Below are 115,343 nucleotides of genomic sequence, written 5' to 3' on the forward strand. Positions count from 1 at the left end.
CATTGCAGCAGTACTATCCTTAATTGGGCTGATATAATTGAGCGTTCCCAACCGAAAAATGAAGATGAAATCAAAAACCACGCATGGCTTTCATGCGTGGTATAAAAATGCCTTTTTTAACCCTCGAGTGTGAATTCATATTTCACTTCGCCGGCTTCTTCCCCCTCTTCATAAGTCCTTTCGACAAACGTTACCTTATCCGACTGATCGATTAATATGACGGTCGAGCACCTTGTGCCGTATTTATCCATATTGATGAAGAGCGGGGATAACTCCCGTTCAAGCGCTTTTGAAAGGCCGGTGTCCGGCAATCCTGAATCTGCGGTCTCGTCATCCCGGAGCAGTCTGAACAGTGCTTCGATATCCGCATCCCGATCTTCCATAACGGACTTCAGACCGTCCCTGCCCTTGACGACTTTCGGCCACGGCGTGTCGAGATGGTGGTTGGAAAGACCGTGCACCCCGTCTTCGACCCGGACGACTTCGTTGTCATAATTATTCAAGTAGTATAAACCATCCTTATTGCCGACGAGCAGGTTGAAGCCGGCGTAATCTCCGCCTTCTTCTGCGACTTTCTTCAAATATTCCTCCGGCTGATCATCGCCGGTCAAAAATTCCCTGACCAGGTGTCCGCGTGACTTTGAATGGGTGGAGAGGAGTTCTTTAGTGTTCCGGACATTGGTGAGTGCGGAAAACCTGCCATCCTTTGTGATGCCGAGCCATGTGCCCATGCCCCGGAGGTCGCGCCCGCCGAGCAGATTGGGGTGATCCTCCCAGAAATGCGCCGCTTCCGTCGGACGGCTGTACTCCTCATCACGGTTTGCCGCCATGACGAGCTTGTATCTGCTGTGGCTGTTCAGCTGGAAATTGATCAAACACATGGAATCAGTCCTATCGGGTTATAAGTTTACATACCATTATACTGGAAAATAGATAGTGGCTCCAGTGTGTACTTGAAAAGATCAGAGAGATAAGAAAATGTTGAGAAAAAGACTTTAAATGCTTACGATAGTAATTAAGGGAAAATTGAGTGAAGGGGAGTTTTGATTATGGCGAAGATAACAAAAAAAGATAATGCAGAATTTAAGCGTTCATTGAAGAATGCTAAAAATGAAGAAGACATACAAGCGGCATATAAAAGAATTTTTCATAAACGATTTGTTAGTGGGGACCCAAAAGCTATAATTAATAATCAATTTGGTAGTGATGGTTATTTACATACTCATGGATTAGTCCTAACGTTGAGAATGTTAATGGAATTTAAAAGTGGGACCTCACTCACCGACGTTTCTACAAGAGCAAGGATCATTGCACAGGTTCTATACTATTTAAAAAGATTTGAAATTCATGGTGATGAGTTACCTAATGTTATATTTAGTGGTGATGAAGAAGAAATGTTTGTTGTATATGCTCCAGTACTTTATCACTATTTAAAAGAGGATTATAACTGGGCTATTGCACCGAGTAATGCAGGTTTTGTAAATACCGACTTACTTCGAAAATTGATTGAGGATCCTAATCTCTCATCTTTTATATTTGATATTAGAACCCCTAATTTTGATATTAACGATGTTTTAAATGCAATTGATAGTTTGGTTATTAATGATGGTGTAGTATACAAAATTCGTGTGAATGAAGCAAATTTACGTGTGGTCTTTGAGGAATTTGTCAGGATGCTGTTCGCAGAGGATAGAAAAGTGAAGGTCGGTTTAGACCCCAAAAAACAACCTCATTTACTTGTACAAATTTTTATCCAATCAATCCTCGGGAATCCTGATATTTATCCAGTACCAAGAAAAAAGAACACACTTAAACTACCGGATGGCAACGAAGTAAAGCTAGATACAACAGCGTATAGTTCATTTTTCACAAGGTATGAACGGAAATATACTATAGAAGAAAAAGATACGATAAAAGCGATTGCTGATCAGTTGATTGAAGAAACTGAAAGACGATACAGTGGTGATTTTTGGACACCGACAGTCTGGGCAGATAAGGCACATACCTTGATTGAACAACAGTTGGGTAAAAATTGGCGTAATGAGTATGTCGTGTGGGATCCAGCATGCGGCACTAAAAATTTAACACGTGACTATCAATTTAAAGAATTATATTCATCAACATTGTTCCAAGAAGAATTGAATATGGCGGATGCTTACAATAGAGATAGTATATCGTTTCAATATGACTTTTTAAATGATGATATAGATATTAAACCAGATTTAAACCTATTTGATTTAAAGATGCCAAAAGAATTATTCCAAGCTCTACAAAATGATAAGCCCATAGTGTTCTTTGCCAATCCTCCTTATGCAACCGCCAATGATGCCGGCGCAAAAGGCACTTCAAAACAAGGAACAGCAAAAACTCGAATTAATGAAATAATGAAAGAGGATAAATTAGGTTCAGCCTCACAACAACTTTATGCACAATTTTTTTACAGAATATTAAAATTAAAAAAAGATTTCAAGCTTTCCAATGTTCATATTGCATTTTTTAGTAAACCAACATTTCTAAATGGGGGCTCTTATTGGGAAAAATTTAATCAAAGGTTGTTTGAGCAATTTAAATTTAAAGATGGTATGTTACTTAAATCTGGGGAGTTCTCTGATGTAACTGATATTTGGGCTGTAACTTTTAGTATATATAGTGCTCGAAGCATGTCGGTAGAGGATTTTGAAAGAGAATTCAAAATGTCAGTAGAGCATTTAACTCCGGAAGGAATTAAAAAAATCGGTAATAAAACTATAAGAATGGTAGGACAGGAAGATTTTTTATCAGAATGGTTAAGAGAACCAACTAAAGGCCGACGAGATTATAAGGCTGCTCCTTATCCACAGTTTAGTTCAATTTTTAACGTTAACGAATCTAAAGCTCATAGAGGTAAGTTACTCAGTGATGCTTTCGGATATTTTGTTAATGTAGCCAATAATGTCTATAATTCACAAAGAGATGTAGTTATATACAGTGGTTCAGCTTATAAAGCAAATGGAGTATCTATTACAAAAGATAATTTTGAGCGTGTTGCTGTAACATTTGCTTCACGTAAATCTGTCACTCATAATTGGTTGAATGACAATGATAACTTTAAAACTCCTCATGAGGTGGAGATGAGAACTCCCGCTTGGTCTGATTTCGTTAATGATTGTATTATTTATTCATTGTTTAATATTACTGCGAGTTATCAATCATCCCAAGCAGAAGTTTTATATAATGGTGATTTTTACGAAATAAAAAACGAAATGTTTTATATGAGTAAAGATCGTATTAAGAAGTTAGCGCAAGATCGATACCTTAATGAGATTGAAGAGCAATTGAGATTTCAACATGAAGAGCGATATGTATATTCTTTAATAAATGATAGAAAGTTATCACCAGAAGCTCAAAGAGTTTACGATGAGGCTGTAAAACTAACAGAAAAAGCATTTGATTATAGAGATATAGTGAATCTTGAACACCCAGAATGGAACGTAAAACGTTGGGATGCAGGTTTTTATCAAACATATAAAATAATTAACAAGTATAAAATCATAGGATGGAATGAATTTAGAGAATTATTCAAAGAACTTGAAAGAAAAATCGAAAGGAAAGTATATAAGTTTGGAATGTTAATAGAATAAAAATAGGAACTTTATCTAATATATAAAATTCACTTATATGAAGGTAAAAAATAAGGGCACCTCAATAGATTAACTTGAGGTGCCCTTATAGATAAATTAGGCTATTAATTAACTCGAAAAAACAGAGTTTATATCATTAAAAGAATCTATAAATAGTTCTGTTTTAAGAGTGTCTAGTCTTTATTTGAAAGTCTTATGGACGGAAGCATCGAAGATCTCTTCGACCGCCTTATCGAGTGAAGTGTTGAAATCATCGTCCGATAAGTCCGCTTTCAGGTCGGAAGCAAGCGCCCTTGAGAAGCTTGCGATCAGGCCCTCGTTCTCTTTAAGCTTATCGTTCGCCTGACGGCGTGTATATCCGCCGGAAAGTGCAACGACCCTGATGACCTGCGGGTGGTCGATCAGTTCCTTGTAGAAGTTCGCCTTCGTCGGGATGGTCAGCTTCAGCATCACGTACTCATCGTCGTTCAGTTCATTCAGGTGGTTCATGATTTCATTTTTGAGGATCCTTTCGATCTCTTCCTTGTCCTCGGCATGAATGCTGACTTCAGGTTCGATGATCGGTACGAGGCCGGACTGTGTGATGCGCTTGCCGACTTCGAACTGCTGGTCGACGACGGCCTTGATGCCGGACTCATTCGCCTCAAGGATATTGGAGCGCATCTTCGTGCCGAACATGCCACGTTCAACCGCACGGCGGAGCAGATCGTCAAGGTCAGGCATCGGCTTCATCAGCTGTGCGCCGTTTTCCACATCGGCAAGGCCCTTGTCCACTTTGACGAACGGGACGATGCCTTTCTCTGCGAGGTAGTCACCTGTGTATTTGCCCTCGATTTTACGATCCATCGTCTGTTCGAAAAGAATCGCCCCGAGAATCCTGTCTTTGTTGAAAGAAGGTGAAGTGATGATGCGGGAGCGCATCTCATGGACCAAATCAAACATTTCCTCGTCGCTTGAATACTGGTCCTCATCCACGCCGTAAGCTTTCAGAGCTTTTGGAGTACTGCCGCCGCTCTGGTCGAGCGCTGCGATAAATCCGTCATCATTTTTCATTCTGTTGAACTGTTCCTGATTCACTTATAATCACTCCTAAATTTTTTCTCTTCACTTATCATTATGCTAAATAAACACAATTCATGCAATGATTTAATGGGCCCGGGCCTTTACAGAGGCTGGGCGCTGCAAATGCATGGCCGGTGGAGCATCTTACATCGATGATTCCGATGTGAAAATCCCCGTATTCTATCATTTACCCGGAATGTTATAATTTTAATGAATTTTTTCTTTTATTTTTGAGGATACAGTGATTAATGAAGGTGCCGGTGGCAGGACAGGTGGAATCTATTGCTCACTGGGGAGACTGAATGAGCGATGGGGCGGTTCTATCGCTCACCGGGGAGACTGAATGAGCGATGGGGACGTTCTGTCACTCACCGGGAAGATTGAATGAGCGAGGGGGAGGTTCTACCGCTCACTGGGAAGTTTATTACAGAAATCGGGTGATCACATGGACTTAACAATCAGGAAAGTGACTGTGGAAGATGCAGAAAGAATCGCGGAAATCTGCAGGACGGGCTGGCTGGATACAGTGGAAGATATATTTTCGGACACTTATAAGCGTAAGACCGTGGAATTCTGGTATACGCCCGGGAAAGTAGAACAGGATATCAAGAAAGGCCACTATTCATATGTCGCCGAAGCCGGAGGGGAAGTCGCCGGCGTGATCGGCGGCGGTATGACCGGCAGCACTGTAAATGAAATATTCGTCTTCTACGTTGACGGCAGGTTTAGATATATGAGTATTGGAAAGAAGCTGCTCGAGACTTTCACCGAACATTTCAGGAATAAAGGGGCACGTCAGCAGTGGGCGTCCGTCCAGGAGGGGAATACACTCGGCCTGCCATTTTATGAGGCGCAGGGTTTCCAGTGCGAAGGGGTGAAGGAGACGCGGACCGGCACCGGGGAAGTGCAGCGATCACTCAGGATGAAGCGGGAGATCGGTTGATGGTGAAGGAGTTCCCATCGGCCAAGTGGGATTTCGTTTGACCGATAGAACGCTCCCATCGGCCAAGTGGGCTTTCGTTTGACCGATAGAACACGTCTACCGGCCAAGTGGGATTTCGTTTGACCGATAGAAAGCTCCCATCGACCAAGTGGGATTTCGTTTGACCGATAGAACACGTCTACCGGCCAAGTGGGATTTCGTTTGACCGATAGAACACGCCCATCGACCAAGTGGGATTTCGTTTGACCGATAGAACACGTCTACCGGCCAAGTGGGGTTTCGTTTGCCCGATAGAACGCTCCCATCGGCCAAATGGGGCTTTGTTTGCCCGATAGAACACGCCCATCGGCCAAGTGGTATTTCGTTTGACCGATAGAACGCTCCTACCGGCCAATTGACACTCCCATCGCCCGATAATCACCACCCCCTCCCACAATAATTTGCTAAAATAACGATATATGAATAATTCACTTCTTACGATGGATGCAGAGTGGTTACGGGATGCCTTTTCATGTAATTTAAATTATAATGAAGGCATGCAGAATGACGTGTGTCTACTAAACTGGAGGATGTAAATGATGTCAACGACTAGAATATTCGGCCATCGGGGCGCCAAGGGCCATTATCCCGAAAATACGATGCTCGGTTTCAATAAAGCCTTTGAAATGGGTGCGGACGGCATTGAAATCGATGTCCACCTGACTAAAGATAAAAAGCTCGTCGTGATTCATGATGAAAGTCTGGACCGCACGACAACCGACAGGGGGCTCGTCAAGGACTGGAAGATCTTCGACCTGAAAAACGTTAAAACAGGCGTGAAATTCAAAAATATGTCGAAATATAATATGACATGGGATAAGGAAAGGATTCCGGAATTGTTCGAAGTGCTTGCACTTTTCGCCACGGAAAACACCGTCATCAACATCGAGCTGAAAACGGATGTATATGATTATAAAGGAATAGAAAGGGAAGTGCATCACACTGTTGCGACGCGGGGCATGCTCGACAGGGTGGTTTTTTCCTCATTCAATATGGATACTCTCGACCGTCTGAAAAAGCATGATCCGAATGTGAGGATCGCCTACCTGGTCAATGAACTTCCCGAGAACTATGAGAAGCTGATGGAAGATCATGACTTCGAAGCGTACCACTTAAGAGTGGACTCGGCACTCAAAAATATGGATATCATGAAGGAGAAGGGAATCTTCTTCAGAATCTGGACGGTGAACGAAAGGGACCATATCAAGCAGCTGATCGATGCGGGTGTCCGTGGAATCATCACTGATTATCCGGATCTCGCACTCACTCTTCTGGACGATTAAAAGACCGCCATCCACAAAAGGATGGCGGTCTTCATATTTAGAGGCTCCAGTAATGGTAGCCTTTTTCTTTGCATTCGTTTCTGTCCAGTGTGCCTTTCACATCCACGATCACTCTCTGATTGTTCCTGAACAGGCCGCTCAAGCTGTCCAGATCGAAATCCTTCAAGTATTCCTCATGGGGAACTGTCAGCACCACGCAGTCAAGGTCCTTCAGATCTTCGTCACTGACGAGCTCTATACCTAGATCGCGCTTGACCGCTTCCGGCACCGCCACGGGATCGTGTACAAGGACATTGACGCCGTAATCTTCAAGCTCATCGATGATATCGGTCACTTTAGTGTTCCGTACGTCGGATACATTCTCCTTGAAAGTCAGGCCGAGCACGGCTACTCGTGCATCCGCGACCTGCTGGCCGGCTTTGATCATCTGTTTGATGATGTTGCCTGCGATATATTTACCCATATCGTCATTCACTTTCCTGCCCGAGAGGATGATCTGTGAATGATAGCCCAGCTGTTCCGCCTTGTAGGTGAAATAGTACGGGTCCACACCGATGCAGTGGCCGCCGACAAGCCCCGGCGTGAACTTCAGGAAGTTCCACTTCGTGCCGGCCGCTTCAAGCACTGCATTCGTATCGATGTCCATCTTATTGAAGACCATCGAGAGTTCATTCATGAAAGCGATGTTGATATCCCTCTGCGAGTTTTCGATCACTTTTGAAGCTTCGGCCACTTTGATGCTCTCTGCTTCATGCACTCCGGCTTCAATGATTGAGCTGTAGACGTCTGAGACTTCCTTCAGCGCTTCCTCATCGGAGCCCGAGACGACTTTGACGATGCGGGTCAGTGTATTCACCCTGTCACCCGGATTGATGCGCTCCGGGGAATAGCCGACTTTGAAATCCTCGCCAAACTTCAGGCCGGACAATTCCTCGAGTATCGGGATGCATATCTCCTCGGTCGTCCCCGGGTAGACCGTGGATTCGTATACGACGATCGAACCTTTCGTGAGGTTCCTTCCGACCGTTTCACTCGCACCGATCACAGGCTTCAGATCCGGTGTCTTATCCGTATTGATCGGTGTCGGCACCGAGACGATGAAGAACTTCGACTGTCCGATGTCCGCCTCATCACTTGTAAACTGCATCGTCGTATTCCGGATCGCTTCATCTCCGACCTCATCCGTCACGTCCGTCCCGCCCAAATACTGGTCCAATTTTTCCTGATTGACGTCATAACCGATCACATCATATTTCTTTGCGAACTCAACAGCAAGCGGCAGGCCGACATACCCCAGCCCGATGATGGCCATCGATGCTTCCTTTGCCTGCAGTTTTTCAAATAAACTCATACCATCTCTACCTTCCTTGATCCACTTTTTCAAACGTGGAAAATCTATCTTAGTCATTATACAATCAATAATGTTTCCATGCACTACATCTACCCTAAAAAGTAGAATAATAAAAGAGCCTGTGATAAAATTAGTGAATGCAATTTATGAGATTAAATTTGAAAAATATATGATATAAATGGAACGATCAGGCTGTATATCAGTGTTCAGTAAAGACTGGGAGTGTAAAGTTTTATGGATATTGCAGTAATTGGTACAGGCTATGTCGGCCTGGTGACCGGGGCGTGTCTTGCCGAGGTCGGCAACCGGGTGACATGCATCGACATCGATGAAGAGAAAGTGGCAACATTGAAGCAGGGCATCAGTCCGATATACGAGGCGGGGCTTGAGGAACTGCTCCGGGAGAACATTTCCAGATCACGCCTGGATTTCACGACGGATTATGAAGAGGGGCTCGCCGGGAAGGACATCGTCTACATCGCAGTCGGCACCCCGCAGAACGACGACGGGTCCGCAGATCTGACCGCCGTCGAAGCAGTCTGCCGCTCACTGTCAAGACACCTTACACAGGATGTTATCATCGTGACGAAAAGCACGGTGCCGGTCGGGACGAACGAATACATCAAAGCACTGATCGAGGAGAATTTGGAAGGTGATGTGACAATAAACATCGCCTCCAACCCGGAATTTTTAAGGCAGGGTTCCGCCGTCCATGATACATTCAACGGGGACCGCATCGTCATCGGTGCCGATTCACCGGAAGTGCTGGATGTGCTCGAGACAGTCAATGCAGGCTTCAACCTGCCCATCGTCAGGACGAATCTCCGCAGTGCGGAAATGATCAAATATGCATCCAACGCATTCCTCGCGACGAAAATCAGCTTCATCAACGAGATGGCGAACCTTTCCGAACGGATCGGGGCGAACATCGACGATGTGTCAAGAGGCATGGGGATGGACCGGAGGATAGGCGAGGCATTCCTGAACGCCGGCATCGGGTACGGCGGCTCATGTTTCCCGAAAGATACGCGTGCAATCATTTCGGTGGCACAGGAAGCTTCATATGATATGCAGATCCTTGAAAACGTCGTCGACTCCAATGAACGCCAGAGGGGCATCATCGTCGACAAAGTCATGGACCGCTTCCAGTCGATCAAAGGCAAAAAGGTCGCCGTCCTCGGCCTCGCCTTCAAGCCGAACACGGATGATGTCCGTGAGGCGCCATCGATATCGGTCATCGAAAAGCTGCTCGATGAAGGTGCCGAAGTGCACACGTTCGATCCTGCAGCCATGGAAAATGCCCGCAAAGTGCTGCCGGAAGGTGTGCATTACACGGACAGCATCGAAGCGGCCGTAAAGAATGCGGAGATTGCGATCATACTGACCGAATGGAAGGAAATAAAGGAATTCCCGATTGAAAAGTATGAATCACTGATGGAGAATCCGGTGGTCTTCGACGGCAGGAACTGCTTTACGCTCGCAGAAGTCGAAAAGACCGGTGTGGAATACCACTCCATCGGCCGTCCGTCCATTGGAAATTAAGCCCGAAAGCCGACGTCGCTGTCGGCTTTTTTTATTAGGACTCTCCTCTGGCGGGCAGGCGTTTATTTGTATACTGGACGTGCTGTGATATAATACACGAGGTGAAATATCGGATTTTCCGGGAAGGCTTGAACATTTATGGAGAAGAAGAAAATACTGTTTTTCATATACCGGATGGGCGGCGGCGGTGCGGCACGGACGCTTTTGAACATCATCAACAACATCGACCGGATGAAGTTTACACCCCTTCTTGTGACGCTCGACCGTGAAGGCGGGTATGAGGAGTATGTGGCTGCGGATGTCCCCTTCATAAAGCTTGAGACGAAGCGGCTCCGGGGTGCCGTGACCCGGCTTTCGGAAGTGATCAGGGAAGAGCGTCCCGACATCGTCTTCAGCACGATACCGAATTACAACATCACGGCCCTTCTTGCGACGATACTCTCACGCACGCCGGCCGTCAATGTGGTGAGGGAGGCGGCCTACCTCGGCGGCACGGCGAAGGAGGATGCCAAACTGCGCTTTGCAGGATTCCTTTACAGGCGTGCCTCCCGGGTGATCGCGCTGTCAGAAGGCGTGAAAGACAATATTATTAAGCGATATAAAGTGAATTCTGATAAAATTGATATTATATATAATCCGGTGGACGTGGAAGGCATCCAGGCGCTGATGGCTCAGGATGATATTGATCCCGGGCATCAGGCGGTCTTCCAGGGCGGCGGCAAAGTCATCATCACCGCGGGACGCTTCCACCACGATAAAGACCAGAAGACATTGCTCAGAGCATTCAAGTCGGTGCAGGAAGAAATGCCGGGCACCCGGCTGATGATACTCGGCGAAGGTGAGCTTGAGGCTGAACTGAAGCAGCTGGCAGAAGACCTGGGAATAGCGGATGCCGTCCATTTTACGGGCTTCCGGCGCAACCCCTATGCCTACTTCGCGCAGTCGGACCTGTTCGTATTATCCTCCGTCCGGGAAGGCTTCGGCCATGTGCTGACCGAAGCGCTCGCAACAGGCACACCGGTCGTCTCCGCAAAAGCGCACCCCGGGGCCGGGGAAGTGCTGGATGGCGGAGAATACGGGCTGATGTGCGAACCCTCCGATCCAGAGGCTCTTGCGGCAGGCATTTCATATATGCTGAAGCTGGATGAGGAGAAAAGACAGGCCATCATCGAAAAAGGGCTCCGGCGCGCCGGGATGTTCCATGCAGAAAAAATCGTGAAGCAGTACGAGCGGATGTTTACGGACGTACTGAAAAAAACTTGAAAAACAGGAGAGTCATTATGGAAAGAAAAAAAAGCGTGATACATATGACGACCGTCCATCACCCTTATGATCCGAGGATCTACCATAAGCAGTGCAAATCACTCCAGGCGGCCGGGTTCGACGTCACACTGATCGCAAGGCGCGATCCGAAGCGGAATGAGGCGGATAAAACCATCCCCCACATTATGCTGAAGACGTATAAGTCGAGGCTCGCCCGCATGGTCTTCGGCACTTATGATGCGTACAGGCAGGCGAAATCCATGGATGCGGACATCATCACTTTCCACGATCCGGAGCTGATGCCTGCAGCATGGGCCCTCAAGAAGAAAGGGCATACGGTCATCTATGACATCCATGAAGATTACATCACAAGCATCATGCAGAAGGATTACTTGAGTGAGCCCGTCAAAAGGTTCGCCGCTTCCGGATATAAATTGATGGAGAAGTTCTTCACCAGGGGCATGGGTCTGTCGCTCGCGGAGAAATACTACGAAGAGCGGTACCCTGACGGCGTGTGGATACTGAACTATCCGACGGTGAATGAAAAATTCCTCCGAAACGCGCGCACCGGGCCGGCAGAGGACCGGGTGCTCTACACCGGGAACGTCTCGCATGTCAGGGGCGCACTGCAGCATGCGAAGCTGCCGGTGCTGGATCCGGACATCGAAGTGCACTTTGTCGGCAAATGCCCGGGTGAACTTGCCGAAGAGATGTATGAAGTGGCGGGCAGTGCATCCGGCAGGCTCCATATAGAAGGCATCGACAGCTTCATTGAAAAGGAAGTCATCGAGGAAAGGTACCTTGAGCGGAACTGGCTTGCGGGCATCGCGCTGTTCCCGCCGACGGAGCATTACAAAAAGAAGGAACTCACGAAATTCTTCGAATATATGAATGCAGGACTCCCCGTCATCTGTTCCGATTTCCCGGTATGGCAGGCGTTTATTGAAAAATATGAATGCGGCATAGCGGTCGATCCGGAAGATGACGCGGCGATTAAACGTGCACTCGATTATTTGCGCGAACATCCGGATGAGGCCGCCCGCATGGGTGAAAACGGGAAAAGGGCCGTGATGGAGGAACTGAACTGGGAGACCCAGGAAAGGAAGCTCGTACGCTGGTACGATGCGCTCGGAGGGTCCGAGAGGGAACAGGAGGCATGAAATGATGAATCAGGACATACCGACGGTGTCGGTGATCACACCTGCATATAATGCGGAACGATTCATAAAAGAAACGATACAGTCCGTCCTCGACCAGACATATTCCGACTGGGAGATGATCATCGTGGATGATCAGTCCAAGGACAAGACGGTTGAATATATAAAAGAGGTGCAGGCGGAAGACGACCGCATCCGGCTGGTGGAGCTCGAGGAGAACTCCGGCTCAGCAGTGGCAAGGAACACCGCCATCGAAAATGCGAGGGGGCGCTATATCGCCTTTCTCGACAGCGATGACAGCTGGACGCCTGAAAAGCTCGAACGCCAGCTCAGATTCATGAAGGATAAGGATATCGCGTTTTCATTCACAGCATATGTACGCACGCTGGAAGACGGCACGGAGACGGATTACATTTCAAGGACGCCCGCGACGGTGGACTGGGATGCACTGATGAAGCGCTGTGTCATCGGCTGCCTCACCGTCATGCTCGACCGGGAAAAGACGGGGGATGTGAAGATGGTGGATATCCGCACGCGTCAGGACTATGCATTGTGGCTCGAACTGACACGCCGCGGGTTCACGGCCCACGGCCTTGCGGATGTGCTCGCAAAGTACAGGGTCGTCGGCGATTCCATCTCAAGCAACAAATGGAAAGCGGCAAAGCGCAACTGGTATGTATTCAGGCATATCGAATCCCAGAGCCTCCCGAAGACGCTGTGGTATTTCGGCCATTATGCAGTGATTGCCGTGAAAGACTTGATCGATTACAAAATTGCTTTGAACAGAGGTCCGGGAAATAAAAACCCCGGACGCGAGTAAACTAGGCGGTGTCATTTTAAATCATGAAAACTTATTTGAAGGAAATGCTGAGTCGTAAAGACTTGCTATATTATCTTGTGAGGTCCGGCCTGAAGGCGGAGCACCGCAACAGCTATCTCGGCTATTTGTGGTGGCTGCTCGATCCGCTCCTGAACGTATTGGTCTTTTATTTTCTCATTGTCGTCATATTGGATCGCGGAGGCACCGAAGACTTTCCATTATTTCTCGTTATTGGTCTGATTGTTTGGCGTTGTATCAGTGCAACACTGGGGTCTTCATCCGGGTCAATCATGCGGTACAGCTCGATTGTAAGCCAGGTGTATCTACCGAAATCGTTGTTCCCCATATCATTCACGCTGACCCAACTGTTCAACTTTGCTTTCGGATTCGTGGTTATTGCGGCGTTCCTCGCGTGGTTCCGTGTAATGCCGGGATGGGAAGTTATCTTCCTGCCGCTGCTGATCATCATACAAACGATATTTTTGCTCGCCATCGGAATGATTCTGGCGTATGTCACTGTGTTTGTAAGAGATCTTGAGAATGTTTTGCAATATGTCACAAGAGTATTATTCTATGCATCTCCAATCATCTGGGAAGGCGGCAGGCTACCACCGGAATACGGCTGGGCGGTCACTTATAACCCGATTGCAGTCATCGTCACATCCTACAGGGACATATTGATGTATGGCAATCTGCCAAACTTTTTAGGGCTTGGAATCATTTTGGCTGCATCCATTGTAATAATCGTATTCATGCTGTGGTATTACAGTCAAAACGAACATAAAATCATCAAGTCACTATAGTCGTATTATAAGCGAATATATTTATAAAGAGGGTTTTTGAATTGACTTCAAACGAAGATTCAAAACTGATAAAAGATGGGGCTCCCACAGGAGAAAAAAGAAAAACAATCGTGGACTCGAAAGACGTCGGTGTGACGTTCTTTTCAGGGAACCACGCAGCAGATTTAAAATCCAGAATCCTGGAATTTTTTCGTGATTGGAAGCTTCCAGAAAGAGCATTGGTCCAACCATTGAAAGATATCACCTTTGAAGGCTATGAAGGAGAAATCCTCGGCATCATCGGTTCAAACGGTGCAGGGAAATCCACCCTTTCAAGAATCATTTCCGGCATACTTCAGGAAGACTACGGGGTTATGGAAGTGAAAGGCAAAGTCACTGCACTGTTTTCCTTTGGTATGGGGTTCAATCCGGAACTGCCGGGTAAGGAGAATGTCTATCTGAATGGCATGATGCTTGGCATCGATAAGAAGGAAATCGATAAATATATACAGGATATAAAAGACTTCTCGGATCTCGGCGACTTCTTCGAGCAGCCAATGAAATACTATTCCAGCGGCATGAAGTCGAGGCTCGGCTTCAGTGTCGCTGCAAATTTGCATCCAGAAATACTCATACTGGATGAGGCATTGAACACGGGGGATGCCAAATTTTCACAAAAAGCTTCAGTGAAGATGAAATCACTCGTCAAAGAAGCGAAAATGGTCATCCTGGTCACGCACAGTCTCGGATATGCACAGAACAATTGTGACCGTGTGATGTGGCTGGATGGTGGTACAGTCCGGGAAATCGGTGATCCAAAAACTGTAATCGCGAATTATCGTGCCACTGTACCGAAAAGGCCACAGAGAAAAAAACGAGGCAAGCTTGAGCTGAGGAAGACCGAAACGGAAATGAAGGACAATGTCGTCATCCGGGCAAAAGATGTCGGTGTGAAGTATAAGCTCACAACCGGTGACTTCTGGGCTTTGAAAGATGTGAATTTCGAAGTCCGGGAAGGCGAGGTCGTCGGCATCATCGGCCACAATGGAGCGGGTAAAAGTACACTCTGCAAGGCGCTCACCAAAATACTCCGTCCAGATGAAGGAGAACTCGAATTGTATGGTGAAACATCTGCTTTACTCGGCTATGGCACCGGCTTCAACCCGCATCTTACTGGTGAAGATAATATTTATTTGAATGCCTTGCTGCTTGGTATACCAAAATGGCGTGTCGATGAGAAGTTTGATAAAATCATTGAGTTTACGGGTCTTGGCGACAAAGTCAAAAAGCCAGTGAAGGATCTATCCAGCGGGCAAAAGGCCCGCCTCGGATTCAGCATCGCTGCAAACCTGCAGCCGGACATCTTCATCGTTGACGAAGCGTTGTCGACAGGCGACCTCGCGTTCCAGCAGAAGGCGAGTGAACGCATCCAAGAGATGATGAGCCGTGCGAAAGTCGTCATCATCGTCTCGCATAGCCTCGCCTTCATAGAGAAGATATGCACGCGCGGCATCTGGATGGAGCAGGGCAGGGTGATGTATGACGGCACTGCAGAGGAAGCGGTGTACAAGTACAAGGAAGCCCAGGGCCTCCTGAAGCCGCCCGTACAGAAGCGGCAGAGACAGGGAAGACAAGGGCAGCGAAGACGTGCCGCAAATGGCAGACAGAACCAAAAGGCCGTGAACCAGAAACCGGGTGCCGGCAACCAGAACGCAAAGCAGGCGCAAAATAAAGCGACGACCCAAAAATGATATATGAAGGTGGTGCCTTGAATGCTCAAGAAAATAATATCGAAGCCGGTGGACTGGCTTGTCTACTCGATGCTTGACGAGAAGCAGCGCAAAAAAATCGGTGATGCACTTTCGAAAAAGCAGAAAGAGAAGATTGTACGCCTGCTGAACGGGAAGAAATTCCAGCAGAGAAAACAACTGAAAGCGCTGAAGCACCATCTTTATAATCTGGGGTTTACGGAAAAAGCCCTGAGTGATATGGATGACTTCCTGGACCGGACGGATAATGGTGAAATCAGAAGACTCATCTCCTGGGAGATGAGTCTCTGGCATGCCAACAGGAATGATCTGGAAGGTGCAAAGGCTGCGGTCAAATATCTGCCCTTGGCTACAGAAGGCGAGGACAGCCCGGATCAGCAGAGAAGGATCGTCATCGTCTCAGCGGAGTGCTTCGACCGTCTGTCGCACAGGGAGCATGCACAGGAACTCCTGCAGAAGCAGCTGGATAAAGCACCGCACCCCGACCTGTATCTCGCGATGGCGAACCTCGAGGAAGACCTCGAAAAAAGGATGGAATTCATCAATAAGGCTTTCCTGATGTATGACCTCGCGCCGATCGGCTTCAACACAGGCTTCGACAGTGCGACTTATGACGATCTCATCACGATGCCTGCTGATGGGACAGTGGACGTGGGGCCGAAAGTTTCCGTAATCCTCCCGGCCTACAAAGCAGAAACCGGCATCCGGGTCGCCATCGAATCCATTCTGGCGCAGTCATGGCGGAACCTGGAACTGCTGGTCGTCGATGACTGCAGCCCGGATGCGACAGTGGAGACGGTGAAGGAATACGTCAATAAAGATCCGAGGGTCCGGCTGCTGTCGACACCGAAGAACAGCGGGCCGTATGTTGCAAGGAATATCGCAATGAAGGAGGCCAAGGGTGAGTTCATCACCATCAATGATGCGGATGACTGGTCCCACAGGCAAAAGATCGAAACACAGGTCCGGCATCTGATGGACAACCCGAAAGTGATCGCGAACACTTCCGAGCATGCACGCCTCACTGAAGAATTGAAACTGTACCGGAGGGGCACCCCCGGGAAATATATATTCCCGAACATGTCTTCAATCATGTTCAGGAAAAAAGAAGTGCTCGACAGGATCGGCTACTGGGACAGTGTGCGTTTTGCTGCAGACGGTGAATTCAAGCGCCGTCTGATCAAAACGTTCGGCCAGAAGAGCTACGTCGACCTGAAATCGGGGCCGCTGTCGCTGCCGAGACAGTCCGTATCCTCACTGACCGGCAGTTCCGCATTCGGCTATGACGGCTTCTTCATGGGCGTCAGAAAAGAATATGTCGAGAGCCTTGAGCATCACCACGATACCGCAGATAACCTCTACTACCCTTATCCTCAGGCCGTACGGCCGTTCCCGGTGCCGGAACCGATGTGGCCGGAACGGGAGCAGAAGGCGGACGGCTACAGGGAATTCGATGTCGTCCTTGCAGGGGACTTCAGGCAGAACAGCACTTATCATATATATAAGATCAACGCGTTGAAGAAGCAGCACAGCCGCATCGGCCTGGTGCAGCTGTATGAATATAACCTGGACATCGAAGGCGGCATGCAGCATGACCTGCGCAGTATGCTCGGCGGGGAGGATCTCCAGGTGCTCGTCTACGGCGAGAAGATCAAAGCAAAAGAGCTGATCATTACAGGTCCCGGCGTACTCACGGTCTGGCAGAAATACCGGCCGGAAATCCGGGCAGATAAGCTCACGGCGGAAAATCTGGAAAAACTTGAGCCGCAGGAGCTGGAAACAGTCCAGCAGCGTCTGGAAGAATACTTTGGCATGAGGGCGGAGGGTATGTCGCATGATTGAAAATGAACAGCTCACGGCTGAACTGCAGGCAGCCCGTGCAAGGCTCGCGAGGAGCGAAGCGGACAAAGCCGAATCATATCAGGCGCTTGCAGCAGCAGAAGCTGAATTCCGGAATGCTGAAAAGTTCATCGGGAATGCAAAGAGTCTGCCGCAAAGCGTGAAAGGATTCATCCGTGCGGCGGGCGGATATGCACTCGGCAGGCGGAACCGCAAGCAATTATACAGCCCGGCCTACCGGCAAAAAGACGCCCGCAACAAACTCAAGCCCTATATTTATCATCTGTACGATCTCGGCTTTACGGAGAAAGCACTCCGTGACCTTGAAGCAGTGCATGAGACAGGGGACGGCAGCCTGAAAAGGGCGGCCGCCTGGGAACTCACTCTCTGGCACGCCAATAAACACACCGAAGCCGGCGCAAAGCGCGCTTTTGAATATTTGCCGGATGCCGTGAAGGGTGTAAAAGACGCTGATTTCCTGCGCCGTGCGGCGATCATCGCAGCGGAATGCGCAGACCGTGCAGGCAGCAGAGATGCTGCCGGGCAGATACTTGAGGCCGTAATCAATCAGAATCATCCGGATGTCCATCTTGCGATGGCGAACCTGGAAGATGATCTGGCCAAGCGGGCGGAGTGGATCAACAGGGCCATGGCCCTCTACGGACTCACTCCAATCCAATTCGACGGCAGTACGTATGAAGACCTCGCAGCAGAGACACCGCGTGAGACGGAAGGCCCGAAAGTCACCGTCATCATGCCGGCATACAATGCGGCGGAAGGCATCGCAACAGGGATTGAATCAATCCTGAACCAGACATGGCGCAATATCGAACTCATCATCGTGGACGACTGCAGCCCGGATGACACCAAAGCTGTCGTAAAAGAGTATGCGGAGAGGGACCCGAGGGTCAAACTGCACTCCACCCCGAAAAACAGCGGGCCGTATGTGGCAAGGAACATTGCATTGAAAGAGGCGACGGGTGAATTCGTCACCATCAATGATGCGGATGACTGGTCGCATCCCGAGAAGATCGAGATACAGGTGAGGCATCTGATGGACAACAGAGACGTGATCGCCAACACTTCGGCGCATGCAAGGCTGACCGAAGAATTGAAACTCCATAGAAGAGGGACACCCGGTACTTATATTTTTTCAAATATGTCATCATTGATGTTCAGAAGACGGCAGGTTTCAGAAAATATCGGTTACTGGGATACTGTGCGTTTCGCCGCGGACAGCGAGTATAAAAAGCGCATTGCAGCCGTATTCGGCAGTGAGGCAGTTGTGGATCTCGACAGCGGACCGCTGTCGTTCCCAAGGCAATCGTCGGGGTCGCTCACCGGCAGTTCCGCCTTCGGCTACAAAGGATTCCTTGCGGGCGTGCGGAAAGAATACGCAGAAGCCCACGGCCGTTTCCACAGGAAGGCTGATAAATTGGAACTGCACTACCCTTACAACCAGACGGAACGGAAGTACCCCGTACCGGAACCGATGTGGACCGAAAGGGAAGAGAAGCCGGATGGATACCGCCATTTTGATGTCGTGATCATTGCAGATTTCAGGATGGCCGGCAGACATCACCAGGGGACGATCAAGGAAATCCAACTGAACAAACGGCGCGGGCTCCGCACCGGGCTCATCCAGATGGCCCATTACGATTTCAATATGCTGAAGAGTATTGATGAAAGCATCCGGCAGGTGATCGACGGCAGAGATGTACAGATGCTGGTATATGGGGAGCACATCAAAGCAGACGTACTGCTCATCAAACACCCCGGCGTATTTTTGGAACATCAGGCATTTACGCCCGTTGTAAAGGCGCGGGTTGTGCGCGGAGTGCTCGAGGAAAACTGCAGGCAGCTCAGGCAGTGCACACGTAATGCTTCAGAATATGCAGGCAAAGAGGTAAAATGGTATCCAGCAGATGCCTCAGTGCGTGAAGACATCAATGAAAAGCAGATCAGGCTCTCTGCGGAGAACTGGACGGATTACACATCCAAACTGGATGACTGGATCATATAAAAATCCCTTATAAATATGGTGGTGGAAAACATGGCGGATGAACGGAAGAAAGAGAAGCGGGCGCTCATCAGGGCATTGATGCAGGCGGAAGCTGAGATCAATAAGACGGAGCGGGAAAAAGAAGCGGCCGATAAACGGATCAAACAAATTAAAAGCAGCAGGACGTACCAGACGGCCGGACCTGTGAAAAAGTTCAGAACAGGTCAGGACGACGCGCAGGAAATCACCCTGCTCCGGGAAGAGCTGGATAAAGTCAAAAAAGAGCTTGAAGAGACGAAAGAAGCGCTGCATCTCTCAAAGCTTGACAGTCGTTCGATGAACAGCGTCAAAGTACGCCATTCCGTCAGGGAAATGAAGAATGATGCGCGCCTCCTCGATTACATAGAAGGCGCGGTCAGGGAGAAACGGCAGCATGATGAAAATTACATCGATGCGCTGACGTATGCCGCAAGGCTCTTCATGCATGAACGGGACGAGCTCAGGGAAGCGGTTTATTCGACGCTTCTTCAAGGGTTCAAGATCGAGGACATCCCGGAGTTCATGATGCGTGAAGCATTGACCGGCAGCCTGCAGCTGAAGCAGGCGGCTTCCTTCAGGGCTTCTCTGAACATGCGGATCAGGCAGCATCAGCTGACCGGAGGACTGCCTGAGTACGTACTCGATGATAAGCAGGCGGCCTATGCGTTCATTGATAAACTCGCAATCAGACGGCCGTGGACTTTGGATAAGACTTACAAAGCGGATGAACTGCCGCTTGAACCCCGGACAGTCGTGAAGCCGAGGGACGGCGCAGGGGCGAGGGGTGTGTACCTGATCCATGACTTTAATGATATAATCGACCTCAAGCGTGCGAGGGCGATCGACAGTAAAGAAGCCTTGACCGCGAGCATGAAGACAGACATTGAAAGCGGCTGGGTGGAAGAAGACGATTGGATGATGGAAGAACTCATCATGGAAGACAGAGAGAATAAAATCCCGGGAAGCGACATCAAGTTCTACTGCTTCTATGGCGAAGTCGGCCTGGTGCTTGAGATCAAACGATATCCCGAACTGAAATACTGCTGGTGGACGGCAGACGGCGAACGGGTGCATACGGGCAAGTATGACAACGACCCGTTCAAGGGTGCAGGTGTCAGCTGGGAAGAAATTGAAATGGCACAAAAAATCAGCAAAGAAATCCCGGCGCCGTTCATCAGAATCGACTTCCTGAGATCTGAAGACGGTCTTGTGTTCGGCGAATTTACGCCGAAACCCGGCAACTATGATGAGTTTGATACGGAGACAGATCAGTGGATGGGCGATATGTACCTTGAAGCAGAAGGCCGGTTGTTCCTGGATTTGATGGAGCAGAAGACGTTCGTTTTTTAAGAAATTGACCGGAAATGAGAATCTCCAATATTAAGGTCTCGGAAAGGGGCAAGATGATGTCTGAAGATTTTAAGAAGTACAGGAAGCTTGGAATGCGGACTAATTCCGCAAGTTTTAAAAGTTGGTATGATGCTGGATTATTACAAGAGATTGACGAAGATTTTCTTCTCGAAGCCAAAGCTTACTGGAGTGAAAAATCAAGTTTGAAACCGAGGACTGCGCTGCATCTTGCTTTTATGAATCTGACTGGGCGAAAAGATGTTCGATTGGTTCCCACAAATATAATGAACTATGAAGTACTCCCGGTCTTCAATGATTATAATCTGACGGAGTTTTACGGAGACAAAAATATATACGACCTGGTGATAAAGCCTCCGAACTCTGCAGTATCCGTTTTGAGGGCGATTAATGGAAAATACTTCAATCCCGGGTACGATCAAATCGATATCGAGGAAGCCTCCGGACTTCTGAGGGATGCGGGCACCAATATGATTATCAAGCCCAGCCGGAGCAACAATGGCACCGGTATTTCGAGACTCTCTTTTCAGGATGATAAGATTTTTATAGGTGATGAAGAGATAAGAATTGATGCACTACTGAAAAAATTTGGTGGTAATTTCATTGTCCAGGAAATGCTGAAACAACATCCGAATATGGCGGCACCGCACCCCGGTTCAGTCAATACAATCAGGATGGTGACATTCAGATGGAAGAACGAGATAAGGTACTTGCTGGCTTTTGCACGATTCGGCAGTGACGGTGATATCAGGGACAACGCAAATGTTGAAAGCAGTCCAAGGGTAGGCGTGAAGGATAATGGTGAATTTTTTGAATATGGAATTGGTCAAAGTGGGGAAAAGTTCACGGAACATCCGACGACCGGTTTCAAAATCGCGGACCTTCAGCCGATACCAAATTATGAGGAATTCAAACAATTTGTAAAAGACACCCATAAGAACTTCCTGCACCTAGATTTTGTGTCTTGGGATATCGCAGTCGGTGTTGACTGGAAGCCTGTCTTCATCGAAGCGAATTTTGCAGGATCGACCTCTTTTTATCAATTGGTTTCACAAAGGTCCATTTTCGGAGATATGACAGAGGAAGTAATGGCTCATGTGAAGGCTAAAGTCATCAAAAACCACAAAGTTCCGATGGGCAAATATTTCAATAAGAGAAAGAAAAAACTAAAAGCCGGTATGGAAAGAGAAAAAGAGAAAAAAGAAGCAGAAATCATCGAGCTTAAAAAGAAAATTAAAGAAGCTTCTGAAAAAAGGTCAGCGGCTGTCATAGAAAAGAAAATCGAAACCCTTCAAAGAGATAAAGAAAGATTGGAAACCAAAACTAAAAAAGAAAAGAAAGAATTAATGAGAGAATTGAATCATTATAAAAAGAAATATGAAAAGGTGGAACAAAGTACAAGCTGGCGGATCACCGGCCCTGTCCGGAAAGTGAAGTCGCTGCTTAAGAAATGAAGTGCTGCACTTTATAAAAAATCACGTATACAGGTTGGAGAGAGATTATGACGGAAATTTACCCGAGCTGGCTCACTAAAGAAATGCTTCGTGGAATACGCAGATTCAATATAGATGCTTATTTGGTCGCCTTGGAAGGCTGGAGAAGGGGATTATCCCTGACTTTTTACGACCATCGGACAGACTTGACGGATATGAAACTGATCGGTTTTGATCCCATCGGAAAGCTTTTCTCCCTCTCTTCAAGTGATAAAACGCATTTTTTTTACAGGACACGTGGAGATATGATCTCGAATGAAGCAGTAGATACAGGAACAGACAAGGAAGCGACTAAAAAGCTGCTTACTGAAGCAGGTGTGACAGTCCCCAGGGGATTCAGCTTCACATCTGACACCCCACTGGAGGAGCTCAAGAAATCAATGGTAGGGATGGAAAAGCCATTTGTACTCAAACCTACATTTGGCAGTCTCGGTAAAGGTGTGACAACGAACATCCAATCGGAGGAAACTTTTTTCCAAAGCCTTGAATATGCACAGAAGACCTATGATTATAAAGATTTTCTGGCAGAGCAGCATATTCTTGGAGATGATGTGCGTGTATATGTTGTAGGTGATGAAGTTGTGGCGGCGACTAAAAGGATTCCTGCAAATATTACCGGAGATGGACAGAGTACAATTGAAGAACTGGTCGAAGAGAAGAATGAAATGCGTAAATTGAATCCACATATGTCCACACGACTCATAAAAGTAGATGACAGAATGAAGGGTTACTTATCGAATCAGGGCTTAGATCTGATGAGTGTGCCGGAAAGCGGGCAAACTGTCTTTTTAAAAGGTGAGAGCAATATATCAGCCGGTGGAGATTCAATAGATATCACGGATGAATTGGGTGAAGAAGCAGCCTTGACGGCAGTTGAGGCAGTCAGGGCGATTCCCGGCCTCCATCATGCGGGTGTGGATTTGATTGTAAATGAGGGTAAAGGTACAGTGATTGAAATCAATTCCACCGGCAGCACCGCGCTCCATACTTTCCCTCTGTACGGAGAGGCCCGAAATGTTTCAAAAAAAATCATCGATTATTATTTCCCTGAAACGAAGGATATGACCACAAGCGATTGTTTATTCTTCAATTATACAGGTATACTTAAACAGTTGAGGGCCAACCAGTTGAAGAAGGTCGAAATCACCGACGCACCTGTCGGTGAAATATATGCCAAAAGATATGTCGTTTCAGGCAAAGTCCAAAAAGTAGGGTACAGAATATGGGCGGAGAACCAGGCGATAGCGCATGGACTTCATGGATATGCCAAAAATTTGAAGAATGGGGAAGTCGTGGTTGTAGTGGCAGGACCGGAAAAAGAAAAAGTTGATGCATTCAAAGAGGCATGCTATGAAGGGCCAGAAAGGGCCAGAGTGCATAATGTCAAAGAATACATCTGGAAAAAAGAAGTCAAAGTTGGATTTGAAATTAAATCTGCAAAATGAAAAGATACCGATAACGGAAAATAGGGAATTACATATATACTCTGTGTTAATATATTATGTAATCAAACATGTCAGAAATCCTCGAAAGCATATAGCAGATCGGTATATTCACTTGTAATTTACTTTTTATGAAAGTATGGGAGAAATGAGTATGATAGAGAACACTAAAAAATTCAAAGAATTGGGAATCAGCACCACCACCAAAATTAATAAAGATTGGTATGACGCAGGACTATTGGATAACATTGATGAAAGTTTCCTGAAAGAAGTGGACAGCTATTGGAGTCCCAAGACTGAAAGAAAGATAGATAAAGGTTTATATACTGCTTTCATGAATTTGCACGGCATCAAGGAACCGAAATTGATAACCGGAAGTGTAATGCGTTATGAAGTGCTTCCCGTCTTCAATGATTACGATATGACAGGCTATTATGGGGATAAAAATATCTATGACTTGATCATCGATCGCTCCCGCTCTGCTGTGACCGTCGTAAGAAGTATAAGGGGACAATACTTTGATGCTGATTACAATACCATATCGCCTGAAACTGCACTTGAATTGTTATCAAAAAATGAAAATGGTCTCATAATTAAGCCGAGTAAAGGTAACAACGGCAGTGGTATAGCGAAGCTGGAGTTAAAGGGAGATAAAGTACTTTTCGAAGATAAATACATTTCGGTTGAACGACTTCTTAAAAAATTCAGAGGTAACTTCATAGTGCAAGAAATGTTGAAACAACATCCCAATATGGCGGCACCGCATCCTGCATCGGTCAATACGATCAGAATGGTCACATTTAGATGGAATAACGAAATAAAATATTTATTGGCATTTGCACGTTTTGGCAGTGGCGACGACATAAGGGATAATGCGAATGTGGACAGCAGTCCACGTATAGGTGTCAAAGACACAGGAGAATTTTTCGATTTTGGAATCGGACAAAGTGGGGAGAAGTTCACGGAACATCCAACGACCGGATTTAAATTTTCCGATCTTAAGCCGATTCCGAATTATGAAGAATTCAAGAAATTCGTAACAGACAGTCATAAGCATTTCATACACTTGGATTTCGTCTCCTGGGATATTGCGGTGGGCACTGACGGCAAACCGGTCTTCATAGAAGCGAACTTCGCAGGCTCAACTGCTTTTTATCAGCTAGTTTCCCAAAAACCGATGTTCGGTGATATGACGGAAGAAGTTATGAAATATGTCAAAGAAACCATCGACACCAAAAGTCCTAAGCTGATGAAAAAGCACCGGAAACGCATTGAGAAAAAAGAGTTGGAAAGCCTCAAGAAAGAACTTGGACAAAACGAAAGACTGGTCAAAGAATTGAAAAAGGAATTAAATCAGTTGAAAAATGATTCGACCTCGTCCAAAGAATTGAAAAATAAGTATAATAATATGAAAAGGTCTATGGACACAATCAGAGATGAAACAGAAAAAGAGAAACAGCAACTGATCAAAGAGAGAGATAAATACAAGAAAAAATATGAAGAGATGGCTGGGAGCACAAGCTGGCGCATTACAGAACCGGTTCGTAAGGTCGGTTCAGTGTTTAAGAAAAAATAAGCAGCGTGACGGGTTGGTATGTCCCAGCTATAAATATCTCACCATGAACACCAGAAGTACCCACAGACAAGGAAAGACATCTTATTCTGTGGGTATTACTTATGAAATGAGAAGTGGTTAAGACGGCTCAACAACTGATGGAAAATCTGCATTCAAAGGGAACTTTCCAGCTTAAAAGGAGAAATATAATGGATTATACAGGATTATACAATAATTTTTCGGCAATCAATAAACAGATGCCAAGACGGGCAAAAGGTTTTGGGCTGGTCACCTATTCAATCGCTCTCGAAGCGTGGAGAAGAGGACTCGAATTGAAATTCTACACAGGATTCGTCAGAAATCAGGCGAGGATCTACTACCGTCTGAAAAGTGAAGAGCGGGAGCACACTTTCAGAATCAGCTTTGGCGGCAATATGGATAAAGAAGTCAGGAAAATCGTGAACAGCAAAGAACAGGCAAAAGAATATTTGGCCAAAGGGGATGTGCCGGTTCCCCGGGGCGGAGCGGTTTCTATAGAAAACGGTTATGAAGAAGTTTACTCGATTATTGAGTCGACAGGGTATCCTGCAGTCGTAAAGCCGATCAATGGGAGACTCGGACAGGGTGTCCACACAGATATCAAGAATCAAAAAGAATTGGAAGCGGCTTTAAATAACTTGGAAGAACTCGGGTATAAGGACATTATGGTGGAAAATTTCATAGTGGGGGAAGATACACGGGTCTATGTGACAAAGGATGAAGTCATTGCAGCATATAAAAGGGAACCTGCCAATGTCATCGGTGACGGCAAAAGGACGATCAAAGAATTGATTGGGGTTAAAAATAAAATCCGTCAGACCAATCCTCACGCCAAGAAGAATAAATTGGAAATTACAGGCAAGGTGAAAGCCTACCTTAAAGAAAAAGGCTTCTCCCTTACAAGTATACCTGCCAAGGATGAAGTGGTATATCTCACTGACAGTACATTGCATATCGACGGCTGTGAAGTCGTAGATGTTACAGATGAGCTGACACCAAAAATCCGGGAAATTGCCAGGAATGCAGTGAAAGCCATTCCAGGTATGGAACTGAGCGGATTGGATATTATGGTTAATAAAGAGAAAGATGAAGGGTATGTGCTGGAATTGAATGCCAGCCCTAATATTGCCGGCCATCTATTTCCCATGATTGGTGAACCAAGAGACGTCCACAAAGCATTCATAGATCATTTCTTTCCGGAAACCAAAGAGAGGGACTCGGGAAGATTCCAAAATTTCGTCTTTGATTTTGATAACATCAATAAAATCCTGAAAAGCGGAGTAGTGACAGAAGTCACTGTCCCTCGACTTCCTGAAGGTGAGTTGAATGCAAAGACTTTTGAAATATCCGGTAATGTCTCCAAACTAGTTCCATTGATACGCCGCCGGGCAGTAGGGACGAAATTGGGTGGTGAAGTGGTAAAAGAAGAAAAAGACCTTCTGATCATCAAAGTGGCAGGAGCTTCAAACGATATAGAAAAATTTACAGAGTATATGCTCAGCAAGAAAAATTCTAAAATAAACGTGAAGATATCTGATGATCAAAACTGGGAAGGTGAATATCAATACTACTTCAAATCTTTGATTGAATTTGAAGTGACAAAGTAAATTCATCTAAGAAGAGTCCGGCTTTTCAGCCGGGCTCTTTATTAATATATATTAAATACCGTAGACAGCTGGATTAAAATTTATCCCGCAATTTGTATATGATATAATTCTTTGGAGTGTGACATATCATAAAGTGACCACTGAATTCTTAAATTTCGAGAGAAAGTGAAAAGAAATCCCATGGATATTAATTTATTAAAAGATACTTTAATTGAACATTTCAACGATACAGTGGTGAATCAGTATGATTCCCATATGGACTCTGTACCTGAAATCGCAAAAGAGGCGATCAAAAAATTTGATGACATGAAGTATGAAATGGCATCACCCTCTAAAATCGTCTTCTATTATAGAGGCAGGGAAGTCGGTGGATTTAACGGTCAGAATATCATGACCAATAAAAAAGAAGGTACCCGCATTGCAAGGGACAAATATAAAACTGAACAATATCTGATGGAAAAAAAGGTCGCTACAACAAAGTCCTTCATTTATGATGCCAATCAGTTTGAAGAAGCAAAGAAAGAGTTGGAAAAACACACTATGCCTTTTGTAATAAAGCCGTACAATTTGAGCTCGGGCAAAGGCGTAGTGATGAATGTCAATCCGGAAAATGTCAGCGAAGCCTGGTTAAACTGCCTAAAGGCATATGAAGGAAGCACCGATGGCGCACAAGTAATTATACAACCGCAATTACCAGGGATTGAAGCCCGTTTTTTGGTTATCAATGAACATTTCAGTTCCGCCATTTTGAGGGTACCGGCAAATATAACCGGGGATGGGAATTCTACGATAAGAGAACTGATTAAATGCAAGAATCATTTGAGAAAACAGAACCCCCATCTTAAAAAGTTCATGATTCCTTTGAATCTGCAGCTTGAAAGTTATCTGACTGATATAGATTTGAATTTGGACAGTGTGGTCCAAAAAAACAGAGTAATCTTCTTTACGAGTGTTTCGAATGTGGCACTAGGAGGAGATACATTGGAAATCAGCCATCTTGTTTCCGACAATTTGAAGCGCCTTGCCGAAAGTGCAGTAGAAGCGGTGCCTCATTTGAAATCAGCCGGTGTGGATATCATGTTTTCGAGGTTTAATGATGAAGAAGCAAAAGTTCTGGAGCTGAATCATGCAGCCAATCTTGTGATGCATTATTATCCCTGGAAAGGGACGCCCAAACAACCCATTCATGATTATATAAATGACATTTATGAAGAAGCTCAACGTGAGAAAAAGTCTTTCGGCAGGTTAAAAAAATTCATTAGGAAACGCCTTAATAATTAATCAAATATAAAAAAGAACGACTGTAAAAGGTTCACCGAACCAGGCAACGTTAGGGGGGAACGATATGCAAGATAAATCAGCGGAATGGTTTCCGCATTTGTCCGGGCAAATCCTAGAGGAGAATTACGGTTCTCATTTCGATGCTTTTCTTATTGCTCTGGAAGGCTGGAGACGCGGCTTGACTTTGAGATGGCATGTGAAAGAGTCAGAGAAATTTCCCGGGATGCTGACGTGGGAAGACAATGAGCCGGGACAGCTGTTTTCATTAAAATCGGATGAGGATTGTCATTATTTCTTCCGGTCACGTGGAGACAAGGTGACAAAAGAAGCAGTGAAGACCACGCGAGATACGGAAAAACTCCAAAAGAAGCTCCTTTCAGCAGGCATCACCCTGCCTGCTGAAAGACAATCCACTAAAGATGAATATAATTCCAAATCGGAAGAACTCGTTGAAAAGTACAGTATCTATATGGTTGGCGATGACATTGTAGGCGCGATCAAATACGAACCTTCTGGTACTGCAGTCAATGTTGAAGAACCTCTCGATGTATTGGATGTATTACCTGAAGCATTCAAAGAAACGGCACTCAAAGCGTCGGAAACCATACCAGGATTCGGACATGGCATTATCAATATAATCACTCAAGGAAATACGCCTGAGCCTTATGTAAACGGAGTGGACTTGACAGGCCGGATATCGGAGTTCCTTTATCCTGTACAAGGGAAAGCGAGGGATATACCCGCTGCCATCATCGATTATTATTTTCCGGGAACATGTAAAAATGTTCACAATGCTCACAATGCTCCTGTTATATTTTTTGATTATAATGAAGTCATCCAGCCTTTAAGGGACAGGACAGCAGATAACGTGAAAATCGTTTCATATGAATGTGGCAGTCTGATATCCAGAAAGTTCATACTTTCAGGTGAAGTGGATAAATACTCATTCCACCGATGGATCAAAGGAGAGGCAAAAGAGTACAATCTTGATGGTTATACAAGGTACAGGAGTGATGGCAAGTTGGAAATCGTTGCAGCAACCCCTGATGAAGAGAAAATAAATGCTTTTTATGGCAAAATACTTGAAAGACAGTCAGACCATAATATTACTATTATTGGAATGAAAGAATTCTTAGAATCGATAAAGAAAGGTTTTTCAAATATAGGGGAGCGGAGAGAGTTGCTCAATCTGTATCACGAGGCTCAAGAAGACTTGAAATCAGCTGAAGAAGAAATCGAAGTGCTCGAAGATAAGCATCTCGATATGCTCAACAGCAATTCATGGAAAGCGACTGCGCCGCTCCGGAAGTTTACAGGCGTGGGTAAAGGTCTGTACCGCCATCTCAGAAAAAAATAAGAGAATATGAGCATGGCCGGTCTGACATGAGTTCAGGATGGAAAATGTCGATCGGTCTTCCCTGGAAGAGGAGATTCTGAAAATGATAGATAAAATACAAATTTTAAATGACACTCCAAGCGAAATTTATCCACACTCAGCACACGGACCGGCTTTGATGACATATACTATTGCACTTGAAGCCTGGCAAAGAGGAATTGAAGTCAAATTCTTCACCATATATGTCAAAAATCAGTTGAAAATTAGATATAAATTGTCTCATAAGAATGAAGATCACACTTTTCAATTGTCATTGGGAGATAAAGTTTCAAAAGAGGCAAGGAAAATTGGGAGAAGCAAAGCATTGACGAAGCAATACCTTAAAGCAGCAGGCGTACCAGTGCCTGAAGGGAAGATGCTCTCGATTCATAATAGTGACTATAATGAAGCGGCTGAGTATGCAGGGCATATCGGATATCCTGTCATCGTCAAGCCGGCAGAGGCGAGCCTGGCCATCGGCGTTCGCACCAATATTCAAAGTAAAGAAGATCTTCATGAAGCATTGGACCATGTTCATGTGGAACTTGGATATAAAGATATTATTATTGAGCGGCATGCAGCAGGTTATGATACGAGGACTTATGTGGCAGGAGATCAGGTGATTGCCTCTTTTAAGAGGGTGCGGGGAAACATAATCGGAGATGGAGAGAGCAGTATTATGCAATTGATCGAAATGAAAAATAAATACCGGAAGATGAACCCGCATCTGAGTGGAGATTTGATTGAAGTCGAAGAGAATTTGATTGATTTCATAAATGAACAAGGCTATCAATTGGACAGCATTCTTGAAAATGGTAAGAAAGTGGATTTAAGCGGCAGTACATTCGCAAAAGATTATTCGGAAACAGTGGATATCACGGATGAACTCACTGAAAACTTTAAGAAGACCGCTGTCGAAGCAATCAGATGTCTGCCGGGCATGAACCTGGCAGGTGTCGATATTATCATGGATCAGGAGAATGACAGGAATTATGTACTCGAAGTGAACTGCAGACCTAATATCGGCGGGCACCTGTTCCCTGTAATCGGACAGAGCAGGGATGTGCCGGGAGCCATTATTGATTATTACTTCCCTGAAACGGCTGAAATTGAAAAGAAAGAATCTGCCTGGTTCACTTTCGATTTCGATAGTATCACGGACTTCCTTAAGAAAGGGATTGTCAAAGAAGTCACCTTGCCGCCACTTCCAAAGAAGAATGTGGTGAATAAACATCTGATCATAACCGGTGATATTGAAAAATATGACCATTGGTTATTCAAAAGTGCCATAGGCCACAGGGTCGGTGGACATATGAAGAAAATCACCTGCAACAAAGCAAGACTGATCATAGCAGGAAGAAAGCAACGTGTTGAAGTTTTTATGGAAAAACTGTCCTCGAAATCTTCAATTATGGATATTGAATTGATTGATGAAAACAGATGGGACTCTCATATCATGTATAAATTTGAAGTATTCGATGAGATGAAACCTGTTGCACTCATTTCAAAAGAAGGTCATATCGAGTCGGAAAACAGAAGACTTAAAAAAGAGAATGAACAACTGAAGAAAGAGATGTCACAGTTGAAAGAAAGCAACTCATGGAAAGTCACCAGGCCATTAAGAATGATTAGCAGGCTAAGGAAGAATGATTAAAACTGGCTTTCTGCAAAGTTTTGGAGGGAAGTTTTAACATGGATTTTAAACATGAAGGTTGGCTGCCGCATCTGATAGATTCCATCCCCGTTGCAGCACGTAAAAACCATACAAGTCTTTATACAATTGCCCTGGAAGGCTGGAGACGGGGACTCGGGGTTAGGTTCTTCAAAGGTGACAATCATGAGATAGGCTGTATTTTAACATGGAAGGACAGAGAGTACAGTTTTATCGGCTCCAGCGGTGAATTGATTACGGATGATATCATTGAGATATGTAATGATAAAGGCAGAACCAATGAATTTCTCTCAAAAGCCGGTGTCCCCATCCCACTTGGAAAAGAGTTCGGGGAAGATGTTGCTGATGAAGTAATCCTTGGTTATGCAAAACAGATTAATTTTCCTCTCGTTTTAAAACCGACAGATGGCAGAGCGGGAAGAGGCGTCTATGCCGGAATTAAAAATGAGCAGGATTTAAAACATGCCTTAAAGGCGGTCAGAGTAAACCTGGGGTATAAGAATATCCTGGTCCAGCAGTATGTGACAGGGGATGAGGTTCGCATCTATGTACTGGATGGCAGAGTGCTGGCTGCTTCCAACAGGAGACCTGCGAACATACTGGGCGATGGCACATCGACCGTAAAAGAACTAATTGTGAGAAAGAATATATTGAGAAAAAAGGTTCCAAGCTTGTATTTCAGACCGATTAAAATCGATAAGGAGGTTCATGATGCCTTGAAAAATGCTGGGTATACTATGGAAAGTATACCAAAGAAGGATGAGCGAATCTTCCTGAGAAGAATCAGCAATTTATCCAGAGGCGGTGAATCGGTGGATATCACCGATAAACTGACACCAGAACAAAGGAGTATCGCCATCAGGGCAACCAAGGCCATCCCAGGTTTAGTGCAGTGCGGTGTGGATATGATCATCAATGAAGAGACCGGGTCCGGCGTCATACTGGAATTGAATACGAGACCCGGCATAGGAAATCATCTGTTTCCCGTAGAAGGAACAGCAACCGATATACCCAAAGAAATTTTGAATTATTATATCCCTGAAACAAAAGCGTTTGAAACCGTACATTCAAATGCCTATTTTGAATTTGATCACATATTGGACACTTTAAAAGGAGACTCCGCCGCAGAAATCGAAATTCGGCCATATACGGGAAAGTTGAGTGCATTTAAAATAATTGTAAGCGGCGAAAATGACTATTCTTTACTCTATGATGAAATTGAACCAATCATTTTTGAACAAAATCTGCATGGTCATCTGGAGCCGAAGCCACCTCAGACATCAGTGTTAATAGTGGCGGGGGCCAATATGGATATATTGCAGAATTTCATCAAGGACTTAAAAAAGATTACCGGCAATCTGGATTTGACCATAACCGGCATTGAGGAGTTTCAGAATCCTGTAATGACTGGATTCAGAATGCTGGATGATGGTAAAGATATGAGCTTGAGAAGTTTAAGGGCAGAAATTAAAAAGATTGAAGAGAAGAGAAGCTTAATCGAAAAGGAAACAGTACGGATCAACCGAAGGATAAATTTGATACAAAAAAGTGTATCATGGAAATTATCTGCCCCATTCAGAGTTCTATTTGATAAAATTGGAAGGAAAAGAAACTGATATGAGTCTTTTAACGATACGGAATTCGGAGGTTACATTATAATGAGCGAAACAGAATTCAGATGGATGCCTCATCATGAAGGTGCCGTACCACCGGCTGGCCAGGGAAAAAGGATAAGCACCTATACAGTGGCGCTTGAAGGATGGCGCAGAGGCTTGAATTTAAAATATTACAGTCATTTTGATGAAAAAAATCTATTGAAGGTCAGGTATTCATTGAGCGATGGCACAAAAACCCATCATTTCCAACTCTCTATGGGAGATGGTGTGACGCAAGAGGCCTTCGATATTTGTGATAATAAAGAAACCACAAAAAAATACTTGAGAAATGCAGATGTACCAGTGCCTGTTCCCACAGGCAAAATGTTCAATGAAAACTCAACCGATGAAGAGATTCTGGCATTTGCCGAAACGATGGAGTTTCCAATCGTACTCAAGCCCACCGACGGCAATGCGGGAAACGGCGTTTTCGCGAATATCCAGACCATGGAAGAGCTTAAAGACATCATACCGCATGTCCGTGAAGAGCTCGGGTTCAAAGAGGTAATTGTAGAGGATTACATTCCCGGAAGAGAGTTCAGAGTCGTTGTCATAGGTGACCGGGTGCTCGGGGCAATGATCCGCAGACCGGCGAGTGTTCTGGGGGATGGCAAGCACACTATCAAAGAATTAATCGCCCAGACAAATGAAATTAGAATGACAAACCCTCATTTAACGAGCAGATTAATTAAAGTGGACCGGGAAATCCGTACAATGCTCAAGAGAAAAGGCTATAAGTTAAATACAATTCCTGATGAAGGAGAACGGGTTTATCTGCGTGAAAAGAGTAATTTATCGAAAGGTGGGGACGCTATTGATGTGACGGATAAATTGACCGAAAACCTCAAAGCGATCGCTAGAAATGTCGGACCTGCCATACCCGGATTGGAACATTACGGGGTTGATATGATTGTGGATGAAGAGAATGACACCGGAGTTATTCTGGAAGTTAATGCAAGACCGGGTTTTGGAGGACATCTCTTCCCGATGGAGGGGACTCCAAGAGATTTCGCCAAAGAAATCATTGACTATTATTTTCCTAAGACGAAAGGCAAAGGTAGATCATGGCTGTATTTTGATTTCGACAGCGCTCTGGAACCAATTAGAAACAGGACTGCCTCCTCGGTGGAAATTACGACTATTTCACCCAAAAAACTTCGCGGTAAAAAATTTATCCTGTCTGGAAAAGTTATCGTGCCCGGTTATCGCGGATGGATAAAACAGCAGGCGAAATATAGAAATTTAAATGGATATGTTGAAAATAAAGAAGATGGCACAGTTGAAGTCCTGGCTGCAGGGACCGATCCGCTGGTTCTCGAAGGTTTCGTAAATAAGTGCTTTAAGGGTCCCAAAGATAAAGATGTGGAAGTGACGGCTATACATGAAGAGAATTGGGATAAGCCGGTTAAACTAGGCTTTGACATCATTAATCGCAAAACCGATTTAACGCCTTTGGAACTCGAAAAGGAAATCGAGAAGCTTAAAACTGATAATGAAAAATTGGAAATGAAGAATCAGTATCTCATCGACAGGCATAATCGTTTCAAAGCGAGAAAAACCTGGAAGATGACCGCACCTTTAAGATTTGCATATAAGCTTATAAGTAGGAAAAAATAAATCACGATCATCGTTTATCCAACTAATATGATTGGGGGATGTCACATGGTAAACACGATTGAAGAATCGTTGGAACATCTGCAGGAAGCAGTGCCTCCGGAAGGATACGGAAACAAACTGAGCATGTATTTGATTGCCCTCGAAGCCTGGAGAAGGGGCATTAAAGTTAATTTTTACACTATTGAGAACCCGGACAATAAGATTCTGGTGAGATACTCTTTAGAGCTGGGCGAGAAAGTGCATCACTTCGAGTCTTCATTGGGTGACAAGCTCTCCAGAGAAGCATTCGACGTATGTGAGTATAAAGATTTAACCAAGAAATATTTGAAGGACGCGGGCGTTAAAGTGCCAGAAGGTAAAGTTTTCAGTACCTCAGAAGATGAAAGTGTCGTCTTGGAATTTGTTAAAACCTTGTCATTTCCCATAGTGGTCAAACCTTTAGATGAGAATGCCGGTAAAGGTGTGTTCTCAAATATTAGTTCCGAAAAGGACCTTTTGGATATTCTGTCTTACCTTCGCGATGATCTTGGATATGCCTACATCATGATTGAAGAGTTTATACCAGGAACAGAGTACCGGATTTTAACAGTGGATGGTAAAGTCGAAGGTGCTGTCAACAGGATACCGGCAAATATCATAGGGAATGGAGAAGACACGATACAAAAGCTGATCAGGCTGAAAAATCGAAGCAAAGCTGATAATCCAGCTCTGTCCAAAAAAAGAATCAGGGTTGATAAAGAAGTTCAGAGAATCATTGAGAGTCAAGGTTATACTCTGGAGAGTGTGCTCGAGGAAGGCGAAAGATTATTCTTGCGGACCAAATCGAACATCTCTGCCGGCGGAGACCCGGTGGAAATCACTGAGAACCTCTCAAAAGAGATCATAAGCACAGCTGAAAAAGCAACACAGGCGGTGCCCGGATTAAATATCGCAGGGTTGGATATGATTATCGATCCTGATACGGGTGAGCCTACGGTTATAGAAGTCAATACCAAGCCGATGATTGGTTTGCATGTATTTCCTGTGGAAGGTACCGCAAAAGATGTTGTGAAGCCGATTGTTGATTTTTATTTTCCGGAGACGAAAGAAACGGAGCGATCCAATTTATATTTTGATTTCGATGCTAAAATTGCGCCTCTTGACAATCTGACTGTTTACGAGGTCCAGGTCCATCCGCTTAAAAATGCAGGGCCCAAATTCACAAGGAAGTATGAAGTGAAACTCAGCGAAGCCAAGAGTGGCCTATCGGCTGCCATTAGGCTGAAAGCTTTAAAGTTGGGGATTCACGGTTATGTCAACAGAATCAGTTCAGACTGTTATGAGATTGTGGCTGCAGGTGAAAATGAGACGGTGCTTGATAAATTCATAGGATATTTTTCTGCTGAAGATTCGGATTTCAATGTCTCAGAAATCGAAGAACAGATCTGGGAAAAATCCGTGAATACTGGATTTGTCATTAAGAAAGTGACAGTGGAAGAGCTGGAAGACAGACTGAAAAAAGAGCAAAAGAGATATGAGATCCTCCATGAAAAATTGGATCAGGCAGAAAAACAGCTGTTGAACGAGGAAGAGAAAACGGCCGGACTCCTTGAGAAAATCGAAGCGCTGCAAGCGGAAATCGATGAATTCAAAGAGAGTTTCGATGCACTCAATAAGAAGTATATCTCCGCAGTTTTGAATCTGGGTGAAAAAGAAAGGGCATTGATCAGCTTTGAAAACACCATGGGAGAGAAAATCAAGGCTCTGGAAACTGAGATTGTTCAGCTAAAAAAGAAATATAAAGATACTGTGAATAGTAAGTCCTGGAAACTGACCCGGCCTTTAAGGAGATATAACCCGGTCGGCAAAAGCAGGAAGAAATAAAATGGGGAGCCTTTATTTTAAATAAAGGTTCTTTTTTAGCCTTTTTAATCGTAAACAGTGAAACAGTAAAATAAAGATGTACATTTACTTGACAGTATCGGTTAGAAAAAATTATGATAAGTCCAATACAGTACTTAATAGGGTTGTAAAAAAAGGGGTAAATTATGAATCAGAAAAAATTCTTTAATGATTATTCAGCAATCCAAAAGCAACTTCCCGCCCAAGCCAAAGGGCTTCCGCTAATCACTTATTCAATCACGCTTGAAGCGTGGCGAAGAGGGATTGAGGTCAGCTTTTTCAGTGCAGCTGCAAAAAACAGGCAAAGTACATACTATACTTTGAAGAATGCGGGGATAGAATACAATTTCCGCCTCTCTTTCGGAGGCTTGATGGAAAAAGCGGCGAGGAAAATCGTGAATGATAAAGCGGAGACAAAAAAATATCTAAAAGCTGCAGATATTTCTGTTCCCGAGGGACGAAGCATTCAGTTGAACAACAATCTGGAAGAGATTGTGGAATATGCGGCTTCCATCGGTTTTCCTGTGGTCGCGAAGCCTCTTGATGCACGAAATGCAACAGGAGTTTTCACCGATCTTAAGAATCGCGAGGCCCTCGAAGGTGCTCTTAAGATTTTAAGGGAAGACTTAAATTGTGGAGAAGTGATTGTCGAGCAGTACGTCAAGGGCGAAGATACAAGAGTTTATGTCATCGAAGATGAAGTGATCGCAGCCTATATCAGGCGACCGGCGAATGTAATAGGGGATGGCCGGAAAAACATTGAAGAGCTGATAAAAGAGAAAAACGAGATACGGCAAAATAACCCTCATTTGAAAAAATTCAACATCGAAATAGACGATAAATTATTGTCTTATCTCAAGGACAATAGTTTGAGCCTGACAAGTGTTCCGGAAGACGGAGAAAGGGTTTATCTGAGCAAAAGCACACTTCATCCGGACGGATGTGAAACGGTCGATGTGACGGACGAACTCTCAGACAAAATGAAAGCTCTGGCGGTGGAAGCATTGAAGGCCATACCTGGCATGAAGGTCAGCGGAATAGATATAATTGTTGACCGGAGTGAAGATAAAGGATATATATTGGAGCTGAATGGTGCTCCAAATATTTGCGGACATATCTATCCGATGGAAGGAGAACCGAAAGATGTGCCTAAGGCATTGATCGATTACCACTTCCCTGAAACGGCGGATAAGACAGTTGATAACCATGAATATTTCACTTTCGATCTGGATACTGTTTCCAAAACTCTGAAGAGCGGAGCGGTCAAGCGTGTTACACTGCCTGCTTTACCTGAGGGAAAACTTGCATCGATGAAGATTGCAGTCAGCGGTTATACTGAAAAAAACATTTCGGATATTCATCGTACTGCAGTCAGGTTACAACTTGGAGGGAAAATCATCAGGAAAGCTAATAAAAAATTAATCGTGAAGGTCGCCGGCAAGAAAGACAAAGTAAAAGAATTCAGCAAAATCATACTCAGAAAGATCGGTCCAGGTGCGGAAGTGATTGAAGAGAATCGTTGGTACGGCGCTTATCCATATTATTTCAAAGCACCTTCCATAGATAAGTCGAAAGAGACATCCCAGGCTATGAAGCTAAGATCAGAAAATATCAAATTGAAGGAATCTGTATCCAAGCTAAAGGATATCGAAAAAGAAAACCAACGTCTTTTAAAGGAAATAGACGAATTGAAAAGCAGCCGTTCTTGGAAAGTGACCAAGCCTTTAAGAAGCGTCAAGTCAAGACTGATAAATTAAAAAGTGTAAACGTCCCGTAAACAATAAAGAGTTTACGGGACATTTCATATAGATGAGGCTCTTTATTCAAAGATATATCACACCCTTTGTATAAGCATCTTTCATTATAGCGCTTTTTCTGAAATGTCATAAACCTCATGATAAGGTTTCGATTTCAGCACACTCTCATCACGGTCGAGACCTTTGTCTGTCCCTCGTTTTTTGTGTGCATGTGAGTAGGCTTCGGAGTCTTGCCAATTCCTGAACGCCTCTTCAGATGCCCATTGGGTCAGGACGATATAGATGTCACTGTCAAGCGGACGGGAAACTCTTATGGCTTTAAAGCCTTCTTCATTTTCAATCTTCTTCGGGCGGTTTAGAAATCTTTCTTCAAATTTCTCCCGTCCTGCGGGTTTGACGGGGATGCAGTTCAGGACGATGGTGCCGCTGTTTTCCAGTCTGCCGGACTGGTCGATGATTTCGTACTGGTCATCGCCGATTTGAATGTTTGTGCCTTCTTCTTTTACTTCGATCGTATCTTCATTGTCGTTTTGTTTAAGAGTGATAATAATGACGTTCAGCCTCCAAAATTATAATAGATGATGTTAATTCAACCTTCCAATTCCCCGAAAGCCTCTTTCAGCGTCTTCTGCCTGAAGTCGAAGATTTCCTCGAGTCGCTTTTCCACCATCAGCTTGTGGGCGGCGCGGCCGATGATCTGGAACGGGAGGATATAGTTCACTGTATCGATGATTTCCACACCGCCTTCAATCTCGCGGAAATGGTGCTGGTGGTGCCAGAATTTGAACGGGCCGAAGCGCTGTTCATCAACAAAATATCTACCTTCTTCCACATGTGTGATCTCGGTGATCCATTTGACGGGAAACTTCGGGAAAGGTTCGATATTATATTGTATGATCATGCCGGCATACATGCCGGGGAAGTCCTCGCCAATCATCTTGAATGGCATGTCCCCCGGGGTGATTTCCTCAAGGTTCTGCGGGTTGGAGAAGAAGGACCACGCTTCTTCCGGGGTGACGGGTAATTTCTGATGACGTGTCAAAGTATACATCTTCATTTGATATACTCCTTTTTCAATTCACTTTTACGATGCCGTTTATCCGTTTGAATCTTTTCGTAACGATTCCCTTCCATATATAAATTGAAACGTTCGGAGGATTACGTATATAATTCATTATAAGGTACATAAGGGGAAAGAGGAGATTTTTCATGGCATTGAAAGCACTTGATATTTATGAAAACATCATGCTGAACCATCCTGTGGAAGCGCAGGGGGCAAGCATCAGCATGTACAGGATGACACTCGAAGCATGGCGGCGGGGGATTGAAGTGAGGTTCATGACGGTGTACGTGAAGAACCGCATCAAGATTCGGCATAAGCTGTCGTACGGAGGCCGGGAATACAGGTTCCAGCTGTCCCTCGGCGACAAGGTCGCAAAAGAGGCAAGGCAGATCGGTAAAAGCAAGGAACTGACGAAGCAGCATCTGGCTGCAGCGGGTGTTTCGGTGCCGGAGGGTAAAGTCATCTCCATTCAAAATAATGATTTTGGGGAAGCTTTGGAATATGCGGAATCAATCGGCTATCCGGTGATCGTCAAACCGGCACACGCGAGCCTTGCGATCGGGGTGCGGACGAACCTCAAGGACAGGGCGTCACTGGCCGAAGCGTTGGAACATATCCACGGTGAACTGGGCTACACTGAAATCATCGTGGAGCGTCATGCAGAGGGGTTCGATACGCGGGCCTATGTCATTGAAAATGAAATGATTGCTGCGTTCAAGCGGATTCCTGCCCATATTGAAGGGGACGGCGGGCATACCATCAGGCAGCTGATAGAACTTAAGAATCAACGGCGTAAATTGAATCCGCACTTGAGCAACAGCCAAATAAAAATGGATGACGCGCTCATTGATTACATCGGCCGTCATGGTTACAATCTTGATTCTGTACTTGGGAAAGGTGAAAAAATCAACCTGACGGACAGTACATTCGCAAGCAATGCGGCGGACACGGTGGATATCACCGATGAAGTCACCGAGGATTATAAAATGACCGCAGTCAACGCGGTGAAGAGCATACCCGGTATGAACATGGGCGGTGTCGATATCATCAGGGATCCGGAGAAGGATGTCAATAAAGTGCTTGAAATCAACTGCAGGCCGGACCTCGGCGGCCATATGTTCCCGATTTACGGGGAATCAAGGGATGTCGCAAAGAAAATCGTCGATTACTATTTTCCCGAGACGGCATCAATCGACACCGGCATCAATGAATACTTCACTTTCGACTTCGATGAGATCTTCCGCTTCCTTAAAAAAGGCATAGTGAAGGAAGTCATATTGCCGCCGCTTCCGAAGAGCAAGGTTGAAAATGTCCACCTGGAGCTGAAAGGCAATATTAACTTTTACCGCACTGTCCTGTTCAATTCGGCAGCTGGTCACAGGCTTGGCGGGAATATAAGGATGCTTGGGAAAGATAGGGCGAAGATGGTGGTCGCCGGGACGACGAAACATCTGACATCATTTTTACAGGAACTCATGAAAATTGCCCCTAAGCTGGATATTACAGTTACAGCCCAGAACGAATGGGACTCGCTGCTGATGTATAAGTTTGAAATTCCGGAAACGGCATCCATCCCTCTCAACCGCCTGAGGAGAGAGAATATGGACATGCGGAAAGAAATTGAAGCCCTGAAAAAGGAGCTTGCCGACGTGAAAAAAGGCAGTCCTCTATAATGATTGCAGCAAAAAAGACATCAGTCTGTAATTCAGACTGATGTCTTTTTTATTTATTCGGTCACTTGTTCACCAATCGGTGTCTCCACCTTCTTCCTTGATTTCATGTAGCCCATATCACCGATATGGTAGATGAAGTTCAGGACGATGGCGGTGGTGCTGCCCATGACGATGCCGCTTTCTGTGATCACCTTCAGGTTTTCAGGGACGATCGCGAACATTTCAGGGACGACGGTCACGCCGAGGCCCATGCCGACGGATATCGCAACAATCATCAGGTTCCTCTGGTCGCTGAAATCGACGCGGCTGAGCATCTTGATGCCGTAGGCGATGACCATGCCGAACATGGCGAGCATCGCGCCACCGAGGACGGGTGTCGGGATTGCGATTGTGATGGCCCCGATTTTAGGGACGAGGCCGAGCAGGATGAGCATCCCGCCTGCGATATAGATGATCTGGTTGCTTTTAACCCCGGACAGCTGCACGAGGCCGACGTTCTGCGAATAAGTCGTGTAGGGGAATGCATTGACCAGTCCGCCGAGGATGATGGCGATGCCTTCTGCGCGGTATCCCCTCTTCAAGTCGTCGCCTTCCACTTTCTTATCCGTGATGTCGCCGAGGGCGAAGTATACTCCTGTCGCTTCGACGAGGCCGACCGTCACGACAAGCATCATTGTAAGTATTGGTATCAGGTGGAATTCAGGTGTCCCGAAATAAAAGACCTGCGGCAGATGGAACCATGACGCTTCACCGACTGCACTGAAATCGACCATGCCCATGAATCCTGCCACCACGGTGCCGATGATGATGCCTGACAGTATCGCAATCGATTTGAGGAACCCTTTGCCGAACCTGAAAAGGATCAGTATGACGGCAAGTGTACCGAAGCCGAGCATCAGGTTGGTCATCGAGCCGTAATCTGCACTGCCCTGTCCGCCGGCGATGTCATTCATCGCGACCGGCACGAGAGTGACACCGATGATGAGGACGACTGCTCCTGTGACGACCGGCGGGAAGAGTCTCACCAGTCTGCTGAAGAACGAGCCGATCAGAATAACGAAGAGTCCTGCTGTGAGGATCGCTCCGTAAATCGCCGGTATACCGTAAGTATTGCCGATGGCGATCATTGGACCGACAGCGGTGAATGTACAACCGAGCACGACAGGAAGGCCGATGCCTGAGAATTTCTTTTTCCATACCTGCAGGATCGTCGCGACGCCGCACATCATGATATCGATGGCAATCAGGTAGGTGAGCTGTGCGGCTGTCAGTCCGAGGGCGCTGCCTACTAGGAGCGGCACGACGACCGCACCTGCATACATCGCGAGAACATGCTGGAGGCCGAGTGAAAGCTGCTTCGTTTTGGACAGCTGCATCAGTTTCTCACCTCATCCATGAACTTTATTTCCCCCGCACCGAGTGACTGTATGCGCGCGAGCGACTCCACACGGTAACCGGCATCGCGGAGTTCGTGGCCGCCTTTTTGGAATGATTTTTCAATGACGATGCCGACGCCTGCGACTGTGGCCTCCGCTTTTTTGACGATATGTATGAGTGCGTTCGCGGCTTCGCCGTTTGCGAGGAAGTCATCGATGATGAGCACGTTGTCTCCCGGCTGTATGAACTTTTCTGCGACCGCGATATTGTTCGTCTCCTGCTTTGTATAGGAGTAGACATCCGCCGTCAGAAGGCCGTCGGTCAGCGTAAGCGATTTCCGCTTCCGGGCGAATACGACGGGTACGGACAGCTCAAGTCCCGTCATGACGCTCGGCGCGATGCCGGATGATTCCAGCGTCAGTATTTTATCGATTTTCACACCTTCGAACCGTGTTTTGAATTCTTTCCCGATCTCCACCATAAGCACCGGATCGATCTGATGATTCAAAAACTGATCCACCTTCAAAACCGTTTCCGATAATGCCGTACCGTCTTTGATGATTCTGTCCTTCAGTAATTCCACAATGACACCTCATTCGTATATTTAAAAAACACCCGGAGCGTTTCATCATGAGATGAGCACACTCCGGGTGCAGACAGACCACGGCAGTTACCCACCCATAGTCGGGAACTTTAAGGCTTCCCGGTAGAAACTTGCAGACCATATCACTGCGATTATATGAGTGTAATTTGATTTTATTGATACTTATATTAACATAAAACACGAACTTATCAAGGTGATAATTTGTCAATGTGCTCGAAAATAACGTTTTCAATATAAAATTACAATATAACTTTCGTGTTTTCAGTAAATATATTGTAAAATAAAAGCCCAGATGAAAAAACAGGAACTTGTTCTGTATAATTGAAGGGGAAGAGAACTTCAAAGGGGAGGATATAACATGATTCAGTCTTTAAACGATTTTTTCAGGAAAACATTCCAGTTCAGGGGGAGGGCGACAAGGAAGGATTACTGGCTGCCGACTTTTGCCCTGGTGGTGGCGAGCGTGTTGATACGTTCATTGAACCTGCCGCGCCGGCTGGAGGATGTCATTGGCGTCCTCTCCATCCTGCCGTCGATCAGCCTGACGTCGAGGCGATACCAGGATGCAGGGGTCTCAGGTTGGTTCCAGCTACCGCAGCTGCTGTCGTTCCTGCTGCTCCCGCTCGTGTTCATGAATTTTGTGGCAAAATGGATGAAAGCCGTCATCATCACCGTCATCGCACTATTCAATACAGTCGGCTTCATATTGACACTTCTGCCGAGTGATAAGCTTAGGAAATAGAGGAAAGGTCTGGTGACGATATTCGTGGATGAACTCCATATTTCTAAAGAGAACATCATAAGGAATGCACTGCAGGAGCAAATCATTAACCATACGCTGCAGCCGGGGGATAAGGTGCCGAGTGAAAATGCGCTCGCTGATGAATATCAGGTGAAGCGGATCGAGGTACGCAATGCCCTGGTCACGATGGAGAAGATGGGCTTGGTTGAAAGCAGGCAGGGGGTCGGGCGTTTCATCAAGAAGAAGATACCGACGATTGAACTGGATATTTCGGGGCGCGTCAGCTTTTCAGAAAAGATGAGAAGCCAGAACCTTCCATATAGAAGTGAAGTGATTCATGCGGATTATGTCACCGACGAGGAAATCCGGCTGTATGACGACCGCATCAACTGCGGGCCGGATGAGCGGATATTCAAAGTTGCACGGCTCAGGATCGTCTACGATATACCATGTGCCATCCACATTTCGTACATCCGGGAGAAGTTCGTGCCTGATATCGAGAGGGATAAAAATCAACTCGATTCGGTCTTCGGATATTACCAAAAAGAAGGTTTTACAAATTTAAAATCAAAGACATCCGTCATTTCTACGGCATTTCCGACAATCGATGAGCAGCAAATATTAAAGTGCAATGAATTGGTGCCACTCTTCATATACGAAACGGATACTCACGATGAAGAAAGAGGCATCCAGCTCGAATTTGTCCGCATCCTCTACAGAAGTGACCTTTTCAAACATAAACTGATCACAAGTCAGTAAAAGTAATATTGATTTGCTCTGTCAAAAGACTTTTTTTCATTAAAATATCCAGATCCTTGATGATGTGTATCAAGGTCTGGATATTTTTTTTATTTATGAATTGTTATCTTCCTCAGCTATTTCAAGAACTTTACTATATAGTTTTGTATCAATATACATACCGGCATTAATCAATTCATCCAACAATGTCTTCACGTTTTCTACTATACCGAGCTGTTTTGATTTTAACACTACACCTATAGTTCCTGTCACTTTTAAATTATGGTATTTTGCATATTTTCGGGCTAATAAATCATCTATTATACAAAGGTCTGCTTTTATTTCATTTGCAAGTATCATCACTTCTACTTCACCTTTATGAAGGCTTGTCCCAAATAATTTTTTCGCTTCTTCATTTCTTATATCAGCAATAGTAATGAAGCCACTCTCTCTAATAAAATCATTGGGTTTAACAGTCTTTACATCTAATATTACTTCCTCATAAACAGCCGTTGGGATTATTACTTCTCCATATACTTTTTCAAGTAAATCCAACTGTCCAATGTTATTAAGTGCAATCAGCGGAGTTGAATTCACCACTATTTTACGCATTTCTGATATCTTCCAATAGTTCTTCATCATCTTCAAAATTGAATATGGAGATTTCATTTGAAGACAGTAACTTGATGAAATCCTCCTTTGGCATTTCAGCAAGTTCAGCACACTGACCCAAGGAGAGTTTTCTTTCTTTGTAATACTTCACTGCCAGTGTCTGTTTCATATCTTTTACAATATCTTCATCGCTTATTCTTAAGGAAAGCACTATGTCTTCTGGAATGGTGATCTTCGTTTTATATTCCATAAAAATCACGTCCTTTCATAATATCATTATACCTTAAATTTACTGAAGTCAGAATATTTTTGTCTTTCATAGCTTGAGTCCCATATGGAGTGTCTATGGAATCATCAACGGACGCAAAATCTCATTGTAAAGATTTTGCGTCCGTTTTTTCATGTTATCCGCTGATTGTATTCCAGTCTTTACATACTTTACAGACTCTTAAATGTTTTCAGCTTGGCAACAAGTTAGCATTATTCATGAGGGAGGCGGATGACATGAACAAGAAAAAATGGACAACCTTATTTATCCGTTACGGAAAAAAAGAAGCGGCGGAATTTTACGCCTTACATAAAGATCAGATGGAATATACCACGGTCTCGGGCCCGGTGGAGGGACTCACGATGATCAAGGTGCGCGAACATGCACAGAATTCATTGTTCTACCTCGGTGAAGTGCGGGTCACTGAAACGAAGCTCAGACACGGGAAGGAAATCGGACTCGGTGTCGTCAAAGGTGACGAACCGGAACTCAGCACCGCGCTCGCATTCATCGATCTGTGCTTCAAGACGGATCAATTCACCTATACATTGAACAACATCTTAAGTGACCTGGAAGACCGGGAAGCGGAAGCGGTCCATAAAAAAACACAGGAAATTCTACGGACCAAAGTGAATTTCGACATGATGAACGATTAGGAGGCAGTCAATTGAATACACAGATTCATCAGACACAGAAACATTACAGGACACTCGTCGACATATTCAGCTACCCGGGCAAAATTGCCGCAACGATGGAGAACATGGATAACTACAGCACATTCGGCGACGGGGTGCTGATGACAGCGGTGACGCTGCTCGACAACGAAGTGACGTTCCATACGACATTCAAGAGCGACGGCCAGGAGATCTCCCTTCTGACGGGGAGCGAACAGGGTGCGGACATTGAACACTCGGATTACCTGATTGTGAAGGAGAAAGATCTGGAAGCCCGGATTTTTGAAGAGGCGGCGGCAGGGACGCTCGCTTCACCTGAAAAATCGGCCACGGTGATCATCGAAGCAGACTCTCTGCACGAAGGCAGCGGGTACCGCCTGACGGGGCCGGGCATAAAGGAAGAAACAATCATCAATATTTCACTGGAACCCCGTTGGATCGGACTCAGAAATGAAAAATGCAAAGAATACCCGCTCGGCGTGGACATGATAATTGCAGATGGTGCGAACAATATGATGGCAATACCAAGAACTACGAAAATCGAGGTGATATAAATGGGTTACGTTGCTGTAAAAGGCGGAAAAGAGGCCATTGAAAAATCCGTTGAAATGTACAAATCCAGGCGCTTCAGGGAAGGGCAGGATATCGAGGTTGAAAGCATCAAGACGAACATGCGCCAGCTCATCAACCAGGTGATGTCGGAAGCGAGCTTTTACGACAGGGATCTGTGCGCGCTCGCAATCAAGCAGGCGGAAGGGAACATGGAGGAAGCGGTCTTCCTGATGCGTGCCCACCGCTCGACACTGCCGAGATTATATTACTCAACTGTGACCAATACACGGGAAATGTTCGTCAAAAGGCGCGTTTCTGCGAGCTTCAAGGATATACCGGGCGGCCAGATACTCGGCGCTTCCCCGGACTACACCCACCGCCTGCTGGATGATGCGCTCCTCGGGCTGCAGACGCTTGCGGACTATGTGACGGATGAAGGCGAGGAAGAAATTGAATACGACTATAAGCTTGATGCACTGCCGAAAGTCATCGACTACCTGGAGGCGGAAGGCCTTTATTCGAAACCGGAAATCGATGACACACTGCCGGACGACATCACGAAGAAGTCGATAGAGTATCCTTCATCGAGGAGTGAACGGCTGCAGTCGCTCACACGCGGCCAGACCGGTGCGGTCACTTCGCTCGGCTACGCTGAGATCAGGGGCTACGGCTTCTCGACGCATCCAAACATCGGCGAATGCCGCGTTGGGGATCAGCCGGTTCATATCGAAGACATGGACGGGGAGGAATATTTCATCGGGGACATCGAACTCACCGAAATCGATGCTTTCCTGCCGGATGAAAAAGAAAGCTCGGATAAAGAGGACCATCAGTCGGAGATGACGTTCAACATCGGCTATGGTCTGACATTCGGACAGAATGAGACGAAGGCGATCGCGATGAGCGTGCTTGATTACAGCCTGTCGCACCCGGTGGAGAATGCACCGACGACGGATGATGAATTCGTGCTGTACCATATCGATTCAGTCGAATCGACGGGTTTTATTTCACATTTGAAGCTGCCGCATTACGTGACGTTCCAGTCGAAGCTGGACCGCATGAGGCAGTCGGGAAGGAAGTCGGAATAATGGTTCAAAATTTTGCATTTCTCGATGAACATTCTAAAAAGGAGATCCGCCGCAAAACATTGAAGGCGATCGCGATACCGGGCTACCAGGTGCCGTTCGCATCAAGGGAGCTGCCGATCGCACGCGGCTGGGGCACCGGCGGACTGCAGCTGACGCTCTCGCTCATCGGGCGGGAGGATATCATCAAGGTGATTGACCAGGGGTCCGATGAATCGGTGAACGCGGTCAACATCAGGAAGCTGATCCAGGACACCACCGGCGTCGAAGAGACGATAGATATGAATGAGGCGACACTGGTCCAGTCACGCCACAGGATTCCCGAAGTGCCGCTCCACCCGTCGCAGATACTCGTGCTGCAGGTGCCGATGCCGGAACCGCTCCGGGCGGTCGAGCCGTCGGAACGCGTGACGAAGGCGCTGCACGGCGACAAGGAATACAGTGGTGCATGGATCAAGATGTTCGAACAGATCATGAAGTACGGCCATGTCACGGATGATGCGGACTATCCGGTGCTCGTGAACGGACGATATGTCATGGCGCCGAGTCCGATCCCGAGGTTCGACAACCCGAAGATGAACGACAACGAAGGATTGATACTGCTCGGGGCAGGCCGTGAGAAGAAGATTTATGCTGTGCCGCCGCATACGCATGTGGCATCCCTTGCATTCGACGACCATCCGTTTGAAATCGAGGACTTTTCAGATAAAGTCTGCCGCGAGTCCGGTGCGAGCGGCGTCTTCATGGATGAGCTCATCGATCCGGATACAGGCGAAAAATATTATGTCACAAATGATACAAGCTATATGCTTGAGCAGTTGAACAAGGAGGAAGAGCATGTCAACTAATGATATCGTGATGTCCATCCGCGACGTGTCAAAACGTTTCGGTGAGGGCTGTGAGGCCTGCCGGGAGGACACATCCATATTGAACGGCAACATATGCCCCGACTGCGGCACCGTCCATGCGGTCCGCGACATCTCATTCGACCTGCATGAAGGTGAAATACTCGGCATCGTGGGCGAATCCGGCAGCGGCAAGAGTACGCTGATGAAGATGATGTACTTCGATCAGGAGAATACATCGGGGGACTACTACTTGCGCTCCTATGAAAACGGCGCTGAAAACGTCTTTGACGTATCATCCCAGAAGAAACGCGAAATCCGCAACGAGCAGCTCGGCATGGTCTATCAGAACCCGCTGCACGGTCTGAAGATCAACTTCTCGTCGATGACGAACATCGCTGAGAAATTGATTGCGGGCGGCAGCAGGAACGTCGGTGAAATGACGGCGCGCGGTGATATGTTCCTTGAAAAAGTGAACATCCCGTTATCGAGGAAGTTTGAAGCGCCCAAAAACTTCTCGGGCGGCATGCAGCAGCGGGTGCAGATCGCAAAAGCGCTGTCCAACTATCCGCCGATATTGCTCCTCGATGAAGTGACGACGGGTCTTGACTTGTCGGTACAGGCGGATGTGCTTGAACTGATCAAGGAGATCCAAAGGGAGATGGGCGTCAGCATGATCGTCGTCTCCCATGACCTCGCCATCATCCGGATGCTGTGCGACAGGACGATGGTGCTTTTGAACGGTGAAGTCATCGAAAGCGGCATCACCGATCAGATTTTGGAAGACCCGCAGCACGAATACACACAGCAGCTTGTCTATTCGATTCTTTAGGAGGAACCATTTTGAAAGTAATCATAAACGGAAACATCATTTTGGAAGATGAAATGCTTGAGCATGGTGCGGTTGTCATCGACAAGGACGTGATCATAGATATACTGCCTGCAGCTGAGGCGGGGCATTATGTCAAAGATGCAGACTCGGTCATCGATGCGAAGGGCGGCTACATCACCCCGGGCTTCATCGATATCCATTCAGATTATATAGAGGGCATCGTCGCCCCGCGCCCGACGTCCATGATGGACGTCCACCTCGGGATACGCGAGTCCGAACGGATTTTGAGTTCACACGGCATCTCGACGATCTTCCATTCACTGTCGATTTATAAGAAGGACATGTTCGGTCATAAGCCGGTCCGTTCGCCGGAGAATGTGGATAAACTCATCCGGGCGATCGATCAGACCCACAATGAGAAGAGGCTGATCAGGCACCGCCTGCATGCGCGTTTTGAAATCGATTCGGTCGAACAGGTCCCGATGATTCGGGAGCATATTGAAAAAGACCGCGTGCATCTGCTCAGTTTTATGGACCACACGCCGGGCCAGGGGCAGTACCGGGATATTGAAATGTACCTGAAGACGATGAAGGGCTATCAGGACTTATCCGACGCCCAGATCGTCCAGGTGATGGAACAGAAGCAGAGCCACGATACATTATCATTTGAAGATATGAAGGAACTTGCGGATCTTGCCATCAGCAGGGGGATCGCCGTCGCCTCGCATGACGATGATTCGACGGAGAAGATCGATCTTGCCAAAAAGCTCGGCACGACGATCAGTGAATTCCCGATATACATGGATGTCGCAAAATATGCCCACGGCGGGGAAATGCATACGCTCGCCGGTGCACCGAACATCATGCTCGGCGGCTCACATTCCGGCAATCTGAATGCGCGTGAAGCCATTGAAGCGGGCTGTATATCGATTCTATGCAGCGACTATTATCCTGCATCGATGCTGCACGGCGTTTTCCAGCTGCACCAGCAGTACGGCGTGCCGCTCGCGGAAGCGGTAAAACTGATCACCGTCAACCCGGCAAAAGCGGTCAATATGGACGATGAAATCGGCTCGATCCAAATCGGAAAAAAGGCGGACATCAACGTCATCCAGATGGATGATGACTACCCTATGATCACGGAATGCATCGTCAACGGCTTCACCGTGAGCCGCTATCATTACAGAGTGGAGTGAGAGAATGTTAACAGTTGAAAATTTCGGCAAATCGTTTACGACCCATCATTTGAATCAGACGCGCAAGGCGGTCTCAGGCATCTCCTTTAATGTTGAAAAGGGTGAATTCCTGGGCATCGTCGGGAAGAGCGGCAGCGGCAAGTCGACGGTGTTGAAAAGTATTTACGGCACTTACAAACCGAATGAAGGGCAGATCCTCTATGATTCCGAGCGCTTCGGCACTGTGAACCTGCATGAAATCCCGGATCATGATCTGATCAGGCTCAGGAAGACTGAAATCGGCTATGTATCCCAGTTTTTGAAAGTGATGCCGAGGACGACCTCTTTTGAGCTTGTCGTATTGTCACTGCTTGAGATGGGCGTGGACCGGGTGACGGCGGAAGTGACCGCCGAGGAGACGCTCCGCCATTTCGACCTGCCCGAGGCATTATGGCACAACTATCCGAACACTTTCTCAGGCGGCGAGAAGCTCAGGCTGAATATCGCATGTGCAGTCGTCAAGGCACCGAGGCTTTTATTGCTTGATGAACCGACAGCCTCACTCGATCAGGCATCGAAGCTTAAGGTGCGGGAGTCCATCTCTAAATTGAAGGACAGCGGCACGACGCTGATCGGGATCTTCCACGACCTTGAATTCATGGAAGGTCTGTGTGACAAAGTGTATGACATGTCCGCGCGTGCAGTGAAGGAGACGGTATGATGCGTGTCGATCTTCATGTGCACAGCAATCATTCGGACGGTGCAGACAGCCTGGAGGCGGTGATTGAGAAAGCGCGCCGGGCGGGTGTCACCACACTCAGCTTCGTCGATCATGACATCACCGGAACGTATGAGGCAGCACTGCCGGCGGCAGAGGCAGCGGGCATCAGGTTGATTCCCGGCATTGAAATCTCCGCCTATGACTTCAAACGCGGCAGGAAAATCCATGTGCTCGGCTACAGCTATGACCCTGATGCCCTGAACATCAAGGAACTGACGGGACCGCTGCTTGCGCGGCGCCATAAACATTCACTCTGGCAGATCGAACGCATCAACAGAGCAGGCTGCAAAGTGGACGCGGAGACGATCGCAGAAACCGCAAAGCCGTCCCGCGTGATCTACAAACAGCACATCATGCAGTATCTGACGGACAACGATTATGAATCCGGCGCCTACCAGCATCTGTACAAATCCCTTTTCAAAGGGGAGGGACCTGCATCCGGGGACATCGAGTACATCGATGCGCGGGATGCGCTCCATGCAATCAGGGCGGACGGGGGACTCGCCGTCATCGCACATCCCGGCCAGATGGACAGCTACGATTTCATCGAAGAGAACATCGGCCTGATCGACGGTATTGAACTGCTCCATCCCGATCATGATGCAGATGACCATGCGCGCATCAGGGAGATCGCGGATCGATATGGACTCGCGCTCACGGGCGGCAGTGATTACCACGGCAGCTTCGGCACGGCGGTGGACGTCGGCGTTGACGCGGGAATGTTAAGGTTTGAACGGCAATTGTTGGGATATTCTTAACTTGTGTTAAGAGATGGTAAATCGTGTTTACGGGTGAATGAATATCGTTTTTAATGAAGAAGGATTAAAAATCAATCACTAAGGAGCAAGTCTATTCATGAGAAATTTAATATACCTATTATTGGGTTTAACGGTTTTCCTTGCAGCATGCGGCAACGGTTCAGGCGAGGATGCTTCCGCTGAAGGCAACTCGGATGGCGCGGACAGCGGTGAGACGAACGACGACCCGATCGTCCTCGTATGGTATCCGAACGAATCCGGCAATGAACTGGAAGACGGACGCGATGAAATGGGCGCGATCATCGAAGAGGCGACCGGACGTGAAGTTGAACATCAGCTGACGACGGATTATGCCATCGCAATCGAAAGCATCGTCAATGACAACGCAGATTTAGCATTTACAGGCGCGGAAGGTTACATACAGGCAAACGACAGAAATGATGCGATACAGCCGCTGGTGGTGCCGTCAGGCCCGTCAGGCACTGAAGAAGACGCACTTTACTACAGCTGGTTTGCGGCACTTCCTGAAAACATGGAGGAATATTCGGACGGCGAAGGCGGCTACTCCCTCGATAACTTCGAAGGTAAGAACTTCTCATTCGTGTCATCTTCATCCACATCAGGGTTCAGGGTGCCATCTTCCACACTGGTCGCACACTTCAGCGAGCAGGAAGAATATGCAGATCTCGAAGCAGAAGATCTTGCTGAAAGCGGCACACTTTTCAATGAAGTGATGTTCGGCAACACGCACCAGGGTTCTGCAGTGAACCTGCTGAACGGCAGGGCGGACCTTGCAGCATTCTGTGATACATGTGTCGAGAACTACGTTGAAGTGGTCGACGGCGAGGAAAATACGGCAGGCGCAACATACCAGGTGAAAGAAGACGCTGCACAGCCGTTCGAGAGCATGGGCGGACAGGAATTCGGCATCATCTCCGCGACTCCGGTACTGAACGCACCGTTCATCATGAACACAGGCACATTGAGCGAGGAAGAAGTTGCATCACTGCGGGAAACGATGACTTCGGATGAAGTCGCAAACAACGAGAAGATCTTCGTTCCTGAAGATTCCGATGCACCGGCACTGTTCACGAAGTCTGCGGATGAGAGATTCGTTGAAGTTGAAGACGCATGGTTCGACCCGATCAGGGAACTCAACCAGTAATTTATAAGAAATTCATAAAAGAAGGGAGATGACTCCCTTCTTTTAATTAGGAGGAATATGAGTGGCTACCGAATTGAAAAGCCGTTCCAAAGTAACAGAAAAGAAAGCCGACCCCGTCATATTCAATTTTCCGGAGGAAGCACATTTAGAGAAGATCATCGAGCGTCCGGTCATCATGCAGGTGAAAGACCTGTACAAAAATTATACGAAAGATACGAAAGTGCTGAAAAACATCAATTTCGACATCAAGGAAGGCGAACTCCTGTCGATCATCGGACCTTCAGGTGCCGGCAAATCGACATTGCTGCGCACGATCAACCGGATGATCGAACCGACCAGCGGCGAAATCATCTTCGGTGATGAAAATATCACAAAGCTCAAGGGCAGAGGCCTTCGGAAGATGCGTACGGATATCGGCATGATCTTCCAGCACTACAACCTGGTCGACCGTCTCAGCGTATTCGAAAATGTGCTGCACGGCTTGCTCGGCTACAAGAACAGCCTGCAGGGGATATTCTCCCTTTATTCCGAGGAGGAAAAGGAGAAGGCACTGGAAATCATCACGGAACTCGGCATCGAAGACCATATCTATAAACGCTGCGATGAACTGTCCGGCGGTCAGAAACAGCGTGTCGGCATCGCCAGGGCACTGATCCAGGATCCAAAGATCATACTATGTGATGAACCGATCGCTTCACTCGACCCGAAGGCATCCATGGTCATCATGGAATACTTGAAACGCATCTCACGCGAGCGCGGCATCACGGTCATCGTGAACCTCCACCAGGTCGATGTCGCAAAGAAATATTCCGACCGGATGATCGGACTGAACGCTGGTGAGATCGTCTTCAATGATGTCCCGGAAGAACTGGATCAGGGCGTCGTCACGAAAATATACGGCTCCAAAGCTGATGAACTGATAGTGGAGTAGGGTGAAAAATTATGAGCAGTAAATCATCAACACAACATTTATCCAGGGTGAACATCATCCGCAAAAAGCATCTCAGGCTGACGATTGCAGTCCTCATCATACTCGGGCTGATCATCCTCGCGGGTGAGATCACGAATTATGATCATATCGACGGCCTCGTCAGCATCCCGGCGGCGATTTCCTGGCTGTTTTCGAATATGCTTTTCTCAGCAGGGACGCTTGCCAACTTCCCGACGGTGCTCAGGCTCCTGTGGGAGACGATCCTCATCTCGATCGTATCGACGACGACGGCTTCGGTGTTCGCGCTCATCTTCGCCCTGCTCGGTTCACAGCTGACACAGGTGAACACATTTCTGATGTATGTGGCGAAACTCGTCGCTTCCATCAGCCGTAACATCCCGGTCGTGGCCTGGGCACTCATCCTCGTCCTGAGCTTCGGAACGAACTCGGCAACGGGATTCCTTGCGCTGTTTTTCGCGACATTCGGTTTCCTCGTCCGTGCATACATAGAGACCATCGATGAAGCGAGCAGCGATTCGATCGAAGCCTTGAGGGCGACCGGTGCGACCTACCCGCAGATGATCTTCAAGGCGGTGCTCCCGGGCAGCATGCCCCAGCTCTTCAGCTGGACGCTGTTCATGATAGAGACGAACATCAGGAGCGCAACACTCGTCGGGCTCCTCACAGGTACAGGTATCGGCTACTTATTCGATCTTTACTACAAACAGCTGAATTACGAAATGGTTTCCCTGATCACGCTGTCGATCGTCGTTGCGGTATTGATCATTGAAACAATTTCAAACCGTATCAGAAGGGAGATCATTTGATGGATTTACAACTGGACCGTACACATGACGGCAAAATAAAAATCAACCGGCCCACACGCGGACAGAAATCCCTGAAATGGATTCTGATCGGCACGGCACTGTTCACGGTTGCCGGATTCTTCATGATGGATTACAGCGGGCTTGTCCTGTCACAGGCAATCGCCGACACTTTGAGCAACCTGTACCAGATGTTCCTGCAGCCGGAATTGAGCCAGGTCGGCTTCGGCACGGCGATGTCCCAGGTGGTGGTGACGCTGTCGCTCGCATTCCTCTCGACCATCTTAGGTGCAGTAATTTCACTGTTCCTTGCATTCGGGACGGCAGTGAACCTCTCCAAGCCGTGGCTCAGCACACTGATCAAAGGTGTGATCACGATCGCCCGTGCAGTGCCGACCGTACTGTGGGTGCTGATATTCGCGATTGCGGCGGGACTCGGTTCCATTGCGGCGGTGATCGGCATGATGTTCCACTCGGTCGCCTACCTCGTCAAGGCATACTCGGAAGCGTTCGAAGAGATCGATGAAGGGAAGATCGAAGCGCTGCGTGCAACCGGGTCGAGCTACTGGCAGATCCTCTTCCAGGTCGTCATACCGGAGACGAAGAGCTATCTCATTTCATGGACGTTCCTGCGCTTTGAAATCAACTTCGGCGTTGCGGTCGCCATGGGTGCCGCTGCAGGGGCAGGCGGCATCGGTTATGAACTCTTCATGTCGAGCACTTTCTATTATGATATGAATGAAGTGGGCATGATCACGATCATCATACTGATCGTTGCGATCATACTCGAACTCATCGCAAACAGGCTGAAGGTCAAAGCCTGAAACGAAAAAAACGTACGCCGCTTCCCGAGGAAGTCCGGCGTACGTTTTTTATATTCTCAGAACAGCTGCAGTATGAGTATCCCGAGAACGATGATTGCGACGGCGATGATGCGCCGTCTGCCGACAGGCTGCCTCGGCAGTCCGAGCAGCCCGAAGTGGTCGATCAGGAGACCCATGATGATCTGGCCGAAGATGGCGGACATCATCGTCAAAGTCACGCCGAGGTAAGGCATGAGGAGGATGTTCATCCCGATGTAGACCGCTCCGAGCAGTCCGCTCGTGAAGTACCACGGTTTGAATGCAGTGCCGTCCACCTTGAGTTTGAAGGACAGCCTGCGGTGCACGATGAGGGCGATGAAGAAGAGGGCGGTCGTCCCCATCAGGAATGAGATGAATGCTGCAAACAGCGTCGAGTCGACTTCGAGGCTGAGCGCGCTGTTCACCGCAGTCTGCATCGGCGGGATCATCCCGGTGAACAGGCCGAGGAACACCCAGGCCCGGGAATGCTGTTCGCCGACGGCGAGTCTTTTATTGATGTTCATATATATGATGCCGATGATGAGGCACGACACGCCGGCGATGTGCATCGGATGGAACGGCTGGGGTGCGGCCTCGAACCAGCCGAAAGTGTCGATCATGATGCCGATGATCATCTGCCCCGTGACCGTGACGATGACGGTGAGCGCCGCACCGATCCGCGGGAGCAGGACAAAGTTCGCCGTAAGGAAGATGACGCCCATCACCCCCCCGGTGAACCATATGTATGAATAATCCTGCGCACCGAAGAATGATGCGGAGAACTTTTCGGTGTTCAGTGCCAGGTTCATGGCGAATAAAGCAATCGTTCCGACGAGGAATGAATAGAACGAAGTGATGAAGACAGCCCTTGAAAATCTTGAGAATTCTGCATTGATGGAAGTCTGCAGCGGTACGGCCATACCGCCGAGGACACCGAGCAATATAAGGAGGTACACGGCATTTCCTGCTTTCTTTGTAAACCCGGAAGTTTTTTATCCGGGCATATTTATTATATATGCTGTAACAATCATATCATTTTTCCAGTATATCAATTGAGAGTTTTTCGCTAAACAAGTAATATAGTAAGGTGATACTGACCATAGGAGAGATAATCAATGAATGTTTCAGATGCAATCAGGACAAGAAGAAGCGTGAAGATCTTTAAGGACACGGAACCGCTTGACCGCGAGACCGTTGAAAGTCTGATCGAAGCGGCCACATGGGCTCCGAACCATTACTTCACCGAGCCATGGAGATTCATCGTGGTGCAGGGCGAGGGCAGGAAGCAGCTGTCGGATGTCATGAAGAAATGGGCGACCGCAAAAGCGGATGACCCGGAATCGCCTGAAGCCGAGAAGCGCATCATGAAAATTGCAGCGAAGCCGATGCTCGCCCCGACGATCATCATCGCCGTCCTTTCAAGGGACCTCGACAATAAGAAAGCGATCTATACGGAAGATGTCTGTGCAGTCGCGGCCGCCGTGCAGAATATGCTCCTTGAAGCCCACAGTAAAGGCATCGGTGCAATCTGGAAGAGCGGCCCGGCCTATCATGCGGAGCCGGTGAAGGATTACTTCAACCTGCGTCAGGATGAGGAGATCCTCGGTGCGGTATTTTTAGGCGAGTCCGCTATGAGGGACGATCTCAAAGTCCACAGGATACCGCACCAGGAGAAGACTGAATGGATCACGGGTGAAACGGAATAATGAGGAAAATCCTGGCCACGGTCTTATTCTTTTTAGGTACGTTATTAATGTTCGGAACGATGACGATCATTCCGGAAAACTGGATCATCCCTTCATATATCGGGGTGGCGATATTATTCATCATCGGCATGTATATGAGCTATACGGCCGAACTTTAAACGAATCGGAGACTGCAACGTGAAGAATATATTTGAAGTTTTATTGGAACGCAGCCGTCTGCTGGTGATTCTGATCATCACCATCGCACTGCTTGGCGTATATACATTTCTTACCATAGAGAACAGGGAAATACCCGAAGTCGAAGTCAACGTCATCAATATAACGACACCGTGGCCCGGCGCCGACAGGGCGGATGTCGAGACGAACATCACCAATGTGATTGAAAGCGATATATTCGGAATAGACGGCATCGACACCGTGTCATCCGTCTCACAGGATGATGTTTCAGTCGTCACCATGGAACTTTCGGATGAAGCTGAACCGGACCAGGTGGAAAATGATATCAATAACCTGGTCGGCCAGGTGGCCGGAGACCTGCCGGAAAATGCAGCCCAGCCGCAGGTGGAAAGCGTGAGCAATGCGTTTCCGCTGCTGAGCTACATATTCCAGAGTGAAAACGGGGAGGGGCTTGAAGATCTGAGGAGCCAGGTCGATGACCTCGCCCTTGATGTGACACAGATGGATGGGGTCAGTGATGTCACGATCAAAGGTTATGATGACCGTACGGTCAATATCGATCTCGACCGGGAGGCGCTGGAGGAAAATCAGATCACACCGGATCAGATCATCCAGGAGATCGACCAGTCCTTCAACCCGGTCATCCTCGGGAGCCAGGTCGAAGATGATGAAAACATCCGGCTGAGCTTCGAGAGCATGGCCCCGCTCGATACGTTCGAAAGCATCCGGATCGGGGATGACGACACGCCCCTTACGGACATTGCCTCTATTGAACTCACCGCTGATGAGCGGGAGGATATCATCGAGCATAACGGGGAAGAGGCTGTATCATTCACAGTGTTCCTGAGTCCCGGGGAGGATGTGCCTTCGACATCCGAAAGCGTCGAAGCGGTCGTTTCACAACATACGGACCAGTTCGATGAAAACATATCCGTCACGACGATATCATCGGAGCGCGAGAATGTTGAGGAGATTTTCGTCGGACTGTACACCTCGCTCCTGCTCGCCCTCGTCGCGGTGATTGTCGGTACATCACTCGGATTATCGTTCATCGGTTCTGCCGTGGTTATGATCACGGTCATACTGTCGATCTTTATCGGGCTGATCCCGCTGCCCTGGCTCGGGGTCGACCTGAACCAGATTTCCGTCATCGGCCTGATCATCGCACTCGGCATACTCGTCGACGACTCGATCGTGGTCAACGACAATATCGAACGCCGGCTGTCGATCGGCGACAATAAGCGTGATGCCATGTACAACGGCATGAAGGAAGTTGCGCCTTCGGTCATCGCCTCGACGCTTGCGATCGTCCTTGCATTCTCGCCATTGCTGCTTCTGTCCGGGGCGAACGGCGAGTTCATACGGGCGCTGCCGAGCATCCTGATCACGACGATCATCGTTTCGACGATACTTGCGATCTTCCTTGTGCCGGCATTGAGGTACCTCATGCCCGTCAAGAATATTTCCGAGAATGCAGGGATTTTCGGCAAGGCGTTCACCGGGCTATCGAACTGGTATGCGGACCGGATGCTGCCGAAATTCATCAGACGGCCTGTCATCACGTTCAGCATCGTGCTGGTCGTCGGTTTGCTGTCACTTGGACTCGTGCGGTTCACGCCATTTGAATTCTTCCCTGAGGCGGACCGCTCGGAAGTGACCGTGGATGTGCTGTTCGATGACGGACAGACGATTGAGGAGACACATGAGCGCACAGGTGAGATCGTCGATTATCTGAGTGATACCATCGATAATCTGGAAGGTGTGACCCGGTTTACGGGGTCCGGGCTGCCGAACCTGTTCGGTGCCTCCCTGGACCAGTCCGGCGAACATACCGCCCAGATTGCCTTATACATCGATAAGGAAGTCATGAGTGCTTCAGAGGTCATCGACACTTATGAAGCGGATCTCCGGGAGGAATTCCCGGAGGCGAAGATCTTTATGGACACGATCGTCCAGGGTCCGCCGGAAGGTGCGCCTGTGACGCTCGACGTCTACAATGAAGATCTCGACCTCCTCGAGGAGTCACTCGAGACGTTCAGGGAGGGACTAGAATCGGAAGGTGCAATCGTCACATCCAACATGGGTGAGCCGGTCGATACCGTCAAGTATGCCATCGACCGGGAGGCACTGGAAGATGCAGAGCTTTCCGTCTCCCAGGTGAAGAACGAATTGAACCTGCTCGGACAGGGCATCCCTGTCCAGGAAATCATCATCGAGGATGAGCAGGTCGAATCGACGATGAAGTACGCAGATGAATATGACCTGGAAGATATAGACATCATCAAATTTTCAGGAGAAGCGCCTGAAACCTTCCCGCTTGCTGATTTTGTAGACCTTGAAGAGACGAACGAATACCAGACGATCGCCCATGATAACGGGGACCGCCAGGTTTCGATGGAGGTTTACAACCTCGAGGAAAGTGAAGTCGAGGAAATCGTGGACGGACTTGCAGGGGATATGAATGATACGACCGACATCGTCGTCGGCGGCGAGGCCACAGATCAGACGGACTTCTTCATTGAAATCGGCGTCCTGTTCGCAGTGATCGTCGTACTCGTCTATCTTGTGATTGCATTCGAGTTCAACTCGCTCGTCCTGCCGCTCGTTATCGTATTCAGTATCTTCCTCTCCATCAGCGGCGGCTTCATCGGACTGTTCGTCACCCAGACGCCGTTGTCCTTCATGGGCGTGATGGGGATGGTGTCCCTTGCCGGAATCGTCGTGAGGAATGCGGTCGTGCTGGTCGACTTCATTGAGGCAAGGCGGAAGGACGGCAGCTTCGTGATCAATGAAGCGATCATCGAAAGCGGACGTGCCCGGATGCGGCCGATCCTCCTGACGACGATCACGACGATCATCGCGCTGCTGCCTGTCGCACTCGGCGGGGATCCGCTGTTCGAACCGCTTGCCATCACCATCATCGCAGGCCTTGCATTTTCATCGGTGCTGTCGCTGATTGTGACGCCAAGCCTGTATATGATCTACTACAGAATAAAGTACAAAGATTGATGAAACAGATCACCTCCTGCTCATTGCAGGGGGTGATTTTTATTATCAGAAAATATAATTGTAAGCGGATACAAAAAGATTGTAAGAACCGGAATTATCGGATAAAATTGAATCATATCAAACAAAGGGGTGTATTAAATGGCATTTGAATTTCCGAATGAAGAAAATGCTCAATACAAAATCAAGGACAAGTACCAGAATTTCATAGGGGGAGAATGGGTCGACCCGGTGGACGGCGAGTATTTCGACAATGAATCACCGGTCATCGGCCAGGTCGTGTCACAGGTGCCGCGCTCGAAGCAGGCGGATGTGGACAATGCGGTGAAGGCGGCACACGAGGCGCAGAAGTCTTGGGGGAAGACTTCTCCGGCCGAAAGAAGCATGGTGTTATTGAAGATTGCGGATAAAGTGGAGGAACACCTGGAGGAGCTTGCGGTGCTTGAAACATTCGAGAACGGCAAGGCGGTCAGGGAGACGCTGAATGCGGATCTGCCTCTGGTGGTCGACCACTACAGATATTTTGCGGGCGTCATCCGTGCACAGGAAGGCAGCATCTCGCAGCTCGATGAAGATACCGTCGCGTATCATTTCCATGAGCCCCTCGGTGTAGTGGGGCAGATCATTCCGTGGAACTTCCCGCTGCTCATGGCTGCGTGGAAGATTGCACCGGCACTCGCTGCCGGCAACTCGATCGTGCTGAAGCCGGCGGAGCAGACGCCGACGACGATCCTGCATTTCGCGGAACTCATCCAGGATATCGTGCCAAAAGGCGTCCTCAACATCGTGAACGGCTTCGGCGCTGAAGCGGGACAGGCGCTTGCGACGCATCAGGACATCAATAAGATTGCATTCACGGGTGAGACGACTACCGGCCGGATCATCATGCAGAATGCGAGCCAGAACATCATCCCGGTGACGCTTGAACTGGGCGGCAAATCGCCGAACATCTTCGCAAAAGATGTCATGGACGCAGATGACGGCTATCTGGATAAGGCGATTGAAGGACTTGTGATGTTCGCGCTGAACCAGGGTGAAGTGTGTACATGTCCGTCACGTGCACTCATCCATGAGGACATTTACGATGAATTCATGGAAAGGGTCATCAAACGGGTAGAAGAGATCAAGGTCGGCAACCCGCTGGATGAAAATACGATGATGGGTGCACAGACATCCCGCGAGCAGAAGGAGAAAATCACCTCCTACCTCGATATCGGCAGGAAGGAAGGCGCTGAAATCCTGACGGGCGGAAACGTCAAGGAGATGGACGGCGAACTCGGTGAAGGCTACTACATCGAACCGACGATCTTCAAAGGCAACAACAAAATGAGGATTTTCCAGGAAGAGATTTTCGGACCGGTACTTGCGGTCGCAACTTATAAAGACGATGAAGAAGCGCTTGAGATTGCGAATGACACCATGTACGGACTGGGTGCAGGTGTATGGACAAGGTCGCAGAACAGGGCGTACCGTTTCGGACGGGCGATCCAGGCAGGACGTGTATGGGTGAACACGTATCATGACTACCCGGCACATGCTGCATTTGGCGGATACAAAATGAGTGGTATCGGCAGGGAGAACCACTTGATGATGCTGAGCCATTATCAGCAGACGAAGAACCTGCTCATCAGCTACGGAGAGTCACCTAAAGGATTTTTCTAAATGACGGCAGATAACAAATCTGTGGATGCAACACAATCCGCCAAGGATCTGATCCGGGAATTGAAGGAAGAACACGGCGAACTCGTCTTCCACCAGTCAGGAGGATGCTGTGACGGCTCGAGCCCGATGTGCCTGAAGAAGGACATGATCATCATCGGCCCCGCCGATGTGAAGCTCGGGGAAATTGAAGGTGTGGAATTTTACATGCACCGCCAGCAGTACGAATACTGGAAGCACACGAAACTCACGGTCGATGTCGTCAAAGGCAACGGCGGCATGTTCAGTGTAGAAGGCCCGAGAGGCGTGCGGTTCCACATCCGGAGCGAGCCGAAATGATTTGAAATAAAAAACCTGCAGTGCCTTTTATTGAAAAGGACTGCAGGTTTTTTGCTGATTTTGACCTTTATTCGGTTTAACGCCTGCTCGTTTCGTTCACGAACAGGTGTTAAAAGTTTAATGGATGCTCGTTTCGCCCGCGAGCAGGTGTTGAACTGCCAAAAGCGGTTTTATTTGTATAAAGGTACTCCAAAGTGATCCAGCACGTACTTCGGCACGAAGTATCTGGCGGTTTTCTTCGGATCCACGATCTGGTTGACCTGGGTGTGGCCGGTCAGGCTCAGCAGTTTCGCCATTTCATCGACTGATTTCCCGGCGTATGGTTTAAGGAACTTGATCATCTCCTTGACGCTCTGATCGACTGCAGTGTCGAGATCGACTTTAGAGACGTTCATATAGGCACCTTCCTCATTAACAAGCAGTGGATGCGAAATGTCGATATCTTCAACGATTTCAAGCTTTACGGTGGCTTCGCATTCCACTTCAAGCCCGGATACGCCGATTTCCCCGTCACCCATGGCGCCGTGGGCATCGCCGAGTCCGAACAGGCCGCCTTCATGGAATACAGGCAGGTAGAGTGTGGCACCTTCGGTGATTTTGATGGAGTCCATGTTTCCGCCGTGGTCGCCGGGAGTGCCGTTGTTCACAGGGTCGCCTTCAGGCGCGACACCGATGACGCCGATCATTTTATTGACCGGAATTTCAAGGCCGTCGAAATCGACAGTCTGTTTCTCTTTGTCGATCGGCAGTATCTTCCGTGTGAACTCGGTCAGCTCATCGCCCATGACTCCGGACTCAGGACCGGTCACGACGATGCCCTCGTCGCCGATGTCGAGCTTCTCGATGGTCACCTTCAGCACATTTCCCGGCTTCAAGCCGTTCACATAGACGGGGCCGGTCGCAGGGTTGATCTCATCCCAGTTCAATCTTGTCGTCGTATCCTCCTCGGAAGTGATCTGGCCGGTGAAGCAGTCGTGCGCCTCCATTACGACCGTATCCCCGGAATCGACGTAAAGCGCAGGTGCATTGTTCTTGTCCATTGCATAAAATTTGTTGTCTTTTGTTAAATTATGATGCATGATTACCCTCCGTCATATAATTAAAAGTTTTGAACCGTTACATATAGGATACCTTTAAAATAAGGATATATATAGTTTTTGAATTGGCCGGGGCCGTGGGCGCCGGAGTGATCTTACGCAAAACATCAAGCAGGGAGCAGGGTTGTAAATGTCCGGTTATATCGTTTATCTTACAATATTCATATTAGGCGCCATACCACTCTTCGAAGCGACGTTCGTCGTGCCGATTGCGATCCTCGGCGGCTCGAGTTTGATACCGTCACTGATTGCAGGGATCCTCGGCAACGCTCTGACAATCTTCCTGGTCGTCATCTTCAGTGAGAAGGTGCGGGACTGGTTCATGAAGAATAAAGAATCCAAACGGAGCAGGCGGGCGGAAGGCATATGGAAGAAGTTCGGCTTCTACGGATTCGTGTTCCTCGGGCCGATCCTCCTCAGCTCGCATGTCGCAGCCATCGCGGCCGTGTCATTCGGGGCGACCAAGACGAAGACCGTAGCGTACGTCACTTTGAGCCTCATCCTCTGGACACTGCCGCTTGCGATACTCGCCCATTACGGGACGGATCTCCTCGGGCTTGAAGATATGCAGTTCCTGCAAAGCTACTTGAATTCATGATGAGTTGGCCTGATTCGATTATGTCCGTCTGAAATAAAGAGATAATCGATTTTGGAGTCGCTATTCGATTAAGTAAGTCACATGGAAATAAAGAGATAATCGATTCTGGAATCGCTATTCGATTAAGTCGCCCGGAATTCAAAAGATAATCGATTCTCCACCCTGGGCGTCCCGCATATATCCGATAATAAAGAGGCTGCAAAAGCAGCCTCTTTAATGTTTATTCCGGGAATGATACGTTTTCCAGCCTGATGATGCCGACCGGATCGAGTTCAACGCCTTCCACGAGCGTGTCATTCACCCCGATGCCAAGCTCACCGTAGTAGAGCGGGGCGATCGGCAGATCTTCAACAAGTATCTCCTGGGCTTCAGCGTACGCATCTTCGCGTTCGCCTTCATCGCTTGCCTGTCTGCCTGCTTCCAGCAGTTCATCAAGTTCAGGATTCGAGTAGTTCCAGCGGTTGCCCGAACCGTCCTGGCTGTCGGTGTGGAACATCGGATACAGACCGTAGTCCGCATCGCCCGTCACCGTGATCCACTGCAGCATGAACATATCATGGTCGCCCTGGTCGGCCATCTCAAGGAATGTGCCGAACTCATACTGCTCGATTTCCAGGTTGACGCCGATCTCGCTCAATGTATCCTGCATGAACAGTGCGATGTCCCTGTTCACCTCAGAATCGGACATCCAGATTGTCGCATCAAAGCCGTCCGGGTGGTCCGATTGTGCCATGTATTCCTGCGCCTGTTCCAGGTCGTATTCCATTTCATCCTGGGAATCGTCATGGCCGAAGACCGGCGGTGCAATATGCGTCGAGGCGAGGATACCGCGGCCGTCCAGCATATCGTTGATGATGCTGTCACGGTCGATGGCGTGGGAAATCGCCTTCCTTACATTTTCATCGTCAAAAGGTTCTTTTTCATAGTTGAATGCGAGGTAGGTCATGGATAAACCGTCCTGATCGATGATGTCGGTATCCTCATGATCCCTGACGCGCGGCATGTTCTCGGCATCGACGCTGTCGTTGACCGCAATGCCGCCAGTTTCCAGTTCAGCGAGGCGCGACTGGTTCTCAGGGATGACCCTGTATGTCACCGTGTCGAAATTGCGTTCATCGCCGTGGAAATCCTCAAAGCGTTCAAGCACGACATTGTCCCCCGGATTCCTTTCGGACAGCTGAAGATGGTTGGTGCCGTCCGGGTTTTCAGCGATGACCTGACCGAGTTCCGCAGCGATTGCTTCGGAGACTTCCTCGAATTCATCCCCGCCTTCTTCCCTCAGTTCATAGTATTCTTCCAGTGTGACTTCAGATTCCGCACTGTCGAGTGCATTCTGGTAATCCTCATCGATGACTTCCTTGCTCAGTATACCTGCGGTGTTGTGCGCGAGGTTGCTGAGGAGTGGTGCGAACGGATACTCCGTATGGAGCGTCACTTCGTGGTCACCTGTGACTTCGACGTCTTCAACCATTTCGAACATGAATGCCACCGATGCGCCGACGCTCGGGTCGAGCAGGCGGTCGAACGTCGCTTCGACATCTTCTGCAGTGAATTCGGAACCGTTATGGAATGTCACGCCTTCCTTCAATGTAAAGACCCACGTGTTGTCATCGACCTGTTCCCAATCGGTCGCAAGCCCCTCGCCGATTTCCATATCCAGGTCCTGGCTGACAAGTGTGTCGAAAATCTGCGTCCTGAGCTGTGCGGAAGGAATATCATTGGATCCGTGCGGATCCATCGTGACGGGTTCGTTGATCAGCCCGATCGTAAGGTCCCCTCCCTGGCCGCCTTCTTCCGCCACATCGTCATCCGCCTCGACTTCTCCGTCCCCATTGCCCTCACCGTTGCCGTTGCATGCTGCCATCACGAGCATCAATGCAAACATCAACGGGATGAGCCAAAATTTCCTGTTCATCTAATTTCCCCCTTGTTTGAATTTAAATATATTATACCTAATGTGGAAACGCTTTACAAAATTATTTTGAAATATTCAGTAAATTATTGAGCGCATAGAAAAACGGGGACAGCAATCACTGTCCCCGCATCCTACGCATACTGGCGGACCGCCGCCGCAACGAACGCCTGGAAGATTTTCTTTGAAGCCTCGTCATTGAAGTAGGTGCCTTCCGGATGCCACTGCAGCCCGATGACGAAGTCATGCACCGTGCTCTCCACGGCTTCGACGACACCGTCGGGGGATAAGCCTGAAATGATGAAATGGTCCGGCACATCTTTATTGGCCTGGTGGTGGAAGGTATTGGTCTTGATCGAAGTTTCGCCGACGATCCTGTGCAATAAAGAACCCGCCTCGATATCGACCGTATGTGCAAGGTAATTCCTTGCCGCTTTCTGCGTGTGCTGGTTCAGTTCAGCCTCCATCTGGCTGTAGATATCCTGGTACATCGTGCCGCCCTGCTGGATGTTCAAAATCTGTGCACCGCGGCATATGCCGAGTATGGGGATGCCTTTTTCAAGCGCATGTTCGATGAGTGCACTTTCATACGCGTCGCGGCCGGGTTCGATTTCCCCGAGTTCCCGATGCGGTTCTTCGCCGAAGAGGGCGGGCTCGATATCGTTGCCGCCCGTGAGCAGCAGTGCATCGATGTTGTCGATCTGGGTCTTTATTTTCCCGGGGTCCTCTGTTTTGGCGAGCACCATCGGCACCCCGTCCGAATCGTTGATGGCATCAATGTACGTCGTCGGCAGCGTCAGTCCTTTTTCAGAGATGAAAGTCGTGATTCCGATGATCGGCTGTGGCATGGATAAACTCCCTTTCATATGTTTACAGACAAGGGTAGCACACTCCGGGTATCACGGCCAACCCCGGAATCGGGGCAAAAAAATAAGACCCGGAGGTCTTATTTCTTCTTGCCGGCGGCATTGATGAAAGCTTCAATAATCTTCCTGGAAGGTTCATTGAATTCAAATGCATCCTCCGGATGGAACTGGAGTCCGATGACGAAATCATGCTCCCTGCTTTCAATTGCTTCGATGACGCCGTCCGGTGCCACGGCTGCGACCTCGAACGAGGCGCCGATATCATGGTTCGCCTGATGGTGGAAGCTGTTGACGGACATCTCCGTCACCCCGGTGATGTCATGCAGCTTCGTCCCTTCGAATATTTCTATCTTATGGTTCAAAAAATCCCTGTTCGAAGTCTGCCTGTGCTGGATCAGCCCCTCGCCGTATTCCGAAGCCAGATCCTGATACATTGTCCCGCCGGCCACACTGTTCAAAAGCTGGCTGCCGCGGCATATGCCGAGTATCGGTAGGTCCTTTTCAAGTGCGAGGTGGATCAGTTCAAGTTCATACTCGTCCCGGCCGGCCTCGACATTTTCAAGCTTTGGATGCGGGTTCTCGCCGTATGTCGCAGGATTGATGTCATTCCCGCCGGTGAGGAAGAGCGCATCGATATGCTCGAGCTGCCCCTTGATCACTTCTTTGTCCTCGACTTTCGGCAGGAGCAGCGGGATGCCGCCGAGTTTTGAAATCGAATAGATGAAAGTCGCGCTCAGTTCCAGATGGTCGCCGTCGACGACTTCCGTCGTGATGCCGATAATGGGTAATGTCATAATGATCTCCTCTTTTAAAAAGTGGTTTGTACACCAACTATTACCCTTTACCGCATATATTAATCCACGGGGCTAATTATTGCCGGATATATTCTCGTAGGCGGGGATTTTACCCTGCTCGTAACTGCCGAGTATGTTGACGTAGGCACCCCTCCGGGTGATTTCATCCAGCGCCCTGGCGAGACCCGCTTCCTGGATGCCTTTCTCCACGTCTATGAAGAAACCGTATGAGAACGGCCTGTTCTGGATTGGCCTCGACATGAGGTAGACGAGGTTCACATCATTTTCCTTGAAGATGCTCAAAATCCCATGCAGTGAGCCCGTGCTATGGTCCGTTTCGATGTAGAGTGACGTCTTGTCCTTGAAGTCCGGTGAGCTGCCGTTCTTATTCTTGAAGAATAAAAACCGCGTTGTATTCAGCGGATTGTCGCTGATGTTATCCCGGATGACGGTCATGCCGTAAAGCTCTGCGGCATGGCGGCCCGCGATGCCCGCAATCGTCTCGTCCGGCGAATCCTTCACCATCCGCACGGCGCCTGCAGTGTCGGGATATTCAAGCACCTCGATGTTCGGGTAGCCGCTCAAATACGTATAGCACTGCTCGAGCGCTTCGGGGTGGGAGTACACTTTCGTGATCTCCGACGGCTCGACCGGGTTCTTTGTGATCAGGGCATGGTCGATCTTCACGTATACCTCGCTGACCGCTTCCATATTCAAGTATTTCATCAGGTCGATCGTCCTTGTGATCGGGCCGCTCGTCGAGTTCTCCACAGGGAGTGCGATGTAGTCGACCTCCCTGTTCTCGAGGGCCTCGACCAGCAGTTTGAATGTCATATATCCTTTAGTTTCATAATCTCTGCCTTCAGCAAAACTTTTACAGGCCACTGTCGAATAGCTGCCTTCAACACCTTGATAGCCAATGATCATTTTTACCTCTCCTTAATCGGACGCAAGCGTCCATCTACGAAAATCTGTACTGGGCATCGTGCAGCGCCCTGTAGTGTCCATTATTTATATTTACCAACTCTTCATGTGTGCCGCTTTCCGCAATCCCGTCCCGGTTCACGACCATGATGCGGTCCGCATTTTTGATCGTCGCAAGGCGGTGGGCGATGACGAGTGTCGTCCTGCCTTCCGACAGGCGGTTCAGCGCCTTCTGTATCTCGAGCTCGGTTGCGGTGTCGAGCGCGCTCGTCGCCTCATCGAGTATGAGGATCGGCGGATTCTTCAAAAACATCCGCGCAATCGAGATGCGCTGCTTCTGTCCTCCGGACAGTTTCACGCCGCGTTCGCCGACCACTGTATCGAGACCTCTCGGATAACTGTCCACGAGTGATTTCAGCTGCGCCTTTTCAAGCGCTGCATACACTTCCGCATCCGTCGCGTTTGGCTTGCCGTAGGCGACGTTGTCCCTGAGGGTGCCTGAGAATAAAAATACGTCCTGCTGGACCGTGCCGATATTCTGCCTGAGCGATGACAAAGTGTAGTCTCGTATATCCGTGCCGTCGATTTTGATGCCTCCGCCCGTCACATCATAGAAGCGGGGGAGGAGGGATGCGAGCGTCGTCTTGCCGGCGCCGCTCGGGCCGACGAAGGCGACCGTCTCGCCCGGCCGGATGGTGAGTGAAATGTTTTCTAGCATATGTTTGTTCTCGTAGCCGAACGTCACGTCCTCATATTCGATATGGCCTTTTACATTGCGCAGTTCAACCGCATCATCACGCTCCTCGACATCCGGCACTTCCCTCAGTATTTCAGTGAAGTGCTTGAAGCCTGCGATGCCGTTCGGATACAGCTCGATGACCGCATTGATCTTCTCGAGCGGCTTGAACAGTATGTTCGAAATCAGTATGAAAGCCGCAAACTCGCCGAATGTGAGCTCGCCCTGCATCGTGTAGTAGGCACCGGCGATCAGTATGAACACGGTCACGAGGCGCATCAGCATGTATGTCGATGAGTTGTTCAGCGCCATGATTTTGTACGCCTTCAGCTTTGTTGCCCTGAACGCTTCATTCAGGCGTCTGAAGTTGTCCATTTCACGCTCTTCGTTCGCATATGCCTGGACGAGACGGATGCCGCCGATCTTGTCCTCGATCATATGGTTGAAGTCCGATACGCGGGAGAACAGCTCCCTGAAGGCGACCGTCATCTTTTTATTGAAGTAGATCGCGATGATCAGTATGAACGGCACGATGATGAATGAAATCACCGCGAGTTCTGCATGTATGGATAACATGATACCAAAAGCGCCGAGGAGAGTCATCACGGCGATGAACAGGTCCTCGGGCCCGTGGTGCGCCATCTCGCCGACGTTCATCAGATCATTTGTCAGGCGGGTCAGGAGCTTTCCGGTCTTCGTATTGTCGAAGAAGCGGTAGGACAGGCGCTGGATATGACCGTACAAGTCATTCCGTATGTCCCGCTCGATGTTCGTCCCGAGCATGTGGCCCCAATATGTAACGACGAACTGCATGAACGTATTGAACGCATAGATGAGCAGGAGCCCTGCGGCTGCGAATATGATCCACCGCCAGTTGCTGGAAGGCAGCAGTTCGTCGATGAACAGGTTGACGATCAGCGGGAATGCAAGCTCCAGCAGGCCGACGAGCACCGCGCTGAAGAAATCCGTGAAGAACAATAACTTATAAGGCGCATAATAAGAAAAGAACTTCCGCACCGGCATGACCTCTTTTACTATATAATCATGCCTATCATTATAGCACGGCCGGCCGGGTATTTTGACACCGGAAATGAAAAAAACACCTGCTTCTGCAGGTGTCTTCATCCCCCGGTGATGCCGGCGAACAAGGAACGGTAGTCCTCGAGCTCACTTTCACATGTATTCCTGACCACGATCGGGGAGATCGTGATGTAATTCTGCTGTATATAAAAGAGGTCGGAGCGTTTATTCGAAGGGAAGCTGTTGGCATCCTCCAGGAAATAAAAAATCTCCGAATCGAGTGAGATGAGTTTCTTGAACCGGTATTTCGATGCGTCCGCATCCATCGGCAGCACCTTCGTCCCCCGGATATTCGCCTTCACGTCATTCGGGATGTTGATGTTGAAGGCCGACAGGCTGGGGAGGCGTCCGGCCATGAGTGAGGATAACAGTTCGTATATGGTTTCTTTTATTTTGGAAAAGTTGACGTTGCAGGCCCTGTATTCATCGATGGCGATTGCCGCAGCCGGTATATCGTGCAGGTACGCTTCCTCGACGGCCCTTGTGGAAGGGGACTTGAAGGCGTCGCGGCCGACGTTCGCCCCGAGGTTGATCCCTGAGAATACGAAGTCCGGGAAGCCGTCCGTGATCTCCTCGATGCCGAGCTTCACGCAGTCCGACGGCGAACCGTTGATCGTGAAGGCATTGATGCCGTCCGGATATTCGACCCGCTTCAGGCTGAGCGGCCGGTTGAGCGACGGTTTTACATTATCGATATAGTCATCATTCTGCGGGCAGATGACCGTCACTTCCCCGAAATGTGTGAGCAGTTCACTCAAAGCCATCACACCGGCTGAAAAGATGCCGTCTTCATTGGTGACTAGTATTTTCAAATAAAACATCCTTCCTTAAAGCGGTAATTGATATGTAAATATTTTGCCTCATCCTCAATGTAAAGCATGATTATTAATTTTTTGTGAAGTTGCAATTACATATTGTAAATTTATATGCAGATTGAATTTACAGCGATGTTTATTTCGTTTAAAAAGCGACTGGGGCCGGCCGATATGATAATATGATTTAGAAAAGTTTTGTATGAAATGCATGGAAATCGATAAAAATCTGGAGTGGTTCTTATGACGAAATTGAATATCGGCCTGCTTTACGGCGGCAGATCGACGGAGCATGAAGTCTCGATGCGTTCGGCGGCAAGCATCCTTTCGGTGCTGGACAGGGAGAAATATGATGTGAACCTGATCCACATCTCGAAGGACGGGGAGTGGCTGCTTGCACCGGACAGCGCGGAGATCAGGGATTTGAGTGGTGATGCGGATGCCCGGAAACTTGCGGTGCGGCCGTCGGGACAGCTTGAGGGACTGGACGGGCTCGATGTCGTCATTCCCGTGCTGCACGGCACATTCGGCGAGGACGGCACGGTGCAGGGTCTCCTTGAGATTGCGGAAATCCCGTACGTCGGATGCAACGTCAGAAGTTCGTCCGTATGCATGGACAAGGATATGACGAAGCGGCTTTTGAAGCTGGAAGGCATCGATGTCGCGGAATCCGTCCTCTTCAAACATCATGAAAAGGATGATGTGGACTTTGCCGCGGTGGAGGCGAAGCTCGGCCTGCCGATGTTTGTAAAACCCGTCAACCAGGGGTCATCCGTCGGCGTCTCCAAAGTGACGGATGAGGAGAGCTTCCACAAGGCGCTCGCACTTGCATTCAAGTTCGATACGAAAGTGATGGTGGAGAGCGCCCTGCAGGGACGCGAAGTCGAAGTATCCGTGCTCGGCAACGCCGACCCGTTCATTTCCGTTCCGGGTGAGATCATCCCGGACGATGGTTTTTATTCCTATGATTCCAAGTACCTCGACGAAAACGGGGCAGGGCTGGAAATCCCGGCGAAGCTCGATGAGGCGACGGTCCTGAATCTGCAGGATGTGGCGCTGAGGACTTTCGGGGCGCTCGACTGCGAGGGCATGGCGCGGGTCGACATGTTCCTTTTGGAGGATGGGCGGATTTTTGTCAACGAAGTCAACACCTTCCCGGGCTTCACAAGCATCAGCATGTACCCGAAGCTGCTTGAGGCCTCGGGCGTGAGCTACACCGAGCTCGTCGACCGCCTGATTGCGCTCGCACTCGAACGCCACGAGCTGGAAGCAGGCCTCACGACCGACTTCCTGTAGAAGTTGGGGTGCGCTTTCGCAAGGTTGTGCCGGCTTTGCGGTGAAGGTTGCGAATTTCAGGTGTGATTTCGCAAGGTTGTGCCGGCTTTGCGGTGAAGGTTGCGAATTGCGGGCGTGATTTCGCAAGGTTGCGCGGGTTTTGCGATGAAGGTTACGAATTTCGGGTGTGTTTTCGCAAGGTTGCGCGGGTTTCGCGGTGAAGGTTGCGAATTTCAGGTGTAATTTCGCAAGATTGCACCGTCTTTGCAGTGAAGGTTGCGAATTTTGGGTGTGGATTCGCAGGGTTGCACCAGCTTTGCAGTGAAGGTTGCGATTAAAGATCATGCAGGAGAATAAAACCCGGCCAGTCACGTCAACACCGGGGTCTCCATCCGGACTCAGAGACAAAACCCGGACAGCCGCGCGAGCACCGGTGCCTCCATCCGGACCAAGCGCGCCAATCTAAACCCACAACACAAAAAAGAGGCCTTCGGGCCTCTTTTTTCATTCTATATCTTTGACGGCGTCCCGGACGAGCGGGGCGACTTTTGTGCCGAAGAGTTCGATTGTCCGGAGCACCTGCTCGTGGGGCATGGTGCCGACGGGGGTCTGCAGGGTGAAGCGGGTGATGCCCATGCGTTTCCTGAGGTCGACGATCTTCGCCGCGACGGTCTCGGGGCTGCCGATGTAGAGGGCGCCGTCGGGTTCGATCATCCGCTCGTAGTTTTCACGCGAGTATGCACCCCAGCCGCGCTCGCGGCCGATGTTCGTCATCGCCTGTGAAATAGCCGGGAAGAACAGATCTTTCGCCTCTTCATCCGTATCCCATATGAAACCGTGGCTGTTGGTCGCGACCCGGAGTTTCTCCGGCGGATGTCCCGCCTGCACGCCGATCTGTTTATAGAAGTCGACGACCCGCTGGAACTGGTAGGGGCTGCCGCCGATGATTGCGAGTACAAGCGGCAGGCCGAGCTGGGCCGCCCGCGCTGCAGACTGCGGGGTCCCGCCGCTTGCGATCCATATCGGGATCCCGTCCTGCACAGGTCTCGGGAAGATCTCCACATTCTCTAAAGGTGCGCGCATCTCTCCCTGCCAGTTGATCTTGCCGCCTTTCTGGAGTTCCAATAAAAGGTCAAGCTTCTCATCGAACAGCTGGTTGTAGTCATCCAGGTCGTAGCCGAACAACGGGAAGGACTCGATGAACGAGCCGCGTCCCGCCATGATTTCCGCGCGGCCGTTTGAAATGCCGTCCAAGGTCGCGAACCTTTCATATACCCTGACCGGGTCGTCGGATGACAATACCGTGACACCGCTTGATAAGCGGATGTTTTCCGTCCGTGCCGCGCCCGCCGCAAGTACGACGTCCGGTGAAGTGACGGCGTAGTCTTCCCTATGGTGTTCGCCCACCGTGAATATGTCGAGGCCGACTTTATCCGCCATCTCGATTTCCTCCACCATATTCCGGAGCCTTTCACCATGCGTGATCGTTTTGCCGGTCTGCGGGTCGAATATCGTGTCGCCGAAAGTGTTGATTCCGAGTTCCATAAAATAAAATACCTCCGTCATTTTTACATCATTTTATCATGTGCATGTTAAAATGGAGATGATAGTGCCTATAAAGAAATCTTAAATACAATTGGAGTGGACAGCAATGAAAGAGAAACTGATCGAAAGACTGATGCGCTACGCAAAAATTGATACACAGTCCGATGCAAAGAGCGAGACGACGCCTTCAACCTCGAAGCAGTGGGATTTATTGAACGCACTGAAAAGTGAGCTTGAGGAAATCGGGCTTGAGGAAATCACGCTTGACGACAACGGTTACCTGATGGCATCACTGCCTGCGAATGTGGAAAATGCGCCGGTCATCGGCTTCCTTGCCCACGTCGATACGGCGACGGATTTCACCGGGACGGGCGTCAATCCGCAGCGTGTCGAATACGGAGGCGGGGACATCGTCTTGAATAAGGAGAAAAACATCGTATTGTCGCCGGATGAATATCCCGAACTCAAAAGGTATATCGGCCACACGCTCATCACGACGGACGGGACGACGCTCCTCGGTGCGGACAATAAGGCAGGCATCGCCGAAATCATCACCGCGGTGGAGTATTTGAAAGACAATCCGGATATCAGGCACGGCAAGATCCGCATCGCCTTCACGCCGGATGAGGAAATCGGCAAGGGGCCGCACAAGTTCGACGTCGAAGCGTTCGGCGCAGAATACGCCTATACGGTGGATGGCGGACCGATCGGGGAGCTCCAGTTTGAGAGCTTCAATGCCGCAGCGGCGGAAGTCACCTTCACCGGCAACAGCGTCCATCCGGGCACGGCGAAGGGCAAGATGGTCAATGCCGGCAGGATGGCGGCGGAACTCGCGACAATGTTCGATGAGTCCGACACACCGGAGCACACTTCAGGGTACGAGGGCTTTATTCATCTTGTGAACCTCGGCGGTGATGTGGAAAAATCGACGGCACAGTTCATCATCCGGGACTTCGATAAGGAGAACTTCGAAGCGAGGAAAATACTGATGGAGACGAATGTGAAGATCCTGCAGGAGAAATACGGCGAAGACCGCATCCACCTAGATATGCATGACCAGTACTACAACATGAGGGATAAGATCGAGCCGAAGATGTACATCGTCGACAACGCGAAGCGGGCGATGGAGTCATTGAACATCACGCCGGTGATTGCACCGGTCCGGGGTGGCACGGACGGCTCCCAGCTGTCATATAAAGGGCTGCCGACACCGAACATCTTCACCGGCGGGGAGAATTTCCACGGCAAATACGAATACGCATCGGCCGACGACATGGAGATGGCGGCACGCGTCATCATCAAAATCGCAGAACTTGCACATCAGCAGTGAACATAAAAAAATGAGGTTCCGGATTCCGGAACCTCATTTTTATTTATCCTCAGGCAGTTCGTCCTTATCGACCATCCTCACCCTCGCGCCGCCCTGTGATATGTTGGAGCGTGCAGTGACGCGTTTCAGGAAGAAGGACAGTATCATCGATATGAAGAGCAGGATCGATGCGATGAAGAATGACAGGTTGATCCCGTCAAGCATCGCCTGGTTCACCTGCTCGGGTGATGGATCAGGGATGCCTGCAATCCTGAAGTTGCTCCAGCTCTGCATGATCGAAATGAGCAGGGCCGTGCCGACGGCGCCGCTGACCTGCTGGAGCATGCTGTTGAGCGATGAACCGTGCGGCGTCAGTTCAGGAGTCAGGTCGTTCATCCCGTTCGTCATCACGGGAGTCATCACGAGCGTCAGCCCGAATGCGCGTATCGCATAAATCGTGAGCAGGTATCCGAATCCGGTGCTGATTTCAAGCTGGCTGAAGAAGAACGTCGTCGAGGCTGCAAGCGCGAGTCCGATGACTGCGAGGACTCTCGGCCCGAACATATCGAACAGCTTACCCGACAGTGGACTCAGCAGCCCCATGATCAGAGCGCCCGGGAGTAATAAAAGCCCGGTCTCGAGCGGGGAGACGCCCTGGATGTCCTGCAGGAAGATCGGCATCAGAATCATGCCGGAAAACAGCGCCATGTTGTTTACGCCGATGATGATCGCGGAGAGGCGGTACATCGGGAAAGTATAGACCCTGAAGTCGAGCATCGGGTCATCCATCCTGACCTGCCTCATGACATAAAAGTAAGTCGTGATGATGCCGATCAGAAGCGTCAGCATGACGTCGAGTGACAGCCAGCCGCTGTTCCCGGCTGCACTGAATCCGTACAGTATGCCGCCGAATCCAATGGTCGACAGGATGACCGATGGAATATCGATTTTGGCGTTGTATTTATTGCTGATTTCAGGCAGCTGGAAATATCCGACCGCAAGAACGATGAGCAGCACCGGAATCATCATGTAGAAGAGCCAGTGCCACGAAAGCGTCTGGACGACGAAACCGGATAATGTCGGTCCGATCGCCGGCGCAAAGAACATGACAAGGCTGAATACGCCCATGGCCGTACCGCGCTTTTCAGGCGGGAAGCTCGTGATCATCACGTTCATCAGGAGCGGCATCAGTATCGCGGACCCCGAAGCCTGTATCATCCGGCCGAGGATCAGGACGCCGAACGTCGGGGAAAACCCGGCGATGATGGTGCCTGCAAGGAACAGGAGCAGTGCCGTCAAAAATAATTTCCGGGCGCTGAATTTCTGCATCAGGAAAGCGGTCGTCGGGACCACGACACCCGAAACGAGCATATAGGCGGTGGTGACCCATTGGACCGTGGAAGTGGAAACGTCAAACTCATCTTTGATCGAAGGCAGTGCGACGTTTAAAAATGTATTGGATAAAAAAGAAACAAATGCACCGGAAAGCAGTATGATGATTAATCTGTAATCCGCCTTTTTCTCGTGTTGTGCTGACATAAATACATATCCCCTAAATTAGAATACATATTATTATATTCCGATTATCGAAATAAGCAAGCGATTCAAACCGTCTAGCCGATCCGGTTATCAATCTGAATGTATATGAAAAAGCCCAGACTCACGCCGAGCAGAAGGGAGAGCGGAATGCTGTAGCCTGCAGTGAGCGGGAACAATCCAAGCACGAATTCGAACACAAGGACCAGCACCGCCATCAGGATGAGCACCAATAAAGTCTTTGTCATGTATAAACCTCCTGGCATCAATATATAAAAAAGGTATAATATAAGGAAATACCATTATCAATTTTAAAGAAAGAGGGATCATTATGCAAAAAGAGTTACTTACATTCCAGTTGAATACGGTCAGGGGATGGGTGAATTACCATCTGGAGGATACGGATGAAAGTCTTATGGACATCGTGCCGGCCGGATTCAATAACAATCTGTACTGGCAGTACGGGCATGTGGCCGCAAATTTTGAGACTGAACTCGTCAGGCTTCTCGGTAAGGACAGCACGACGGCGGATGCATTCAACAAGTATTTCGGCACCGGCACAAGCCCTGATGATTTCGATGAAGGGACACCGTCCATCGAGGAGATCAAGGAAGTCCTTGAGCGCCAGCCGGGTGAGTATGAGAGTGTCACCGAGGCACAGCTGGAGGAGAAAATGGATGAGCCTTTCCTAGGCATGACGATGAGCTATGAGCGTGCTGGATTCGCCATGCTGCACGAAAGTCTCCACGCCGGGAAAATCCAGGAAATGAAACGCCTCCTTGAGAACCAGTATTAAAATGAAAATTTACGGTATCCATATGACTTTTACATTTTTATAACAATCTTAATGATGCTATTATAAATGTAAGAGGTGAGAGAGATGAAGACGATGTATGATGCCGTTGCAGATGAATATATAAAATACCTCAATGACCTCCCCGAGATGCTTCTGCCGGGCCTGGAAACCAGGGGGATTGAGTTCAGGGATGCCAAAATCGCAGATTTTGGTGCGGGCCCGGGTTTTTTAAGTGCGCAGCTGAGCGCGAGGGGCGGCATCGTGGATGCCGTTGAACCTTCAGTGGAATTTTACAGCCATGCTGAGCAGATGTTCAAAGACAACAACAAAGTCAACTTCAATCTGTCATCTGCCGAAAATTCAGGCCTTCCGGCGAAGACCTTCGATATCGCCATCTCGCTCAGATCATGGGACTGGTTCGACAGGCGGGAAGTGCTTGAAGAAGTGCAGAGGATCTTAAAGCCTGATGGTTATTTGATCATCGTGGATTTTGGTTTTGCCGATTCATCGGAAACGGTGAAGGAGTCGGTGAAGGTGATCAGGAAATGTGCCAAGAAATATAAGGTCAAATCAAAAATACATAAACGGGAAAATGACGGACTGATCACCGGGTTTCCGCTTGAATGGATAGAAGAATGGCAGGAGTACCAATTCGACATACAAGATTTATATAAACGGAGTTATAAGGTGGAGTTCACTCACGAAGGGTGGATCGACCATCTCAGCCCGATTTCCAGCCTTGTTCCATTTAAGCCGAAGCACCGGAGGAAGACTTTGAAGAAGATCAGCGATCATCTGAAAGATAAATATGAAGATGATGTATATAGGATCGGACATGAGATGAATGTCGCCATCCTTAAGAACAGAAGTTGAATATTGCAGACCGGGAAGCAGAACATGCTTCTTTTTTTTGTCATTTTCACGTATTCGAAAAGTGTAAAAAGATTGAAAAAAGAAAGTTATACATGAAAACGGAAACATCCTGCATATGCATGCAGATTCAATGAGTTTATGCATAATGCCGGTTTCCGGATGAAATAAAATGACGAAATAAATAAATAATTATTAAACTTTCAAATTATTTTAAATAGATTTACTTTATGAATTTAATCACATATAATTTGAGAAACGTTGATACTACTGTTATCATAGTAATTGAAGATAAGTCGTGGAAGACCTCTGTGTATAAAATAAATTTCAAATTAGGAGTGTGGATTTAATGTTTGCAACAGACCGTTACTCAGCAGACCTGAAAGTTCAGGAGTATAAGAACATTGCGATGAACAATGCAAAGCTGGATAAAAAGAAAGCGCCGAAAAAATCGTTCGCGAGCCGGCTCGTCAGCATCATCAGCCTGTAATAAGAGAACCGTCCCTGAAAAGAAGAGGGACGGTTTTTTTTATTTTATGAAATTGAGCTGCCATGACAGGCCGAAGCGGTCCTGGACGAAGGCGAAATATCTGCCGGGACCGTACTCATCCATAGGCATCAGTATCGCGCCATCCTTTTTAAGCTTTCTGTAATACATCTCCGCTTCTTCCATACTCCCGCATTCGATATAGAATGACATGCTCGGTGTGAAGCTGAACTCCTCTGGAGTCCGGCTGTCACCGATCATCAGCCGCTGCCGGCCGATTGAAACCACCGCCTGCATGATCTTCCCTTCGAGTCCGGGTGTCTCCTTCCCGAATTCCTGCAGGAATTCAACCTCCATATCATGGAAGGTATCCTTGTAGAAAGTCAGTGCTTCCATCGCATTGCCGTTGAATGTCAGAAAAGGTAAAAATGACTTCATGTTCTCACCGCCTGTAAGTTATTTTACTGCATGCATATATGGTATACTACTAATAAACTTGACGCATTGTCAGTTTGGAAATTTCCTATATAATCTGTAAAGAATCGGGACGTAAAAATGATCAGAATTCTAATTTCAAGTGTCATTATCGGCACAGTCACGGGACTGGCGCTGCTGTTGTTTTTTGCCTATATTCAAATGCTGACGGGCATCAGGCTGATGGATCTGCTGCTCGACATCGACTTCATATATGCCGGTTCCTTGAGCCTGATGACGGAAATACTGCTGCACCTCATCACCTCCATCATCATTGCGCTCATATTGAAGACCGTCCATGTCCATAAGCGGTGGTGGTATTTGCCGGTGGTCATCATGATGCTCCTCATCACCGTGGCACTGTATTTCATCCTGCAGTGGATCGGGGCCATATCAATTTCAGATAACAGCATCGGCTTCATACTATGGGCCATTTTCCACATCGGTTATTTCGAATTGATATATTATATGCATAAAAGCGGGTATTAGATGGATAGCCGGATTTTTACTTTAATGCAAGGGAGGATGGTTATGCGTAAAAAAGCTGTCGATGTAATGGAAGAGATGCTCAAAGTGAGGGAGCGGGTCTTGACGGATGGTGAGAAACTCTACCGTTCCTGGGAGGAATATGATATCCGGGAATCCTACCGGGTGAGTGCCCGGAACCTCGCGTATTATATGGCGTTCAGGCAGAAAGATATGCGTCATCTGCAGGAGGAGCTGATTCCCTGGGGTGTATCCTCCCTCGGGAGGCTGGAGGCCGATGTGATGGGCACGCTGAATGCCGTCTGCAAGACGATGAGCCTCATCACCGATACGGAACTTGAAGATCCGGATATCGACTACCACTCGATGCAGACGTTTGAAGAACGTTACAACTTATTGAACAACCACACCGCAGAAATTTTCGGCGATGCGGTGGATGACCGGAACACGCATGTGCTTGTGACGATGCCGACCGAAGCCGCCGAAGATAAAAAGCTCGTCCGCGGCCTGATCGATGCGGGAATGGATATGGCACGCATCAACTGCGCACATGACGATGAACACATCTGGGGCAGGATGGTAGAGAATATCAGGGAAGCTTCGAAGGAGAGCGGCCGGAAATGCAGGGTGCTGATGGACATCGGCGGACCGAAGATCCGCGTAAAGACGCTGCTGACCTCCAAGAGGAACCCGAAACTCTATGTCGGTGAGAAGTTTTTATTATCGAACCAGGAAGCGATGACACTGTCGGCCGGTGTCGAGATCGCGATCAATACGACGGTGCCCGAAGTGCTGAAGAAAGTGGATAAAGGCCAGCTCATCAAGCTGGATGACGGTCATATCGAAGCCGAAGTCGTGGAGATCAGGGATGAGGGGCTGATATGTGAAACGACGAAGGTGGTCAAGGAGAACGGGGTGAGGGTCAAAACCGAAAAGGGCATCAACTTCCCTGACCACGAGCTCGACCTTTCGGTGCTCACTGAAAAAGACTATAAGGACCTGGAGTTCGTCTCAAAGCATGCGGATGTCATCGCATTCTCATTCATCAAATCGGCGTATGACATGCAGACGATCGAAGCGGCGCTTGAAGAGGTGCTCGAGGGAGAACGGGCGGACCTGCCCATCGTCGCCAAGATAGAGACGGTCGAGGCGATCGACAACATGCCTGAGATCATCGTGAGCGCCAGCGCAAAAAGACCATTCGGCGTGATGGTCGCACGCGGCGACCTCGCGGTCGAAATCGGCTATGAGCGGCTGAGCGAGATACAGGAAGAGCTCCTGTGGATCTGTGAAGCCGGGCATACACCGGTGATCTGGGCGACACAGGTGCTGGAATCGCTTGTCAAGAGCGGCATACCGACCCGCTCGGAGATCTCCGATGTCGTCGCCGGCTCAAGGGCTGAATGCATCATGCTGAACAAGGGTGACTATATCGTGCACGGCGTCCGGGCAGTCGATGACATCTTAAGGAAGTTCGAAGACCACCATCATAAGAAGACATCGATGCTCCGTGCGTTGAACATCGCGGAGCAGCAGTTCTGACACAACCCTCCGGGGTTGTGTTTTTTGATTTGGTTGCTGTTTTATTTGGATGAAAGCCGCCTTCCAAGATCAAATTCTGGTAAACTTTTGTGTAATACAGACGGAAAGGCGGGATGACATGAAGAAGGCACTGCTTGTACATAATAAGAAATCCGGGCAGTCCAAAAAACACGGGATCGAAGCAGCACTGATCCAACAGTTGAATGCTGCCGGCTACGAAGTGATGGTTAAGACGACACCGGAAAGCGGGGCGGAGGGGATTGTTTCGGAGTATGCTGCAGATAAAGATCTCATCGTGACCGTCGGAGGCGACGGCACGATCAGTGAGGTGATGAACACGGTGCTGAAGGAAGGTTTTGAGATTCCCATCGCCGTCATCCCGACCGGCACGGTGAACGACCTCGCCCGCGTCCACGGCATCCCGCTCGATGCGAAAAAAGCGATCCGGCAGCTCGGGACCGCCGTCCCGGTCCCGATCGACATCATCAGATTGAATGACAGGCATGCAAGCTACCTGGTTGCGCTCGGGGCATTCATGACGGCTTTTGCCGAAGTGGATGCACGCATCAAACATAAGACCGGGCGCCTCGCATACCTCTTCGCCGGCATCAAAATGCTCCTCCGCTTAAAAAAATACAGCGTGACAATAAAGACCCCTGATGCGGAAGTGCACTCCGCCTCCGTGCTTACGATCGTCTCAAAATTGCGGTCGGTCGGGAGCCTCGGCCGGCTCATCAAAGAAGCGGGGGCGGATGACGGCCTGCTCCATATCATCAACATCGAACCGGTGAATGTATTTGAAGCCGTCCATCTCATCTTTCTCGCAGTCAAGGGCAACCTTACAGATCATGAAAAGGTCACCTACCTCACGGCCGAAAAGGCTGAAATCAGTGCGGCCGGCCTCTCGCACATGAACATAGACGGTGACCGCTATGATTACAGGGATATGGACATTTCGGTGGCGCGGGGTGCAGTCTTACTGATGAAGCATCCGAAGTAGTGGGAATACTTAAACTTCTCCTCCAAATATTGAAATATTATACTAAAAGCTATATGCTATAGCGGTGATAATTATTACGGAGGAGGCGGCCCGATGAAGATCAGGAAAAAGCTTAAAGAGACGAATTTTGAAAAGAAGAAGATTTCTTTCAACCCTAAAATCACGCAGCAGACGATCATCAATTTCATCACGATCATCGTAGGATCTTTTTTATTCGCAATAGGTGTCAACTCATTCATGATTGCCGGGAACCTCGGCGAAGGGGGCTTCATCGGCCTTGCGATCATCCTGTTCTATGCATATGAGATTCCGACGGCACTCAGTAACTTCGTGCTGAACTTCCTCATACTGATCGTCGGATTCAGGTACCTCGGCAAGCGGGCGATGTATTATACGATCATCACCATCCCGATGACTTCGCTCATGCTTTGGATCACGGAAGACTGGCAGATCCAGTCGAGTGAGATCCTTGTGAACACCGTGTTCGGCGGCCTCTTCATCGGCCTCGGCATCGGGCTCATCATCCGCATCGGTTCGACGACTGCCGGAACGACGATCCTTGCCCGTATGGCCAACAAATATTTCGATGTCAACGTCTCGTATGCACTGCTGTTCTTCGATTTGATCGTCGTGGCCATCGGCCTTACCGTGATGACGCTCGAGCAGGCGCTCCTCACGGTGATTGCACTGTACGTTGCGACGAAGGTGATGGATTTCATCATAGAAGGTATGAACCCGAAGAAGGCGATCACGATCATCAGCGAGAAGCCGGAAGTGCTCGGCAAGATGATCAATACGGAAATCCGGCGCGGCGTCACAATCATGAACGGGCGCGGATTTTATACGCAGAAGGATAAGGACGTACTGTATGTCGTCATCAACAAATCCCAGCTGACGCGGCTGAAGCGGCTCATCAAGCGGTACGATGAAAATGCCTTCGTCGTCGTGCATGATGTGAACAGCGTGCTCGGCAACTACTTCATATAAAGCAAAAAAGACAGGGGAACCTGTCTTTTTTCATTTCTGTCTCCTGTGGAAGACCTGGAAGCCTTCGACTTCGGCGACCCTTTTAAAGCCCCGGTATTCGAACCAGTTGATGGTGAAGGCCTTTGCGACCTTCCTGCCCGACATCATGTAGAGGTCCATGACTTCCCGGGTCTCCTCGAGGTACATATCCATCATCTTCGAGCCGATGCCCTTCGTAAGGTAGTCGTCATGGATCAGGATATTGTTTATGTATTGTGTGAAGATATGGTCCCCGGATGAACGGATGATCCCGACGAGCCTGTGGCCGTCCCAGGCCGTCACGATGTAATCCGAATTCACGACCGCCTCGTACAGCGCATCATCCCGGTTCTCATACTTTTTGATCTGTTTTGCGGAATAAAATTCCAGCAAAGCCTCTTTTGAAATGCCTCTCTCTGTAGAAAGATGAATCATGACGTCCCACTCCTCTTCAATAAATTCATCATAATGGAATGTTCTGAAAAATGAAAGAATAATTGTGTTTTCAAAATATGTTTCTTATAATTGGGTATATTGACGGAGAACCCTATAACAACCAGGAAAGAGTGAATCATATATGGAAATCTACAATTATCAGAAATGGGACGTTTCGGCGACCCCTGAAGAAGTTTTTGAATTCATCAATGACGATAGTAAGCTGCAGGAAGTCTTCGGCATCATCGACAGGATCGAGTACAGCACCGCTGAAAAAAGGGAGGAAGGGGCGAAGTTCCTCACGACGCTGAGCGTCAAAGGAAAGACATACCGCTTCCGCAGTGAAGTCGTCGAATACGCCGATGACCGGAAAATCGCCGTCCGCTCAAGGTTCAGACAGGGGGATGTGATCACGCATTTCACGGTCGTGCCGAACAACGGCGGCGTGGACATCTCAGTGCGTGCGGAACTGCGCAACGCAAAAACAAGGGCAAAAGTGCTCGCAGGCGCGATGAAACCCGTCATCGGACTCATCATGAACCGCAGCATGGACAACCTGGTGGACCATATAGAGAAATAAGCCGTAGATGACGGCTTATTTTTTTATTTGAAGTGAAAAAGTGAAAATTATCTTTATTCCTAGTTCGATACTATGTATAATATCAATGAATATAAGGAGGGGTTTTATATATGAAAAAGTTATACATGTTATTGTTTGGCGCGTTACTGATGCTTGCCGCCTGCGCGGATGACAGCGGGGTCGAAGAGGCTGCAGATGGCGGGGAGTCAGCGGAGGAGAGTGAGGGTGAGCATATCAACTTCAGCCTGTTATCGCTGCCGAGCTCACTGGATCCGCATGCAGCGAATGACGGTTATTCCCTTTATGTCATGACGAACATCTACGAAACACTGGTGAGGCTCAATCACGATCTGGAACTTGAACCGGGGCTTGCCGAGTCGTATGAACAGATTGAAGATACGACTTGGGAATTCGTCCTGCACGAGGACATCACTTTCCATGACGGCAGCGAATTCAATGCCGAAGTGGTGAAGGCGAACCTGGACCGCGTGCGCGATGAAGAGGTCGGTGCACCGCTTGAATTTTTATTTACGGAGATTTCCGAAGTCGAAGTCATTGATGATTATACAGTGCATATCCATACGGCTGAGCCTTTTGCGGCACTCCCTGCACACCTCGCACATCCGGGCGGGCATATGATCAGCAAGGAAGTGATCGATGAGGATTACGCGCAGATGGAAGAAGGCGGGGATCCGCTGACTGAAGTGCACAGGAATCCGGTCGGTACGGGCTTCTTCAAATTTGATGAAATCGTCGAAGGGGATCACGTGACACTCGTCAGGAATGAAGATTACTGGGGCGAGCCTGCGAATCCTGCCGGCGTGACATTCAAGACCGTCCCTGAAGACGCGACGCGGATCGCCGAACTCTCCACAGGGGATGCGGATCTGATCTACCCGGTGAACCCGGGTGATGTGGAGCAGATCGACAGTACCGACGGCACTTATGTCGAGCAGAACGAAAGTGCCAACATGACTTATATGGGCTTCAATACGGAAGTGGAGCCGTTCGATGACCCGGACGTCAGACGTGCAATCGCGATGGCGATCGATAAGGAGGCCATCATCAATGAAATGCTTGAAGGCATCCCGGAAGTCGCAACGACGCCTCTGAACCCGACGGTGAACGGCTACAGTGAGAACATCGAACCGATTGAACATGATGTCGAGGCGGCGAGGGAACTGCTTGAAGAAGCGGGGCACGGTGACGGATTCTCTGCAGAGATCGTGGTGAACGACAGGACAAATGAGGACATTGCGACATTCATCCAGGGTGAGCTTTCAGAGCTCGGCATCAATCTGGAAATCAACCAGATGGAGTCGGGTGCCTATCAGGAATACACCGCGAACGGCAATCATGATATCTTCATGGGCAGCTGGGGCACGGTGACGCTCGATGCGGATTACGGACTTTATCCGATGTTCCATTCGGATAATATGGGTGCACCGGGCAACCGGACGCGTTATGCGAACGAGGAAGTCGACGCGATGCTCGATGAGGCGAGGACCGAGACGGATGAAGAGGCACGGATGCAACTTTATGAAGATGCCCAGCAGATCATCGTCGACGAAGCGCCGCTCGTCCCTGTATACCACTCCGTGCTGCTGGCCGGGCTGAATGAGGACTTGTCCGGATATTACCAGTATCCGAGCAGTTTCCCATATTTGAAAGATTTGGAAAAATAATAAAAACTTCCTATATCGTTGAATTTTTATGGTTGAATAGACAACTTCCTGATATAGTACTATTATACGAAACGATTGATTGGAGGTTTACTATGAAGGTCATTAAAGCACACGATTATGACGCCATGAGTAAAGAAGCTGCAGAAATTATTTATCAGGCTATAAAAAATAAACCGGATATCACATTGGGGCTCGCGACAGGTTCGACCCCCCACAGGATGTATGAATATCTGGCGGATATGCTGAATGAAAACAAGATCGACTTATCAAAAGTCCACACCGTGAACCTGGATGAGTATGTCGGACTCGGCGAGGGCGACCCGCAGAGCTACCATCATTTCATGCATGAGGAATTTTTCAATAAAGTGAACATTCCTCTGGAGAATACACATCTGCCTGATGGCAAGGCGGAGGACCTTCAGGCTGAAGTCGAGAATTACGAACAGCTGATCAAGGACCTCGGCGGCATCGATTTGCAGCTGCTCGGCGTCGGCCGCAACGGACATATCGGTTTTAATGAACCCGGTACTCCATTTGACAGTGTGACCCAGGTCGTCGGACTGACCGACCTGACGATTAAAGATAACTCAAGGTTTTTTGAAAAAGTCGAAGATGTGCCGACCGAAGCCCTATCGATGGGGCTGAAGACGATCATGGAGACGAAATCGATCCTCTTCCTCGCCTCAGGCGAAGGAAAGCAGTATGCCGTCGATGCACTGCTGAACGGCGAAGTTACCGAGGAGATTCCTGTGACTATACTTCAGCAACATGATGACGTAACCGTCATCGTCGATAAGGAAGCGGCAGGGGAATAACTTTATTTATGATTGAGAAGAAGCCGGGATTTGTCCCGGCTTCTTTTTGTCGTTTTGAGAGTGTCTTTTGAATCCTGCCGTTCAGATGCAGGGATTTTCATGGCTATCTAAACGGCAGGGGCCCTCAAGTGTTTAGTTAACGAGATTTTCACGGTCATCTAAACGGCAGGGGCCCTCAAGTGTTTGGTTAGCGAGATTTTCACGGCCATCTAAACGGCAGGTGCCCTCAAGTGTTTGGTTAGCAAGATTTTCATGACTATCTGAACAGCAGAGGCCTTCAGGTGCTTAGATAGGGTAATTTTTAAGATTGAGTGAGCAGTTTTATTCTCCCGCTGCTCATCCACGGCGATTTTTATTGCCATGTGATCGCCTTATAATTCAAAAATAAAAACCCGGGCTCCCCCGGGTTTCCATCATTCATTCACCTTTATTGAATTTCTTTATATTTTTAATGATGCCCTGGTCCGTCGACAGTATGCTGCCCTTATAAATCCGGGCGGCGAAGTAGACGGCGATCCCGATGGTGATGAGCACGACCACGATGCCAATCAGCACCGTCACATGTGACGTATCCGGATCTAAAACCCGGAGGGGCATGACGAATGGTGTGAAGAACGGGAAGTAGCTGGTGATGCGGACAAGCAGGTTGCCCGGATCGAACAGGTTGAACATGCCGAGGTACATGCCGCCGAGCGACATCATCGTGACCGGCAGCAGCGCCTGCTGCAGATCTTCCATACGGCTCACGAACGAGCCGAGCAGGGCGGACACCGATAAGTACAGCACCAGCCCGAGCAATAAAAAGATCAAACTGTAGATGATCATCGGCACCGTGCGGTCATTGGCCTCGAGGCCGAATTCCGAAATCAGCTCCCCGATATCGACAAGGTAGATGACCGCGATGATCGTCACGACGAAGAAGAACAGCTGGGTCAGGCTCACGCAGATGATTGCGAGAATCTTCGCAAACAGATGGTTCACCGGAGAGACGCTCGAGACGATCATCTCGATCACCCGAGACGACTTCTCCATCGCGATCTCCGTGCCGATCTGGCTCGCATAGTTGATGACGATGAAGAACATGACGAACACCGTGATGTAGAAGATGACGACGTTCAAATAGTTCGGCTCGGCACCGGCCTCCGCTTCACCTTCCGCAGGGGAGACCGAAGTTTCATAGTCGACCGAGACTTCCGCCATCATCAGCGAAGCTTCCTCTGCAGACAGGTCGAGCGTCTCCATCACCATCATCCGGTTCATCTCATCAAGCGCCAGCTCGATCTCCGCCTGCTGTGCGGCATTGATGTTGAACTCGCTTTCGACGACCGCGCTGACGGGGACCGTCTCCTCGACCGTGACCACGATGTCCCCATCACTTTCGACGACACTCATCTCCCCGCTGAACCTGTCGAGCACCTCGCTGAACTGTGCCGTGAATGCATCGGATGCCTCAACCTCGACCGTCCCGATCTCTTCCGAGCCGTCGAATAAATTCATAATCTTATTGAAATTCCCCGCAAGGATGATCAGCAGCATGACGATGATCGTGGTGATGATGAATGATTTCGCTTTGACTTTGGATAAATACGTATGCCGGAAAGTGGTCAGGAATTTATTCATACTGGCGGCCCACCTTCGCAATGAATATATCGTTCAATGACGGTTCATTCACCTGGAACCGCTTGAAGTAGCCGAGCTTGACGATTTCATGGAAAATGTCCTCCGCATATTTCTCCTCGGCGATCTTGATCACAATTGTGTTCCTGTTCTGCTTCATTTCAAGCACACCCGGAAACTCCTTCAAAAATGAAATGTCATGCTGCCCTTCGATGATCAGCTCTTTCTGGCCGAAGTCGGCCTTGATGTCATCGATGTTGCCGCTGACGACCTGGCGTCCTTTATTCAGTATGCAGAGCTCTTCGCACAGTTCCTCCACATGATCCATACGGTGGGTGCTGAAAAGGATCGTGGCACCGTTCCGGTTCAGCTCCTTGACCGCCTTCTTCAGTATCTCCACATTCACGGGGTCGAGGCCGCTGAACGGCTCATCCAAAATGATCAGCTCCGGTTCATGGATGATGGATGCGATCAGCTGGATCTTCTGCTGGTTGCCCTTCGACAATTTTTCTATCCTCTTCTGCTTGTTTTCAGGCACTTCGAATTCTTCAAGCCAGAAGTCCAGCTGCCGGTCGATCTCCTGCCTTTTCATGCCCTTCAATCTTGCGAGGTATTGGATCTGCTCATCCACCTGGAGCTTCGGATGCAGTCCGCGCTCCTCCGGCAGGTAGCCGATTTTATCGGTCATGTCATAGCCGATTTTCGCACCGTCATATGTAATCGTGCCGGCAGTCGGTGCGAGCAGGCCGAGCAGCATCCGGAAAGTCGTCGTCTTGCCGGCGCCGTTGCCGCCGAGGAAGCCGTACATGCTGCCGCGGGGCACCTCGATATTTATATTGTCCACAGCTGTGAAATCATTGAATTGCTTGGTCAGATTTGAAAGTACGAGACTCATATTTATTCCCCCCTGAATAGATTTAGTTTATCATATTAGAGTACAATCCAAATAGTTAAAGCAGAATGAGGAATCAATAATGGAAAATGCAAAGGAAAATAAAAAACCGTCGGCTTCCTTTAAGGACTTCATGTCTTTACTGAACCGGACGGAAGTGAATAAAGGGCTCTTCATCGCCGGTGTCGTGCTGTCGTTCTTCGGCATGATCGGTGCGCTCATCGTGCCGCTTCTGACGCAGTCGTTCATCGACGGCTTCGATACGGAGATGTTCACGGCGGGGCTCGCTGCGGCGATCATCGGCCTGTTCCTGATCAGCGCCGTGCTCGACGGGGTCTCATATTATGTGCTGGCCAAAGTCGGGCAGACGATCATCCAACGCCTCAGGGAAATGGTGTGGGATAAGTTTTTGAAGCTGCCCGTGAAATATTATGATGCGACGAAAAGCGGTGAATCGGTCAGCCGGCTCGTCAACGATACCGCCATCATCAAAAACCTGATCACCTCGCATTTCCCGCAGGTGATCAACGGCACGCTGTCGATCGTCGGGGCGGTGATCATTTTATTCATACTGGACTGGCGGATGTCCCTGATCATGTTCGTATCGGTGCCGATTTCACTCTTCATCATCCTGCCGCTCGGACGCCGCATGGGCAGGATATCGAGGCAGCTGCAGGATGAGACCGCGGCGTTCACCGGCACGTCCCAGGAGACGCTCGGTGAAATCCGCCTCATGAAATCATTCAACGGGGAAGCGTATGAAAGGAAGACCGGCCGCAGCGGGATAAAGAGGCTTTACGACTACGGCATGAAGGAAGCGGCGATCAACGCGCTGCTTTCACCGATCATGTCGACCGTCATGATGTTCGTCATCATTCTGATCATCGCTTACGGCGGCCTGCGCGTCGCCGACGGCACGATGACGATCGGGACGATGGTGGCCTTCCTTCTGTACCTGTTCCAGATCATCATGCCGATGACCATGTTCGCGATGTTCTTCACCGAGTTCAATAAAGCACTCGGGGCAACCGAACGGATCATTAACATACTGAAGATGGATGATGAACCGGATACAGGAGAACTTCCGGATAAGGACATCAGATTCAACAGCATCGAATTTGAAGATGTGAGCTTCAGCTATATCGAAGGTGCACCGGTGCTTCAAAATATTTCATTCCGTGCGGAACCAAACCGCAAGGTCGCCTTCGTCGGGCCGAGCGGAAGCGGCAAATCGACGATCTTTTCACTGATCGAGCGGTATTATGAAATCGATTCGGGACGGATATTGATCGGCGGGGAGGACATCACTGATATCCCTTTATATGACCTCCGCAAAAACATCGGCTACGTCGCCCAGGAGAGTGCCATCGTCTCAGGCACCATACGGGACAACATCACCTACGGCCTGGAAGCGGGCGATTATACAGAAGAGGATATAGAGCGGGCGGCTGAAAGCAGCTACGCCTCGGAATTCATCGACGAGCTTGAAATGGGACTCGATACGGAAGTCGGGGAGCGGGGCATCAAATTATCCGGCGGACAGCGCCAGAGGATCGGCATTGCCCGGGCCTTCCTGAAGGACCCTGAAATACTGATGCTTGACGAAGCGACCGCAAGCCTCGACTCACGCTCCGAGCGGTTCGTCCAGGAGGCGCTGGATGAATTGATGAAAGGGCGCACGGTGCTTGTGATCGCGCACCGCCTGAGCACGATCATCAATTCAGACAACATCTTCTTCATTGAGAACGGCCGGCTGACCGGCAGCGGCACGCACGCGGAACTGATGCGGACGCATGCCATGTATAAGACGTTTACGGATCAGCAGTTCACACAGGAACGGGGCGTATCGACATGATTGAGCTTTATCATGCATTTGCACCCGTCATCCCGGTATTCTTCATACTGTTCATCGGCATCGTGGCCGTATTTCTTCTGCTCGGCAGGACATCGGGTCACGAGCTGAACAACCTGAAACGGAAACTCACCCTGCTCATCTACATCGGATTTACGGTGAATCTTGTGGGCATGGTGCTGGTCACGCTGATGCCGACGGATTATCCGAACCGGCTTGTGCAGCTGACGCCTTTTTTGAGCATCATTGAAACACTGCAGTATGCGACCCCGAGGGCGATCTTCAACTCGCTCTTTTTGAACATCATACTGTTCATCCCTTTCGGCTTCTTCACATACATGTTGACGAGAAGGGCCGGGCTCACGGTTTTCCTGTCCCTTTTCACCTCAGTCACCATCGAAGTGCTCCAGTATGTCCTGCCGATCGGCCGGATTTCAAACATCGATGATGTCATCCTGAACACCACCGGTGGTGTGATTGGAATGTTATGCGGAGTGCTTGCTTTAAAGATACAGATTGTTTATAATATTCTCACAACGGGAAGGGGTAAACAAAGCAGATTTTAAAAAAAGAAGATGCATTATAAACAAGGGGGTTTTGCCATATGTATAAAAACAAAAGTTTATATGATCTATCGGATATTGAACTTGCAGAAAATGAAGCCATCGGTCCGGAACTGATCGGGACCATTGAATTTGAAAATGATGGAAGGTATATCTTCCAGGGTGCATTGATACTGACGACGGAGCGTTTATTCGTCAATATAGAAAAACCTGACGGGGAAATCGAACATCATCAGCTGAAGTACACGGATATTTCACTTGTCACCGTGGAAAACCGGGCCTTATCGGGTAAAATCGTCCATTTCTGGATCGGTAAGAAGATTGAAGTGTCCATGAACGTGACCCATGATAAAAACCTGCAGAAGTTCCTGGCGTTCTACCGCAAGCACAGGGCGCGCGCATTGAAGTATGAAAACTACATTTTCGAAGAAGCGCGTTGAACATGCGGAATTGCGAAAGGCCGGTTATGCACCGGCCTATTTTTATTGTATAATTGAGGGGATATTTTTTAGGAGCATTCATAATTATGAAGATCAAAATTTTAATGCTGCTGGCGGGTGTACTCATACTGACCGGCTGCAGCAATTTCAGGGAAACAAGTGTATCCGGGGACGGGGAAGTGCGCCGGCTCATGACAGACAACGAAGGCGAGGTGGAGATCCCCGCCGATCCGGAGCGCATGGTGCTGATGCGGCCGGTCGATGTGCTCAATGCACATCTCCTGGACGGGGATATCGCAGCCGTGACGGAGAGCGTGCGCGGCAATCATTTTGTGAATGAACATCTGGGTGACGTGGCATTCATCGGCGAGGCGGATTTTGAAGCGGTGCGCAGTGCCGATCCGGACCTCATCCTCCTCAGCGGCCAGCACATGCACCGGGCGGAGTACGGTGAAATCGCCCCGGTGATTTCACTCAACTACAACGATGAATTCTTCAATTCATACGGGGACCGCGTCTACCTCATGCAGCTTGCCAAGATGGGTGTGATCCTCGGTGAGCAGGACCAGGCTGCAGCGTTGACCGATGACTGGATGGAACGGATGACCGAACACAGGCGGGCGCTCACCTTCGACCCCGCTGAACATGAAGCGGCGGTGCTCGTCGAAGGCGCGGAGGGGTTCTTCATCTATGATGAGTTTTCAGCGTACGGCACCGAGATCATGTACGACCTGCTTGGCTTCAATGTCGCGGGCGATTTCCGCAGCCTGCGGGAGGCAGCGCCGTTCGAGCAGCATACTCCGGAGGCGCTCCGGGATCTCGGCACGGATTATATTCTTGTCAATAAACACCCCGACACTGAAGCAGGGGACCTTGCGGCGGAATTGTCGGCGGCGCTGTCGATTCCGGAAGACCGTGTGCTCGTCGTCGAAGCGGAGGATTTCATCACCAATGACCTCATCTCGCTGGAGGGTCAGGCCGGCATTATAATTGAAAAGCTCGAGTAAGTGGATGCCGTGACGCGTCCGCTTTTTTTATGTATGATGAAAGCATTAAGGACGGTGGTAATATGGCAACTGAAAATATATATCCTGAAGAGTTCGGCTATCATTTTTCAAACGGCAACTTTGAGAGAATCTACAGGCAGACGGCCTCCGTATTCAAATCCCGGATGAGCATGAACGATTTCTCGGAGGCCGCATCGGAGTTCCGTGACGGCACGGGCAGGTTCCAGCTGAAGCACCAATCGCAGCTCGAGCCGGGCATCAAACGGTTCTGCTGGGTGGATTCGGGGACGGAGCGGATGATCGTCACGGCATTCAACGATGCGGGGGAAATTGTCGGTATCCAGTTCGATATCTATGAAAAATTCAAGACGGACCGGGTGCTCACGATCAACCGCTACCAGCTGCCGTTCACGGGGGAATGGTTTGTGCTCTGGGGCGGGGCGAACAACTTTATGAACTACCATTATCCCCATAAACACCAGCGTTATGCCTACGACTTCATCAGAAAAGAGGGCGGCATGGCACATTCCGGCGACGCCAATGACTTGAATGCATACTACGCCTACAACAGTCCGGTGACCGCCCCTGCAGCGGGCACGGTGGTGCGGGTGCTTGACGGCATCGCAGATAATGCGCCTTTCGAGATGAACACCGAAGCGCCGGAAGGGAACGCGGTCATCATCGAGCACGCGAACAATGAATATTCCCTGCTGGCCCACCTCAGGAACCGTTCGATCATGGTCGGCCTGGGTGACGAAGTGGCGGCCGGCGATATGATTGCACAGTGCGGCAACAGCGGCGCCTCGGATACGCCGCATCTCCATTTCCATGTGATGGACGGCATTGATCCGCACGCATCCGACTCCATCCGTATCCAGTTCGCCTCGGGGCGCGAGCCTGTGCAGGGTGACACTGTGAGAGGCCGGAAATGATGGAAATCAAAGCGCGCGGCCCCTACAGTTTCGAAGAGACGCTCAGGTATATGCGGCGTCAGGACGACTGCCTCTATACGGTGAAAGGTGACGCGATCTACAAGGCCGAATGGTTCGGCGGCCGTAAAGTGCTGATGAAACTGACTGCTGGTAAGGAAGACAGTGTGCGGGTCGAAGTTTTATTCAATGAAGGGGTGCCTGATGAAGACATCAGGACGTACTGCACCGAATGGCTGGACCTCGGGTATGACCTGGAGTCGTTTTATGAGTTCGCCCGCCGGGACCAGCGCCTCGGCCGGATGGTCGAAAAGCGCCGTGGCTACCGGATGGTGGGCAAAGTCAAAATCGAGGATGCCTTTTTATGGGCGATACTCGGCCAGCAGATTACGATGAGTTTTGCATATGTCCTGAAGCGGCGGGTCATCGAACATTGCGGGCACCACCTTGAATACAAAGGGGAGCGGTTTTTATTGATGCCCCCTGCAGCCGAAATCGCCGCAATTCACAGCGACGTGCTGCGGGAGATGCAGATCTCGAGGCGGAAGACGGAATATATACAAGACGTGATGAAGAGCGTCGACGCAGGCGAACTTTCGAAATCCCGCCTCGAGACTTTTGAGGACTATGACGAAGTGCTGAAAGATATGACATCATACCGGGGCATCGGGCCGTGGAGTGCGAATACCGTCTTGATGCGCACGCTTAAGTTCAGGAATGCCGTACCGGTCGGAGATGCCGGCATCAAAAATGCGATTCGCCTCGTCGACGGCATGGACGCCGCCCCTTCCAGGGCGTACATCGATCAAGTCACGGACCAATGGGGCGAATTCGGCATGTACGCGACCCTCTATATGTGGGAGACGCTGTAACGGATTGTCCCGATGTGTGCGATGAGCTGTTGGAGCTGTAACAGACCGTCCCAATGTGTGTGAGGATCTATTGAATCAGGAACACCATCGTGGAATTGCGCCGCCTCTATACTATCACTGTAAAAGAGCTTTCCCCGCTGATGAAGATGTTCCCGAGGCTGGACCATTTGAAAGACGCCTTTGTCCCCGGACATCAAGGAGATGGGTCTGGTTCAGGATAAAAATAAAGAACACCGATCCGCCGGAAGTCACGCTTCATCCGGTTGACTGGTGTTCTTTATTATTCATCCCTGCCATTCCCAGGCGTTTCGCGCCGGAAGGCGACGATGAGGCTGACGACGACGATGATGACGAGGCCGATCATCAGGGGTATCTGAAATTGGGCGGGGATGCTGTCGTGCAGGAAATAGTAGATTGCGATTGCTGCGATGAGGGTGAGTAAAAAGTTGAGCCATTTGTAAGCTGCAGTATCCATAAAACCTCCAAAAGTCATGTGATTGATAGTCATCCATTTTCAATAATGTTATCATAAATTTAAAGAGATCATTACCAAATAGGAGGATTTATCATGAATTACATTATGAGCATCCAGTTACTGCCGTACTACCCGGATAAGAATGAAGCATTTTCAAATGTGGACAGTGCCATCGACATCATCGAGAACAGCGGGCTTACACATTTTGTCGGCCCGATGGAGACGACGGTCGAGGGCAGCATCGATGAGCTGTTGAACCTTGTGAAGAAACTGAACAGTCATCTGGGTGAAGATGGGGCGGCCAGGGTCGTCAACAACATCAAGCTCGTCCAGTCATCAGAAAAAATCTCCATCAAAGAAATCCTGAAGGATTATTACGAGTTCGACGACGAAGAGTAAGCGAACCGGGGAGCGGGGTGGAATCATGGCGAAATGTCCGATATGCGGCCATAAGTGGACGTATAAGCAGAAAGTGCTGGGGTATGCACTGAAACCGAGGACGCGGACGAAATGCCCGGACTGCAAATCATATATCGAACCGTCCACTGCATCGATCATCGTCGACTATGTGGCGATCATTGCGCTCGCACTCCTCGTCTTCATCGGCATCCCGCTTCTGCAGCTGCCGATGGGCACCTCGGTCATGCTGACCGGTGCCCTCATCCTCGTTTATATACTGGGCGTCATCCCTTTGACCGTCCGCTTCAAACAATATGATTACAAAATAAAGACACCCGGATAGGGTGTTTTTATTTTGTCCGCGAGCGGGTCGCGGAATCGCAACATCAGCCCGGAACTGCTTCGAAGGTTGCGAAAACAGGTGGCGAAATCGCAACATTGACCCGGTATTGCCCCGAAGGTTGCGGAAACAGGTGCCGGAATCGCAACGTTGTGCCGGGATTGTCTCGAAGGTTGCGAAAACAGGTGGCGAAATCGCAACATTGACCTGGGATTGCCCCGAAGATTGCGAAAACAGGTGCCGGAATCGCAACGTTGTGCCGGGATTGTCCCGAAGGTTGCGGAAACAGGTGGCGGAATCGCAACATCAGCCCGAAACTGCCCTGAAGGTGCGAAAACAGGTGCCGAAATCGCAATATCAGCCCGCAAAGACCTCAAAGGTTACGAATCCGTGTGGCTCTCATAATAAACTTCCCCGCGCACGATCGTCATCATGAGATCTTTATTTTCATCATACATCACAAGGTCCGCCGGGTGGCCGGGCCGGAGCATCCCCCGCTCGTCAATCATCCCGAGTGATGTCAAAGCGTTGAAGGAGGTCATTTTGACGATGTCGGTCCAGCCGCAGCCGGTGAACTCAAACATGTTTTTGACTGCCTGCTTCATCGTCAGCACGCTGCCGGCAAGGGTGCCGCCCTCGAGGCGCGCCTCACTCCCCTCGACGAAAACCTCCTGCCCGCCGAGGTCATACCGGCCGTCGCCCAACCCCTGTGCGCGCATCGCATCGGTGATCATGATCATCCTGTCCGAGGTGATATTGTCATAGGCGAGCTTCACCATCTCCGGATTCGAATGCACGCCGTCCGCGATGATCTCCACATATGCATCCCCCATGAAACTGTATCCGACAACTCCGGGTTCCCGGTGATGCAGCCCGCGCATGCCGTTGTACAGATGGGTGATGTGCGCGAGTCCGTGCCGGTGTGCAGCCTCGAGCTCGCGGTATGCCGCATCCGTGTGGCCGGCGGATGGGATGATCGCAAGCTCTTCCATCGCCTGCAGCAATTCATATCCCGGATCCTCCTCAGGCGCATAAGTCATGATGCGTATCCGATCACCGGAAGCTTTCTGCAGTTCGCGGAGCGCCTCCACATCCGGGGGCAGGATGAAGCGGGGGTCCTGGGCACCCGGATGGGCTTTGGAAATAAAGGGCCCCTCCTGATGGATGCCGAGCATCTCGGCACCACCTGTGTACCGGTAGCCCGAAAGATTTTCGAGTGCGGCGCGGATGTCATCAAGGCATGAAGTCATCGTGGTGGCCAAAAACGCGGTCGTGCCGGTCGAAGGCAGGTGGCGGCTGATCGTCCTCAAAAAATTCTCATCGGCATCCATCGCATCCACCCCGGCCGCCCCGTGTATGTGGATCTCCACGGCACCGGGCAGAAGATGCCGCCCCCGTCCGTCAATTGTCCGGGCGGCCGCCGGCACCTCACTCATCGGTCCGGAGGCGGCAATATTCTCCCCTTCAATCTTCAGCCAGTGATTTTCAAGCATCTCTTCGTGGCTGACGAGTGTGATATTGGTGATCAGCAAAGACATGGCAGGCTCCTTTTTAAATATAATTTCACAATAAAATTGTGATTTATCCCTTTTATTTTATGTGGTATATTTAGGTAAGATTACATGCTTTACATATTTTATCATTTTTTAATGAGGGGGAGAAATATGAAGGGGAAAAGTACGAAGGGGAGAGGTGCATTTCGTTACATTCAGAACATGGGGCGTTCATTCATGCTTCCGGTTGCGGTCCTGCCTGCTGCGGCGATACTGCTCGGCATCGGTTATGCGATCGATCCGGACGGCTGGGGGGAGAACAATCTTGCAGCAGCGATTCTGATCAATGCGGGTAATGCGATCCTGAACTATCTGGCGCTGATATTCGCAGTGGGTCTTGCATTCGGGATGTCGAAGGATAAAAGCGGTGCTGCGGCACTTTCGGGGCTCGTGTCATTCCTTGTGGTCATCACGCTGCTCAGTGCGGATGCGGTCGCAATGTACACCGGCACATCGCCGGATGAAGTGAATGCAGCGTTCGGGGTCATCGAGAACAACGTCCTGATTGGCATTGTGACCGGCCTCATTGCGGCAGCACTCTACAACAAGTTCAGTGATGTGAAGCTGCCTGAGTATCTGGCATTCTTCAGCGGCCGCCGTGCGGTGCCGATCATCGCATCATTCGTCATGATTTTCGTGAGTCTGGTTTTATTTTTCGTATGGCCGCTCCTTTACGGCGCGCTTGTGACATTCGGTGAATGGATATTGAACATGGGTGCGCTTGGTGCGGGGATCTACGGGTTTGCGAACCGGCTTTTGATTCCGACGGGGCTGCATCACGCCCTGAACTCGATCTTCTGGTGGGATACCGTCGGCATCAACGATATCCCGAACTTCCTGTCGGGATCGGGTGAACAGGGTATCACCGGCCGTTATCAGGCAGGATTCTTCCCGATCATGATGTTCGGGCTGCCGGGTGCGGCACTTGCGATGTACCACACCGCAAAATCGAAATATAAGAAGGCGGCGGGGTCGCTTTTGCTCACGGCATCACTTACGGCTTTCCTGACCGGGGTGACGGAGCCGCTTGAATTTTCATTCATGTTCCTTGCACCGCTCCTGTACGTCGTCCATGCGCTGCTCACCGGGATTTCGATGTTCATCGCGGCAACGTTCGAATGGACCGCAGGATTCGGATTCAGCGCAGGCCTCGTCGATATGGTGCTCAGCCTGAACAACCCGGTCGCAAACCAGCCGTGGATGCTCCTCGTGCAGGGTGTGTTCTTCTTCATCCTGTACTATGTCATCTTCAGGGCGCTCATCCCGGCGCTTGATTTGAAGACGCCGGGGCGCGATGACGCGGTTTTGAGCACCGAAGGTGCAACAGCGGATGACGGGGATGAGGATACGGTCCGGCCTTCAAATGCAGATGATAAATACACGCGTAAGGCAGATCAGATCCTGATCGGTCTCGGCGGTAAGGAGAACATCGACACGGTCGACTACTGCACGACGCGCCTCCGCATCAATATCCACGATGAATCGAAAGTGGACAAGGGGCAGATCAAGGCGGCAGGAGTGCACGGCATTGCGAAACCGGGCAAAAACAACATCCAGGTCGTCGTCGGCACAGAAGTCGAACATGTCGCAGAAGAAATGAAGAAAATGCTGTAGATTCATGAAGCACCTCTTTTCAGGGGTGCTTTTTTCATCGGACGGACGGGTAAAGGTGGTAGTATGATATTTAAAGAAAAGGGGAGGTACATCATGTTTTCATATCAGCATCCCGTCAGGATACATTTCGGGCAGGGCGTATTCTCGGAACTGGAAGATATGCTCAGGCCTTATAATTTTTCATCGTACGTCATCGTCATGTCGGCTTCCCAGATCGACAACGGGCTCGACCGCCTTGTGAAGTCGCAGCTCGGGGACGATGTCAAAGATGTGGTGACCAATATCACGCCGAACCCGACGCTTGAAGACGTCCGGCGCATCGCCCGCGTGATGGAGGCGAATGAAGCGGACTGCCTGATCGCAATCGGCGGCGGTTCAGTGATGGATGCCGCAAAGGCGGCCGCAGCGGTTTATTTGGAGAGCATCGATATCGATCGTCTGCTGGAACGGACGGATTTTCAGGTGAGCCTGCCGGTGGTCGCCATTCCGACGACGAGCGGGTCCGGGTCCGAAGTGACGCCGGTGAGCGTCATCAGTGATGAGGCGAACAGCCTGAAAGTGCCGCTCACCGGAGAGGGGCTGTATCCCAAGGCCGCAATCGTGGATCCGGAGCTGACTTTGACATGTCCGGCTGCGGTCACTGCGGTCTCGGGCATCGATGTCATCTGCCACGCACTGGACTGCCTCGGATCGGCCGCCCATAATCCGATATCGGATGCGCTCGCCGTTTCGGCTGCCAAGCTTGCATTTGAAAATCTTGAGCGTGCATACCATGAACCAATGAACAACGGGGTGCGGGAGAACATGGCGGCCGCAAGCCTGATGGCGGGCCTCGCGGTTTCACAGACCGGCACCTCGGGGTCGCATGCGTTGAGTTACTATATGACTTCCCATTACGGGGTACCCCACGGGGAGGCCTGTGCGCTCACCGCAGGCGACTGGTACATCATCAATTCAGGTGCGAACCCGAAGCTTGATGCACATGCGGAGATGATTGGGTTCAGTGATGCCCGGGATCTGAACAGGCATCTGGATGAACTGAAGCTTGCGACGGGCCTTGCGGTGACATTCGAAGATCTCGGCATCGGACATAGCGGTATCGAAGAGATCATAGAGCGGGGATTTGCTGCGGCGGATATGAAGAACAACATCGCACAGCCGGAGCAGGCGGAAGTGTTCAGATTTTTAAGTCAGAAGTAAATCTGGTATAATGACCGAAAATAGAAAAGGGAATGAACAATGGCAGACAAAAAGTACATCAGGGTCGTCGGCGCGGTCATCGTGAACTCCGATGATGAAATATTATGCGCCCAGCGGCCTGAAGACAAAAATTTAGCGCTGAAATGGGAATTTCCCGGAGGTAAGGTGGAGACCGGCGAAACGGAGACAGAGGCACTTGTACGCGAACTGGAAGAAGAGATGGAATGCCGGATCGATGTGCTGGATAAAATAACTACAACCATACACGAGTACGATTTCGGCATTGTCGAGCTCACGACGTATTACGCGGAATTACTTGCAGGAGAAATCAAACTTTTGGAACATGTCGACATGAAATGGATGAGCCGGGAAAACATCGGTGACCTGGACTGGGCACCGGCGGATATACCGGCAATAGAAATGATTCAAACACAAAAGGGAGCTATCAAGTAAATGAAAGTCTCGATAATAGGGGCAGGCAACGGCGGCATTGTAGCAGCGGCGGATTTGACGGAAAAAGGGCACGAAGTGACTTTGTACCACTCGAAAAATGCTTTGAAGGATCCACACCCGAACATAATGGAAGGGCACGTGGGCTTCAAAGGCCGGCTTGTCCGCTTCCAGCAGTATACGCAGGACCCGAAGCTCGCTGTGGCCGGTGCGGATGTCATCATGACATGCCTGCCGACCAACGCACTGCTCGATATTTTCAAGGAGATCAGCCCGCATCTGGAAGACGGGCAGATGATCTACATCAACGGTGCGAGCTCGATGTTCAGCATCCTGATCCACAATTATCTCAAAGAAACGAGACCCGAACTCGAAGTGTATGTCGGCGAATCCATGTCGCTCACATATGCTGCAAGATACGACTATATGGAAAACAAGGCGGAAGTGATCCTTTACAGCCATCACAACCTGTTCAGTGCATACCCGGCTGTGCATACCAAGATGATGCTTGAAAAACTGGATCAATTGTATGACTGCTTTGTGCCGGCGAAAAACATCATGGAGCCGGCACTGAACAACGGGAACCCGGAAAGCCATCCCGCGCCTGCGATTTTGAACACAGGGTTCATCGACAACCGGGGCGATGAATTTTATTTGTATAAGGACGGCGTGACCGAACACACGATTAAAGTGATCGAGGAGATCGACGTGGAGCGCCAGGGCATATGCAGGGCGCTCGGACTCGATGCGGTCAGTAAAGCCGAGCGTTCCGTGCGCAGTAAATATTTCAGGGAAAGCGAGTCGCTGCAGGAGCAGTATAATACAAGCCCGATATTGAAAGACCTGCCCGGCCCGTCGTCACTCGAGAACCGCTACATCGTCGAAGATGTCACGAACGGGCTCATGCTCTGGAAGAGCATCGCCGAAGCGGTGAAGGTGAAGACGCCGACGATCGACTCGATCATCCATCTGACACGGTTGATGCTGGATGAAAAGTATTTCCATCATCCGCTGACACTGGAACGCCTCGGCCTCGACGCCGGACGCGATCTGAACGCACAGGTATAGGAAAAGCCGGCCCATGGGCCGGCTTTTTTAATCGTTCTTATTATGGACCTTCACATTCGTGCCGCGGTTGTCCGCGATTTCCTTTGCGCGCTTTTCGGCATCCTTCTTACGGTCGAACGTCGCAGAAGCCCGCTTTGCGCCGACTGATTTCACTTTCCATTCATCATCCTCGAAATAAACTTCTACGTCGTTGTCGATGAGCTCCGGGCCGCGGCTGTTGTCGTCGTCATGGTCCTGGAGGTCTTTATTCTCAAGCTTTTTAAGGTCTTCTTTGGAAGCGTCCTTGTACCATTCCTGTGCCTGCTCCGTGCCGATCGGGATCGCCCGGTTCTCATCATAGCCTTCCTCGAGCATCGCATTGATGATGTCGATCGCCTTCCTGCGTTCAAGCCGGTCCAGGTTTTTCAGGGAATCCGGATAGTCATTCATTGTGTAAGCCAAGATAGTACACTCCTTTTAAAGATTTTAGTATCATTATACCCGAATCGAAATCTTTTAATGGAGGCTTGCGATATGTTTTTCACTTATGAAGTCGAAACGGCCGAGCGCAACGAATTCGTCAACATCGATCATCTGGCATTGGAAGTTCTTGAGAAGAGCGGCATCACGGAAGGCATCATCACGGCATTCACCCCGCATACCACTGCCGGGGTCACGATCAATGAAAATGCAGATCCGGATGTGACGCGGGACCTCGTGTACGGCATGGGGGAGACGTTCGATAATAAAAAAGAATACCGGCATGCGGAAGGTAACTCGGATTCTCATATGAAATCTTCGCTGACGGGGGCGAGCGAGACGCTGATCGTCCATGGCAGGGAAATCGTCTACGGCACATGGCAGAGTCTTTATTTTGCGGAATTTGACGGACCGAGGACAAGAAAGGTTTATTTCAAAGTGCTGGAAGGGTAGAGTATAAAAAAGCCCACACTTCTTAGGAATGAAGTGCGGGGTATATTAGGAAATGCTTATGTAATTGAAGCTGTTTATATCTTAACCGCATTTGGGACGGTTGTCCATAAGTTTTTTCCTGTCTTCACAATATTAATGACCAGGAGGTTTTATCATGTTCGGATTGATCAAAGGACTGCTCGGCGTACTGTTCAAACTCTTCATCGTCGGCCTTGCAGCAACGGCGATAGTGGTTGCCGTCGTCGTGTTCCTGCTGAAGAAAGACGTGGACGAAATCAAGGAGTTCACCGACCAGCTGAAGCGCGAAGGACTCGAAGGATTGAAGTTGAACCAGTAATCAGGGAAGGCCGGGGTGTCCCCGGCCTTTTTTGTATGGATTTTGAGCGGTGTTGGGACAGGGAGGGGCGCGGCCGGAGCCGGATGGAAATGCAGGCGCCGGTGCCTCTGTCCGGGGATGAAGCCTGGGCGCCGGACAGAGGTGTGGTGCCTGGTGTCGCCGTCAGGATTGTGAGACGGAATCCGGACGGAGGTGTGAGCGCCGGCTTCCCCATCTGGAATCGCAAGAGGAATCCAGACAGAACCCAGAGTACTATCCCCGCCATCCGGGCCAAGACGCTGAGCCCAGGAATTTCCATCAAAAAAGAGGCCTTAAGGCCTCTTTTGTCATTCATTCAAAGCTTTTTCCAGTACGGAGATGTTCTCGCGCATGATCGACTGGTATGTGGCATCATCCGGATCATCCGCCGTCAGCACTTCCAGGTTGTGGAACTCCAGCGGCTCTGTATCAGTGGAGTTCTGGATTGTATCCGTGATGCGGGAAGTGATGTTCTGCTCATACAAAATATAATCTATATTGTGGGATTCGATGTCATCAACAATGGTCATCAATTCCTGCTGGCTCGGTTCTTCATTGTTCAGGCCGTTGATGGCGGCCTGCTCAAAACCGTATCTGTCAGCGAGATAACCGATGGATTCATGTGAAATGTAGACAGTGTCTCGTGCAGTTTCGTCAGTGACCGCTGCCAGTTCCTGATCAATTTCCTCCAGGTCACTGATGAGCGCTTCATAGTTCTCTTCATACATGGATGCTTCTTCAGGATTCAAGGCAATAAGCTTATCTTTGATCGCTTCTGCCATGGACTGGGAAAATACAGGGTCCAGCCAGATGTGGGGATCGGTCGACCCGTGATCATGATGGTGTTCCTCATGTCCATGGTCCTCATGTTCCTCGTGCTCATGCTCTTCGTGGTCCTCATGTTCTTCATGCCCGTGCTCTTCATGCTCCTCATGGCCGTGTTCATCATCTTCCTCATGTCCATGCTCCTCATGCTCATGGTCATGATCGTACTCCAGCAACTCTTCATCCGAGATGTCTGCAGCAGCGGGCAGAAATTCAGTATGGCCGTCGACGGCATTTTTGATGGTGTTTGCGACCTGATCGAATTCATCTGTCGTGTAGATGAAAAGGTCTCCTTCGGCGAAGCCGACCATATCCTGCTGTGTCGGCTCATAAGTATGGATGTCCACGCCTTTTGGATAAATCGTCTCGACCTGGACGGTGTCCCCGCCGATCTGTTCGGTGAAGCTTTTAAGCGGGAAGACGGTGGTGTAGACTTCAAGTGTCCCGCCGTCTTCGGCGCTGCTGTTTTCATTGCTGCAGGCGGCGAGCGCGAGCAGCATTACAGGTATCAATATTTTTATTATCCGAGTCATTTATAGGTCTCCCTTAAATAAGAATCATTACGTTTTAAAGTATATCGTAACGGTTACGATTAATCAATATTTATTTAATAAATTTATTGTGATTATCAGTTGAAAAATCACACATAAGCATGTAGAATAGATGGGTGACTAAAAATGAAGGTCTTGAAGATATACGAGTCATCCAGCAAGCCGGATGATCAACTGGCCAGTTGATTAGTACACAGACCTCATGTTCAAGAATATTATTTAGGAGGGAATATTGATGAGAGTAAACGTAACTTTAGCTTGTACAGAATGCGGAGACCGCAACTACATTACAACTAAAAACAAAAGAAACAATCCTGAGCGTATTGAAATGAACAAATATTGCCCAAGAACAAACAAATACACATTGCACCGTGAAACGAAGTAATGTTTTTAAAAGGTACAAAGTCTAAATATTTAGACTTTGCGCCTTTTTTTTGTGAATAAAGCCGGGTGAGCCGCAGTTTGTCCCGGCCGTGCCGTTTTTGATTTGAATGATGTCTATATATGTTATAATCAACTTAAAATTACGATTAAAAAAGGAGTACAAAAAATGACTACAATAATGGATGGTAAGAAAGTCGCCGCTCATTTATCAGAAGAGATCAAAGAGGTCGTCGAGAAGTCCCACAGCCTCGGCATCACGCCTAAAGTCGCTTTCGTCAGAGTGGGTGATCTATCCGATTCGATCTCCTATGAAAATGCGGCGGTCAAGCGCTTTGAAAAGCTGGGTATCGAGACGGAGCGGTTCTCATTTCCTGAAGACGTTTCGGCAAGAGCTTTCCTGAGCCGTTTCAGGGAAATCAATGAAAACTACGATATCAACGGCATTCTGCTGCTTCAGCCGGTTCCGGAGCATATCGACATGAAGCGTGTGGTCGAAATCATGAACCCGATCAAAGATATCGATGGCATGACGCCTGAGAACATGGGCAAACTCCTCGTCAAAGAAGAGAATCGTCTTGAGCCGTGTACACCTGCAGCAGTCATGGAAATGCTCAAATTCTACGATATCGAGCTGAAAGGTAAAAATGTCACAGTCGTCGGTGCGAGTGCAGTCGTCGGCAAGCCGCTCTCCATCCTGCTCATGAACCAGGAAGCGACCGTGACGACATGCAACCTGTATACGGATGACCTTGTCTCCAAGTGTAAAGATGCAGATATCATCATCAGCGCTGCAGGCGCTGTGAACCTGATCGACGAGCAACACGTCAAAGAGGGTGCAGTCGTCGTCGATGTGGGCATCAACTTCAATGACGAAGGCAAACTTGTCGGCGATGTGAACTATGAAGCGGTCAAGGACAAGACTTCCTTCATCACCCCGGTCCCGGGCGGCATCGGTGCGATCACGACGACTGTGCTTGCCTACCATCTGATGCTTGCGACAGACTACCAGAAAGAGCCTGTCCTGTTCCTGGAAAAACAATTGTCATAACATGAGGATATCCAATATATCGATGAAGGAAATAAAAACCATCTCCTCATCGTCAGTCCTCTGACCAACAACCATCATGCTCCAGACATCGACGGAGATGACTTTCAAGTCGACGGGGAACCTGTAGCCGTCATGGTAATATTCAATGCGCACCTGCCTTTTCAAGGCAAGTGCGTTTTTTAATGTGCGGTCGATCTCCTCCAGACGGTCGTCGGACAATTCGGGGCGGCTGATCTTCACCTGATCCTCCTGCATCTTCCGGACATTTTCAAATTGCTCCGGCATCGTGGCGAAGGGGGCCCATTTGATCATGCCCCGGCCTTGGGGGATGTTTGAATTCAGCGATTCTCTCGGCATATCACGATAGTCCATCACAATTCCCTCTTTCTCAGTGTTCTATTTGTTATCCACATTATACGAACATACGTTCTATTAATCAAGGGGAGGAATTTATTCACGGATTATAAAACCATGTTAAAATAAACCTATCAATCAGAAAAAAGGTGACAGGATGAAGAAGTTGATCGTAATACTGATACTGCTGGCCGCGGTGATCCTCGTGCTTTCTCTGCCGATCGCACCGGAGACGAGCGACACCGAAAGGGTGATCGTCGACCACACCCTCGGCGTGATGGTGCACCCAGCCTGCTTTGAAGACGCGGGGCTCACCAACTTCATAGATGAAGTATCCTACAGCAACGCCGTGGAAAACTATGAATATGAAATTTTGGGAGAATGCTCGGAAGAGCGGCTGCAGGCAGGAAGAACAAGTATCTTGAGTAAGATATTTGATTAATAGAAATATATTGTCTTTTCTGATAATTGATGTTATATTAGAGCCATACCATTTTTTCATTCTTTCAACTATTATTTGGAAATAGCCTTCCAATGCAGAAAAGGGACCGGACACGGTCCCTTTTTGTGTCTTCAGAGGATGGGGATGGTTGGGAATCGCAACGTTTGCTCGGAATGCATCTGAAGGTGGCGGAAACCGGGGTGCAGAATCGCAACGCTGACCCGGAATACAGCACAAGGTTGCAAAACCGGGGTGCAGAATCGCAACGTTGGCCAGGGAGACACCGCAAGGTTGCGAAATCAGGGTGTGAAATCGCAATGTTGGCCAGGGAGACACCGCAAGGTTGCGAAATCGGGGTGTAGAATCGCAACGTTGGCCAGGGGGACACCGCAAGGTTGCGAAATCAGGGTGTGAAATCGCAACGTTGGCCAGGGAGACACCGCAAGGTTGCGAAATCAGGGTGTAGAATCGCAACGTTGGCCAGGGAGACACCGCAAGGTTGCGAAATCAGGGTGTAGAATCGCAACGTTGGCCAGGGGGACACCGCAAGGTTGCGAAATCAGGGTGTGAAATCGCAACGTTGGCCAGGGAGACACCGCAAGGTTGCGAAATCGGGGTGTAGAATCGCAACGTTGATGCAGAATCCATCTGAAGGTTGCGAAAACAGGGTGCGGAAACGCAACTTTGACCGGGAAGACAACGCAAAGTTGCGAAATCAGGTGTGAACCCGCTACGTTGGCCAGGAAGACACCGCAAAGTTGCGAAACCCGCGCGCCGCAACACCGGCAACCGCCATAAAACATCAAAAATAAAGACCGGCCGGAACTGCAAACGCAGTTCCATCCGGTCTTCAACATTTGGAGATCTTTATTTATCCCAGTGCCTTCGTGATGTTCGGCACGACTTGTTTTTTACGGGAGACGACGCCTTCAAGAAGCGCGGTGTCTTCATCGAGGGAGACGTCGAATGCCTGCTCGACGATGCCTGCATCGGAGCCGAGGGCGATGACCGTCGAATTGGATTCGAGGATGTTCGTGATGACGAGGACGAACAGGTCATAATTTTCCTTCTCGATCTCTTTTTGGATGGCCTCGGTGATTTCCGGTTTACGGTCGAGCACTTCATCCACATCGACGACGTTGATCTGTGCGATGCGTGTCGTCTTCGGTCCCATGTCGAAAGTTTTCGCATCGGCCGTGACGAGTGATTCGGCGGATTTGTCCTTCGTTGAAGCGCCTGCCTTCAGCATCTCAATGCCGTATTCGTCGGGGTCGACGCCGGCGATCTCCTGGAGCGCACGCGCTGCCGCGATGTCTTCATCGGTCGTCGTCGGCGATTTGAATAAAAGCGTATCGGAAATGATCGCCGACAACATCAGTCCGGCCATTTCACGGCTGATTTCGAAGTCATTCTCCTTGTACATCTTATGAAGGATCGTCGCCGTGCATCCGACGGGCTCAGCCCTGTAGAAGAGCGGGGATTCCGTCTGGAAATTTGCGATGCGGTGATGGTCGACGACTTTCAGGATATTCGCCTGTCCGATGTTTTCAGCGGACTGCTGGAATTCGTTGTGGTCGACAAGGATGACGTCGTCACCTTCACCGACGCCTTCGATCAGTTCCGGTGCCCCGACGCCGAAGTGGTCGAGTGCGTACTGTGTCTCGGGGCCGACTTCGCCGAGGCGCGTCGCGACGGCTTCGTTGCCGAGTTTAGTTTCAATATCTGCGAGTACAATCGCAGAGGTGATTGTATCCGTATCGGGATTCTGATGTCCAAAAATTTTAACAGCCATTATGAAACTCCTTTTTAAAGTATGATATTTTTATTTTAACATTTGAAGTGCGCACGTGCTACGGTTCGATGACGGCACCGAGGGAATTTTGGAAATGCTTGAGTGACTCGGTGTGTGCTTCCGGGTTGAAGGAGGCGACGCACGATTCAGGCACGATGATGTCATAGCCGAGATTGTACGCATCGACCGCGGTGTGCATGATGCATATGTCCGTCACAACACCGGTGAGGACGACCGTATCGACCCGGCGCTCCTGCAGCAGCTGATGGAGCCTTGTGCCCGAGAAGGCGCTGTAGCGCGTCTTATCGAGGAAAAACACATTTTCCTGTGATTCGATTTCGCGGTACTTCTCCAAAACTTCCCCGTACAGCTCGCGCCCCGGCGTGCCGTCGATGTTATGCGGCGGGAAGAGCTTGTACTCCGGATGGTATGTGTCATTTTCGAAATGCAGGTCCATCATGAAGAACACAAACTCCCCGTCCCGGACGGCTGCATCGATCCGTCCGGCGATATTTCCTTCAATCGCCATCGCCGGTTCCCCGGCTGTAAGCTTTCCGTCGGGTGCGACGAAATCATACGAGTAGTCGATTACGAGTAATGCCTTGTTCATTTTATCATCCCTTTACATAATCTCGTTTAGTGACAATATACACCATATTCAGAAGAAATACGATCAGAATCGCAACGACGAAGAACGAAAAGTACACATTTCCGGCAGTGCCCGTGATGACGGCACCGCCGATCACCGGCCCGAGTATGCTGCCGACGGAGAAGGCCATGCCCGCGATCAGGTTCCCGGCAGGGAGGTTGTACGACGGCGTCATATCCGCCATATAACTGATGCCGAGCGAGTACATGGAGCCGACGAAGATCCCTGCGAGCACGAATAAAACCATCAGCAGCCAGAACGACGCCGCGTATACCTCCATCAGGAGAAATGTGGCGGCACCGAGGAGGAGCAGCACGCTGATCAGCCGGGCGCGCCCGACCTTGTCGCCGAGGGCTCCGATCGGCACCTGCAGTAGTATCGCCCCGAAGGAGAACATCGGGAGGATCCACGTGACCTGCGAAATTTCAAAATCGTTCCTTAAAGCGAACACCGGGAAGTTGGTATTCAGCGAGCCCTCGAAGATCCCAAAGAGCATGGGCATCAGGAAACACGCCCAGCTCGTGATGATGACGGCCTTGAAGTTCTTCAAAGTGTTGAAGAAACTGCTCGGTACGCCGGAATCCACGGGTTTCGCGCCCGGGGCATCCGGCAGCAGGAAGATCAGCGGCCAGGCGATCATCGTAAGGACACCTGAGACGATGAACGGCAGTGCTTCATTGAAGACGACGAGCTCTGAAACTTTCGGCCCGATCATGAAGCCGAAGGAGAAGAACAGGCCGTAGAACGCGATGATCTTGCCCATCTGTTTCGGCGGCGTCGACTGGATCAGCCACGTCTGCGTGCTGAAATGGAGGACGTTGTCCGCGACCCCGACGATGAGCCGGAGGACGAACCAGAACCATATGCTCTCGAACGCCGGGAATAAAAACAACGAGATCCCGACGGTGGCGCCGCCGATGATGATCATCGGCATATAGCCGTATTTCCTGAGCGGCGCCTCGATGAACAGCGCGGAGACGAAGACGCCGATGTAGAGGCCGGAGGCATGCAGTCCGCTCAAGGTCGGGGATACGCCGCGGTCCTCGAATATGAAGGAGATCAGCGGGAGCAGCAGGCCCTGTGAAAACCCGGAAATGCAGACGATGATGGACAGTATGATGAATTTACGTTTAAACCCGGTTGAGTCCATGAAAACCTCCGATGTTTGATTGTTATATCCCGCCGGTCCTGTGGTAAAATGGTGGTGATTGAATTATAACCGATGCCACACATTTACAGGAAGGACGGAAATTATGTATCAATATGAAGATGACAGCTTTATGCTCCATACGGATTTGTACCAGATTAATATGACTGAAGTCTATTATAATAAAGGGATGCATGAACGGACAGCAATTTTTGATCTTTATTTCAGAAGTATGCCTTTTGAAAACGGTTACGCCGTTTTTGCGGGACTTGAAAGGATCATCGACTTCATTTCGAACCTCCGGTTCACGGACTCGGATCTGGAATATCTGCGGTCGCTCGGCTACAATGAAGACTTTCTCACATATCTTGAAGACCTCAGGTTCACCGGGAATATACGTGCGGTGGAGGAGGGCCAGGTCGTCTTCAACAATATGCCGCTTGTGCAGGTGGAGGCACCGCTTGCCGAAGCGCAGCTCATTGAAACGGCACTTTTGAACATCGTCAACTACCAGACGCTCATCGCGACGAAAGCGAGCCGCATCAGGCAGATCGCCCCGGATGATACATTGATGGAATTCGGTTCAAGGCGCGCCCATGAATTCGATGCGGCGATATGGGGCGCAAGGGCGGCGGTCATCGGCGGCTTCGACGGCACGAGCAACGTCCGGGCGGCGAAGCTCTTCAACCTGCCGCCGAGCGGCACGCATGCCCATGCGATGGTGCAGGCATACGGCGATGATTATGAGGCATTCAAGGCATATGCCACGACGCACAGGGACTGCGTCTTCTTAGTCGATACTTTCGACACGCTGCGCTCGGGTGTGCCGAATGCGATCAAGGTGGCCCGCGAGATGGGTGATAAGATCAACTTCATCGGCATCCGCCTCGATTCCGGGGACATCGCCTACTTATCCAAGAAGGCGCGCGTGATGCTGGATGAGGCGGGCTTCCATGATGCGAAGATCATCGTCTCGAACGACCTCGATGAAGTGACGATACTCTCGCTGCAGTCGCAGGGTGCGAAAGTCGACAGCTGGGGCATAGGTACCAAGCTGATCACAGCTTACGACCAGCCTGCACTCGGTGCAGTCTATAAGCTCGTCGCGGTGGAGAATGAAGCGGGCGCGCTTGAGAGCCGGATCAAGATCTCCGGCAATGTCGAGAAGGTGACCACGCCGGCGAAGAAGAACGTCTACCGCATCATCAACAAGCAGACCGGCATGAGCGAAGGTGAATACATCACGCATTACGAAGAAGAAGTCGACACCGGGAAGCCGCTCCTCATGTTCCATCCGGTGCATACGATCAAGCGGAAGCTCGTGCATTCATTCGAAGCGGTGGATCTTCTGAAGGAGATCTTTATTGACGGTGAACTGGTTTACAAATCTAATACGGTGGAAGAGATAAGGGAGCGCCTTGATTACAACTTGTCCACTTTATGGGAAGAGTATAAGCGTTTCCTGAATCCGGAGGAATATCCGGTCGACTTATCCCGGGAGCTGTGGCAGATCAAACAGGATCTGATTGAGGACGCAAGCAATAAAAAACTGGAGTGATAATATGAGACCACGTCAGGAAGAAATCATCAAAAAATTACATGTGAAGAGTGAGATTTCACCGGAGGAAGAAGCAAGGGAAATCATAGATTTCATAAAAGGGTATTTGAAAGACCACCTTTTCCTGAAGTCCCTTGTGCTCGGAATATCCGGCGGACAGGATTCCTCACTGCTCGGCAAGCTTGCACAGATGGCGGTGGATGAACTGAACGAAGAGGGGGACACGGACAAATATGCGTTCCATGCATTGAACCTCCCTTACGGCGAGCAGCAGGACAAGCAGGATGCGCTCGATGCGGTCGAGTTCATCAACCCGACGGAGGTCAGGAAGATCAACATCAAAGCATCGGTCGATGCGAGCGTTGATGCACTGAACGAAGCAGGCTATGAAATCAATGACTTCGTCAAGGGCAACGAGAAGGCGCGCGAACGGATGAAGGCGCAGTATGCGGTCGCCGCGGCGACGGACGGGCTTGTGCTCGGCACCGACCATGCGGCAGAAGCGATCACCGGCTTCTATACGAAGCATGGTGACGGCGCATGCGACATCGCACCGCTCGTCGGCCTGAACAAGCGTCAGGGCAAAGAGATACTGAGACATCTGGGGGCCCCGCGCCACCTTTATGAAAAGATACCGACGGCGGACCTTGAGAGTGACCGTCCGATGCTGAGCGACGAAGAAGCGCTCGGCGTCACTTATAATGCCATCGACGACTTCCTGGAAGGCAGGGAAGTGAGCGATGAGGATTATGAGACGATCATCACCTGGTATGAGAAGACGGAACACAAACGCGTCCTTCCATATAACCGCTACCATAAACCTATAGACTAACTTAAGAACCGGAAGGGAAATGTAAGATGCTGGAGATGATTTCCGAAAGTGCAATATTGATGGTGCTCGTCATTTTCACCATCAACATCGTTTATGTCAGTTTTCTGACGCTGCGCACGGTGGCCCTCACCAAGGGCTACCGTTATTTGGCGGCATTTTTAAGTATCATGGAGACGTTCGTCTACGTCATCGGACTCGGGCTCGTGCTCGACAACCTCGACCAGCCGGTCAACGTCATAGCGTACGCGCTCGGCTTCGGTGTCGGCATACTGCTCGGGCTCTACATCGAGGAGAAGCTCGCACTCGGTTATATGGTCGTCAACGTCACGACCGGCCAGCGCGACAGGGACCTGCCGGAGCATTTGAGGAGCCTCGGCTACGGTGTGACCCACGGCACGCAGTACGGTCGTGACGGGGAGCGTACGACAATGCAGATCCTGACGCCGAGGCGATTTCAGCGAAAGCTGATCGAGACGATCAAGGAGCTTGATGACCACGCGTTCATCATCGCCTACGAGCCGAAGACGATTCACGGCGGATTCTGGACGAAGAAGGTGAGCAGCCGCAAAGTTGCGGACTACGAACCGGAAGACGTCGAAGAAATTTTGGAAGAAATCTATGAAGAGGAAGCTGTTGAGGCAAATGGCGAAACCGCAAAAAAAGAAGAAGTTCAAAGTCGAAAAGAATGAAACCATCCAGGACTGCCTCGCACGTATGAAAGAAGAGGGCTACACCCCGGTCAGACGGTTCGAGGTGCCGGTGTTCAGGGAAGAAGGCGGCAGACCCGTCGTCAGCCATCAGGAGATACAGTTCGAGGGCAGGAGAATGGAATAACAGGAAGAGGTCGGGACGCTGTCCCGGCTTCTTTTATTTTATATGAAGGAGGGCCTGCTTATTCGTTGCGGAAAATGCCGCTGAATGAGCAGGCAGGGAGGAAATCTGCTTACTCGGTATGGAAATTGCTTCTGAATGAGCAGGCAGGAATAAAAACTGCTTACTCATCACGAAAATCAGGCCTGAATGAGCAGACACTGACGAAATCGCCTCACGACCATACGGAAAATAATCATTATCTGTTATAATGGCAGAGATAATGATTAAAGGAGCGAGCAGTTATGATTTCACGTTATACGAGAGATGAAATGGGTGCCATCTGGACGGATGAGAACAAATACAAAGCCTGGCTGGAGGTCGAGATACTGGCGGCTGAGGCATGGGCGGAGCTTGGCATCATCCCGAAGGATGAAGTGAAGAATATAAGGCCGAATGCAAAGATTGATGTGGACCGGATCCTTGAAATAGAAGTGGAGACGCGGCATGATGTCGTGGCGTTCACAAGACAGGTGTCGGAGACGCTCGGTGAGGAAAAGAAGTGGGTGCATTACGGCCTCACGTCGACGGATGTCGTGGACACGGCGCAGAGCTATATGATCAAGCAGGCGAACGAGATCATCGAGGCTGACCTCGAACGCTTCATCGAAGTGCTCGGGGAGCGTGCCAAAGAGCATAAGACAACTCTGATGATGGGGCGGACGCACGGTGTGCATGCCGAGCCGACGACATTCGGCATCAAGCTCGCCCTCTGGTATATGGAAATGAAGCGTAACCTGAAGCGCTTCAGGGCGGTGCGCGAAGAGATCGAAGTGGGCAAGATGAGCGGTGCGGTCGGCACGTTCGCAAACATCCCGCCTGAAGTGGAGGAATATGTATGTGAAAACCTCGGCCTGGGCTATGCCGAAGTCTCCACACAGACGCTTCAGCGTGACCGCCATGCCCATTACATCAGCGTGCTTGCACTGATTGCGACTTCGATCGAGAAGTTCGCAGTCGAGATACGCGGCCTTCAGAAGACCGAGACGAGGGAAGTCGAAGAGGCTTTCGGC

At 49.4% G+C, this 115,343-nt stretch carries 110 protein-coding genes and 1 riboswitch (1 of these 111 only partly in view); of the genes, 78 read left to right on the forward strand and 32 right to left on the reverse strand.

Going from position 1 to position 115,343, the window contains the following annotated elements; all coding sequences use genetic code 11:
- Positions 1-116: 116 nt before the first annotated feature.
- A complete protein-coding gene (locus LPW40_RS04975) occupies positions 117-881 on the reverse strand; it encodes an NRDE family protein (protein WP_230821129.1) in 765 nt (254 codons plus the stop codon).
- 168 nt (positions 882-1,049) lie between these two features.
- Here LPW40_RS04975 and LPW40_RS04980 point away from each other — a divergent pair, with 168 nt between their 5' ends.
- Positions 1,050-3,620 carry a hypothetical protein gene (locus LPW40_RS04980; protein WP_230821130.1) on the forward strand — a complete coding sequence of 857 codons (2,571 nt, stop codon included), beginning with the start codon at positions 1,050-1,052 and terminating at the stop codon, positions 3,618-3,620.
- A gap of 180 nt (positions 3,621-3,800) precedes the next feature.
- Here LPW40_RS04980 and LPW40_RS04985 read toward each other — a convergent pair whose 3' ends face one another.
- Positions 3,801-4,697 (reverse strand): fructose bisphosphate aldolase, encoded by an 897-nt coding sequence (locus LPW40_RS04985; protein WP_230821131.1) that lies wholly within the window; start codon positions 4,695-4,697, stop codon positions 3,801-3,803.
- 430 nt (positions 4,698-5,127) lie between these two features.
- On the opposite strand from LPW40_RS04985, the gene LPW40_RS04990 reads away from it, so the two are divergent.
- Positions 5,128-5,625 carry a GNAT family N-acetyltransferase gene (locus tag LPW40_RS04990; RefSeq protein ID WP_230821132.1) on the forward strand — a complete coding sequence of 166 codons (498 nt, stop codon included), beginning with the start codon at positions 5,128-5,130 and terminating at the stop codon, positions 5,623-5,625.
- A gap of 578 nt (positions 5,626-6,203) precedes the next feature.
- The gene (locus tag LPW40_RS04995; RefSeq protein WP_230821133.1) at positions 6,204-6,947 is read left to right on the forward strand and encodes a glycerophosphodiester phosphodiesterase; all 744 of its coding nucleotides are present in this window, start codon (positions 6,204-6,206) and stop codon (positions 6,945-6,947) included.
- A 37-nt stretch (positions 6,948-6,984) separates the two neighbouring features.
- Here the strand turns inward: LPW40_RS04995 and LPW40_RS05000 are convergent, their stop codons facing one another.
- Positions 6,985-8,298, reverse strand: a complete 1,314-nt coding sequence (locus tag LPW40_RS05000; RefSeq protein WP_230821425.1) for a nucleotide sugar dehydrogenase — start codon at positions 8,296-8,298, stop codon at positions 6,985-6,987.
- 234 nt (positions 8,299-8,532) lie between these two features.
- On the opposite strand from LPW40_RS05000, the gene LPW40_RS05005 reads away from it, so the two are divergent.
- The 20 genes from LPW40_RS05005 to LPW40_RS05100 all read left to right on the forward strand — a co-directional run bounded on the left by LPW40_RS05005 (position 8,533) and on the right by LPW40_RS05100 (position 38,253).
- On the forward strand, positions 8,533-9,840 hold the full coding sequence (locus LPW40_RS05005) for a UDP-glucose dehydrogenase family protein (protein ID WP_230821134.1): 1,308 nt from the start codon (positions 8,533-8,535) through the stop codon (positions 9,838-9,840).
- 138 nt (positions 9,841-9,978) lie between these two features.
- Positions 9,979-11,103, forward strand: coding sequence for a glycosyltransferase (locus LPW40_RS05010; RefSeq protein WP_230821135.1), 1,125 nt, complete (start codon positions 9,979-9,981; stop codon positions 11,101-11,103).
- Positions 11,104-11,120: 17 nt separating this feature from the next.
- On the forward strand, positions 11,121-12,263 hold the full coding sequence (locus LPW40_RS05015) for a glycosyltransferase (protein ID WP_230821136.1): 1,143 nt from the start codon (positions 11,121-11,123) through the stop codon (positions 12,261-12,263).
- Positions 12,264-12,267: 4 nt separating this feature from the next.
- A complete protein-coding gene (locus LPW40_RS05020) occupies positions 12,268-13,080 on the forward strand; it encodes a glycosyltransferase family 2 protein (protein ID WP_230821426.1) in 813 nt (270 codons plus the stop codon).
- Positions 13,081-13,103: 23 nt separating this feature from the next.
- Positions 13,104-13,883, forward strand: a complete 780-nt coding sequence (locus LPW40_RS05025) for an ABC transporter permease (RefSeq protein WP_230821137.1) — start codon at positions 13,104-13,106, stop codon at positions 13,881-13,883.
- 41 nt (positions 13,884-13,924) lie between these two features.
- A complete protein-coding gene (locus LPW40_RS05030) occupies positions 13,925-15,613 on the forward strand; it encodes an ABC transporter ATP-binding protein (protein WP_413775989.1) in 1,689 nt (562 codons plus the stop codon).
- A gap of 21 nt (positions 15,614-15,634) precedes the next feature.
- A complete protein-coding gene (locus LPW40_RS05035; RefSeq protein WP_230821138.1) occupies positions 15,635-17,473 on the forward strand; it encodes a glycosyltransferase family 2 protein in 1,839 nt (612 codons plus the stop codon).
- Entirely contained in the window at positions 17,466-19,493 is a 2,028-nt protein-coding gene (locus LPW40_RS05040) for a glycosyltransferase family 2 protein (protein WP_230821139.1), read from the forward strand. The genes LPW40_RS05035 and LPW40_RS05040 overlap by 8 nt, the downstream gene beginning before the upstream one ends.
- 15 nt (positions 19,494-19,508) lie before the next feature.
- Entirely contained in the window at positions 19,509-20,861 is a 1,353-nt protein-coding gene (locus LPW40_RS05045; protein WP_230821140.1) for an ATP-grasp fold amidoligase family protein, read from the forward strand.
- Between the two features lie 56 nt (positions 20,862-20,917).
- Entirely contained in the window at positions 20,918-22,333 is a 1,416-nt protein-coding gene (locus tag LPW40_RS05050; RefSeq protein ID WP_230821141.1) for a sugar-transfer associated ATP-grasp domain-containing protein, read from the forward strand.
- A gap of 194 nt (positions 22,334-22,527) precedes the next feature.
- A complete protein-coding gene (locus LPW40_RS05055; RefSeq protein WP_230821142.1) occupies positions 22,528-23,817 on the forward strand; it encodes an acylphosphatase in 1,290 nt (429 codons plus the stop codon).
- Positions 23,818-23,968: 151 nt separating this feature from the next.
- Positions 23,969-25,390 carry a sugar-transfer associated ATP-grasp domain-containing protein gene (locus tag LPW40_RS05060; protein ID WP_230821143.1) on the forward strand — a complete coding sequence of 474 codons (1,422 nt, stop codon included), beginning with the start codon at positions 23,969-23,971 and terminating at the stop codon, positions 25,388-25,390.
- Positions 25,391-25,803: 413 nt separating this feature from the next.
- On the forward strand, positions 25,804-27,015 hold the full coding sequence (locus LPW40_RS05065; RefSeq protein ID WP_230821144.1) for an ATP-grasp domain-containing protein: 1,212 nt from the start codon (positions 25,804-25,806) through the stop codon (positions 27,013-27,015).
- Positions 27,016-27,195: 180 nt separating this feature from the next.
- Complete coding sequence (locus LPW40_RS05070) at positions 27,196-28,296, forward strand: ATP-grasp domain-containing protein (RefSeq protein WP_230821145.1); 1,101 nt, start codon at positions 27,196-27,198, stop codon at positions 28,294-28,296.
- 64 nt (positions 28,297-28,360) lie between these two features.
- Positions 28,361-29,653, forward strand: coding sequence for an acylphosphatase (locus LPW40_RS05075; protein ID WP_230821146.1), 1,293 nt, complete (start codon positions 28,361-28,363; stop codon positions 29,651-29,653).
- 343 nt (positions 29,654-29,996) lie between these two features.
- Positions 29,997-31,325: an ATP-binding protein gene (locus tag LPW40_RS05080; RefSeq protein WP_230821147.1), complete on the forward strand. Its 1,329-nt coding sequence runs from the start codon at positions 29,997-29,999 to the stop codon at positions 31,323-31,325.
- A 38-nt stretch (positions 31,326-31,363) separates the two neighbouring features.
- On the forward strand, positions 31,364-32,959 hold the full coding sequence (locus LPW40_RS05085) for an ATP-grasp domain-containing protein (RefSeq protein ID WP_230821148.1): 1,596 nt from the start codon (positions 31,364-31,366) through the stop codon (positions 32,957-32,959).
- Between the two features lie 42 nt (positions 32,960-33,001).
- Positions 33,002-34,615, forward strand: coding sequence for an acylphosphatase (locus LPW40_RS05090; RefSeq protein ID WP_230821149.1), 1,614 nt, complete (start codon positions 33,002-33,004; stop codon positions 34,613-34,615).
- Between the two features lie 45 nt (positions 34,616-34,660).
- Complete coding sequence (locus tag LPW40_RS05095) at positions 34,661-36,478, forward strand: ATP-grasp domain-containing protein (protein WP_230821150.1); 1,818 nt, start codon at positions 34,661-34,663, stop codon at positions 36,476-36,478.
- A gap of 164 nt (positions 36,479-36,642) precedes the next feature.
- Positions 36,643-38,253 carry an ATP-grasp domain-containing protein gene (locus LPW40_RS05100; protein WP_230821151.1) on the forward strand — a complete coding sequence of 537 codons (1,611 nt, stop codon included), beginning with the start codon at positions 36,643-36,645 and terminating at the stop codon, positions 38,251-38,253.
- Between the two features lie 104 nt (positions 38,254-38,357).
- On the opposite strand, the gene LPW40_RS13720 is transcribed toward LPW40_RS05100, so the two are convergent.
- Positions 38,358-38,813 carry an antibiotic biosynthesis monooxygenase family protein gene (locus LPW40_RS13720; protein WP_413775993.1) on the reverse strand — a complete coding sequence of 152 codons (456 nt, stop codon included), beginning with the start codon at positions 38,811-38,813 and terminating at the stop codon, positions 38,358-38,360.
- 29 nt (positions 38,814-38,842) lie between these two features.
- The gene (locus tag LPW40_RS05110) at positions 38,843-39,310 is read right to left on the reverse strand and encodes an SRPBCC family protein (protein WP_230821153.1); all 468 of its coding nucleotides are present in this window, start codon (positions 39,308-39,310) and stop codon (positions 38,843-38,845) included.
- A gap of 152 nt (positions 39,311-39,462) precedes the next feature.
- On the opposite strand from LPW40_RS05110, the gene LPW40_RS05115 reads away from it, so the two are divergent.
- Complete coding sequence (locus LPW40_RS05115; protein ID WP_230821154.1) at positions 39,463-40,989, forward strand: ATP-binding protein; 1,527 nt, start codon at positions 39,463-39,465, stop codon at positions 40,987-40,989.
- Positions 40,990-41,042: 53 nt separating this feature from the next.
- On the opposite strand, the gene LPW40_RS05120 is transcribed toward LPW40_RS05115, so the two are convergent.
- Together LPW40_RS05120 and LPW40_RS05125 are read right to left on the reverse strand one after the other, a co-directional pair.
- Entirely contained in the window at positions 41,043-42,365 is a 1,323-nt protein-coding gene (locus tag LPW40_RS05120) for a nucleobase:cation symporter-2 family protein (RefSeq protein ID WP_230821155.1), read from the reverse strand.
- On the reverse strand, positions 42,365-42,949 hold the full coding sequence (locus tag LPW40_RS05125; RefSeq protein WP_230821156.1) for a xanthine phosphoribosyltransferase: 585 nt from the start codon (positions 42,947-42,949) through the stop codon (positions 42,365-42,367). Before LPW40_RS05125 ends, LPW40_RS05120 begins: the two co-directional genes overlap by 1 nt.
- Positions 42,950-43,027: 78 nt before the next feature.
- A riboswitch (purine riboswitch) is annotated at positions 43,028-43,129 on the reverse strand.
- 199 nt (positions 43,130-43,328) lie between these two features.
- Here LPW40_RS05125 and LPW40_RS05130 point away from each other — a divergent pair.
- Positions 43,329-43,712 (forward strand): DUF805 domain-containing protein, encoded by a 384-nt coding sequence (locus LPW40_RS05130; RefSeq protein WP_230821157.1) that lies wholly within the window; start codon positions 43,329-43,331, stop codon positions 43,710-43,712.
- A 12-nt stretch (positions 43,713-43,724) separates the two neighbouring features.
- On the forward strand, positions 43,725-44,471 hold the full coding sequence (locus tag LPW40_RS05135; RefSeq protein WP_230821158.1) for a GntR family transcriptional regulator: 747 nt from the start codon (positions 43,725-43,727) through the stop codon (positions 44,469-44,471).
- Between the two features lie 93 nt (positions 44,472-44,564).
- On the opposite strand, the gene LPW40_RS05140 is transcribed toward LPW40_RS05135, so the two are convergent.
- Together LPW40_RS05140 and LPW40_RS05145 are read right to left on the reverse strand one after the other, a co-directional pair.
- Positions 44,565-45,062, reverse strand: coding sequence for a DUF3368 domain-containing protein (locus tag LPW40_RS05140; RefSeq protein ID WP_230821159.1), 498 nt, complete (start codon positions 45,060-45,062; stop codon positions 44,565-44,567).
- Positions 45,055-45,312 (reverse strand): UPF0175 family protein, encoded by a 258-nt coding sequence (locus LPW40_RS05145; RefSeq protein WP_230821160.1) that lies wholly within the window; start codon positions 45,310-45,312, stop codon positions 45,055-45,057. Before LPW40_RS05145 ends, LPW40_RS05140 begins: the two co-directional genes overlap by 8 nt.
- A gap of 254 nt (positions 45,313-45,566) precedes the next feature.
- Between LPW40_RS05145 and LPW40_RS05150 the strand changes: the two genes are divergently transcribed.
- From LPW40_RS05150 to LPW40_RS05205, 12 genes are all read left to right on the forward strand, one after another.
- Positions 45,567-45,986: a phosphonate C-P lyase system protein PhnG gene (locus tag LPW40_RS05150; RefSeq protein WP_230821161.1), complete on the forward strand. Its 420-nt coding sequence runs from the start codon at positions 45,567-45,569 to the stop codon at positions 45,984-45,986.
- Positions 45,987-45,997: 11 nt separating this feature from the next.
- Positions 45,998-46,558 (forward strand): phosphonate C-P lyase system protein PhnH, encoded by a 561-nt coding sequence (gene phnH, locus LPW40_RS05155; protein WP_230821162.1) that lies wholly within the window; start codon positions 45,998-46,000, stop codon positions 46,556-46,558.
- Positions 46,559-47,644 (forward strand): carbon-phosphorus lyase complex subunit PhnI, encoded by a 1,086-nt coding sequence (locus LPW40_RS05160; RefSeq protein ID WP_230821163.1) that lies wholly within the window; start codon positions 46,559-46,561, stop codon positions 47,642-47,644.
- Complete coding sequence (locus LPW40_RS05165) at positions 47,644-48,489, forward strand: alpha-D-ribose 1-methylphosphonate 5-phosphate C-P-lyase PhnJ (RefSeq protein ID WP_230821164.1); 846 nt, start codon at positions 47,644-47,646, stop codon at positions 48,487-48,489. Before LPW40_RS05160 ends, LPW40_RS05165 begins: the two co-directional genes overlap by 1 nt.
- On the forward strand, positions 48,479-49,318 hold the full coding sequence (locus LPW40_RS05170) for an ATP-binding cassette domain-containing protein (RefSeq protein ID WP_230821165.1): 840 nt from the start codon (positions 48,479-48,481) through the stop codon (positions 49,316-49,318). The genes LPW40_RS05165 and LPW40_RS05170 overlap by 11 nt, the downstream gene beginning before the upstream one ends.
- Positions 49,319-49,329: 11 nt before the next feature.
- A complete protein-coding gene (gene phnM, locus LPW40_RS05175) occupies positions 49,330-50,514 on the forward strand; it encodes a phosphonate metabolism protein PhnM (RefSeq protein WP_230821166.1) in 1,185 nt (394 codons plus the stop codon).
- A 4-nt stretch (positions 50,515-50,518) separates the two neighbouring features.
- Complete coding sequence (locus tag LPW40_RS05180) at positions 50,519-51,214, forward strand: phosphonate C-P lyase system protein PhnL (RefSeq protein WP_230821167.1); 696 nt, start codon at positions 50,519-50,521, stop codon at positions 51,212-51,214.
- The gene (locus LPW40_RS05185; RefSeq protein WP_230821168.1) at positions 51,214-52,032 is read left to right on the forward strand and encodes a PHP domain-containing protein; all 819 of its coding nucleotides are present in this window, start codon (positions 51,214-51,216) and stop codon (positions 52,030-52,032) included. The genes LPW40_RS05180 and LPW40_RS05185 overlap by 1 nt, the downstream gene beginning before the upstream one ends.
- A gap of 97 nt (positions 52,033-52,129) precedes the next feature.
- The gene (locus tag LPW40_RS05190; RefSeq protein WP_230821169.1) at positions 52,130-53,197 is read left to right on the forward strand and encodes a PhnD/SsuA/transferrin family substrate-binding protein; all 1,068 of its coding nucleotides are present in this window, start codon (positions 52,130-52,132) and stop codon (positions 53,195-53,197) included.
- A gap of 61 nt (positions 53,198-53,258) precedes the next feature.
- Positions 53,259-54,128: a phosphonate ABC transporter ATP-binding protein gene (gene phnC / locus LPW40_RS05195; protein WP_413775990.1), complete on the forward strand. Its 870-nt coding sequence runs from the start codon at positions 53,259-53,261 to the stop codon at positions 54,126-54,128.
- 11 nt (positions 54,129-54,139) lie between these two features.
- Positions 54,140-54,955 (forward strand): PhnE/PtxC family ABC transporter permease, encoded by an 816-nt coding sequence (locus LPW40_RS05200; protein ID WP_230821170.1) that lies wholly within the window; start codon positions 54,140-54,142, stop codon positions 54,953-54,955.
- Positions 54,955-55,776, forward strand: coding sequence for a PhnE/PtxC family ABC transporter permease (locus LPW40_RS05205; RefSeq protein ID WP_230821171.1), 822 nt, complete (start codon positions 54,955-54,957; stop codon positions 55,774-55,776). Before LPW40_RS05200 ends, LPW40_RS05205 begins: the two co-directional genes overlap by 1 nt.
- 56 nt (positions 55,777-55,832) lie before the next feature.
- Here LPW40_RS05205 and LPW40_RS05210 read toward each other — a convergent pair whose 3' ends face one another.
- A complete protein-coding gene (locus tag LPW40_RS05210) occupies positions 55,833-56,750 on the reverse strand; it encodes a DMT family transporter (RefSeq protein WP_230821172.1) in 918 nt (305 codons plus the stop codon).
- A 159-nt stretch (positions 56,751-56,909) separates the two neighbouring features.
- Between LPW40_RS05210 and LPW40_RS05215 the strand changes: the two genes are divergently transcribed.
- The 5 genes from LPW40_RS05215 (at position 56,910) to LPW40_RS05235 (ending at position 62,681) form a co-directional block, all read left to right on the forward strand.
- The gene (locus LPW40_RS05215) at positions 56,910-57,500 is read left to right on the forward strand and encodes a nitroreductase family protein (RefSeq protein ID WP_230821173.1); all 591 of its coding nucleotides are present in this window, start codon (positions 56,910-56,912) and stop codon (positions 57,498-57,500) included.
- Positions 57,500-57,658 carry a hypothetical protein gene (locus LPW40_RS05220; RefSeq protein ID WP_230821174.1) on the forward strand — a complete coding sequence of 53 codons (159 nt, stop codon included), beginning with the start codon at positions 57,500-57,502 and terminating at the stop codon, positions 57,656-57,658. The genes LPW40_RS05215 and LPW40_RS05220 overlap by 1 nt, the downstream gene beginning before the upstream one ends.
- Before the next feature lie 19 nt (positions 57,659-57,677).
- A complete protein-coding gene (locus LPW40_RS05225) occupies positions 57,678-60,686 on the forward strand; it encodes an efflux RND transporter permease subunit (protein WP_230821175.1) in 3,009 nt (1,002 codons plus the stop codon).
- A gap of 138 nt (positions 60,687-60,824) precedes the next feature.
- Positions 60,825-62,345, forward strand: a complete 1,521-nt coding sequence (exaC, locus tag LPW40_RS05230) for an acetaldehyde dehydrogenase ExaC (protein ID WP_230821176.1) — start codon at positions 60,825-60,827, stop codon at positions 62,343-62,345.
- Entirely contained in the window at positions 62,346-62,681 is a 336-nt protein-coding gene (locus LPW40_RS05235; protein WP_230821177.1) for a DUF779 domain-containing protein, read from the forward strand.
- Positions 62,682-62,851: 170 nt separating this feature from the next.
- On the opposite strand, the gene LPW40_RS05240 is transcribed toward LPW40_RS05235, so the two are convergent.
- Positions 62,852-63,760, reverse strand: coding sequence for an acetamidase/formamidase family protein (locus LPW40_RS05240; RefSeq protein WP_230821178.1), 909 nt, complete (start codon positions 63,758-63,760; stop codon positions 62,852-62,854).
- Positions 63,761-63,908: 148 nt separating this feature from the next.
- On the opposite strand from LPW40_RS05240, the gene LPW40_RS05245 reads away from it, so the two are divergent.
- Positions 63,909-64,376 (forward strand): small multi-drug export protein, encoded by a 468-nt coding sequence (locus LPW40_RS05245; RefSeq protein ID WP_230821179.1) that lies wholly within the window; start codon positions 63,909-63,911, stop codon positions 64,374-64,376.
- A 220-nt stretch (positions 64,377-64,596) separates the two neighbouring features.
- Here LPW40_RS05245 and LPW40_RS05250 read toward each other — a convergent pair whose 3' ends face one another.
- The 6 genes from LPW40_RS05250 to surE all read right to left on the reverse strand — a co-directional run bounded on the left by LPW40_RS05250 (position 64,597) and on the right by surE (position 71,500).
- Positions 64,597-66,291 carry an ABC transporter substrate-binding protein gene (locus LPW40_RS05250; protein WP_230821180.1) on the reverse strand — a complete coding sequence of 565 codons (1,695 nt, stop codon included), beginning with the start codon at positions 66,289-66,291 and terminating at the stop codon, positions 64,597-64,599.
- 131 nt (positions 66,292-66,422) lie between these two features.
- Positions 66,423-67,136, reverse strand: coding sequence for a gamma-glutamyl-gamma-aminobutyrate hydrolase family protein (locus LPW40_RS05255; protein WP_230821181.1), 714 nt, complete (start codon positions 67,134-67,136; stop codon positions 66,423-66,425).
- Between the two features lie 98 nt (positions 67,137-67,234).
- On the reverse strand, positions 67,235-67,948 hold the full coding sequence (locus LPW40_RS05260; RefSeq protein ID WP_230821182.1) for a gamma-glutamyl-gamma-aminobutyrate hydrolase family protein: 714 nt from the start codon (positions 67,946-67,948) through the stop codon (positions 67,235-67,237).
- A 72-nt stretch (positions 67,949-68,020) separates the two neighbouring features.
- A complete protein-coding gene (locus LPW40_RS05265) occupies positions 68,021-68,875 on the reverse strand; it encodes a prephenate dehydratase (protein ID WP_230821183.1) in 855 nt (284 codons plus the stop codon).
- Positions 68,876-68,909: 34 nt separating this feature from the next.
- Entirely contained in the window at positions 68,910-70,631 is a 1,722-nt protein-coding gene (locus tag LPW40_RS05270; protein ID WP_230821429.1) for an ABC transporter ATP-binding protein, read from the reverse strand.
- A gap of 98 nt (positions 70,632-70,729) precedes the next feature.
- Positions 70,730-71,500, reverse strand: a complete 771-nt coding sequence (gene surE, locus LPW40_RS05275) for a 5'/3'-nucleotidase SurE (protein ID WP_230821184.1) — start codon at positions 71,498-71,500, stop codon at positions 70,730-70,732.
- Positions 71,501-71,743: 243 nt separating this feature from the next.
- Here surE and LPW40_RS05280 point away from each other — a divergent pair, with 243 nt between their 5' ends.
- Complete coding sequence (locus LPW40_RS05280; protein WP_230821185.1) at positions 71,744-72,796, forward strand: D-alanine--D-alanine ligase family protein; 1,053 nt, start codon at positions 71,744-71,746, stop codon at positions 72,794-72,796.
- Between the two features lie 483 nt (positions 72,797-73,279).
- On the opposite strand, the gene LPW40_RS05285 is transcribed toward LPW40_RS05280, so the two are convergent.
- A complete protein-coding gene (locus LPW40_RS05285) occupies positions 73,280-74,320 on the reverse strand; it encodes an LLM class flavin-dependent oxidoreductase (RefSeq protein ID WP_230821186.1) in 1,041 nt (346 codons plus the stop codon).
- 106 nt (positions 74,321-74,426) lie between these two features.
- On the opposite strand from LPW40_RS05285, the gene pepT reads away from it, so the two are divergent.
- Positions 74,427-75,650 (forward strand): peptidase T, encoded by a 1,224-nt coding sequence (pepT, locus tag LPW40_RS05290; protein ID WP_230821187.1) that lies wholly within the window; start codon positions 74,427-74,429, stop codon positions 75,648-75,650.
- Between the two features lie 39 nt (positions 75,651-75,689).
- On the opposite strand, the gene LPW40_RS05295 is transcribed toward pepT, so the two are convergent.
- Both LPW40_RS05295 and LPW40_RS05300 read right to left on the reverse strand, forming a co-directional pair.
- Positions 75,690-77,168 carry a DHA2 family efflux MFS transporter permease subunit gene (locus LPW40_RS05295; RefSeq protein WP_230821188.1) on the reverse strand — a complete coding sequence of 493 codons (1,479 nt, stop codon included), beginning with the start codon at positions 77,166-77,168 and terminating at the stop codon, positions 75,690-75,692.
- Between the two features lie 74 nt (positions 77,169-77,242).
- Positions 77,243-77,413: a hypothetical protein gene (locus LPW40_RS05300; RefSeq protein ID WP_230821189.1), complete on the reverse strand. Its 171-nt coding sequence runs from the start codon at positions 77,411-77,413 to the stop codon at positions 77,243-77,245.
- An 83-nt stretch (positions 77,414-77,496) separates the two neighbouring features.
- On the opposite strand from LPW40_RS05300, the gene LPW40_RS05305 reads away from it, so the two are divergent.
- The 3 genes from LPW40_RS05305 (at position 77,497) to LPW40_RS05315 (ending at position 79,321) form a co-directional block, all read left to right on the forward strand.
- Positions 77,497-77,961 (forward strand): DinB family protein, encoded by a 465-nt coding sequence (locus tag LPW40_RS05305; protein WP_230821190.1) that lies wholly within the window; start codon positions 77,497-77,499, stop codon positions 77,959-77,961.
- 84 nt (positions 77,962-78,045) lie between these two features.
- A complete protein-coding gene (locus LPW40_RS05310; protein ID WP_230821191.1) occupies positions 78,046-78,834 on the forward strand; it encodes a class I SAM-dependent methyltransferase in 789 nt (262 codons plus the stop codon).
- Positions 78,835-79,180: 346 nt separating this feature from the next.
- Positions 79,181-79,321: a hypothetical protein gene (locus LPW40_RS05315; protein WP_230821192.1), complete on the forward strand. Its 141-nt coding sequence runs from the start codon at positions 79,181-79,183 to the stop codon at positions 79,319-79,321.
- Positions 79,322-79,360: 39 nt separating this feature from the next.
- Here the strand turns inward: LPW40_RS05315 and LPW40_RS05320 are convergent, their stop codons facing one another.
- A complete protein-coding gene (locus LPW40_RS05320) occupies positions 79,361-79,756 on the reverse strand; it encodes a VOC family protein (RefSeq protein ID WP_230821193.1) in 396 nt (131 codons plus the stop codon).
- A gap of 117 nt (positions 79,757-79,873) precedes the next feature.
- Between LPW40_RS05320 and LPW40_RS05325 the strand changes: the two genes are divergently transcribed.
- From LPW40_RS05325 to LPW40_RS05340, 4 genes are all read left to right on the forward strand, one after another.
- Positions 79,874-80,281, forward strand: coding sequence for a hypothetical protein (locus tag LPW40_RS05325; RefSeq protein ID WP_230821194.1), 408 nt, complete (start codon positions 79,874-79,876; stop codon positions 80,279-80,281).
- Positions 80,282-80,323: 42 nt separating this feature from the next.
- Complete coding sequence (locus LPW40_RS05330) at positions 80,324-81,820, forward strand: pyruvate kinase (protein WP_230821195.1); 1,497 nt, start codon at positions 80,324-80,326, stop codon at positions 81,818-81,820.
- A gap of 118 nt (positions 81,821-81,938) precedes the next feature.
- A complete protein-coding gene (locus LPW40_RS05335; RefSeq protein ID WP_230821196.1) occupies positions 81,939-82,820 on the forward strand; it encodes a diacylglycerol/lipid kinase family protein in 882 nt (293 codons plus the stop codon).
- Positions 82,821-82,913: 93 nt separating this feature from the next.
- Complete coding sequence (locus LPW40_RS05340; RefSeq protein ID WP_230821197.1) at positions 82,914-83,807, forward strand: YitT family protein; 894 nt, start codon at positions 82,914-82,916, stop codon at positions 83,805-83,807.
- Between the two features lie 30 nt (positions 83,808-83,837).
- Here LPW40_RS05340 and LPW40_RS05345 read toward each other — a convergent pair whose 3' ends face one another.
- Positions 83,838-84,260 (reverse strand): GNAT family N-acetyltransferase, encoded by a 423-nt coding sequence (locus tag LPW40_RS05345; protein ID WP_230821198.1) that lies wholly within the window; start codon positions 84,258-84,260, stop codon positions 83,838-83,840.
- Between the two features lie 142 nt (positions 84,261-84,402).
- On the opposite strand from LPW40_RS05345, the gene LPW40_RS05350 reads away from it, so the two are divergent.
- From LPW40_RS05350 to nagB, 3 genes are all read left to right on the forward strand, one after another.
- Entirely contained in the window at positions 84,403-84,840 is a 438-nt protein-coding gene (locus tag LPW40_RS05350; RefSeq protein ID WP_230821199.1) for an SRPBCC family protein, read from the forward strand.
- 110 nt (positions 84,841-84,950) lie between these two features.
- Entirely contained in the window at positions 84,951-86,525 is a 1,575-nt protein-coding gene (locus LPW40_RS05355; protein ID WP_230821200.1) for a glutathione ABC transporter substrate-binding protein, read from the forward strand.
- Positions 86,526-86,617: 92 nt separating this feature from the next.
- A complete protein-coding gene (nagB, locus tag LPW40_RS05360) occupies positions 86,618-87,340 on the forward strand; it encodes a glucosamine-6-phosphate deaminase (protein WP_230821201.1) in 723 nt (240 codons plus the stop codon).
- Positions 87,341-87,757: 417 nt separating this feature from the next.
- On the opposite strand, the gene LPW40_RS05365 is transcribed toward nagB, so the two are convergent.
- Positions 87,758-88,960, reverse strand: coding sequence for an ABC transporter permease (locus LPW40_RS05365; protein WP_230821202.1), 1,203 nt, complete (start codon positions 88,958-88,960; stop codon positions 87,758-87,760).
- Positions 88,953-89,852: an ABC transporter ATP-binding protein gene (locus LPW40_RS05370; RefSeq protein WP_230821203.1), complete on the reverse strand. Its 900-nt coding sequence runs from the start codon at positions 89,850-89,852 to the stop codon at positions 88,953-88,955. Before LPW40_RS05370 ends, LPW40_RS05365 begins: the two co-directional genes overlap by 8 nt.
- 79 nt (positions 89,853-89,931) lie before the next feature.
- On the opposite strand from LPW40_RS05370, the gene LPW40_RS05375 reads away from it, so the two are divergent.
- The 6 genes from LPW40_RS05375 to LPW40_RS05400 all read left to right on the forward strand — a co-directional run bounded on the left by LPW40_RS05375 (position 89,932) and on the right by LPW40_RS05400 (position 95,512).
- On the forward strand, positions 89,932-91,704 hold the full coding sequence (locus tag LPW40_RS05375) for an ABC transporter ATP-binding protein (RefSeq protein WP_230821204.1): 1,773 nt from the start codon (positions 89,932-89,934) through the stop codon (positions 91,702-91,704).
- Positions 91,701-92,267: a VanZ family protein gene (locus LPW40_RS05380; protein ID WP_230821205.1), complete on the forward strand. Its 567-nt coding sequence runs from the start codon at positions 91,701-91,703 to the stop codon at positions 92,265-92,267. Before LPW40_RS05375 ends, LPW40_RS05380 begins: the two co-directional genes overlap by 4 nt.
- 38 nt (positions 92,268-92,305) lie before the next feature.
- Positions 92,306-92,704 (forward strand): PH domain-containing protein, encoded by a 399-nt coding sequence (locus LPW40_RS05385; RefSeq protein WP_230821206.1) that lies wholly within the window; start codon positions 92,306-92,308, stop codon positions 92,702-92,704.
- Between the two features lie 86 nt (positions 92,705-92,790).
- Positions 92,791-93,711, forward strand: coding sequence for an ABC transporter substrate-binding protein (locus tag LPW40_RS05390; RefSeq protein ID WP_230821207.1), 921 nt, complete (start codon positions 92,791-92,793; stop codon positions 93,709-93,711).
- 62 nt (positions 93,712-93,773) lie between these two features.
- Entirely contained in the window at positions 93,774-94,643 is an 870-nt protein-coding gene (locus tag LPW40_RS05395) for a M23 family metallopeptidase (RefSeq protein WP_230821208.1), read from the forward strand.
- A complete protein-coding gene (locus LPW40_RS05400) occupies positions 94,640-95,512 on the forward strand; it encodes a DNA-3-methyladenine glycosylase family protein (RefSeq protein WP_230821209.1) in 873 nt (290 codons plus the stop codon). The genes LPW40_RS05395 and LPW40_RS05400 overlap by 4 nt, the downstream gene beginning before the upstream one ends.
- Positions 95,513-95,792: 280 nt before the next feature.
- Here LPW40_RS05400 and LPW40_RS05405 read toward each other — a convergent pair whose 3' ends face one another.
- The gene (locus tag LPW40_RS05405; protein ID WP_230821210.1) at positions 95,793-95,987 is read right to left on the reverse strand and encodes a hypothetical protein; all 195 of its coding nucleotides are present in this window, start codon (positions 95,985-95,987) and stop codon (positions 95,793-95,795) included.
- A gap of 93 nt (positions 95,988-96,080) precedes the next feature.
- Between LPW40_RS05405 and LPW40_RS05410 the strand changes: the two genes are divergently transcribed.
- Together LPW40_RS05410 and LPW40_RS05415 are read left to right on the forward strand one after the other, a co-directional pair.
- Positions 96,081-96,386, forward strand: a complete 306-nt coding sequence (locus LPW40_RS05410) for a thiamine-binding protein (protein WP_097040123.1) — start codon at positions 96,081-96,083, stop codon at positions 96,384-96,386.
- Between the two features lie 25 nt (positions 96,387-96,411).
- The gene (locus tag LPW40_RS05415) at positions 96,412-96,729 is read left to right on the forward strand and encodes a hypothetical protein (protein WP_230821211.1); all 318 of its coding nucleotides are present in this window, start codon (positions 96,412-96,414) and stop codon (positions 96,727-96,729) included.
- 377 nt (positions 96,730-97,106) lie between these two features.
- Here the strand turns inward: LPW40_RS05415 and nagA are convergent, their stop codons facing one another.
- A complete protein-coding gene (nagA, locus tag LPW40_RS05420; RefSeq protein WP_230821212.1) occupies positions 97,107-98,264 on the reverse strand; it encodes an N-acetylglucosamine-6-phosphate deacetylase in 1,158 nt (385 codons plus the stop codon).
- Positions 98,265-98,390: 126 nt separating this feature from the next.
- On the opposite strand from nagA, the gene nagE reads away from it, so the two are divergent.
- The 4 genes from nagE to LPW40_RS05440 all read left to right on the forward strand — a co-directional run bounded on the left by nagE (position 98,391) and on the right by LPW40_RS05440 (position 102,611).
- On the forward strand, positions 98,391-99,893 hold the full coding sequence (nagE, locus tag LPW40_RS05425) for an N-acetylglucosamine-specific PTS transporter subunit IIBC (protein WP_230821213.1): 1,503 nt from the start codon (positions 98,391-98,393) through the stop codon (positions 99,891-99,893).
- Between the two features lie 93 nt (positions 99,894-99,986).
- Complete coding sequence (locus tag LPW40_RS05430; protein ID WP_230821214.1) at positions 99,987-101,093, forward strand: iron-containing alcohol dehydrogenase; 1,107 nt, start codon at positions 99,987-99,989, stop codon at positions 101,091-101,093.
- A 39-nt stretch (positions 101,094-101,132) separates the two neighbouring features.
- A complete protein-coding gene (locus tag LPW40_RS05435) occupies positions 101,133-101,546 on the forward strand; it encodes a (deoxy)nucleoside triphosphate pyrophosphohydrolase (RefSeq protein ID WP_230821215.1) in 414 nt (137 codons plus the stop codon).
- On the forward strand, positions 101,547-102,611 hold the full coding sequence (locus tag LPW40_RS05440; protein ID WP_230821216.1) for an NAD/NADP-dependent octopine/nopaline dehydrogenase family protein: 1,065 nt from the start codon (positions 101,547-101,549) through the stop codon (positions 102,609-102,611). It begins immediately after the preceding gene.
- 27 nt (positions 102,612-102,638) lie between these two features.
- Here the strand turns inward: LPW40_RS05440 and LPW40_RS05445 are convergent, their stop codons facing one another.
- Positions 102,639-103,052: a DUF2188 domain-containing protein gene (locus LPW40_RS05445; protein ID WP_230821217.1), complete on the reverse strand. Its 414-nt coding sequence runs from the start codon at positions 103,050-103,052 to the stop codon at positions 102,639-102,641.
- 72 nt (positions 103,053-103,124) lie between these two features.
- Between LPW40_RS05445 and LPW40_RS05450 the strand changes: the two genes are divergently transcribed.
- Both LPW40_RS05450 and LPW40_RS05455 read left to right on the forward strand, forming a co-directional pair.
- Positions 103,125-103,523, forward strand: coding sequence for a secondary thiamine-phosphate synthase enzyme YjbQ (locus LPW40_RS05450; protein WP_230821218.1), 399 nt, complete (start codon positions 103,125-103,127; stop codon positions 103,521-103,523).
- A gap of 154 nt (positions 103,524-103,677) precedes the next feature.
- The gene (locus tag LPW40_RS05455; protein ID WP_097040106.1) at positions 103,678-103,860 is read left to right on the forward strand and encodes a hypothetical protein; all 183 of its coding nucleotides are present in this window, start codon (positions 103,678-103,680) and stop codon (positions 103,858-103,860) included.
- Between the two features lie 326 nt (positions 103,861-104,186).
- Here LPW40_RS05455 and LPW40_RS05460 read toward each other — a convergent pair whose 3' ends face one another.
- Positions 104,187-105,236, reverse strand: a complete 1,050-nt coding sequence (locus tag LPW40_RS05460; protein WP_230821219.1) for a metal ABC transporter solute-binding protein, Zn/Mn family — start codon at positions 105,234-105,236, stop codon at positions 104,187-104,189.
- Positions 105,237-105,489: 253 nt separating this feature from the next.
- Here LPW40_RS05460 and rpmG point away from each other — a divergent pair, with 253 nt between their 5' ends.
- Positions 105,490-105,639 carry a 50S ribosomal protein L33 gene (gene rpmG / locus LPW40_RS05465; RefSeq protein ID WP_097040102.1) on the forward strand — a complete coding sequence of 50 codons (150 nt, stop codon included), beginning with the start codon at positions 105,490-105,492 and terminating at the stop codon, positions 105,637-105,639.
- Between the two features lie 165 nt (positions 105,640-105,804).
- Positions 105,805-106,686 carry a bifunctional 5,10-methylenetetrahydrofolate dehydrogenase/5,10-methenyltetrahydrofolate cyclohydrolase gene (locus LPW40_RS05470; protein ID WP_230821220.1) on the forward strand — a complete coding sequence of 294 codons (882 nt, stop codon included), beginning with the start codon at positions 105,805-105,807 and terminating at the stop codon, positions 106,684-106,686.
- Here the strand turns inward: LPW40_RS05470 and LPW40_RS05475 are convergent.
- On the reverse strand, positions 106,681-107,058 hold the full coding sequence (locus tag LPW40_RS05475; RefSeq protein WP_230821221.1) for a YolD-like family protein: 378 nt from the start codon (positions 107,056-107,058) through the stop codon (positions 106,681-106,683). The genes LPW40_RS05470 and LPW40_RS05475 overlap by 6 nt on opposite strands.
- Before the next feature lie 139 nt (positions 107,059-107,197).
- Between LPW40_RS05475 and LPW40_RS05480 the strand changes: the two genes are divergently transcribed.
- Positions 107,198-107,482: an alpha-amylase gene (locus LPW40_RS05480; RefSeq protein ID WP_230821222.1), complete on the forward strand. Its 285-nt coding sequence runs from the start codon at positions 107,198-107,200 to the stop codon at positions 107,480-107,482.
- Between the two features lie 871 nt (positions 107,483-108,353).
- Here the strand turns inward: LPW40_RS05480 and LPW40_RS05485 are convergent.
- The 3 genes from LPW40_RS05485 to LPW40_RS05495 are packed head-to-tail and all read right to left on the reverse strand — an operon-like array spanning position 108,354 to position 111,073.
- The gene (locus LPW40_RS05485; RefSeq protein ID WP_413775994.1) at positions 108,354-109,277 is read right to left on the reverse strand and encodes a manganese-dependent inorganic pyrophosphatase; all 924 of its coding nucleotides are present in this window, start codon (positions 109,275-109,277) and stop codon (positions 108,354-108,356) included.
- 55 nt (positions 109,278-109,332) lie between these two features.
- Positions 109,333-109,884 carry a cysteine hydrolase family protein gene (locus tag LPW40_RS05490; RefSeq protein WP_230821224.1) on the reverse strand — a complete coding sequence of 184 codons (552 nt, stop codon included), beginning with the start codon at positions 109,882-109,884 and terminating at the stop codon, positions 109,333-109,335.
- Positions 109,885-109,888: 4 nt separating this feature from the next.
- Positions 109,889-111,073: an MFS transporter gene (locus LPW40_RS05495; RefSeq protein ID WP_230821225.1), complete on the reverse strand. Its 1,185-nt coding sequence runs from the start codon at positions 111,071-111,073 to the stop codon at positions 109,889-109,891.
- Positions 111,074-111,176: 103 nt separating this feature from the next.
- Between LPW40_RS05495 and LPW40_RS05500 the strand changes: the two genes are divergently transcribed.
- From LPW40_RS05500 to purB, 5 genes are all read left to right on the forward strand, one after another.
- On the forward strand, positions 111,177-112,628 hold the full coding sequence (locus LPW40_RS05500) for a nicotinate phosphoribosyltransferase (protein ID WP_230821226.1): 1,452 nt from the start codon (positions 111,177-111,179) through the stop codon (positions 112,626-112,628).
- Between the two features lie 4 nt (positions 112,629-112,632).
- Positions 112,633-113,460 carry an ammonia-dependent NAD(+) synthetase gene (nadE, locus tag LPW40_RS05505; RefSeq protein WP_230821227.1) on the forward strand — a complete coding sequence of 276 codons (828 nt, stop codon included), beginning with the start codon at positions 112,633-112,635 and terminating at the stop codon, positions 113,458-113,460.
- A 29-nt stretch (positions 113,461-113,489) separates the two neighbouring features.
- The gene (locus LPW40_RS05510; protein WP_230821430.1) at positions 113,490-114,149 is read left to right on the forward strand and encodes a DUF2179 domain-containing protein; all 660 of its coding nucleotides are present in this window, start codon (positions 113,490-113,492) and stop codon (positions 114,147-114,149) included.
- The gene (locus LPW40_RS05515) at positions 114,103-114,294 is read left to right on the forward strand and encodes an NETI motif-containing protein (RefSeq protein ID WP_230821228.1); all 192 of its coding nucleotides are present in this window, start codon (positions 114,103-114,105) and stop codon (positions 114,292-114,294) included. The genes LPW40_RS05510 and LPW40_RS05515 overlap by 47 nt, the downstream gene beginning before the upstream one ends.
- A 281-nt stretch (positions 114,295-114,575) precedes the next feature.
- Positions 114,576-115,343 carry the 5' portion of an adenylosuccinate lyase gene (gene purB, locus LPW40_RS05520; protein ID WP_230821229.1) on the forward strand. The gene runs 528 nt beyond the window's last position, so only the first 768 of its 1,296 coding nucleotides appear in the window; it begins with the start codon at positions 114,576-114,578; its stop codon lies beyond the right edge, outside the window.

Origin of the sequence: Salinicoccus halitifaciens (assembly GCF_021026095.1) — a bacterium.
In the GTDB taxonomy this organism is placed as follows: Bacteria; Bacillota; Bacilli; order Staphylococcales; family Salinicoccaceae; genus Lacicoccus; species Lacicoccus halitifaciens.

What these genes read in the sequence shown, in the direction of transcription:
- LPW40_RS04975 (WP_230821129.1), bottom strand. Translation starts at nt 881, where the DNA reads ATGTGTTTGATCAATTTCCAGCTGAACAGCCACAGCAGATACAAGCTC.
- LPW40_RS04980 (WP_230821130.1), top strand. Translation starts at nt 1,050, where the DNA reads ATGGCGAAGATAACAAAAAAAGATAATGCAGAATTTAAGCGTTCATTG.
- LPW40_RS04990 (WP_230821132.1), top strand. Translation starts at nt 5,128, where the DNA reads ATGGACTTAACAATCAGGAAAGTGACTGTGGAAGATGCAGAAAGAATC.
- LPW40_RS04995 (WP_230821133.1), top strand. Translation starts at nt 6,204, where the DNA reads ATGTCAACGACTAGAATATTCGGCCATCGGGGCGCCAAGGGCCATTAT.
- LPW40_RS05000 (WP_230821425.1), bottom strand. Translation starts at nt 8,298, where the DNA reads ATGAGTTTATTTGAAAAACTGCAGGCAAAGGAAGCATCGATGGCCATC.
- LPW40_RS05005 (WP_230821134.1), top strand. Translation starts at nt 8,533, where the DNA reads ATGGATATTGCAGTAATTGGTACAGGCTATGTCGGCCTGGTGACCGGG.
- LPW40_RS05010 (WP_230821135.1), top strand. Translation starts at nt 9,979, where the DNA reads ATGGAGAAGAAGAAAATACTGTTTTTCATATACCGGATGGGCGGCGGC.
- LPW40_RS05015 (WP_230821136.1), top strand. Translation starts at nt 11,121, where the DNA reads ATGGAAAGAAAAAAAAGCGTGATACATATGACGACCGTCCATCACCCT.
- LPW40_RS05020 (WP_230821426.1), top strand. Translation starts at nt 12,268, where the DNA reads ATGAATCAGGACATACCGACGGTGTCGGTGATCACACCTGCATATAAT.
- LPW40_RS05025 (WP_230821137.1), top strand. Translation starts at nt 13,104, where the DNA reads ATGAAAACTTATTTGAAGGAAATGCTGAGTCGTAAAGACTTGCTATAT.
- LPW40_RS05035 (WP_230821138.1), top strand. Translation starts at nt 15,635, where the DNA reads ATGCTCAAGAAAATAATATCGAAGCCGGTGGACTGGCTTGTCTACTCG.
- LPW40_RS05040 (WP_230821139.1), top strand. Translation starts at nt 17,466, where the DNA reads ATGATTGAAAATGAACAGCTCACGGCTGAACTGCAGGCAGCCCGTGCA.
- LPW40_RS05045 (WP_230821140.1), top strand. Translation starts at nt 19,509, where the DNA reads ATGGTGGTGGAAAACATGGCGGATGAACGGAAGAAAGAGAAGCGGGCG.
- LPW40_RS05050 (WP_230821141.1), top strand. Translation starts at nt 20,918, where the DNA reads ATGTCTGAAGATTTTAAGAAGTACAGGAAGCTTGGAATGCGGACTAAT.
- LPW40_RS05055 (WP_230821142.1), top strand. Translation starts at nt 22,528, where the DNA reads ATGAAACTGATCGGTTTTGATCCCATCGGAAAGCTTTTCTCCCTCTCT.
- LPW40_RS05060 (WP_230821143.1), top strand. Translation starts at nt 23,969, where the DNA reads ATGATAGAGAACACTAAAAAATTCAAAGAATTGGGAATCAGCACCACC.
- LPW40_RS05065 (WP_230821144.1), top strand. Translation starts at nt 25,804, where the DNA reads ATGGATAAAGAAGTCAGGAAAATCGTGAACAGCAAAGAACAGGCAAAA.
- LPW40_RS05070 (WP_230821145.1), top strand. Translation starts at nt 27,196, where the DNA reads ATGGATATTAATTTATTAAAAGATACTTTAATTGAACATTTCAACGAT.
- LPW40_RS05075 (WP_230821146.1), top strand. Translation starts at nt 28,361, where the DNA reads ATGCAAGATAAATCAGCGGAATGGTTTCCGCATTTGTCCGGGCAAATC.
- LPW40_RS05085 (WP_230821148.1), top strand. Translation starts at nt 31,364, where the DNA reads ATGGATTTTAAACATGAAGGTTGGCTGCCGCATCTGATAGATTCCATC.
- LPW40_RS05090 (WP_230821149.1), top strand. Translation starts at nt 33,002, where the DNA reads ATGAGCGAAACAGAATTCAGATGGATGCCTCATCATGAAGGTGCCGTA.
- LPW40_RS05095 (WP_230821150.1), top strand. Translation starts at nt 34,661, where the DNA reads ATGGTAAACACGATTGAAGAATCGTTGGAACATCTGCAGGAAGCAGTG.
- LPW40_RS05100 (WP_230821151.1), top strand. Translation starts at nt 36,643, where the DNA reads ATGAATCAGAAAAAATTCTTTAATGATTATTCAGCAATCCAAAAGCAA.
- LPW40_RS05110 (WP_230821153.1), bottom strand. Translation starts at nt 39,310, where the DNA reads ATGAAGATGTATACTTTGACACGTCATCAGAAATTACCCGTCACCCCG.
- LPW40_RS05115 (WP_230821154.1), top strand. Translation starts at nt 39,463, where the DNA reads ATGGCATTGAAAGCACTTGATATTTATGAAAACATCATGCTGAACCAT.
- LPW40_RS05120 (WP_230821155.1), bottom strand. Translation starts at nt 42,365, where the DNA reads ATGCAGCTGTCCAAAACGAAGCAGCTTTCACTCGGCCTCCAGCATGTT.
- LPW40_RS05130 (WP_230821157.1), top strand. Translation starts at nt 43,329, where the DNA reads ATGATTCAGTCTTTAAACGATTTTTTCAGGAAAACATTCCAGTTCAGG.
- LPW40_RS05140 (WP_230821159.1), bottom strand. Translation starts at nt 45,062, where the DNA reads ATGCGTAAAATAGTGGTGAATTCAACTCCGCTGATTGCACTTAATAAC.
- LPW40_RS05145 (WP_230821160.1), bottom strand. Translation starts at nt 45,312, where the DNA reads ATGGAATATAAAACGAAGATCACCATTCCAGAAGACATAGTGCTTTCC.
- LPW40_RS05150 (WP_230821161.1), top strand. Translation starts at nt 45,567, where the DNA reads ATGAACAAGAAAAAATGGACAACCTTATTTATCCGTTACGGAAAAAAA.
- LPW40_RS05160 (WP_230821163.1), top strand. Translation starts at nt 46,559, where the DNA reads ATGGGTTACGTTGCTGTAAAAGGCGGAAAAGAGGCCATTGAAAAATCC.
- LPW40_RS05165 (WP_230821164.1), top strand. Translation starts at nt 47,644, where the DNA reads ATGGTTCAAAATTTTGCATTTCTCGATGAACATTCTAAAAAGGAGATC.
- LPW40_RS05170 (WP_230821165.1), top strand. Translation starts at nt 48,479, where the DNA reads ATGTCAACTAATGATATCGTGATGTCCATCCGCGACGTGTCAAAACGT.
- LPW40_RS05180 (WP_230821167.1), top strand. Translation starts at nt 50,519, where the DNA reads ATGTTAACAGTTGAAAATTTCGGCAAATCGTTTACGACCCATCATTTG.
- LPW40_RS05185 (WP_230821168.1), top strand. Translation starts at nt 51,214, where the DNA reads ATGCGTGTCGATCTTCATGTGCACAGCAATCATTCGGACGGTGCAGAC.
- LPW40_RS05190 (WP_230821169.1), top strand. Translation starts at nt 52,130, where the DNA reads ATGAGAAATTTAATATACCTATTATTGGGTTTAACGGTTTTCCTTGCA.
- LPW40_RS05200 (WP_230821170.1), top strand. Translation starts at nt 54,140, where the DNA reads ATGAGCAGTAAATCATCAACACAACATTTATCCAGGGTGAACATCATC.
- LPW40_RS05205 (WP_230821171.1), top strand. Translation starts at nt 54,955, where the DNA reads ATGGATTTACAACTGGACCGTACACATGACGGCAAAATAAAAATCAAC.
- LPW40_RS05215 (WP_230821173.1), top strand. Translation starts at nt 56,910, where the DNA reads ATGAATGTTTCAGATGCAATCAGGACAAGAAGAAGCGTGAAGATCTTT.
- LPW40_RS05220 (WP_230821174.1), top strand. Translation starts at nt 57,500, where the DNA reads ATGAGGAAAATCCTGGCCACGGTCTTATTCTTTTTAGGTACGTTATTA.
- exaC (WP_230821176.1), top strand. Translation starts at nt 60,825, where the DNA reads ATGGCATTTGAATTTCCGAATGAAGAAAATGCTCAATACAAAATCAAG.
- LPW40_RS05235 (WP_230821177.1), top strand. Translation starts at nt 62,346, where the DNA reads ATGACGGCAGATAACAAATCTGTGGATGCAACACAATCCGCCAAGGAT.
- LPW40_RS05240 (WP_230821178.1), bottom strand. Translation starts at nt 63,760, where the DNA reads ATGCATCATAATTTAACAAAAGACAACAAATTTTATGCAATGGACAAG.
- LPW40_RS05245 (WP_230821179.1), top strand. Translation starts at nt 63,909, where the DNA reads ATGTCCGGTTATATCGTTTATCTTACAATATTCATATTAGGCGCCATA.
- LPW40_RS05250 (WP_230821180.1), bottom strand. Translation starts at nt 66,291, where the DNA reads ATGAACAGGAAATTTTGGCTCATCCCGTTGATGTTTGCATTGATGCTC.
- LPW40_RS05255 (WP_230821181.1), bottom strand. Translation starts at nt 67,136, where the DNA reads ATGCCACAGCCGATCATCGGAATCACGACTTTCATCTCTGAAAAAGGA.
- LPW40_RS05260 (WP_230821182.1), bottom strand. Translation starts at nt 67,948, where the DNA reads ATGACATTACCCATTATCGGCATCACGACGGAAGTCGTCGACGGCGAC.
- LPW40_RS05265 (WP_230821183.1), bottom strand. Translation starts at nt 68,875, where the DNA reads ATGATCATTGGCTATCAAGGTGTTGAAGGCAGCTATTCGACAGTGGCC.
- LPW40_RS05270 (WP_230821429.1), bottom strand. Translation starts at nt 70,631, where the DNA reads ATGCCGGTGCGGAAGTTCTTTTCTTATTATGCGCCTTATAAGTTATTG.
- LPW40_RS05280 (WP_230821185.1), top strand. Translation starts at nt 71,744, where the DNA reads ATGACGAAATTGAATATCGGCCTGCTTTACGGCGGCAGATCGACGGAG.
- LPW40_RS05285 (WP_230821186.1), bottom strand. Translation starts at nt 74,320, where the DNA reads ATGGAACTCGGAATCAACACTTTCGGCGACACGATATTCGACCCGCAG.
- pepT (WP_230821187.1), top strand. Translation starts at nt 74,427, where the DNA reads ATGAAAGAGAAACTGATCGAAAGACTGATGCGCTACGCAAAAATTGAT.
- LPW40_RS05295 (WP_230821188.1), bottom strand. Translation starts at nt 77,168, where the DNA reads ATGTCAGCACAACACGAGAAAAAGGCGGATTACAGATTAATCATCATA.
- LPW40_RS05300 (WP_230821189.1), bottom strand. Translation starts at nt 77,413, where the DNA reads ATGACAAAGACTTTATTGGTGCTCATCCTGATGGCGGTGCTGGTCCTT.
- LPW40_RS05305 (WP_230821190.1), top strand. Translation starts at nt 77,497, where the DNA reads ATGCAAAAAGAGTTACTTACATTCCAGTTGAATACGGTCAGGGGATGG.
- LPW40_RS05310 (WP_230821191.1), top strand. Translation starts at nt 78,046, where the DNA reads ATGAAGACGATGTATGATGCCGTTGCAGATGAATATATAAAATACCTC.
- LPW40_RS05315 (WP_230821192.1), top strand. Translation starts at nt 79,181, where the DNA reads ATGTTTGCAACAGACCGTTACTCAGCAGACCTGAAAGTTCAGGAGTAT.
- LPW40_RS05320 (WP_230821193.1), bottom strand. Translation starts at nt 79,756, where the DNA reads ATGAAGTCATTTTTACCTTTTCTGACATTCAACGGCAATGCGATGGAA.
- LPW40_RS05325 (WP_230821194.1), top strand. Translation starts at nt 79,874, where the DNA reads ATGATCAGAATTCTAATTTCAAGTGTCATTATCGGCACAGTCACGGGA.
- LPW40_RS05330 (WP_230821195.1), top strand. Translation starts at nt 80,324, where the DNA reads ATGCGTAAAAAAGCTGTCGATGTAATGGAAGAGATGCTCAAAGTGAGG.
- LPW40_RS05335 (WP_230821196.1), top strand. Translation starts at nt 81,939, where the DNA reads ATGAAGAAGGCACTGCTTGTACATAATAAGAAATCCGGGCAGTCCAAA.
- LPW40_RS05340 (WP_230821197.1), top strand. Translation starts at nt 82,914, where the DNA reads ATGAAGATCAGGAAAAAGCTTAAAGAGACGAATTTTGAAAAGAAGAAG.
- LPW40_RS05345 (WP_230821198.1), bottom strand. Translation starts at nt 84,260, where the DNA reads ATGATTCATCTTTCTACAGAGAGAGGCATTTCAAAAGAGGCTTTGCTG.
- LPW40_RS05350 (WP_230821199.1), top strand. Translation starts at nt 84,403, where the DNA reads ATGGAAATCTACAATTATCAGAAATGGGACGTTTCGGCGACCCCTGAA.
- LPW40_RS05355 (WP_230821200.1), top strand. Translation starts at nt 84,951, where the DNA reads ATGAAAAAGTTATACATGTTATTGTTTGGCGCGTTACTGATGCTTGCC.
- nagB (WP_230821201.1), top strand. Translation starts at nt 86,618, where the DNA reads ATGAAGGTCATTAAAGCACACGATTATGACGCCATGAGTAAAGAAGCT.
- LPW40_RS05365 (WP_230821202.1), bottom strand. Translation starts at nt 88,960, where the DNA reads ATGAATAAATTCCTGACCACTTTCCGGCATACGTATTTATCCAAAGTC.
- LPW40_RS05370 (WP_230821203.1), bottom strand. Translation starts at nt 89,852, where the DNA reads ATGAGTCTCGTACTTTCAAATCTGACCAAGCAATTCAATGATTTCACA.
- LPW40_RS05375 (WP_230821204.1), top strand. Translation starts at nt 89,932, where the DNA reads ATGGAAAATGCAAAGGAAAATAAAAAACCGTCGGCTTCCTTTAAGGAC.
- LPW40_RS05380 (WP_230821205.1), top strand. Translation starts at nt 91,701, where the DNA reads ATGATTGAGCTTTATCATGCATTTGCACCCGTCATCCCGGTATTCTTC.
- LPW40_RS05385 (WP_230821206.1), top strand. Translation starts at nt 92,306, where the DNA reads ATGTATAAAAACAAAAGTTTATATGATCTATCGGATATTGAACTTGCA.
- LPW40_RS05390 (WP_230821207.1), top strand. Translation starts at nt 92,791, where the DNA reads ATGAAGATCAAAATTTTAATGCTGCTGGCGGGTGTACTCATACTGACC.
- LPW40_RS05395 (WP_230821208.1), top strand. Translation starts at nt 93,774, where the DNA reads ATGGCAACTGAAAATATATATCCTGAAGAGTTCGGCTATCATTTTTCA.
- LPW40_RS05400 (WP_230821209.1), top strand. Translation starts at nt 94,640, where the DNA reads ATGATGGAAATCAAAGCGCGCGGCCCCTACAGTTTCGAAGAGACGCTC.
- LPW40_RS05405 (WP_230821210.1), bottom strand. Translation starts at nt 95,987, where the DNA reads ATGGATACTGCAGCTTACAAATGGCTCAACTTTTTACTCACCCTCATC.
- LPW40_RS05410 (WP_097040123.1), top strand. Translation starts at nt 96,081, where the DNA reads ATGAATTACATTATGAGCATCCAGTTACTGCCGTACTACCCGGATAAG.
- LPW40_RS05415 (WP_230821211.1), top strand. Translation starts at nt 96,412, where the DNA reads ATGGCGAAATGTCCGATATGCGGCCATAAGTGGACGTATAAGCAGAAA.
- nagA (WP_230821212.1), bottom strand. Translation starts at nt 98,264, where the DNA reads ATGTCTTTGCTGATCACCAATATCACACTCGTCAGCCACGAAGAGATG.
- nagE (WP_230821213.1), top strand. Translation starts at nt 98,391, where the DNA reads ATGAAGGGGAAAAGTACGAAGGGGAGAGGTGCATTTCGTTACATTCAG.
- LPW40_RS05430 (WP_230821214.1), top strand. Translation starts at nt 99,987, where the DNA reads ATGTTTTCATATCAGCATCCCGTCAGGATACATTTCGGGCAGGGCGTA.
- LPW40_RS05435 (WP_230821215.1), top strand. Translation starts at nt 101,133, where the DNA reads ATGGCAGACAAAAAGTACATCAGGGTCGTCGGCGCGGTCATCGTGAAC.
- LPW40_RS05440 (WP_230821216.1), top strand. Translation starts at nt 101,547, where the DNA reads ATGAAAGTCTCGATAATAGGGGCAGGCAACGGCGGCATTGTAGCAGCG.
- LPW40_RS05450 (WP_230821218.1), top strand. Translation starts at nt 103,125, where the DNA reads ATGTTTTTCACTTATGAAGTCGAAACGGCCGAGCGCAACGAATTCGTC.
- LPW40_RS05455 (WP_097040106.1), top strand. Translation starts at nt 103,678, where the DNA reads ATGTTCGGATTGATCAAAGGACTGCTCGGCGTACTGTTCAAACTCTTC.
- LPW40_RS05460 (WP_230821219.1), bottom strand. Translation starts at nt 105,236, where the DNA reads ATGACTCGGATAATAAAAATATTGATACCTGTAATGCTGCTCGCGCTC.
- rpmG (WP_097040102.1), top strand. Translation starts at nt 105,490, where the DNA reads ATGAGAGTAAACGTAACTTTAGCTTGTACAGAATGCGGAGACCGCAAC.
- LPW40_RS05470 (WP_230821220.1), top strand. Translation starts at nt 105,805, where the DNA reads ATGACTACAATAATGGATGGTAAGAAAGTCGCCGCTCATTTATCAGAA.
- LPW40_RS05475 (WP_230821221.1), bottom strand. Translation starts at nt 107,058, where the DNA reads ATGGACTATCGTGATATGCCGAGAGAATCGCTGAATTCAAACATCCCC.
- LPW40_RS05480 (WP_230821222.1), top strand. Translation starts at nt 107,198, where the DNA reads ATGAAGAAGTTGATCGTAATACTGATACTGCTGGCCGCGGTGATCCTC.
- LPW40_RS05490 (WP_230821224.1), bottom strand. Translation starts at nt 109,884, where the DNA reads ATGAACAAGGCATTACTCGTAATCGACTACTCGTATGATTTCGTCGCA.
- LPW40_RS05495 (WP_230821225.1), bottom strand. Translation starts at nt 111,073, where the DNA reads ATGGACTCAACCGGGTTTAAACGTAAATTCATCATACTGTCCATCATC.
- LPW40_RS05500 (WP_230821226.1), top strand. Translation starts at nt 111,177, where the DNA reads ATGTATCAATATGAAGATGACAGCTTTATGCTCCATACGGATTTGTAC.
- nadE (WP_230821227.1), top strand. Translation starts at nt 112,633, where the DNA reads ATGAGACCACGTCAGGAAGAAATCATCAAAAAATTACATGTGAAGAGT.
- LPW40_RS05515 (WP_230821228.1), top strand. Translation starts at nt 114,103, where the DNA reads ATGGCGAAACCGCAAAAAAAGAAGAAGTTCAAAGTCGAAAAGAATGAA.